This window comes from Planctomicrobium mucosum (genome assembly GCF_051466335.1).
In the GTDB taxonomy this organism is placed as follows: domain Bacteria; phylum Planctomycetota; class Planctomycetia; order Planctomycetales; family Planctomycetaceae; genus Planctomicrobium.
The window spans coordinates 4,195,040-4,310,382 of sequence record NZ_CP195793.1; the positions used below are offsets into that span (position 1 = coordinate 4,195,040).

General features: G+C 52.3%; 102 protein-coding genes and 3 tRNA genes (2 of these 105 running past the window's edge). 32 read left to right on the forward strand and 73 right to left on the reverse strand.

All coding sequences use genetic code 11. The features are described from left to right. Positions 1-33, reverse strand: the beginning of a protein-coding gene (locus SH668x_RS16660; RefSeq protein ID WP_437186190.1) for a hypothetical protein. Its footprint begins 1,779 nt before the window's first position; the window shows 33 of its 1,812 coding nt (coding positions 1-33); its start codon is at positions 31-33; the stop codon falls past the left edge of the window. Between the two features lie 337 nt (positions 34-370). Between SH668x_RS16660 and typA the strand changes: the two genes are divergently transcribed. After that, a complete protein-coding gene (gene typA / locus SH668x_RS16665; protein WP_437186191.1) occupies positions 371-2,185 on the forward strand; it encodes a translational GTPase TypA in 1,815 nt (604 codons plus the stop codon). A gap of 185 nt (positions 2,186-2,370) precedes the next feature. Here the strand turns inward: typA and epmA are convergent, their stop codons facing one another. From epmA to SH668x_RS16685, 4 genes are all read right to left on the reverse strand, one after another. Further along, entirely contained in the window at positions 2,371-3,375 is a 1,005-nt protein-coding gene (epmA, locus tag SH668x_RS16670; RefSeq protein WP_437186192.1) for an EF-P lysine aminoacylase EpmA, read from the reverse strand. A 76-nt stretch (positions 3,376-3,451) separates the two neighbouring features. Next, entirely contained in the window at positions 3,452-4,894 is a 1,443-nt protein-coding gene (locus tag SH668x_RS16675; RefSeq protein WP_437186193.1) for a protein kinase domain-containing protein, read from the reverse strand. Between the two features lie 353 nt (positions 4,895-5,247). Continuing rightward, positions 5,248-8,508 carry a carbamoyl-phosphate synthase large subunit gene (gene carB, locus SH668x_RS16680; protein WP_437186194.1) on the reverse strand — a complete coding sequence of 1,087 codons (3,261 nt, stop codon included), beginning with the start codon at positions 8,506-8,508 and terminating at the stop codon, positions 5,248-5,250. A 481-nt stretch (positions 8,509-8,989) separates the two neighbouring features. Then, positions 8,990-9,063 (reverse strand) — tRNA-Val (locus tag SH668x_RS16685). Between the two features lie 388 nt (positions 9,064-9,451). Between SH668x_RS16685 and SH668x_RS16690 the strand changes: the two genes are divergently transcribed. Continuing rightward, positions 9,452-10,267 carry an HAD-IIA family hydrolase gene (locus SH668x_RS16690; RefSeq protein WP_437186195.1) on the forward strand — a complete coding sequence of 272 codons (816 nt, stop codon included), beginning with the start codon at positions 9,452-9,454 and terminating at the stop codon, positions 10,265-10,267. A gap of 192 nt (positions 10,268-10,459) precedes the next feature. Here the strand turns inward: SH668x_RS16690 and SH668x_RS16695 are convergent, their stop codons facing one another. The 4 genes from SH668x_RS16695 to rplM all read right to left on the reverse strand — a co-directional run bounded on the left by SH668x_RS16695 (position 10,460) and on the right by rplM (position 13,127). Next, positions 10,460-11,500, reverse strand: coding sequence for a TolB family protein (locus SH668x_RS16695; RefSeq protein WP_437186196.1), 1,041 nt, complete (start codon positions 11,498-11,500; stop codon positions 10,460-10,462). Between the two features lie 150 nt (positions 11,501-11,650). Then, positions 11,651-11,905: a 50S ribosomal protein L27 gene (gene rpmA / locus SH668x_RS16700; protein ID WP_437186197.1), complete on the reverse strand. Its 255-nt coding sequence runs from the start codon at positions 11,903-11,905 to the stop codon at positions 11,651-11,653. Positions 11,906-11,974: 69 nt separating this feature from the next. Next, positions 11,975-12,511, reverse strand: coding sequence for a 30S ribosomal protein S9 (gene rpsI, locus SH668x_RS16705; protein WP_437186198.1), 537 nt, complete (start codon positions 12,509-12,511; stop codon positions 11,975-11,977). A 124-nt stretch (positions 12,512-12,635) separates the two neighbouring features. Continuing rightward, positions 12,636-13,127, reverse strand: a complete 492-nt coding sequence (gene rplM, locus SH668x_RS16710) for a 50S ribosomal protein L13 (RefSeq protein WP_437188577.1) — start codon at positions 13,125-13,127, stop codon at positions 12,636-12,638. 432 nt (positions 13,128-13,559) lie between these two features. On the opposite strand from rplM, the gene SH668x_RS16715 reads away from it, so the two are divergent. Next, the gene (locus SH668x_RS16715) at positions 13,560-15,809 is read left to right on the forward strand and encodes a BatA domain-containing protein (RefSeq protein ID WP_437186199.1); all 2,250 of its coding nucleotides are present in this window, start codon (positions 13,560-13,562) and stop codon (positions 15,807-15,809) included. A gap of 28 nt (positions 15,810-15,837) precedes the next feature. Here the strand turns inward: SH668x_RS16715 and SH668x_RS16720 are convergent, their stop codons facing one another. From SH668x_RS16720 to SH668x_RS16755, 8 genes are all read right to left on the reverse strand, one after another. Beyond that, on the reverse strand, positions 15,838-17,760 hold the full coding sequence (locus tag SH668x_RS16720) for a DEAD/DEAH box helicase (RefSeq protein ID WP_437186200.1): 1,923 nt from the start codon (positions 17,758-17,760) through the stop codon (positions 15,838-15,840). Between the two features lie 87 nt (positions 17,761-17,847). Then, the gene (locus SH668x_RS16725) at positions 17,848-18,369 is read right to left on the reverse strand and encodes a hypothetical protein (protein ID WP_437186201.1); all 522 of its coding nucleotides are present in this window, start codon (positions 18,367-18,369) and stop codon (positions 17,848-17,850) included. Between the two features lie 319 nt (positions 18,370-18,688). Continuing rightward, on the reverse strand, positions 18,689-19,063 hold the full coding sequence (locus SH668x_RS16730) for an STAS domain-containing protein (RefSeq protein WP_437186202.1): 375 nt from the start codon (positions 19,061-19,063) through the stop codon (positions 18,689-18,691). 651 nt (positions 19,064-19,714) lie between these two features. Continuing rightward, a complete protein-coding gene (locus SH668x_RS16735; RefSeq protein ID WP_437186203.1) occupies positions 19,715-20,800 on the reverse strand; it encodes a hypothetical protein in 1,086 nt (361 codons plus the stop codon). 502 nt (positions 20,801-21,302) lie between these two features. After that, positions 21,303-21,662, reverse strand: a complete 360-nt coding sequence (gene rplU / locus SH668x_RS16740; RefSeq protein ID WP_437186204.1) for a 50S ribosomal protein L21 — start codon at positions 21,660-21,662, stop codon at positions 21,303-21,305. Between the two features lie 199 nt (positions 21,663-21,861). Then, positions 21,862-23,034 carry a sensor histidine kinase gene (locus SH668x_RS16745; protein WP_437186205.1) on the reverse strand — a complete coding sequence of 391 codons (1,173 nt, stop codon included), beginning with the start codon at positions 23,032-23,034 and terminating at the stop codon, positions 21,862-21,864. 392 nt (positions 23,035-23,426) lie between these two features. Next, the gene (locus tag SH668x_RS16750) at positions 23,427-24,002 is read right to left on the reverse strand and encodes a response regulator (RefSeq protein WP_437186206.1); all 576 of its coding nucleotides are present in this window, start codon (positions 24,000-24,002) and stop codon (positions 23,427-23,429) included. A 446-nt stretch (positions 24,003-24,448) separates the two neighbouring features. Next, positions 24,449-25,468: an AAA family ATPase gene (locus SH668x_RS16755; protein ID WP_437186207.1), complete on the reverse strand. Its 1,020-nt coding sequence runs from the start codon at positions 25,466-25,468 to the stop codon at positions 24,449-24,451. Between the two features lie 634 nt (positions 25,469-26,102). Here SH668x_RS16755 and SH668x_RS16760 point away from each other — a divergent pair. Together SH668x_RS16760 and SH668x_RS16765 are read left to right on the forward strand one after the other, a co-directional pair. Further along, a complete protein-coding gene (locus SH668x_RS16760; RefSeq protein ID WP_437186208.1) occupies positions 26,103-27,803 on the forward strand; it encodes a hypothetical protein in 1,701 nt (566 codons plus the stop codon). Between the two features lie 123 nt (positions 27,804-27,926). Then, on the forward strand, positions 27,927-28,682 hold the full coding sequence (locus SH668x_RS16765) for a hypothetical protein (RefSeq protein ID WP_437186209.1): 756 nt from the start codon (positions 27,927-27,929) through the stop codon (positions 28,680-28,682). Between the two features lie 8 nt (positions 28,683-28,690). On the opposite strand, the gene zwf is transcribed toward SH668x_RS16765, so the two are convergent. Continuing rightward, on the reverse strand, positions 28,691-30,199 hold the full coding sequence (gene zwf / locus SH668x_RS16770) for a glucose-6-phosphate dehydrogenase (protein ID WP_437186210.1): 1,509 nt from the start codon (positions 30,197-30,199) through the stop codon (positions 28,691-28,693). A 190-nt stretch (positions 30,200-30,389) separates the two neighbouring features. On the opposite strand from zwf, the gene SH668x_RS16775 reads away from it, so the two are divergent. Then, entirely contained in the window at positions 30,390-31,250 is an 861-nt protein-coding gene (locus tag SH668x_RS16775) for a hypothetical protein (RefSeq protein ID WP_437186211.1), read from the forward strand. A gap of 394 nt (positions 31,251-31,644) precedes the next feature. On the opposite strand, the gene SH668x_RS16780 is transcribed toward SH668x_RS16775, so the two are convergent. Beyond that, positions 31,645-33,012, reverse strand: coding sequence for a Gfo/Idh/MocA family oxidoreductase (locus SH668x_RS16780; protein WP_437186212.1), 1,368 nt, complete (start codon positions 33,010-33,012; stop codon positions 31,645-31,647). Positions 33,013-33,615: 603 nt separating this feature from the next. On the opposite strand from SH668x_RS16780, the gene SH668x_RS16785 reads away from it, so the two are divergent. Then, a tRNA-Ala gene (locus SH668x_RS16785) sits at positions 33,616-33,688 on the forward strand. Positions 33,689-33,735: 47 nt separating this feature from the next. Here the strand turns inward: SH668x_RS16785 and SH668x_RS16790 are convergent. Further along, a complete protein-coding gene (locus SH668x_RS16790; RefSeq protein WP_437186213.1) occupies positions 33,736-34,893 on the reverse strand; it encodes a tyrosine-type recombinase/integrase in 1,158 nt (385 codons plus the stop codon). A 1,014-nt stretch (positions 34,894-35,907) separates the two neighbouring features. Between SH668x_RS16790 and SH668x_RS16795 the strand changes: the two genes are divergently transcribed. Beyond that, positions 35,908-36,177, forward strand: coding sequence for a PH domain-containing protein (locus SH668x_RS16795; RefSeq protein ID WP_437186214.1), 270 nt, complete (start codon positions 35,908-35,910; stop codon positions 36,175-36,177). A gap of 53 nt (positions 36,178-36,230) precedes the next feature. Here the strand turns inward: SH668x_RS16795 and SH668x_RS16800 are convergent, their stop codons facing one another. The 6 genes from SH668x_RS16800 to SH668x_RS16825 all read right to left on the reverse strand — a co-directional run bounded on the left by SH668x_RS16800 (position 36,231) and on the right by SH668x_RS16825 (position 39,788). Next, positions 36,231-36,617: a carbon storage regulator gene (locus tag SH668x_RS16800; RefSeq protein WP_437186215.1), complete on the reverse strand. Its 387-nt coding sequence runs from the start codon at positions 36,615-36,617 to the stop codon at positions 36,231-36,233. 468 nt (positions 36,618-37,085) lie between these two features. Further along, entirely contained in the window at positions 37,086-37,577 is a 492-nt protein-coding gene (locus SH668x_RS16805) for a thermonuclease family protein (protein ID WP_437186216.1), read from the reverse strand. Positions 37,578-37,754: 177 nt separating this feature from the next. Continuing rightward, on the reverse strand, positions 37,755-38,108 hold the full coding sequence (locus SH668x_RS16810) for a hypothetical protein (protein WP_437186217.1): 354 nt from the start codon (positions 38,106-38,108) through the stop codon (positions 37,755-37,757). A 317-nt stretch (positions 38,109-38,425) separates the two neighbouring features. Continuing rightward, on the reverse strand, positions 38,426-39,235 hold the full coding sequence (locus tag SH668x_RS16815; protein WP_437185075.1) for an IS5 family transposase: 810 nt from the start codon (positions 39,233-39,235) through the stop codon (positions 38,426-38,428). A gap of 215 nt (positions 39,236-39,450) precedes the next feature. Continuing rightward, positions 39,451-39,633 (reverse strand): hypothetical protein, encoded by a 183-nt coding sequence (locus SH668x_RS16820; protein WP_437186218.1) that lies wholly within the window; start codon positions 39,631-39,633, stop codon positions 39,451-39,453. A gap of 17 nt (positions 39,634-39,650) precedes the next feature. Beyond that, a complete protein-coding gene (locus SH668x_RS16825; protein WP_437186219.1) occupies positions 39,651-39,788 on the reverse strand; it encodes a transposase in 138 nt (45 codons plus the stop codon). An 850-nt stretch (positions 39,789-40,638) separates the two neighbouring features. Between SH668x_RS16825 and SH668x_RS16830 the strand changes: the two genes are divergently transcribed. Both SH668x_RS16830 and SH668x_RS16835 read left to right on the forward strand, forming a co-directional pair. Then, positions 40,639-44,274, forward strand: coding sequence for a DUF1553 domain-containing protein (locus tag SH668x_RS16830; RefSeq protein ID WP_437186220.1), 3,636 nt, complete (start codon positions 40,639-40,641; stop codon positions 44,272-44,274). 128 nt (positions 44,275-44,402) lie between these two features. Beyond that, complete coding sequence (locus SH668x_RS16835; RefSeq protein WP_437186221.1) at positions 44,403-45,875, forward strand: DUF1501 domain-containing protein; 1,473 nt, start codon at positions 44,403-44,405, stop codon at positions 45,873-45,875. Positions 45,876-45,941: 66 nt separating this feature from the next. Here SH668x_RS16835 and rnhA read toward each other — a convergent pair whose 3' ends face one another. The 3 genes from rnhA to SH668x_RS16850 all read right to left on the reverse strand — a co-directional run bounded on the left by rnhA (position 45,942) and on the right by SH668x_RS16850 (position 48,883). Continuing rightward, positions 45,942-46,490: a ribonuclease HI gene (gene rnhA, locus SH668x_RS16840; protein ID WP_437186222.1), complete on the reverse strand. Its 549-nt coding sequence runs from the start codon at positions 46,488-46,490 to the stop codon at positions 45,942-45,944. Between the two features lie 225 nt (positions 46,491-46,715). Next, positions 46,716-46,934, reverse strand: a complete 219-nt coding sequence (gene infA, locus SH668x_RS16845) for a translation initiation factor IF-1 (RefSeq protein WP_437186223.1) — start codon at positions 46,932-46,934, stop codon at positions 46,716-46,718. 107 nt (positions 46,935-47,041) lie between these two features. Next, entirely contained in the window at positions 47,042-48,883 is a 1,842-nt protein-coding gene (locus SH668x_RS16850; RefSeq protein WP_437186224.1) for a sulfurtransferase, read from the reverse strand. 412 nt (positions 48,884-49,295) lie between these two features. Here SH668x_RS16850 and SH668x_RS16855 point away from each other — a divergent pair, with 412 nt between their 5' ends. After that, a complete protein-coding gene (locus tag SH668x_RS16855) occupies positions 49,296-49,895 on the forward strand; it encodes a nitroreductase family protein (RefSeq protein WP_437186225.1) in 600 nt (199 codons plus the stop codon). Positions 49,896-50,014: 119 nt separating this feature from the next. On the opposite strand, the gene SH668x_RS16860 is transcribed toward SH668x_RS16855, so the two are convergent. From SH668x_RS16860 to SH668x_RS16875, 4 genes are all read right to left on the reverse strand, one after another. Further along, a complete protein-coding gene (locus tag SH668x_RS16860) occupies positions 50,015-50,695 on the reverse strand; it encodes a glycine zipper family protein (RefSeq protein WP_437186226.1) in 681 nt (226 codons plus the stop codon). A gap of 422 nt (positions 50,696-51,117) precedes the next feature. Continuing rightward, a tRNA-Leu gene (locus tag SH668x_RS16865) sits at positions 51,118-51,203 on the reverse strand. Positions 51,204-51,360: 157 nt separating this feature from the next. After that, positions 51,361-52,221: a fumarylacetoacetate hydrolase family protein gene (locus SH668x_RS16870; RefSeq protein ID WP_437186227.1), complete on the reverse strand. Its 861-nt coding sequence runs from the start codon at positions 52,219-52,221 to the stop codon at positions 51,361-51,363. Continuing rightward, complete coding sequence (locus SH668x_RS16875) at positions 52,221-53,240, reverse strand: RluA family pseudouridine synthase (protein WP_437186228.1); 1,020 nt, start codon at positions 53,238-53,240, stop codon at positions 52,221-52,223. Before SH668x_RS16875 ends, SH668x_RS16870 begins: the two co-directional genes overlap by 1 nt. 427 nt (positions 53,241-53,667) lie before the next feature. Between SH668x_RS16875 and SH668x_RS16880 the strand changes: the two genes are divergently transcribed. From SH668x_RS16880 to SH668x_RS16905, 6 genes are all read left to right on the forward strand, one after another. Beyond that, entirely contained in the window at positions 53,668-54,408 is a 741-nt protein-coding gene (locus tag SH668x_RS16880) for an ABC transporter ATP-binding protein (protein ID WP_437186229.1), read from the forward strand. A gap of 85 nt (positions 54,409-54,493) precedes the next feature. Further along, the gene (locus tag SH668x_RS16885; protein ID WP_437186230.1) at positions 54,494-57,169 is read left to right on the forward strand and encodes a Gldg family protein; all 2,676 of its coding nucleotides are present in this window, start codon (positions 54,494-54,496) and stop codon (positions 57,167-57,169) included. 113 nt (positions 57,170-57,282) lie between these two features. Further along, positions 57,283-59,070 (forward strand): DUF4340 domain-containing protein, encoded by a 1,788-nt coding sequence (locus SH668x_RS16890; protein WP_437186231.1) that lies wholly within the window; start codon positions 57,283-57,285, stop codon positions 59,068-59,070. Between the two features lie 282 nt (positions 59,071-59,352). Continuing rightward, positions 59,353-60,372 (forward strand): hypothetical protein, encoded by a 1,020-nt coding sequence (locus SH668x_RS16895; protein WP_437186232.1) that lies wholly within the window; start codon positions 59,353-59,355, stop codon positions 60,370-60,372. Positions 60,373-61,337: 965 nt separating this feature from the next. After that, complete coding sequence (locus SH668x_RS16900) at positions 61,338-62,423, forward strand: DUF1559 family PulG-like putative transporter (protein ID WP_437186233.1); 1,086 nt, start codon at positions 61,338-61,340, stop codon at positions 62,421-62,423. Between the two features lie 149 nt (positions 62,424-62,572). After that, the gene (locus SH668x_RS16905) at positions 62,573-63,007 is read left to right on the forward strand and encodes a hypothetical protein (RefSeq protein ID WP_437186234.1); all 435 of its coding nucleotides are present in this window, start codon (positions 62,573-62,575) and stop codon (positions 63,005-63,007) included. Positions 63,008-63,180: 173 nt separating this feature from the next. On the opposite strand, the gene SH668x_RS16910 is transcribed toward SH668x_RS16905, so the two are convergent. After that, positions 63,181-63,924 carry a hypothetical protein gene (locus tag SH668x_RS16910; protein ID WP_437186235.1) on the reverse strand — a complete coding sequence of 248 codons (744 nt, stop codon included), beginning with the start codon at positions 63,922-63,924 and terminating at the stop codon, positions 63,181-63,183. An 876-nt stretch (positions 63,925-64,800) separates the two neighbouring features. On the opposite strand from SH668x_RS16910, the gene SH668x_RS16915 reads away from it, so the two are divergent. Together SH668x_RS16915 and SH668x_RS16920 are read left to right on the forward strand one after the other, a co-directional pair. Further along, positions 64,801-65,157 carry an STAS domain-containing protein gene (locus tag SH668x_RS16915; protein WP_437186236.1) on the forward strand — a complete coding sequence of 119 codons (357 nt, stop codon included), beginning with the start codon at positions 64,801-64,803 and terminating at the stop codon, positions 65,155-65,157. 248 nt (positions 65,158-65,405) lie between these two features. Next, positions 65,406-65,834, forward strand: coding sequence for an ATP-binding protein (locus SH668x_RS16920; protein ID WP_437186237.1), 429 nt, complete (start codon positions 65,406-65,408; stop codon positions 65,832-65,834). A gap of 100 nt (positions 65,835-65,934) precedes the next feature. On the opposite strand, the gene SH668x_RS16925 is transcribed toward SH668x_RS16920, so the two are convergent. The 3 genes from SH668x_RS16925 to SH668x_RS16935 all read right to left on the reverse strand — a co-directional run bounded on the left by SH668x_RS16925 (position 65,935) and on the right by SH668x_RS16935 (position 68,371). Further along, entirely contained in the window at positions 65,935-66,495 is a 561-nt protein-coding gene (locus SH668x_RS16925; protein WP_437186238.1) for a superoxide dismutase family protein, read from the reverse strand. Positions 66,496-66,788: 293 nt separating this feature from the next. Then, the gene (locus SH668x_RS16930) at positions 66,789-67,901 is read right to left on the reverse strand and encodes a hypothetical protein (RefSeq protein WP_437186239.1); all 1,113 of its coding nucleotides are present in this window, start codon (positions 67,899-67,901) and stop codon (positions 66,789-66,791) included. Continuing rightward, the gene (locus SH668x_RS16935) at positions 67,898-68,371 is read right to left on the reverse strand and encodes a hypothetical protein (protein ID WP_437186240.1); all 474 of its coding nucleotides are present in this window, start codon (positions 68,369-68,371) and stop codon (positions 67,898-67,900) included. Before SH668x_RS16935 ends, SH668x_RS16930 begins: the two co-directional genes overlap by 4 nt. A gap of 406 nt (positions 68,372-68,777) precedes the next feature. Here SH668x_RS16935 and SH668x_RS16940 point away from each other — a divergent pair, with 406 nt between their 5' ends. Continuing rightward, on the forward strand, positions 68,778-69,374 hold the full coding sequence (locus SH668x_RS16940; protein ID WP_437186241.1) for an OmpH family outer membrane protein: 597 nt from the start codon (positions 68,778-68,780) through the stop codon (positions 69,372-69,374). A gap of 134 nt (positions 69,375-69,508) precedes the next feature. On the opposite strand, the gene SH668x_RS16945 is transcribed toward SH668x_RS16940, so the two are convergent. The 23 genes from SH668x_RS16945 to rpsJ form a co-directional block, all read right to left on the reverse strand. Next, the gene (locus tag SH668x_RS16945) at positions 69,509-69,931 is read right to left on the reverse strand and encodes a hypothetical protein (protein ID WP_437186242.1); all 423 of its coding nucleotides are present in this window, start codon (positions 69,929-69,931) and stop codon (positions 69,509-69,511) included. A gap of 653 nt (positions 69,932-70,584) precedes the next feature. Then, complete coding sequence (map, locus tag SH668x_RS16950; protein ID WP_437186243.1) at positions 70,585-71,373, reverse strand: type I methionyl aminopeptidase; 789 nt, start codon at positions 71,371-71,373, stop codon at positions 70,585-70,587. A 171-nt stretch (positions 71,374-71,544) separates the two neighbouring features. After that, on the reverse strand, positions 71,545-72,906 hold the full coding sequence (secY, locus tag SH668x_RS16955; protein WP_437186244.1) for a preprotein translocase subunit SecY: 1,362 nt from the start codon (positions 72,904-72,906) through the stop codon (positions 71,545-71,547). Positions 72,907-73,200: 294 nt separating this feature from the next. After that, positions 73,201-73,650 (reverse strand): 50S ribosomal protein L15, encoded by a 450-nt coding sequence (rplO, locus tag SH668x_RS16960; protein WP_437186245.1) that lies wholly within the window; start codon positions 73,648-73,650, stop codon positions 73,201-73,203. Between the two features lie 100 nt (positions 73,651-73,750). After that, a complete protein-coding gene (rpsE, locus tag SH668x_RS16965; protein ID WP_437186246.1) occupies positions 73,751-74,233 on the reverse strand; it encodes a 30S ribosomal protein S5 in 483 nt (160 codons plus the stop codon). A gap of 100 nt (positions 74,234-74,333) precedes the next feature. Next, a complete protein-coding gene (rplR, locus tag SH668x_RS16970) occupies positions 74,334-74,699 on the reverse strand; it encodes a 50S ribosomal protein L18 (protein ID WP_437186247.1) in 366 nt (121 codons plus the stop codon). Positions 74,700-74,785: 86 nt separating this feature from the next. Continuing rightward, the gene (gene rplF / locus SH668x_RS16975; protein ID WP_437186248.1) at positions 74,786-75,331 is read right to left on the reverse strand and encodes a 50S ribosomal protein L6; all 546 of its coding nucleotides are present in this window, start codon (positions 75,329-75,331) and stop codon (positions 74,786-74,788) included. A gap of 63 nt (positions 75,332-75,394) precedes the next feature. Continuing rightward, on the reverse strand, positions 75,395-75,790 hold the full coding sequence (gene rpsH / locus SH668x_RS16980) for a 30S ribosomal protein S8 (protein ID WP_437186249.1): 396 nt from the start codon (positions 75,788-75,790) through the stop codon (positions 75,395-75,397). Between the two features lie 62 nt (positions 75,791-75,852). Continuing rightward, a complete protein-coding gene (locus tag SH668x_RS16985; protein WP_437186250.1) occupies positions 75,853-76,038 on the reverse strand; it encodes a type Z 30S ribosomal protein S14 in 186 nt (61 codons plus the stop codon). 85 nt (positions 76,039-76,123) lie between these two features. Beyond that, positions 76,124-76,678 carry a 50S ribosomal protein L5 gene (gene rplE / locus SH668x_RS16990; RefSeq protein WP_437186251.1) on the reverse strand — a complete coding sequence of 185 codons (555 nt, stop codon included), beginning with the start codon at positions 76,676-76,678 and terminating at the stop codon, positions 76,124-76,126. Positions 76,679-76,785: 107 nt separating this feature from the next. After that, on the reverse strand, positions 76,786-77,139 hold the full coding sequence (gene rplX, locus SH668x_RS16995) for a 50S ribosomal protein L24 (RefSeq protein ID WP_437186252.1): 354 nt from the start codon (positions 77,137-77,139) through the stop codon (positions 76,786-76,788). A gap of 2 nt (positions 77,140-77,141) precedes the next feature. Further along, positions 77,142-77,516 (reverse strand): 50S ribosomal protein L14, encoded by a 375-nt coding sequence (rplN, locus tag SH668x_RS17000; RefSeq protein ID WP_437186253.1) that lies wholly within the window; start codon positions 77,514-77,516, stop codon positions 77,142-77,144. Between the two features lie 71 nt (positions 77,517-77,587). Next, positions 77,588-77,914 carry a 30S ribosomal protein S17 gene (gene rpsQ / locus SH668x_RS17005; protein ID WP_437186254.1) on the reverse strand — a complete coding sequence of 109 codons (327 nt, stop codon included), beginning with the start codon at positions 77,912-77,914 and terminating at the stop codon, positions 77,588-77,590. A 68-nt stretch (positions 77,915-77,982) separates the two neighbouring features. Beyond that, entirely contained in the window at positions 77,983-78,183 is a 201-nt protein-coding gene (gene rpmC / locus SH668x_RS17010; protein WP_437186255.1) for a 50S ribosomal protein L29, read from the reverse strand. Between the two features lie 124 nt (positions 78,184-78,307). Next, entirely contained in the window at positions 78,308-78,730 is a 423-nt protein-coding gene (gene rplP, locus SH668x_RS17015) for a 50S ribosomal protein L16 (protein ID WP_437186256.1), read from the reverse strand. Beyond that, entirely contained in the window at positions 78,669-79,370 is a 702-nt protein-coding gene (rpsC, locus tag SH668x_RS17020) for a 30S ribosomal protein S3 (protein WP_437186257.1), read from the reverse strand. Before rpsC ends, rplP begins: the two co-directional genes overlap by 62 nt. Before the next feature lie 37 nt (positions 79,371-79,407). Further along, entirely contained in the window at positions 79,408-79,752 is a 345-nt protein-coding gene (gene rplV / locus SH668x_RS17025; protein ID WP_437186258.1) for a 50S ribosomal protein L22, read from the reverse strand. Positions 79,753-79,817: 65 nt separating this feature from the next. Beyond that, positions 79,818-80,087: a 30S ribosomal protein S19 gene (gene rpsS, locus SH668x_RS17030; protein WP_437186259.1), complete on the reverse strand. Its 270-nt coding sequence runs from the start codon at positions 80,085-80,087 to the stop codon at positions 79,818-79,820. 80 nt (positions 80,088-80,167) lie between these two features. Next, positions 80,168-81,040, reverse strand: a complete 873-nt coding sequence (gene rplB, locus SH668x_RS17035; RefSeq protein ID WP_437186260.1) for a 50S ribosomal protein L2 — start codon at positions 81,038-81,040, stop codon at positions 80,168-80,170. A gap of 82 nt (positions 81,041-81,122) precedes the next feature. Then, positions 81,123-81,446 carry a 50S ribosomal protein L23 gene (gene rplW, locus SH668x_RS17040; protein ID WP_437186261.1) on the reverse strand — a complete coding sequence of 108 codons (324 nt, stop codon included), beginning with the start codon at positions 81,444-81,446 and terminating at the stop codon, positions 81,123-81,125. Positions 81,447-81,483: 37 nt separating this feature from the next. Further along, entirely contained in the window at positions 81,484-82,104 is a 621-nt protein-coding gene (rplD, locus tag SH668x_RS17045; RefSeq protein WP_437186262.1) for a 50S ribosomal protein L4, read from the reverse strand. A gap of 90 nt (positions 82,105-82,194) precedes the next feature. Further along, positions 82,195-82,932: a 50S ribosomal protein L3 gene (gene rplC, locus SH668x_RS17050; protein WP_437186263.1), complete on the reverse strand. Its 738-nt coding sequence runs from the start codon at positions 82,930-82,932 to the stop codon at positions 82,195-82,197. 118 nt (positions 82,933-83,050) lie between these two features. Beyond that, positions 83,051-83,368 (reverse strand): 30S ribosomal protein S10, encoded by a 318-nt coding sequence (gene rpsJ, locus SH668x_RS17055; protein ID WP_437186264.1) that lies wholly within the window; start codon positions 83,366-83,368, stop codon positions 83,051-83,053. A 501-nt stretch (positions 83,369-83,869) separates the two neighbouring features. On the opposite strand from rpsJ, the gene rpsR reads away from it, so the two are divergent. Beyond that, the gene (gene rpsR, locus SH668x_RS17060; RefSeq protein WP_437186265.1) at positions 83,870-84,148 is read left to right on the forward strand and encodes a 30S ribosomal protein S18; all 279 of its coding nucleotides are present in this window, start codon (positions 83,870-83,872) and stop codon (positions 84,146-84,148) included. Between the two features lie 119 nt (positions 84,149-84,267). Here the strand turns inward: rpsR and SH668x_RS17065 are convergent, their stop codons facing one another. Then, on the reverse strand, positions 84,268-85,176 hold the full coding sequence (locus tag SH668x_RS17065; RefSeq protein WP_437186266.1) for a hypothetical protein: 909 nt from the start codon (positions 85,174-85,176) through the stop codon (positions 84,268-84,270). Positions 85,177-86,217: 1,041 nt separating this feature from the next. Between SH668x_RS17065 and SH668x_RS17070 the strand changes: the two genes are divergently transcribed. Continuing rightward, the gene (locus SH668x_RS17070; protein ID WP_437186267.1) at positions 86,218-89,151 is read left to right on the forward strand and encodes a hypothetical protein; all 2,934 of its coding nucleotides are present in this window, start codon (positions 86,218-86,220) and stop codon (positions 89,149-89,151) included. 126 nt (positions 89,152-89,277) lie between these two features. On the opposite strand, the gene SH668x_RS17075 is transcribed toward SH668x_RS17070, so the two are convergent. Further along, entirely contained in the window at positions 89,278-91,125 is a 1,848-nt protein-coding gene (locus SH668x_RS17075; protein WP_437186268.1) for a hypothetical protein, read from the reverse strand. 254 nt (positions 91,126-91,379) lie between these two features. Between SH668x_RS17075 and SH668x_RS17080 the strand changes: the two genes are divergently transcribed. Beyond that, positions 91,380-92,612, forward strand: coding sequence for a tetratricopeptide repeat protein (locus SH668x_RS17080; protein WP_437186269.1), 1,233 nt, complete (start codon positions 91,380-91,382; stop codon positions 92,610-92,612). An 11-nt stretch (positions 92,613-92,623) separates the two neighbouring features. Here SH668x_RS17080 and SH668x_RS17085 read toward each other — a convergent pair whose 3' ends face one another. Together SH668x_RS17085 and SH668x_RS17090 are read right to left on the reverse strand one after the other, a co-directional pair. Next, positions 92,624-93,280 (reverse strand): lysophospholipid acyltransferase family protein, encoded by a 657-nt coding sequence (locus SH668x_RS17085; protein ID WP_437186270.1) that lies wholly within the window; start codon positions 93,278-93,280, stop codon positions 92,624-92,626. Next, the gene (locus SH668x_RS17090; RefSeq protein ID WP_437186271.1) at positions 93,277-94,053 is read right to left on the reverse strand and encodes a hypothetical protein; all 777 of its coding nucleotides are present in this window, start codon (positions 94,051-94,053) and stop codon (positions 93,277-93,279) included. Before SH668x_RS17090 ends, SH668x_RS17085 begins: the two co-directional genes overlap by 4 nt. Before the next feature lie 480 nt (positions 94,054-94,533). Between SH668x_RS17090 and SH668x_RS17095 the strand changes: the two genes are divergently transcribed. From SH668x_RS17095 to SH668x_RS17120, 6 genes are all read left to right on the forward strand, one after another. After that, the gene (locus SH668x_RS17095; RefSeq protein ID WP_437186272.1) at positions 94,534-94,722 is read left to right on the forward strand and encodes a hypothetical protein; all 189 of its coding nucleotides are present in this window, start codon (positions 94,534-94,536) and stop codon (positions 94,720-94,722) included. Between the two features lie 87 nt (positions 94,723-94,809). Further along, positions 94,810-95,949 (forward strand): L,D-transpeptidase family protein, encoded by a 1,140-nt coding sequence (locus SH668x_RS17100; RefSeq protein WP_437186273.1) that lies wholly within the window; start codon positions 94,810-94,812, stop codon positions 95,947-95,949. A 95-nt stretch (positions 95,950-96,044) separates the two neighbouring features. Beyond that, positions 96,045-96,680, forward strand: coding sequence for a 2OG-Fe(II) oxygenase (locus SH668x_RS17105; RefSeq protein ID WP_437186274.1), 636 nt, complete (start codon positions 96,045-96,047; stop codon positions 96,678-96,680). A gap of 330 nt (positions 96,681-97,010) precedes the next feature. Further along, on the forward strand, positions 97,011-98,750 hold the full coding sequence (locus SH668x_RS17110; RefSeq protein ID WP_437186275.1) for an Hsp70 family protein: 1,740 nt from the start codon (positions 97,011-97,013) through the stop codon (positions 98,748-98,750). 76 nt (positions 98,751-98,826) lie between these two features. Then, positions 98,827-100,077: a hypothetical protein gene (locus SH668x_RS17115; RefSeq protein ID WP_437186276.1), complete on the forward strand. Its 1,251-nt coding sequence runs from the start codon at positions 98,827-98,829 to the stop codon at positions 100,075-100,077. After that, on the forward strand, positions 100,067-101,515 hold the full coding sequence (locus SH668x_RS17120) for a J domain-containing protein (RefSeq protein WP_437186277.1): 1,449 nt from the start codon (positions 100,067-100,069) through the stop codon (positions 101,513-101,515). Before SH668x_RS17115 ends, SH668x_RS17120 begins: the two co-directional genes overlap by 11 nt. Before the next feature lie 7 nt (positions 101,516-101,522). Here SH668x_RS17120 and SH668x_RS17125 read toward each other — a convergent pair whose 3' ends face one another. From SH668x_RS17125 to SH668x_RS17135, 3 genes are all read right to left on the reverse strand, one after another. Then, positions 101,523-102,947, reverse strand: a complete 1,425-nt coding sequence (locus tag SH668x_RS17125) for a sigma-54-dependent transcriptional regulator (RefSeq protein WP_437186278.1) — start codon at positions 102,945-102,947, stop codon at positions 101,523-101,525. 134 nt (positions 102,948-103,081) lie between these two features. Further along, positions 103,082-103,606 (reverse strand): Dps family protein, encoded by a 525-nt coding sequence (locus SH668x_RS17130; RefSeq protein ID WP_437186279.1) that lies wholly within the window; start codon positions 103,604-103,606, stop codon positions 103,082-103,084. Positions 103,607-103,654: 48 nt separating this feature from the next. Further along, on the reverse strand, positions 103,655-104,647 hold the full coding sequence (locus SH668x_RS17135; RefSeq protein WP_437186280.1) for an alpha/beta hydrolase: 993 nt from the start codon (positions 104,645-104,647) through the stop codon (positions 103,655-103,657). A 359-nt stretch (positions 104,648-105,006) separates the two neighbouring features. Here SH668x_RS17135 and SH668x_RS17140 point away from each other — a divergent pair, with 359 nt between their 5' ends. Continuing rightward, on the forward strand, positions 105,007-105,807 hold the full coding sequence (locus tag SH668x_RS17140) for a zinc-dependent peptidase (protein WP_437186281.1): 801 nt from the start codon (positions 105,007-105,009) through the stop codon (positions 105,805-105,807). Between the two features lie 7 nt (positions 105,808-105,814). Here SH668x_RS17140 and SH668x_RS17145 read toward each other — a convergent pair whose 3' ends face one another. Both SH668x_RS17145 and SH668x_RS17150 read right to left on the reverse strand, forming a co-directional pair. After that, the gene (locus SH668x_RS17145; protein ID WP_437186282.1) at positions 105,815-106,783 is read right to left on the reverse strand and encodes a ZIP family metal transporter; all 969 of its coding nucleotides are present in this window, start codon (positions 106,781-106,783) and stop codon (positions 105,815-105,817) included. 246 nt (positions 106,784-107,029) lie between these two features. Next, positions 107,030-107,782, reverse strand: a complete 753-nt coding sequence (locus tag SH668x_RS17150) for an SDR family NAD(P)-dependent oxidoreductase (protein ID WP_437186283.1) — start codon at positions 107,780-107,782, stop codon at positions 107,030-107,032. Positions 107,783-107,878: 96 nt separating this feature from the next. Here SH668x_RS17150 and truA point away from each other — a divergent pair, with 96 nt between their 5' ends. Next, positions 107,879-108,742 carry a tRNA pseudouridine(38-40) synthase TruA gene (gene truA, locus SH668x_RS17155; protein ID WP_437186284.1) on the forward strand — a complete coding sequence of 288 codons (864 nt, stop codon included), beginning with the start codon at positions 107,879-107,881 and terminating at the stop codon, positions 108,740-108,742. Between the two features lies 1 nt (position 108,743). Here the strand turns inward: truA and polX are convergent, their stop codons facing one another. The 4 genes from polX to ccsA all read right to left on the reverse strand — a co-directional run bounded on the left by polX (position 108,744) and on the right by ccsA (position 114,794). After that, positions 108,744-110,465, reverse strand: a complete 1,722-nt coding sequence (polX, locus tag SH668x_RS17160; RefSeq protein WP_437186285.1) for a DNA polymerase/3'-5' exonuclease PolX — start codon at positions 110,463-110,465, stop codon at positions 108,744-108,746. Positions 110,466-110,578: 113 nt separating this feature from the next. Then, the gene (locus SH668x_RS17165) at positions 110,579-112,081 is read right to left on the reverse strand and encodes a hypothetical protein (protein ID WP_437186286.1); all 1,503 of its coding nucleotides are present in this window, start codon (positions 112,079-112,081) and stop codon (positions 110,579-110,581) included. Between the two features lie 566 nt (positions 112,082-112,647). Continuing rightward, positions 112,648-113,934: a glutamyl-tRNA reductase gene (gene hemA / locus SH668x_RS17170; protein WP_437186287.1), complete on the reverse strand. Its 1,287-nt coding sequence runs from the start codon at positions 113,932-113,934 to the stop codon at positions 112,648-112,650. Next, a complete protein-coding gene (gene ccsA, locus SH668x_RS17175) occupies positions 113,931-114,794 on the reverse strand; it encodes a cytochrome c biogenesis protein CcsA (protein WP_437186288.1) in 864 nt (287 codons plus the stop codon). Before ccsA ends, hemA begins: the two co-directional genes overlap by 4 nt. A 502-nt stretch (positions 114,795-115,296) precedes the next feature. Here ccsA and SH668x_RS17180 point away from each other — a divergent pair. Continuing rightward, positions 115,297-115,343: the 5' portion of a hypothetical protein gene (locus SH668x_RS17180; RefSeq protein ID WP_437186289.1), read on the forward strand. 595 nt of this gene lie beyond the right edge of the window; 47 of the gene's 642 nt are visible here — the first part of the coding sequence; its start codon is at positions 115,297-115,299; its stop codon lies beyond the right edge, outside the window.

Consider the following 115,343-nt stretch of genomic DNA (forward strand, 5'->3'; position numbering starts at 1 on the left):
GCAGATCAGGTTCTCAATTTCAGACCAATTCATTCGAAACCTGATTTCTGATTCCGGTCGCGAGATGCCGATTTCTAACCAGTGCTGACGTTATCTTACGCAACACGCAGAATGGTATGTTGCATGAAGAATATGAACAGGTATCATGAATTCTTCACAAAATTGAAATCCCGCTAATGCAGAAAAGAGTGAAGATCTCTATTATTCTGCACCCAGAGGTCCATTTTTGCTCCGCAGCTCCGGAGCCCGTGCGACGCGAGGGAAGCCGCGTCAGCAAGCTGTGTTGGATTCATTCAGTTGTTTGTGATGAAGTTCTACACATGCCCGGACCCTTACAAGGGACTGTCCTCTTTAATACGGACCCGCATTCATGCGTCGTGAAAAAATTCGAAATATCGCAATCATTGCCCACGTCGACCACGGTAAAACGACCATGGTTGATGCCCTCCTGAAACAAAGCGGACAGTTTCGCGATTCCCAATTGCAGGGAACATGCATTCTGGACTCGAACGATCTCGAACGTGAACGCGGAATTACCATTCTCTCGAAGAATGTCGCCGTGGAATACAAAGGGGTCAAAATCAACATCATCGACACTCCTGGACACTCCGATTTCGGCGGTGAAGTGGAGCGTGTTTTGAAGATGGCTGACGGCGCTTTGGTGATCGTTGACGCTTTCGAAGGTCCAAAGCCACAGACTCGCTTTGTTCTCAGCAAGGCCCTCGAAGTCGGTCTCAAGCCGGTGATCGTCGTCAACAAAATCGATCGGCCTGACTGCCGCCCTGAAGACGTCATTCTCGAGACAGTTCATCTCATCGAAGAACTCGGCCACGAAGACTCTCTCAGTATTCCGTACATCTTTGCATCTGGACGAAGCGGCTTTGCTTCACATGATCCGGAAGCACGAAGCGGCGACATTTCCCCGCTCCTCGACATGATTCTGGATCAGATTCCTGGCCCCATCGCCAACGAAGAAGAACCATTCCAGATGATGACCACTTCTTTGAATTGGTCGAAGTACGTCGGTCGTATCATCGTCGGTCGCGTTCAGAACGGTAAGGTTCGTGTTGGCGACAAGGTCGTCATCATGAAAGAAGATGGCGTCAGTAAGACTGCGACTGTCGAAGCCGTTGAACTGTTCGACAAACTCGGGAAAGTGGCCGCAGAAGAAGCGATCGCTGGTGACATCGTTGCATTGACCGGATTGGGAGAAGCTGAAATCGGCGATACCATCGCTGACGTCAACGCTCCTGTAGCCTTGCCACGTATCACTGTCGACGAGCCAACTCTGTCGATGCTGTTCACAATCAACACATCTCCTCTCACAGGTCGCAGCGGTGGAAAATTCCTCACCAGCCGCCACTTGCGAGATCGCCTGACTCGCGAACTGGAATCAAACGTTGCGTTGAAGGTGGAAGACGGCGACTCCAAAGAAACCTTCCGCGTTTCAGGACGTGGACTTCTGCATCTGTCGATTCTGATCGAAACCATGCGTCGTGAAGGCTTCGAAATTTCTGTCGGTAAGCCAGAAGTGATTCGCAAGCAGATCGATGGACGCTGGCACGAGCCATTCGAAATCCTCGAAGTGGACGTTCCAAGCAACGACGTCGGAACCGTGATCGAAATCTGTGCCCAACGAAAAGGCCAGATGACTGACCTCCTCGGGGGGATCGGATCACACTCCCACATCACATTCAAGATTCCTGCTCGCGGCCTGATCGGCTTGCGTACGCGTCTGCTGAATGCAACGAAGGGTGAAGCGATCGTTCACCACCGTTTCGACAGCTATCAGGAAATCGAAGGGGAAATCCCTCGCCGCAAGAACGGGGTTCTGATCTCTCAGGACGATGGAAAAGTCACTGCATACGCACTGGCCAAGTTGCAAGAACGTTCAGAACTCTTCGTCGCTCCAGGTACAGAAGTTTACGAAGGGATGATTGTCGGTGAGAACTCACGCGACAACGACTTGGTTGTGAACCCTGTCCGTGAAAAGAAACTGACCAACATGCGTGCGTCAGGGTCAGACGAAAACGTCATCCTCGCACCACCTCGCGATATGTCTCTCGAAATGGCTCTTGAGTACATCGAAGGCGATGAGTACGTCGAAGTGACTCCAAACGGCATCCGCCTGCGTAAGATCTGGTTGAAAGAAACTGACCGAAAGAAGAACGTTCGCTCTGCTTAATGTTCAGTTTCAGAGCAATCGTGTCGCGGTGAATGCAGTCACAGCAAGTTTATAAACTGGATTGATCGCTGCCGGGACACCGGGCCTCCAACGGGGCTACGACAACAGACATGAAAGAAGGAGCTCACACAATCAGTGTGAGCTCCTTCTTTCTTTGGACCTGTATCAAGCCGGACAGGAGTCAATCAGGCGCGATCGAAAGGGAATGCGATGACGTCCCGAATGTCGGTTGTCCCTAGGCACCACATGACCAGCCGATCGAAGCCGAGAGCCACTCCCGAACATTCAGGCATCCCGACATCCATTGCATCGAGCAACTGGCTCTGTACTGGAATGGAAGGTTTCCCGTTGGCCACTCTCGCGGCGTTTTGACGCTCCATTCGCAATCGCAACTCCACCGGGTCTGTCAGTTCATGGTAGCCGTTGCAGAGTTCGACGCCGTTCAGGTACAGCTCAAACCGTTCCGCCACTCCTCCAGACTCACTTCTGACTTTCGCCAGCGCTGCCTGAGTTTCTGGGAAGTCGTACAAGAAAACAGCCTTCAGCGATTTCAGTCCGGGTTCCACAACCTCGGCGAGAATCAGGTTCAGCAATCCATCACGATCCTCATCAATCCCATGCGGCAACGAGGACACAAGGCGTGCTGCTTCGATGGCAATCTGTTCCGTACTCGATATCTGCGGGGAGAACCCAACGAAGCGGAGAAACGCTTCTTCGAAAGTCAGTCGCTGAAAGGGGAACAGATTGTATTCATGGTCTGTTTTCCATCGATGAACGATCGTCAGGTCGTTTAATGCCCGAATCAATCCTTCCACAAATGACATTTGATCGTGGTGGTCGACGCCAAGCTGGTACCATTCAATCATGGTGAATTCAGGGTTATGTCGTTCACCGACTTCATCCTGACGAAAGACCTTCGTGATTTCGTAGATACGATCCGCTCCGGCACAGAGGAGCCGTTTCATCGCGAATTCAGGCGACGTCTGCATGTACGTCACATCGTTTCGGCCCACCTGAACGGAAAACGGATCGAGCCATTGATCAATGCAGCAATCGTGCGACAGAATCGGTGTTTCGACCTCCCAGAACTCTTGAGATTCGAAGTACTCTCGCACTCCTCGGAGCAGAATAGCGCGTCGCTGCAGATTCTTTATGGAAGCGGTTGGTCGATAAGAAGGAGGCAATGACATAGAAGAGGTCTCTTGATGACAGAATTCTTCGTCATTGTCATGCAGATCACCAAGAGCAGGCAAGCCTACCCCGGCATCAGTTTGATTTCGCGTCCTTCTCGAGCGTCGTACGTAGATCTCGAAGGCTCACCGGCTGATGCAGGATTGTGCCGCGGGGATCCTTCGTTGAAATTTGGGAAGCAATTTCCTTTTGACTGTCCCCAAGAACCATCATCACCGAGACATTTTGGCCCGCAGTCAGTGACATGGCCTGCTCATATCCTTCGGCGATCCGATTCCCGAGAGAATCTCCAAACAGGATGATTCCTGTTGGTGTCATCGTTTTTAATCGGGCGAGTGCACGGTCCAGATCCCCCAGCAACAGGACCCGATACCCCTTCTTACTGAAGTACTCTCGCAGCAGATCCTGGCGATTCGGGCGATTTTCGACACACAGAATCACCTTTGCGTCCGCTTCAATGGCACTTGTCCCCGGGAGTGTCGGAACAGGATGTCCGAGCTCCTTGAGAACCGCGATAATTGCCTCTGCCGTTTCCCGCGCCGACTGATAACGGGACGCTGGATTGACCTGTAAAAGCTTATTGACGATCTGACAGACCTTGAGAGGCAGCGATGGGTCGATCTGTTCAACCGGGACGATATTCCGGTACCGGTTGAAATCTTTCCGCTCCTCTCGACTCTTCGTACGTGGGTAGGGAGGCTGGCCGGTCAGCAGTTCGTAGAGAATTCCCCCAAGGAAGAAAAGGTCGCTCCGCGGATCGTTTTTGTTTGATGCAGTGTTCTTTTCGAGCGTCGAGTATTCGAGGGCCTGTGCGAGGTCCCCGTTGCTGCTGCCATTCAGATTGATGTCATCGGCCGCTAGACCAAAGTCGATCAGTTTGGCGACTCCATGGGCACTCATCAAAACGTTTGATGTCTTCATGTCCCGGTGAGTCATTCCGACTGCGATCGCTGCGTCCAGTGCCAGGCTGATGTGCAACGTGTACCGGAGCGATTCTTCAGCGGTAAGCTTACCGCGAATCTTCAGGAAGTCTTTCAGGCTTCCCCCTTCGACGAACTCCATCACGATGTAGTGATGCTTGTCTGTTTTTCCTACTTCGAAAATCGGAACGATATTCGGGTGCTTGAGCCGTTTTCCGATTTCTCCTTCGCGCATGAAGAGTTGAATCGTGTCTTTGTCATTGGCCCACCGCTCGCGCAGCACTTTGACGCCGATCATCTGTCCATTATCAACTCGACAGGCACGATAAACACGCGCGAAGCTTCCGGCGGCGTTTTGGTAAAGAAGTTTACATCCTCCCAAAACGAGAATGCTGGTGTCTCCTGTTTCCAACTTCTTCGATTGAAACGGAGTCAAAAGCTGCTGTCGTTCGAGGGTCTGCAGCAGGTCTTGTCCGGAGGCATTCGAACCCAGTGAATTCATTGCCAGTTGCAGGTCTCGAGGTCCGACGAGACGTAATTCGAGAATTGTCTTCGCGACATCAGCAGCTGACACGGGAACACCTACTTGACTCATCATTGAACCAAAAACGCTCCATGACCGAAATTGCCCCGATTGATTCGTCCACGACGACAACTAGCACGAAGGGTGCCAGACGATCTAAATCACCGAACTTTTGCCATCATCAGTGATTACATGACGCCATTTTCGATTAACCGGAGTCGGTTTTGGATTTCAAAGACGATTTTCATTCTGATTCATTTCAACTCTGATGTGAATTGATTCGCGGAGGAGTGCCGTGAAATGCAACGAATTCATCTGCGCAAACATTGCAATCGTATTGACGTGTATGAGCCAACCTCAATTAATGAAAGAAGCTGCCAGTAGATTACCGGCAGCTTCTTTCATTGAAATATCAATTCCAACGCGAATTATCGCGATTCTTCGTCCCACTCCTGAATTGACTTCACCTTCGGTGCGGGATTCTTGGACAGGTATTCAATCGCCTGCACCATCGCCAGACAGCCAGGAAGTGTTGTCGTGCAAGGAACACCGTACGAAACGGCTGTCGCTCGAATTCGCCCTTCTTCGGTGCGACTTCCCTTACCGCTTGGGGTATTGAAGATGAACTGCACCTCTCCATTCACCATATAGTCGATGAGATTGGGGCGACCTTCCTGAACCTTCTTGACGATTTCGACGTCGATCCCGGCCTCAGCAAAGACTTTCGCGGTCCCAGCAGTTGAAATCAGCTTGAAGCCAAGTTCCTTGAGTTTCCGTGCAGGTTCGACCATGGCATTCTTGTGTGCCCCTGCCATGCTCACGAACACTGTCCCAGTGTGCGGGAACTGCACTCCAGCACCGATCTGACTCTTGGCGAATGCCGCTGGGAAGTTGTCATCGATCCCCATCACTTCGCCTGTCGACTTCATCTCTGGTCCGAGAATAATGTCGACACCTGAGAATCGTGCGAACGGCAACACGCTTTCTTTAACAGAAACATGCTTCGGCCAAATCTCGGTCGTATGTCCCTGCTGTTTGAGTGAAACACCAGCCATGATCTTTGCTGCCATGGCAGCCAGTGAGACGCCGGTCGCCTTGGAGACAAATGGGGATGTTCTCGACGCTCGTGGATTCACTTCGAGCACGTAAACGGTGAATTCCGATCCGTCGTCTGATTTCTTGACTGCGAACTGGATGTTCATCAAACCGCGAACACCCAGGGCATTGGCGAGTGCGTAGGTCGCGGTCTTGATTTCATCGATGACAGACTGTGGCAACGAATACGGCGGAAGTGCACATGCAGAGTCACCCGAGTGCACGCCCGCTTCTTCGATGTGCTCCATCACCCCGCCAACGAGTGTTGTTTCGCCGTCGCTGATTGCGTCGACGTCAACTTCAATGGCGTCCTGAAGGAACTTATCAATAAGAACTGGATGGTCAGGCGAAGCGTCAACAGCTTCGGTCATGTAGCGAATCAGCTGAGATTCATCGTGGCAAATCTCCATTGCTCGACCACCAAGCACGTAGCTTGGACGGACAAGGACCGGATATCCGATCGCATTTGCGCGAGCTCTCGCCCCTTCGCTGTCGATAGCAAGACCGTTCGGGGGCTGGCGGAGATTCAGTCGATGAAGAATCGCCTGGAACCGTTCACGATCTTCTGCAGCGTCAATCATGTCTGGGCTGGTTCCGATAATCGGAACCCCAGCCGCTTCCAGACCGCGAGCCAAATTCAGCGGAGTCTGTCCACCGAATTGCACGATGACCCCATCTGGATTAATGCGATCGCAGATGTTGAGCACGTCCTCGGTTGTCAGTGGCTCGAAAAACAACAGATCTGATGTGTCATAGTCTGTCGAGACCGTTTCCGGGTTCGAGTTGACCATCACGCTCTCGATGCCGAGTTCTCGCATCGCGAAAGATGCATGGCAACAGCAGTAATCGAACTCGATTCCCTGACCGATGCGGTTGGGGCCCCCACCGAGAATCATGACACGTTTCTTGCCGCTTGGTGGCGGAGTTTCGTCCTCTTGCTCGTAGGTGCTGTAGTAGTACGGAGTGTAGGCTTCAAACTCCGCAGCGCACGTGTCCACTTGCTTGAACGTCGCAACAATTCCGAGTTTTTTGCGGTATGCACGAACTTCCATTTCTGTCGTGCGCCACCAGAACGCCAACTGGCGATCCGAGAAGCCGTTTCTCTTCGCCTTCCGAAGCAGTGACTCAGGAACACTCTCGAGTCGATCGATTGAACACAGTTCGTCCTCGATCGCAATCAAGTCGCGAATCTGTCGCAAGAACCAAGGGTCGATTCCCGTGAGTGCGTTCACTTCATCGACAGTGAACCCATCTTTGAGCGCGTAGCGGACGTAGAAAATTCGCTCATCATTTGGAATCGACAGCTTGCTGCGGATCTTTTCGCGAGCTGGTCGATTGGCGGAATTCCAAAGATCCTTCTTTCCGCCGCCGAGTCCAAAGTGTCCGATTTCCAGACCGCGAATAGCTTTCTGCAACGATTCCTTGAAGGTCCGGCCGATGGCCATCGTCTCGCCGACAGACTTCATCTGCACGGTCAGAGTTGGATCAGCATCAGGGAATTTCTCGAACGTCCAGCGAGGGAATTTGGTGACGACATAGTCGATTGTCGGCTCAAAGCAGGCCAAGGTTTCTCGAGTGATGTCATTCGGGATTTCATCGAGGCGGTAACCGACAGCGAGTTTGGCTGCGATCTTGGCAATTGGAAATCCTGTTGCCTTCGAAGCGAGCGCGCTGGAGCGACTCACGCGAGGGTTCATTTCAATGACGACCATTCGGCCATCTTTGGGGTTGATCGCAAACTGGACGTTTGAACCGCCAGTTTCCACTCCAATCTCACGGATACAGGCGAATGTTGCGTCGCGCATCCGCTGATATTCTTTATCAGTGAGAGTCTGGATCGGCGCACATGTAATGGAGTCCCCTGTGTGGACACCCATTGGATCGAAGTTTTCGATGGAGCAAATGATCACGCAGTTGTCGGCGCAATCTCGCATGACTTCCATCTCGTACTCTTTCCAGCCGAGTACGGATTCTTCGAGAAGAACTTCGCTGACCGGTGAGAGCTTCAAGCCTTCACGGACACGATCTTCAAACTCTTCTTTATTGTAAGCGATACCGCCCCCCTGTCCCCCCATGGTGTAGCTAGGGCGAATAATGATGGGGAGGCCGATTTCACGGAGTGCACCGCGAGCTTCTTCGATGTTATGCACGACGAAGGAGCGGGGAACATCGAGACCAATCTTGATCATCGCTTCTTTGAAGGAATCGCGACCTTCCGCCTTGGCGATAACTTCCGCCTTGGCGCCAATCATCTCGATCCCCAGTTGATCGAGGATTCCACGACGATGGAGATCCATCGCAGTATTGAGGGCTGTTTGTCCACCCAGGGTGGGGAGGAGAGCATCTGGCTTTTCACGCTCGATGATCTTGGCGACATACTGCCAGTTGATTGGCTCGATGTAGGTCCGATCCGCGGTCTGCGGATCCGTCATGATCGTCGCTGGATTCGAGTTTACGAGAACAACCTCGTAACCCTCGTCGCGGAGTGCCTTACAAGCTTGTGTGCCGGAGTAATCGAATTCGCAAGCCTGTCCGATGACAATCGGCCCGGAACCAATAATCAGAATTTTCCGCAAATCGTCGCGTCGTGGCACTGTACCCCAAGTCCTTCCTGAAACACACATTTCGGCGTAGGAGGCGGTCTGTGGGCGGACCTTTCTCCCTGTCGAATCTCACGTCTCTCGGCGATCCGCCTGGTGTGCGTTCCCCTATCGCCCCGCGCCAGAACAGCGCAAAATTTCTCCAAAGCTATCAAGCTGAGCGGTTGATTCAAGCCATCAACCAGAAATTGAGGATCAGGAAAGCTGGGTTTGATGCAAAATTTCGCTTACGGTCGATTGGGAGATCTCTGGGGATCGATCCCTGAGGAGAGCCCTCGTTTTTCCCTGCCACACGTCCCGTAGCCGAAAACACTGATTCCGCTGCGCACTGGCTTGCGAAAAACTCCACTCTTTACATGCGGCGACGTAAAGGGAGTGAATTCGAATTGCCCGCGTTCTCAAAATAGAAAAATCCCGCGGTGGGCGGGATCTGAGAATCTCGCCAGCAGGCGTTATTCAGGTCTGCTGGTTTGAGTGGACGTTACAGGATTCGAACCTGTGACCTCTTCCGTGTGAAGGAAACGCGCTAGCCGACTGCGCCAAACGTCCTCGATTTCACCAGTTTTTGGTGACCGCTTCCGTTCAATCTGAAACTGATGCGGGAGAAACAGGCTATCGGCTGAGAGTTGAATCGTCAACCACACGCCGTGATCGTTCGCACCGTCAATAGCGGGCTGTTCGGGCCGCTGATTTCTTGCTAGTTACATAAGCCTAATGGACAAATCAACATATGACTGCCTTGATTGAACGCAACATCCGCACAAGCGAATTGCACCCAGCCCAGTCTCACTCTTCGAAATCTGTTCACAACTTCCGATCATCACACTACTAACGATCACATCAAGAATATTGCAGTTATTCACGGCATGGCGATTGCGAAAGCCTCCTCACACAGGATCGGTCGAATTGAGATTGAAAGAAAGAAGCGGGTAACGCGATGAAAAAGGGATTTCTGATTGACATGGACGGCGTGATCTATCGGGGAAGCGAAGTGCTCCCGGGCGCTGATCGTTTTATCGCCATGTTGCGTGAACGGGAGATTCCGTTCCTCTTTCTAACCAATAACAGTCAGCGTACCCGACGTGACGTCGCCACGAAGCTTCAGCGAATGGGGATCGACGCCTACGACACCGATATCTACACCTGCGCAATGGCCACTGGGACGTTCCTGTCTCGGCAGAAGCCGAACGGAACCGCATATGTGATCGGAGAAGGAGGTCTCCTTCAGTCGCTCCATGAACACGGTTACTCAATCGTCGATTATGACCCGGACTACGTTGTGGTTGGAGAAGGACGCACACTGACGCTCGAGACAATGGAAACGGCAGTCCGTCTCATTCACAACGGGGCAAAACTGATCGCGACTAACCTCGACCCGAATTGTCCGACCCAGAATGGAATTCGTCCGGGGTGCGGTGCCTTCATTGCAATGCTAGAATCGGCAACCGGTACAAAGGCGTTTAGCGTTGGAAAACCAAGTCCGGTGATGATGTCGGCAGCGGCAGAGGCAATCGGCGTTTCAGCTCGCAATATCGTGATGGTCGGTGACACAATGGAGACCGACATTTGCGGGGGCGTTCAGATGGGCTACGAAACGGTACTCCTCCTCACAGGGAGTACGAGCGTCTCAGATCTCGATCGGTATGCATATAGCCCGGACTACATCGTCGACTGCATTGGTGACCTTTGCGGGCATCCCATGTTCCACGATGAGGGGATCGACTCTGTCTCGCGAGTCGCATTAGGGGTTTAATGTAGCAGAGACCGAGTTCTCGGCTGTTTGGTTCCACAGAAGAAGCCCCTGCGTTGCAGCGAATCGCAATGCAGGGGCTTCTCAAATTGATGAGCAGAGATCAAACGGAGCAACGACAAGGATGCACCAAGAATGACCGGTTCGAGGACATGGCGAACCGTAGCAAGCCCTCATCCTCACGCGAGTGTGGCGTCAGTCTTTGATCCAATCGGCAATCCAGAGTTGGGTTGAACCGTCTTCGGTACGACTACTCGTCCACAGCAACTTCTTACCGTCAGGGCTGAAGACAGGAAGCACATCCGCCATCCCATGATAGGTCACTCGCTCAACGTCTCCCCCTTCAAAGGTGGTGTCAGTTGATTGGAACTTCATCACATAGAGGTCAAAGTTTGCAGCCTGATGCCCTTGAGCGTAATCAGCGCGTGTCCAGATCAAGTACCTACCCGATGGATGAAAGTACGGAGCCCAGTTCACTGTATTCAGGTCATCTGTTAACGCAACTTCATGTTTGCCATCGACCGAAATCGCGTAGAGCTGAAGCATGTGCTCTTTGTCTCGATCGCTGCGAAACAGAATCCACTTGTCATCCGGCGAAAAGAACGGGCCACCATCGTAGCCATCGACGTTGGTCAACTGGCGAACGTTCTTCCCATCCGAGTCCATGATATACAGGTCGGGATCACCATCTCGTGTTGATGTGAAGACGATCAGCTTGCCATTGTGAGAGTAGCTTCCTTCTGCGTCGTATCCAGGAGAGTCAGTGAGTTGCTGCAGCTCCGTTCCGTCTTGATTGCAAACGTACAGATCCATGTGTGGATCGAAATCCCACATGTACCGACGTCGTCCCCCAGCAGCCTGCTCATCCCGAGCCTTCTTTTCCTCTTGCTCAATTTCCGGATGGGTGTGAGCGGAAGCGAAAAGGATTTTCTCACCATCAATGCTGTAGTAAGCACAGGTCGTACGTCCACGTCCGGGGCTCACACGCATGGGCGTTGGTACTCCCAGCGCTTTCGTATAGATCTGATAAAACGGATAGCCAACCGGATAGGCCTGGTAGACAATCGAACCACCATCCGGTGAGAAATAGCCCTCACCGGCACGCGGGAGCCCGAACGATTCCTGACGAACGCCAGAGAGGAATTTACTCTCCTTCTCTGCGATGTCATCCTGAGCGGTGAGAGCGGTTGTTGAAGCAACAACGAGGCAGGCAGCGAGGACGCGAAGTTTGAGCATGTTCAACACACCGATTGTGATCAGACGCGAGAATCCAGATCGGTGGCCCATAAAAAAAGCCACACACTGCAAGCAGTGTGTGGCTTGTAACTCATCAGGTCAACTGTGATCGATGGATCGCCGTATGCGACGAGCATCCCGCAGCGAAAACTAGTTTGCTTCGGCTGCGATCACGTTGATGCGACGACCAGAGCGGTCGAAGTGTACTTTACCTGGGACGAGTGCGAACAGTGTGTAGTCCGAACCCATTCCGACGTTCTTTCCAGGATGGAACTTTGTTCCACACTGACGGACGAGAATATTTCCAGCGATGACGGACTCGCCACCGTACTTCTTCACACCGCGACGTTGAGCGTTGGAGTCACGACCGTTACGTGTCGAGCCCTGCCCCTTTTTATGTGCCATGACAACACCTCTGTGATTTCAAAAACATTTCGCGAGTAACTAAAAACAAGCCACAACGGGAAATGAACATTAACGCTTCGAGAACTGGAAGCTGCGACGAGCACCAGCTTTACCGTATTTCTTACGTTCGACCATGCGGCTGTCACGAGTGAGGAAACCTCCTTCGCTCAGAGCGCTATGGTTTGCAGGGTTCTTAGCCTGCAATGCACGGGCGATTCCGAGAACAACAGCACCAGTCTGGCCTGTCGATCCACCACCCTGAACGGTTGCTTCGATGTCGACTTTGCCAAAAGCGCTGGTGACGTGAAGCGGAGCGAAGATCATTCCCTGGTCGCGTTCGACGGGGAAGTAAGCTTCGAGAGGGCGTCCGTTGATGACGATCTTGCCGGAACCGTCTTTAATGCGAACACGTGCAACGGATGTCTTACGACGACCGGTTCCAAGTGCGACGCCAAAACGGTCGATCTTGCCGCGGATAATTGGCTCGAAATACGGAGCAGCTTCTTCAGCAACTGCTGACGCTTCGCTACCGATATCAAGCCCGGATGCTAAACCCGCTGAAGATTCGAGTTCGGGAGAATCTGTGTGTTCGCCGTTTTCCGCCATGTCCGAGTCCTGAACTTCCATCACTAAGAAAATATTTGCGATCTGATGAGGACATTAATCGCTGAGGAGTCGTGTATCGAGTTCCGAGCGATTAGCCAACTGGAATTGGCCTGCCTGAGTGTAGTTACTTCACGTATTCCGGAAATGGAACCGGTGACTGAGCCTGATGTGGGTGATCTGTCCCGACATACAGTTTCAGCTTGTCGAGCATCTGGCGACCGAGTTTTGTCTTTGGAAGCATACGTCGAACAGCTTCAGTCAAGACTTTCTCTGGGCGGCGATTCAGCAACTCAGCTGCTGTTTCAACTTTGCGACCACTTGGGTAGCCAGTGAAGTAATCGTACTCTTTAGCGAGAGTCTTACGTGTGAAGTGTGGGTTTTCCTTGTCTGCGACAGCCTTGCCCGTGAAGCGGACTTGGTCACAGTTCAGGACGATCACAAAGTCACCGGTATCAACATGTGGTGTATAACCGGGTTTGTGCTTACCCATCAGCACGGTGGCAATACGAACCGCCAGCCGACCTACGATTTCGCCATCGCCATCGATGAAAAACCACTCTGGGTTAGTCGTCTCTTTTTTGGCAACGTATGTTTTTTGTACCGTTTTCACGGTGATACCTCGATGCGTTACTGGTTGGCTGCGTGTACGTCCGAGTGGTCTCACCACTCTGCTCTAACAGGTTCCCGAACATTGTCGGCACGGCTCTTGTCGTGCTCTCACGTCGTCCTTCAACCTGTCAAACACAGAATTGAAGCTCCACGAGCGTTAAGCGACTGATTTTCGTTTCGAAATTCCTCGCATCACTCTTCCCCAAGGCAATCAACATCGGAGGGGTGAGCAAAGAACAGGAGGCCAAGATAGCAAATTTCCTGCTTTTTCAACACACCGGCACCAACGAGAAATATCCCGGGTTTGGGGGAAACGGAACAGAATAGCTGACTGACAGAGTTGAATCAACTGCATCGGCTTTCGGATTTTTGTACACTCAAATCCTCGTGCCGGAATTTTCCATTTTTCTCCAAGAATTACGAGAGCCCTGCTGCCATTATGGGATTCGGATTTCTGAACGCCTGGATGTTAATCGGTATCGCCGGGGTTGCGCTTCCTGTTCTGGCTCATTTGATTAGTAAACGTCGGTTTGAAGTCGTCCGCTGGGGGGCAATGCAATTCCTCGAACTCGGACAGAAGTCTCGTCGGAGAATACACTTACAGGACCTATTGCTTTTACTGTTGCGCATGGCTGTTCTTCTGTTGCTGGCAGCGGCACTCGCTCGCCCTTGGGGCTCGGGTTCCTTGCTCGGAGGCTTTGGAAATACTCCCCCGCAAGACTATGTGTTTGTCCTTGATGGTTCTGGAAGTATGGACTGGCAGGGGAGTTCGGGTGATGACTCTGCACTTGGTACCCCCAGACAGCAGGCTGAGCAGTGGGTACACAGCGCTCTTGAGTCTCTCCAGCCTGGTGATGCCGTCGGCATCGTGGATGCCAGAATGTCTCCCCATCGGGTTGTCAGTCCCCCGATGAACGATCGGGCAGCTGTCAGGCAGTCTCTCAATGGACTCCCGGAATCAGCCGGCCCTTCCAATCTCCCCGGGGCGATTGAAGATGCGATCAAGATTTTGTCGACATCAACGAATCTTTCCCGGCAAATAATCGTCCTCAGCGACGACCAGAAACTCGCGTGGCGCCCAGATGACGAGCTGACCTGGTTGCGAATCGACGAATTACGCAAGCAAAGCAAAGTTTTCCCACGAATCGATTATGCGCTCGTCGGTGGTGAGTCAGAATCCAAAACAAACTTCTCTGTGGGTCGAATTGACCTCTCGCGTGCGGTGACCGTTCCGGAATTTCCTGTCAAAGTTCGAGCAATGGTCCGGATGTCGGGCGGAAGTAGTCCGACACGTCGTAAGGCATTCTTGAAAGTCGATGGAAAACAAATTCAGGGGAAGATTGTTGAAGTTGACCTTCTTCCCAATGGCGAATCGCTTGTGGAGTTCAATCACGTATTCGCATCCGAGGGAAATTATCTCGTCAGCATTTCGCTCGACCCGGATGACCTTCCACTCGACGATGTTGCCAATGCAGTGATGACTATTCGTTCGAGCATTCCAGTTTTACTGGTGGATGGACATCGTCATCTTGACCCAATTCGTAGCGAAACGTTCTATCTGCAATCGGTCTTTGCAGCCTCCGGAGAAAAATCCCCGTGGATTAAAGCCTCTGTCATTACGTCTTCGGATCTCGATGGGAGTCAGCTCGAAGGTCAACAAGGGGTATTTCTGTGCAATGTAGATCAGCTGTCGCTGCGACAATGGGAGATTCTCCGGCAGTTTGTCCAAAGCGGCGGCGGCCTGGTAGTCGCCCCTGGGGACCGCACAAATATCGATGTCTGGAATACTTTCGACGCGAATGCAGCGACGCCACTTTTGCCAGTCCGCTTTCAGGCAACTGGTGTCCAACTTTCTGCAGATGCGACTCAGAGTGCAGGTGTGGATTCTCTCTCGTTGGAGGCCCCCTGGTTGCAGCGATTCCGCACTGAGAATGGAGTCGACTTCACACAGGCCCGTTTCCAGAAATGGTGGGATATCGAGCCGAGACAGCTGTCCGAGTCTGAGGAAACCAACGCTCCTGCAGCGAAAGCTCCCCAAGTGCTGGCCCGACTGTCGAACGGTTCCCCATTTCTGGTGGGACATGACTTCGGTCTTGGAACGGTGCTGGTAACAGCCGTTCCTTTAGACGCTGATTGGAGCACTTTTCCCGCGAAAAATGATTTCGTTCCGTTTCTTCACGAACTCGTCTTCCAGTTTACATCTCGATCGGAACAACGGAACGTTGACCAAGGTGTGCCGCTGATGCTGCCACTGAAAGCCAAAGAGAACGCGAGCGATTTTCTCGTCAGCGGCCCGGGAGTCACAGATGCTCCTGCTGAATTCGTACTCCGTGGACAATCTGCTTTCGCGATGTTTCGTAAGACCGCGATTCCCGGAGTCTACCGCTTCCACAAGAAACAAAGCACTTCGGATGTTGCCCTGTTCGTCGTCGACAACGATCATTCAGAATCTGACTTAACCGCGATGTCGGAAGAAGAATGGAAAACGCTGACAGCGAATGATCGACTCCACAAAATCAAATCAATGCGAGACGTGCACGCTGCCACCGCCGCCGCTGCTCCGCACGTGGAACTCTGGTGGATTCTGATGCTTGCGATTCTGGCCTTACTGGTCTGCGAAGTCGCTCTCACTCGACGAATGGTGCAAGGGGGACACGCTGCACTCGATGAAGCCCTTGCGGCTCCATGAGCTGTTCACTCGACCTTGGTGAGCCGTGTCAGGCGGCGTCAGTCTTCGGTTTCGGCGGACTGATAGGACGGGATTTGTTCCCTGCTCGGGCCCGAAGATCGAATAATCCGAAGATCTCACTGGCTGACAGGCTCAATGAGGCATCCTCATTGTCTGGATCGCCCAGAACTCGATTGAACAGTTCGCGCTTCTGTCGCAGGACTAGGTCGATTCTCTCTTCGATCGTGTCTTTGCAGATCAAACGGCTGACAATCACCTGCGATTTTTGCCCAATTCGATGAGCACGATTGATCGCCTGGTCTTCGATCGCGGGATTCCACCATCGGTCATACAGGAACACGTATCCAGCGAACTGTAGGTTTAATCCCACAGCGCCTGTTCCATAGCTCATCAGAATAAGATGGCTATTTGGATCTTCCTTGAACTGGCTCAAGATCGGTTCGCGCTTTGGAGTGGGGACACCCCCATGATACACGAGGCAGCCGAACTGCTTGGTTCGTTCTGCCAACCAATCGATCGTCTTTGTCCATTGGCTGAATAAAATGGCTTTGCCGCCGGATGCGGAGATTTCTTCCATGTCCGCGAGCAATCGGTCCAGCTTTGATGACTCGCCGGTGACGACATCGACGTTGCAAATCTGTTTGAGCCGCAACACCAGCTCGAACACGTGTTGCACCGTAATCGAATCGCCCATGTTGTTGAGCTGGATGATCCCCTCTTTTTCAGCGATCTGATAGGCAGCACGCTGAGCTGGGCTGAGATCGATGATCTCATCTTTATCCAGCCGTGGCGGCATGTCTTTCATCACCAGATCTTTGGTCCGGCGGAGGATAAACTCCTCACTCATCTTCGAAAGCTGGCGGACATCTGGTGACGAGTCCGCTGGAAGAACTTTCATAAACTCGAAGAGCGAAATCAGTTCTTCAGCACGGTTTTCGATGGGCGTCCCGGTCAGGCACAAGCTCCGCTTTCGAGGGATGCTGTGAATCATTTGTGCGGTGCTGGAACCGCGATTCTTGATTCGCTGGGCTTCATCCAGAACGACAAGATCGAATTCCGGAAGCGGGCCATCCTGCATTGCCTGATAGTCTCGCACGACCAATTCATAATTGGCCAGCATCACAGCGGATCCGGGCATGTTCCACATCATCTGACGACGCGGCCCATCTCCCTCGATCGTATTGACCGGAATTTCTTCCGCCCAGAATTTCAGTTCTCGCTGCCAGTTTGGAATCAGTGGCTTTGGGCAGACCAAGAGAATGCGACGGACTTTCCCGGAGCGAAGCAGCAAACGAATCGCAGTGATCGTCTGCATCGTTTTTCCCAGCCCCATCTCGTCCGCCAGAAGCGCAGCGTCCTGCGAAAATAACCAGGCAATCCCCTCGTATTGATACGGAAACGGCTCAAAGGGCATCACCAGTTCCTGTCCTCGCAGCCACGATTCCAGAGGAGGCTGAAGGACGTAGAACAGTCGATCCTCAATCGATAACGCATCCGCCGGGGGCTTGACACGTACTGCTTTTTTTTGCGGTTGATTCGGATCGACTTCGCGAGGAACAGGCGGCTTGATGGCGTGTGTTTCTTCGCCCGGTTCCTTTTTCGGCGGCAGGAATTCAATCCCTGCGGGGAAGGTGAAGCCAAGGGTGTTGACTTTCGGCCAGAACGGCTTCCAACGGGGCATCGACCCTGGCCGTTCTAGTAGATCCGTCGCCTGACTGGTCGGGCTGGCCAATCGCTTTAGTGCGCTGTTCATGCCGGTGACGTGGATTTCAGGTTGTTTGAAATCCAGAAATGAATCGACACTCAGGACTGGTTGTGAAGCGAGATCAAGTTGCCAGGATTGTAGATCGAGCGGACTCACCTCCGGGTACGACGGCGAGTTGACGAGTTCGGGATCTGTCAGATTCCGATTCAAATTGGACTGATCATCATGGGGGAACTGCGAACTCATGGGCTTCCTTGCTCATGACCGTGAGAGTCGACCTCTCACGGATGCAGATAGTGTGATGTGATTGTCCGGATCAGTTCGCTTGGGGGATTAAGCGACCGCACCGGCGCGAAGTGTTTCCTTGAGCGCATCGCTGACACGTTCAAGTGGTTCTGTCATATCGGCATCACCGGGGATGCGCGATTGCAGAGGAGTCAATGTTTGGACATCTTCCGGGTATTCAGAATGCAAACGCATTGTCTGGCGCCCAAACTGAATTAACAGCTGATCGGCAAGATCTGCCGGTTTGCCGTCAATCAGACAGGCTGTCGGGACGTCGATTTGCCGCCTTAATTCCAGCAGATTCTCCTGCTGAACCATAATCATGTCTGGCTTGACTGCCAGCCGCTCATACAAGGTTTTTCCGATCAGCTCCGCGCAAATGAACGGTTCAAGTGTTGGACCGTAAAGGATTTGCTGCGTCCGATTCGGGCGCACAGGGCTCGTACACTGGAATTCCAGCGGTCGCCCCAGATGATTTGTCACCAGCATTCCGCCAACGTATCCCTGCTCGGTGATCGCTACGCGGAGAAAACCGAGATGAAAACGGTTTGAGTTCGCCTGCTGCGTCATGAAGAATCCACCCCGTTTTATGTGGTGCCGACGAAATTCCGTTTCCGTCGCCCTGTGGGATTCATCGTCAGGATGCAAGGGGGACTTGAGTCAACGATCTCGACTATGTAAATCTGCGCCCCAGTTGCAACATGCGTTCAATCAATCAGTTACATTCAAATTGTTGACGATCTGAACAACTCGCGTGCGCGATCGCGATGGTCTTTCCGATTTTGCAGGTCAATTCTTTTTGATCCCAGTTCCGGAATGCGCTTTCGCTTTGCAAAAAGGTGTTCATTTGAACCACTGTTGAGCGGCATTCCAGGCAGGAATCGCTTGATTAAGGCTGTGGATCAGTAGAAACCTGCTTGAGTGCTGCTTCGCGAGATTCACAGTGCGGCCACAGCTTGAAGAGACTCATGTTTGAAAGGACTTGCATCATTTGCGGGCTGGCGCAACAGAATGCAGCTTTTCCCTTGCGAGTCCGTGTTTCCCGAAGGAGCGATACCAGCGATCCGATGAACTCGGAGCCGAAATATTCGATCTCCGATAAGTCGATCACAATGTTTCGGATATTTAGTCCTGTCAGCATTCCTCGGATTGAATTCGCTTCCAAATGCAGATTCTGATACCGAAACGCACTCCCCTCTCCATGTGGAATGACCACCAGAGTGTCAGCGTGCTGTTCAACCTTGAAGATCTTCAAATGTTGCATTGTGAGATCGACACTTTCAAGAGGAGAAGAAAGCGCAAAGAAAGACGTGATGTCCAACCTTAACATTCTGCTGTCGATTGTGATACGAAACCACAACGACGATTCAATGAATGCAATATTCGCTTCCGACGTAAGATCGATTCTCAGGTTGCGCCGTTTTACTCCAATTAGAATGATCTCGACTCATTCAAGGATCTTGATCCTTGGTTCACTTGCGACGGTCTCAAGGTTTGAGGAAACGTCGTCGTTGGAAACACGGTGGTTTTTGCCGCGAATCCGTTGGATGGGTGATCTTCACGCACACTGCTGCGAGATTTGCTGGCGATTCTGAGCGCCATGCAGACTTGGTAACGCGATCGGCTGGTTTTCGAATCAGCGACAGGCCGATGCATGATGCAGACGTCGTCCGTAAGAGCTTCCGTCCGACGTTGGACGAATTTGCCGTGCCATGCATCTTTGTGACGCCAGCGAGCTGCACGCAGGATCGAGTCGTTCTGGGGATTGTGAATCTGGACACGGAATCCCCGAAGTTCGGTCTGCCTCTTCAAGTTTTCAGCCGGCCCACGTTCAGTCGTTTTTTACGACAAAACGAAGAGGCCGGCTGTGGACTCGAACGCAAATTGATCAGTTCAGGCTGCACTCAAACGTGACTCAGATGTGCAGATGGAGAACTTCCTCTCCCTTGCTCTTTCGCTGCCAGTACCAGTGACCGACGAACCGCAGTTTCCCTTCTTCGCGTGGAAGCTCACAAAACAGGAACGGGTCACAAGAAATCACCATAATCGGTGGAGTCACGGTCGCGATCATCGAACCAACATACAATGGAACTCCAACGACGCTCATCAGTCCTGCCAGCGTCGTTGTTGAGTTGAGCATCCCTTCTGCCATGTCAGTCGCTTCTCCGGTGAGAGAGAAGATCGGCCTGACGGCGTCGGTGCTGAGGCCCTGAACGCCTTCCACCAATTCCCCGATTCTTGTCTTGTGTGCAGGGAGTTGCGAAATGCAGCGGCCGGTTCTGTAATATTCGATCTGCTGACACGCTTTGGCCTGCTTTCGCGCCTTCACGTCAGTCCGCCATTGTTTGTAGTTCTCGACGCGGTATTTGATGGTACTCTTGACCGAGTTTGACGCCATGCGAAGGGCATTGTCCATCACCATCGGGACTTTCATCGCGGATCGGTAAAACCATCGCCATCGCAATGCGTGAGCCTGAACTTTGCGGAGTCGGTCTTGATGCTCCTTGCGAACTTCAGCGGCGGTCATCGGGATGGGCAATCCCTGTTCGTTCACATGATCGCTAAATAGCGGGACGCCAAACCACGTTGTTGCATCAGGATGCGTTCCATATGCCTTCGCAAGGACGTTCATAATTTCAGGCGGAGGATTGTCGGGAATCTGGCTCGGATTCTTCGTCATTGTCATAACCAGATCGCTTTGTCCTTGAATCCAAATCGATTTTTCAATGAGTCGAACAATCTGGAATTCGTTGAGCCAGTCTGGACGCTGGGCAAGGATTTTTTCGACCCACTGGTCGTCCTGAATCTGCTTCCGCGTCCCCTGCATGGCGAGATTGAAAGCAAGTTGCCCCATTGCGGAGGGCTTTAAAATCTGAATCGTGTTTCGAGCGAGTGCACCGAGTCCAAACGGAGATTCGTCCTCAAACTCGTTGATCGATGGAACTCTTGGCCGCAGCGGTCTGCGGGAATTTAGCACCATTGTAGAAGTGAGTTCGGTCATTGCGCGGCGCCTTCCTTCAGTCGACAGAAATGAAAATTCAGAAGAGAACGGCAAACTCCAACGTGAAATGAGCTGTTGCTGGCAGAGTCAGCCTGGCACGGGCAGAACGCACGGGCCCGGTCGCGAGTCAGCGATCAGGTCAACCAATCGCGGATGGCCAACTATTTCTGCCAGTACGAGCGACCGACAAATTCGACTGCCAATTCAGCGAACGCTGATCAATCAAGATAACGCGGAAGTCGCCAAGCTCGAAACAGAAATTTTCAAAGATTGCACGTTTTTTGAAATTTCAGCCGGATTCCATGCGATTCAGATGCACTGAGCATGTTTGCCGCTCTTCAAGTATGGCGACGGAGAATCAGCCTCACGATGCGAATTCGAGCGGAGTGAGGCGGCGACATGGAGAAGTCGGCGGCGGCTTGTACGCGATTCACGAGCGCACGCAAAAAGGCCGTCGCAAATGACGGCCTTTTGATTTCCGTAAAGAAAGAGTCGCGAAAAACTAAGCGACGACTTCTTCTTTGCTCGCAACAACTTCCAGATTTGGAACCTTGATGGAGACGATCTTCACGCCGGTGTACTTCTGGCGGTGACCAGTGTGACGACGAGAATTTTTACGACGGCGGAACTTCTGGATTTCCAGCTTTGGTCCCTTAACTGTTGCGTCAACAACAGTTGCTTCAACAATAGCACCTGCAATAACAGGAGCGCCAATGATGCTCGCCCCACCTGCATTCGCAAGCAGAACTTTATCGAAGGTCAGCGTCTGGCCAACTTCAGCATCTTCGCGGTAATCCACGGTCAACAACTGACCTTCTTCAACTCGAAGCTGATGACCGCTTTCTTCAATAATCGCGAACATGGTTCAACCACTCTTTGTTTTATCTCAACCCAAATGCTGGAAACATCTTACAAGCTGATGTCCAGTTGCATTTTTCGCACCGCTCTGTGAAGCGAATGGAAAAGAATATCTCCCGCACTCTAAAAATGCGAGTTCATCAATCAAGGATTCTGCCGGATTCTCTACTTAAGTCGTCGAACTGTCAACACGACGGCCAATTTCAAGGAATTTTCTCCAATGGCAGCCAGATCTTACATAACGTTTTCCCATTTTCTGACCGCAGCGTGATCGTTCCGTTGTGAAGTCGGACAATTCTCCAGCACTTCGAAAGCCCGAATCCCAACCCGCGACCAGCCTGGCGGCCAGAGAAGAAGGGGTCGAAGCAGTGCTCCTGCTCGATTACGGACATCCCTTTTCCATTGTCGACGAATGTGAAGGCGATCCCACTACGCTCGGAGTGACTTTCCTCGCCAACTGAAATCTCGAGTCGAGGGGAGTGGACTTCGTGTTGATCAAACGCCTGCAAAGAATTTCGAAGCAGTTCAGCGAGGACCGTCTTGATCTGAGTTGCGTCGGCCTCCCCGGAGACATTCACCGCTCCACTGGAGATCGCCAAGGCAATTCCGCGCTGGTCGAATCGCGAACGGAATTTTTCTGCGACCTCTTCCAGCGTGTTCTGGTAGTTGACCGGCGCGAACTTCATTGTTGGAGGATTGGCGAAGAGCATGGTGTCGCCAATCATGTCACCGATGCGGTAGGCCTGAGCGCCGATGGATTCCAGGAGATGACGACGTTCGGGGTCTGTCTCGCCTTTTAATAGCTGCGATGCTCGGCCGATGATGCTTCCCAGTGGATTGTTGATCTCGTGCCCGGCCCCCGCAGCGTATTCGACCAACGCGCTTAACTTTTGTTCTTGCAACTTCTCCTGAAATTGCAGCGACCATTCCATGAAGCGGAAAGCGAGCGTTTCAGCGACGGTCAATTGGTTGCGGCTCTCAGAAGAATCTGGAACACCCAAGAGGATCTGGGAGGACTTCGCTTCTTTGCGAGATGTGATCCAGTTCAGCGACTGGACATTCGCAACACGTTCTGCCGGGAATTCTCTGATGCACCGGGCTTGAGAGTTTCGTACGGACTCCAATGGTTCGGGAAATTTGAAGATGAAGAGATCTCGGATGCCAGTTTCACGTGCATCGCACGCGATGACTCCCATCGATTGAGAATGGAAGCGGTCGTGCCAGAGAATGGCGGCCAGATTTGATCTCAAAAGTTGAAGCAGTTTCGACGCGACGAGTGATGGCTCATCAAACGGAGAGACGCCAGTTAAGACTGCGGCTATCGATGAGTCCGGAAAGGCTTCATCGTGTGCATCTTCAGGAAGCAGAGGGGACACAGACACCCTCCTCGGGGCGATACGATTCAAAGTCACAAGGAATTCAAGCGAGATTTCAGGGTTCGAACCAGCGGGCCCCCATCGCGGTGACAAGGACATTCCAGTCCGCACCGCCACCACTGTTAGTACGGGGTGTCGGTGGATGAGTGGACGACGTCGGTTCTGATGAGCGAGTTTGTCGCCGCTGCACCCTCAAACTTTCGCTGTGACGAACTCAATTGCCGTTCAATACAAGCAAAGCGTCTGTCGGCGTCAAAAATGCTCATAAAAAAAGGCCGCTCGCAAGGCCGTCATCGATCGAAATTTCCAGAGAAACAGGTTCTCTGGGAATTCGTCCGACACAGCACATTGCCTGCGGCCTCTTCCAAGCGCGATCGATGGCGCACCGAGTTTCAGCTCGTTGCTTCCATATCCAGTTGACGACAAACTCGTTGAATCAGAGTTTCGATTTCGAATGGCTTCTGAACGAAGTCGTTCGCACCAGCGTCCCGCAATTCCTGAATTTTGTCTGCTTCCACCATACCTGAGATGCAAATAATTTTGACATCGTCGAGGGAGGAATCGCTTCGAACTCGCTGGCAAACATCCTTGCCATTAATGTCCGGAAGCATTACGTCCAGAATAATGACGTCGGGACGGTACTCTTTGACCATCATTCCCGCGTCGAATCCGTTGTTCACTGTTCGAACGTCAAATCTTCCGTCCGCTTCCAGCGAATCCCGCAGCAACTCAACGAGATCGCGATCGTCGTCCACGATGAGCGATTTTCGCTTACCGCTTTCGAGTGCATCTGTCGGAATGCCGTTGTCCTTCATGAACTTATATAGGACATCGCGTGGAATACGGCGAAATCGAGATCCCGGAACCCGGAAGCCCTTGAGCTGACCTGAGTCAAAGCAGCGAATGATCGTCTGCTGGCTCACTTTGCAGATTTTCGCTGCTTCACCTGTCGTAAAGACTGTTTTCATCGTGCTCAATTTCTCCCTTCAGCCCAGTCAATGGGCCGAGCACACTGGCGTCCGTGGATGAAAACGGAAGTCAATCGGCTGACTTCATCCATGAAGAGTTCGCCAAGACTATCGATTCTTCCGGGGGCACGGATATTACCACGCCCTCCACCTGCACCGATTGTATCTATCCTTCGAAATCGGTCAATCCCGCTTCGAATCATCCTAAATTACCCATTCAGACTTCGAGTTTTGATCACAATCACACACGCTCGGTGGCGGAAATGTCAAAAATGCGGCATAAAACGCACATCGCTGATTAATGGCGTCGCGAACAATCAACGCAGAGGCTGGCTCGGAGGGTTGGCTGATGAGAAATTTGTAACTCCGTTGACCTGGTAGATCACGCAAAATTTTCCAAATTCTCGGATTGTTCTGCGAAGAGGTCCATCGAAAACGTCAGTCCGCTATGCCTGATACTTGGGAATGGCGGGTTCGGGGACTTCCTCCAGCAGGCGGCGAACAATGGAATCGGTATCCATTCCTTCTGCCTGTGCCTGGAAGTTTGGAGAGACCCGGTGTCGTAAGACGGGGATGGCGACACGACGAACATCCTCGAACGAGATTGTTGGCCGACCATCCATCGCTGCCATCGCGCGAGCGCCATGGATGAGGTATTGACCGGCACGCGGACCGGCCCCCCAGTCAATCATCTCCCGTACAAACTTGGGAGACCCTGGATCGTGCGGGCGGGTCGCCCGGACCAGTCGAGCCACATAGGTGATAATAATGGGAGCGATTTCGATCTGGTTGATCTGCTTCTGCAGATACTGAATGGATTTCGCGCTCAACACCTTGCGGACTTCCGGCTTCTCCCCTCTCGTCGTCGTGGTCAGAATCTGTTCTTCTTCCTGAAGGTTCGGGTATTCCACTTTCACGTTGAACATGAAGCGGTCTAGCTGCGCTTCGGGGAGCGGGTAGGTTCCTTCCTGCTCGATCGGGTTTTGAGTTGCAATCACGAAGAAGGGGTCAGGTAGACTCATGGTCTCCTGACCTGCGGTCACCTCTCGTTCCTGCATCGCCTGCAACAGCGCGGCCTGAGTCTTGGGAGGGGTACGATTGATTTCGTCCGCTAGAAGAATATTGGTAAAAACCGGCCCCTGCACAAAGCGGAACGCCCGTTTCCCATTTTCTGTTTCTTCGAGAACGTTAGTCCCGGTGATGTCGGAGGGCATCAGGTCGGGGGTGAACTGAATTCGCTTGAAGTCCACATCCAGAATTCGGGCGATCGTGCTGACCAGCAATGTTTTTGCCAATCCGGGAACACCAACCAGCAGGCAATGACCGCCCGTGAAAATGGCGGCCAGAATCTGCTCAATGACGGCGTCTTGTCCCACGACGACCTTGTGAAGCTCATCAATCATCAGTTCGCGATGTCGTTTGAACTTCTCTAGAAACTCATCGAAATCACGTTTGTCAGTGGCCAAGGGAATCCTCTGGTGTGTTGAACGTTCTACGTGACGGGCAAACAGGTTGATTGATGTCGCCCCAGATGTGCTCTCTGGGTGAAATGCTAACGATCTTCAGCTGATGATGCGAATTGAATCCGATCGGGGTCGATCGAATGTCGACCGAGCGGCAGTCGCCCCTGCGAGGAATTCTTCGAGTCTCGAGTGACGCCACTTTCCTCAATTGCGAGTCGGCTGTAACCGCTCTTTTTGCCGATTCGCGGAATTCGACACGTGCATATTCTGCCTCCCATTCACTGAACCATCTGGCATCGACTGTGGGGCCGGTCATCGAACTGAGCTGAAACAAATCGTGTAAAGTGTTTTATGATAGTCGTTTATGCGATTGCATCTCTGTTCTGAGCAGGTCTTCTGCCATCCAGGACAACAAATATTATCGCCCCAATCATCAACCAAGGAAAATAACGCACAGACGGCACAATCGGTACAGTTTCAACATCAGTCGTACCGATAATTGGTTACAGGACCGTTCCTTTGTGGCCAGATTATCCAATCTCAACACTCGGGAATGGCCGGTAGGAATTTGGGATTCCTGTCTCTTCGCCGGGTCAACCGTGAGTAGCGGTTCGGCCAACCAGTCAAGGACGTACTGATGCGGATTCAGCCTTGGATCACCGGGGTCACTTGTGCAGCTATGCTGTTTGCGGCCCAATCTCCAACTATGGGACAGACGCCTTTCGACGGCGGGTCTTCAGGGTATGGAACGCAATATCCTCCCTCTTCAGGGTACGATGGATATGCTGCGGCCCCGCAGGATTATCAGTACCAGCCGTTTAGCGGTGGAGTGAATTCCGCTGATCCGGCCTCGCTGTATCCCGCTGGAGTTCCAGAGAACTTCAATCCGTGGCCACAGATCAGTCCGTTTGATCCTGCGAATGTCGCACAGACTCAGCACTACAATCGTGATGGGCTCTGGTACAAGCAGATGCTGTATCGCCGCCGCGATTACCAGGCGACTGTGTCCGGTATCGCTGTTCAGTTCCGCGACGCTGGGAATTCCACAATTGGTGCATCCTTCGCCCAAACAGGCAACGCAGGTGCCCAAGGTGTCCCCATCGGAACACCTGCAAACGGAAATCCAGCAGGTCTCCCGCTCGTCAGTGGATTCAATCCTGAGTTGAACGGATTTTACATCCTGACAAACCGGATCTTCCCGTTCCCATTGTTGTCCACCACTCCTGGCACGCTAGTTGATCAGCCGATCGACTCCCTGTATCCAATCCACCGTGCGGGAGCGCTTGGCTCCGCTCCGATGGCTCCTGGATTGCAAGGGGAGTTGGCATTCTTCAACGAAGACGACACCGGGGTGAAAGTCACAGGTTGGGGAGCGTTTCAGACGAACTCCAACTTCCAACGTGGCTATGATGAGATTAACGGGATTCCGCTGAATCAGACTCTCGTGAATTACTATGGCGGTGGAATTATCACCCCCATGAACGGAAATATCCCTCTGTACACTGGCGAACCCTTGCCCGGTGCCCCAGCCTTCGGTTCGGGAAGCACAGCGAAATACGATGTATATTATGGACTGACGACCAAGCAATCTGCTGGTGGATCGAATATCAGCATTTATCGTCAGCCGCTGTATAAAGAGGGGAACGTCATGTTGCGACCTCTCTGGGGAGCACGTTACCTGTACATCAATGAATCGTTTGGATTCAAAGGGATCGACAGCGGTTTCAACTACCCATTGCCTGAAATGGGAGGGGACGATGACCCGACGCTGCCAGATGGAGGATACCATCCATCAACACCTGATCTGGTTCGTCTCTACAGCATGTACACCGCGACGTTGAATAACAAAATTCAGTCTCACGTTGCCGGCCCTGAAATTGGTTTGAGATTCGACTTGGGAGATCAGCACGAAGGCTTCAAGCTTTACGGTGAGTCGATCCTCGGTCTTGCTGTGAACAACCAGCGAATCCAGATGAACGGAAACCAGATCGGCGATCCTCTGGCTGATGTTCGAGTCCGCGGTCACCTTGTTCCTCGAATGCTGGACGAAGATTCGCGATTCAACAACACTTCCAACAGCACACACGTTTCGCCAATGTTCCAGCAGTCGATTTATGCTGACTTCGATATCATCGAGGTGATTCCTGGCCTCCGCAATATGGCAGTCCTGGACAATTCCACCCTCCGATTCGGATACACAGTGAACTGGGTTGGACTGGTTTCACGACCAACCGACACGATCAAATGGCAGGGCTTCCCGCTCTACCCCGAAATCGACAAGAAGTACAGCAATTGGTGGGCACAGCAGCTGACAGCGTCGTTGAACTTCAACTTCTAAATCCAGCTGACTGATTCCAGTCAAGAGTCGATAAAAACAGGGCACTGTCGGAAATTTTTCTGGCAGTGCCCTGTTCTTTTGAATTCAGTCTCAGATGTCACTGTCGGGAACGTGAGGAAAATTGTGAACCAGAAGTGGAAGCACCTTGTTTTCAGCCTGTTCGCCTCGCTGCTGTTCTTCGCGGGATGCGCTCAATCAGCTTCCGAGCAGGAAGTCAGCCTCCCAGTGACGCTATCTGCAGAGCAGCTTGATGAGGAAATACGGCGTCCGTTGACAGCCGAAGAAGTGCATTCCTTTTTGCTGGTGCTCTCAAAACTGCCGGGCAAGACCGCTCCGTCATTTGTTGAAAGTGAACTCCCGCGTCTCGACTCAGCGATCCACCTCGATTCTCAGGTACCTGCACTGCGAGCGAGCATTCAAGGGGCCTTGAGCCCAACACAACAGGTCGAAAGCTGGAAGAAGGACAGAGATCTGCAACAGGCCTTTACTCAGATCAAACTGCGACAACCAGCATTTGCGATGTTGATGATTAGGATTAGCACGGCTTGGTCGGCCATGAAAATCGGCGAGACAGTCTCTCTGGAATCGGCAGCTGTCCCAGTTGAGACACGAATCAATCAACTGATTTCAGAGATCAACGGGGTCGCGCCCTATTATGATCCAGACAAACACGCGGAATTGCTGCAGTCTCTTGAGCAACTTGTGATGCTGTCTGAATTCATCCGCATTCTGAGAATGGTTCCTGAATCAAGCGTTCAGTTGATGAAGGAGACCCGAGGCGAGCTTGAGCAGGTCCTCCCCCAGAGTCCATTTTCGCGTGATTTCCTCAAGCTGGTGGAAGCACAGGCAGCGATCCTGCGCAACACACCAGCCCAATAATCCCCGTATTACTTCCCGCTTGGCGATCGCCAGGTCCGCCCATCTTTTTTCAGCAGATCGGCGGAAGCCTTCGGCCCCCAGCTTCCTGCTGGATACAGATTCGGCCGATGTTCGGGGCTAGCCCATGCTTTCAAAATCGGATCGAGGAACTCCCAGGCAGCTTCCAATTCATCAATGCGTGTAAAGAGTGTTGAATCGCCGCGGATCACATCGAGCAACAGGCGTTCATACGCTTCTGGAAGGGTTTGTTCAAACGCCTTGTTGAAGTCAAAATCCATGTCCACAGGCTGAAGCTGGTATTGCATTCCCGGGTGCTTTGCCGAGAAGTGCAACGCAATGGACTCTCGTGGCTGAATACGGAAAATCAGCTCGTTCGGACGTCCTTCCACCACTTCGCAGATGTTCCCTTCACACTCAACAGTGTGGAACAGATTCATCGGCGGGAGTTTGAACTGAATTGCGATTTCGCTGACACGAGCCGGCATTCGCTTTCCGGTTCTGAGATAGAACGGAACCCCTGCCCAGCGCCAGTTGTCGATCCGGCATTCCATCGCGACAAACGTTTCTGTACGCGAATCCGGCGCGATTCGATCTTCATCCACGTAGGCTTTCAACTTGTCGCCGTTGACTGAAGATGCTGCGTATTGCCCTGCCACTGCCCAGGAATCGACCCCTTGGTCACATCCCGGATGCAGATTATCCAATACTTTAAGCTTTTCGTCTCTTAGACCTTCCGCATTAAACCGGGCTGGTGGCTCCATGGCCACGAGGCACAGCAATTGAAGAACGTGATTCTGCAATACGTCTCGAAGAGCGCCAGACTCGTCGTAGTAACCTCCTCGGCCTCCTTCAATCCCCTGAGATTCTGCGACGGTGATTTGAACGTGGTCGATGTGATTTCGGTTGAAGAGTGGTTCCCAGATTCCGTTTCCAAATCGGAACAGCAGGATGTTCTGGACTGTCTCTTTCCCCAAATAGTGGTCAATTCGATAGATCTGCTCTTCCTTGAGAATCTCGGAGAGATTCGCAGCCAACTCACGGGCTGAGGTCAGATCATGGCCGAAAGGCTTCTCAACGACGACCCTCAATTTGCTCGTGTCTTCAGGAACCATCCCGGCTGCTGCGAGGTTTTTCACTGCTGGCAAAAAGAGATCTGGCGTGAGCGCGAGATACACGACTCGCTCACCGGGAAGGCCCAACTCCTGCTCGAGCTTCTCGACTTCACCTTTGAGGTTGAGGTAGTCGTCCGGGTTGCTGATATCTGTCTGTACGTAGTGAAGACGCTGGGAAAAAGATTCCCAGCCTTTTTCGATTTCTTCAGCGGATTTGAATTCCTGAAGTGTTGCTTTCAGTTCATTGCGGAATTCCTCGTCCGTCTTTCCGCGACGTGCCACACCGATGATCGGTGACTTCTCGGGGAGGTAGCCGTTCAGATTGAGGGAGAACAATGCAGGAATCAATTTGCGACTTGTCAGGTCCCCTGATGCGCCGAAGATCAACAAGGTTGGATTCTGCATGGCAATGCTACTTCCGTTTGAGCCAATTGCTTGCATGGAATAAATGTCCTCGAAAAGTCGTCAATTTCGAATATTGAGGCTGCCGTCTGGATTCTCAGCCACGATTCCGGGTATCTTGCATATTTAGTCCCGGCTTGTCAGCCCCATCGTTGTGTTGTCCTAACCAGATTCGCCAACTTCAATGCCGCACATGCCCAATCCAAATCGAATTCCCAGTCCCAGCAATCTCATTGTCGCTTTGATCTGCTTGTGCGCTCTGATGACTGGCTGTGGACAAAAGGACTACGAGGAACGACTGCAGGCGAGTTGGCTGCTTCATGACTACCTGAATTCTGTCGAGGAAAGTCTCAATTCGCCAGTTTGGAAACGCTCAGAACTGGGAGTTTCCATGCGTTTGCCAAAACCCTTCAGTGCTCCACTCGCTGGTCCCGTTACATCGAAATCAAAAGATGGCAAACCTGTCGTCGGCCCAGATCCACGTGATCAGAACATTCTTGGAACTCCAGTTGAGGGGCTTGCGGACCTGTGGGAAGCCAAACTGGAATCATCTGGAGAAGAACCCGATGCCTGGTTCTTCATTCTAACGAACCGCGATCGTTTCAAAACCGGGGAGACTCTCGGACCTCCTCCGTCCGAGTACTTGACGGATGTGGAATACCGGCTGATGAAGGTTTTTGGAGTAACGATTCAGCCCGGTGAAACCAGTCGGGCTGGAGTTAACGTGCGATTCCGACAGTCGTTCCCTTCCCCAAATAGCGAACGAGCTAAGTACAACACTCCAAAAGAATACTCTGTGATCAAGTTTATCCCTGATCCACAACACAGCAACCTGAATCTTCAAGCCACGATTTATGAGAGGCGAGTCGGAGAGTATCAGGTCGCGGTGCTCGTCGTGACACGAAAATCGGTTCCGCCGAACTTTCAACAGCGGGTCGAGATCGCACTCGAAACGCTTGAAGTGGAACCAATTTCTCCGCGGGCCGCGAAGCAGGGTGGCGCTCCTCCCTCAAGTGGCTCCGCCCCTGCCGGCGCTGCCGCCCCCAATTTCTAGCTCGCGTCCCAGGGCTGTGGGCGAAGGATGGTGGCAAAAACTCGTTCCAACGCTGCGTTTATCGCCGACGGAACGCCACACTTTGGTAATGGGCACTCAAGATTCTCCGGATCAGCGTCGCCGTCGAACGGGATGGGCGAACGAACGAGACTTGGTGAATCACTGCCGAAACAGGGACAAGGTTTTCAATTTGTCGGCAACCGAGTGCAGTCCGTGCTTCGTGAGGGTCGGTCGTCTTGTTTGATCGACGCTTGATTGCCGCTAATCGATGAGGTCAAACGATAGAGGCGGATGCTTCCGAAAAAAAGAAGACCGAGGCGATTCGATTCAACCGCCTCGGTCTGAGTCAAATTCTGCCGCGTGGAGGCAGTCTCCGTGAAAATGCAGCGACGGGTTACATGTTGATTTCGTAACCTTTTCGGCTCTCTCTGGCGAGGAATGAGTTCGCTTGGTCATCGCCAACGATCTCTCGCGTGGTGGCATCCCAGTTCAAGTCGCGCCCCAGACGCATTGCGATGTTCGAAAGATGGCAGATTTCGAGCATTCTATTGTGTGACCAGACATCTGAAATGGGCTGCTTGCGAGAGTTCATCCCTTCGATGAAATTCGCAGTATGGTTCTTGCTGACAGGTCCCCCGTAGACCTCTTCGATCGCCCCTTCTGGAAGTGGCTTGTCTTTGAGGTCTTCGACTGGCTTGCCAGCGATCTTCCCACGATTCACAAAGAAGCGACCTTCTGTTCCCTCAAACAGAATCCCGTTATCACCCTCGCTGGTGATGATCATCTTCACGTCGTCTGGCATATCAACGTGAATCTCAAAGTCTGTCGCTGCATTGTATTGGTCAGCGACAACAGGATTCCCGTCTTTGTACTCAACCGGGAGCGAATACTTCACAGGGGAGATCTTGCTTGGACCGCTCTCCGTGGCGCCGAGGGCCCAATTTGCGATATCGACGTGGTGTGCACCCCAGTCAGTCAGTTTCCCACCGGAGTACTCATGCCAGTTGCGGAACGAGTAGTGACAATTGCTGTAGAGGGGAACACCTCCGCCGTAGCCTTCCCGCATTTCAGGCAATGCGCGGTATGGAACGTACTGGGCTGGCCCGAGCCAGAAGTCCCAATCGATCTCGGCAGGAACAGTTGCCTCCGGGATCACCGGTGATTTTTCCATCCCGTTAATCCCACAGGTCACCTTCGTCACTTTTCCGATACGACCAGCACGAATCAGGGCCACCGCTTGAAGGAACAGTTGATTGCTTTCGGTTCGCTGCATCGTTCCAACCTGAAACACTCGACCGGTCTGCTTGACGATCTTTTCGATCAGCTTTCCTTCATCGATTGTCAGAGTCAGTGGCTTTTCGCAATAAACATCTTTGCCAGCGAGCATCGCTTCGACGGCAATCTTTGTGTGCCAATGGTCTGGTGTGGCGATCATGACAGCGTCAATGTCTTTTCGATCGAGCACTTCGCGGTAGTCGCGATATCCATCGGGCTTCTTCCCTTGGTGTTGCAACACACGTTCCTGATTGACTTCAAGAACTTTGGAGTCAACGTCAGCCAGCGCCGCGAAGTCGGCGAATTGAAGGGACTTTCCGGTAATTTCCCATCCCTGATTGCGGAGACCGATCGTGGCAAAAACTGGTCGTTCGTTGGGCGATTCGTAACCAAATGCGCGGTACCCCGGAGTGAGAAAGGCGGTGGCGCCAAGGGCTGCGACACCTTTCAGGAAACCGCGGCGAGAGGAAGAGTGATTGGCTATCATGAAATCACCTGATTCTACTTGAAAGTGCCAAGTTGAGATGCTCATTGCATTCGACTAAATCGCTCGCAAGACCGGGACGCGAAGCAAATAAACCAGCTTCGCTGCAAGTCTTGGAGAGGGCCGAGAATAACCCTTTGTTGGATGATATCAACCTTGACTCATCAATGAAATCTGATACCGAGTCAACACGCCCCAAGTCACAAAATTAAAATCTGTATGCCTTCGGGGAAGTTTCGCAGTTCCTGCGACAGGGTCTCTGCTCGTCAATGCGACTGCTAATACACTGTTGAGTCAGGCAAATACGTGCGTATCTGGCACATCAATTGTGGTCGAACTCCGTTATGTGCCACGTAGCTGCGGGCGGTTGGCCGCTCGAATCTTCCTAGACTTCGAAGGGCTGCTCCAATCCCGCCAAGGGTGTCTGTTGCGTCTCAGGAAAAACGAGTACCCGCCGTTCTTGACACTCTTTGCATGGGCCACTATGTTTCGCAAACAGGTCTGATGGGACCAGGTCCCACCAAATCTTCCAACTTTCTCAACTTAGTTGAGAAGAATGCCGAAAAGATTGCTCATCGCAGAAAACATCTGCTGCGAGCCAAGTTCGGGGGATTAGCTCAGTTGGTAGAGCGCTTGCATGGCATGCAAGAGGCCAGCGGTTCGAATCCGCTATCCTCCACTTAGTTACGTCAAATGCAACTTCCTGAGACAGCAAATAAACAGCAGTCAGGAAGTGAGTCGGTTCAGGACTCTTTCCATTGTTCCAGCGGCAATCTTGCCATCACCTGGAATGTAATGAGCATAAGTCTTTTGAGTCGTTCCTGAATTCGAGTGGCCAAGAATATGAGAGACGATGTGAACTGCTGTTCCTTCTCTCAACATCGTCGTTGCTGCAGTGTGGCGAACGTGATGGTGGCCTCGGTGTTGGATTCCAAGGCTGCCAAGCAATGGCCTCCACACTCTCTTGCCGAATGTAGTTCTTCGAATCACGAACCCTTGCGGCGTCGTGAAAATGAAATCGGATGGCTGAGCTCGCCCTTCTTTCATCGCGAGTTTGCGCCGGTTTTGCAGTTGATTGATTACCGATACGGGCAGGCTTACAGTTCTGCAACTGCCTTTCGTTTTTGGCATCTTGATTGTCACCTTTCCCTTGTGGTCTCGTGCTTGCCGCTCAATGCGAATCGTGGCGTGCTCCCAATTAATGTCTTTCCATTGAAGGCCGAACAGTTCACCCTGTCGCAAGCCAATTGCGAATGCAAGGTGATGCATGGCCTCCAATCGATCGCCTCGAACCTCCTGCAGAATCTTCTTTACTTCGTCATCGAAAAACGGACTGATTTCAGATTCAGGCGGCCTCGGTCTAATTTCAGATTCACACGGGTTGAATGCAACGAGCTTACGACGGGCACCGTAACTGAAGATCGCAGACAGAGTGTCAAATGCAACTTGCTGCGACCTGAGCCCAAGGGGAGCGGTGAACGTCTCGGTTTCCCGGTCGTAGCCCGTTCTCTGGATCTCCTCGCACCATCGTTCCACAATATCGACCGTGACATCGTCGCATTTCCGCTTACCAAGCTGTGGAAGGATTCGTTTGTCGACAACGAGCTTGCGACCATAGATTGTCGAATCGTCTCCTTTCGTAGATTTCATCCAACGATTGGCCAGTTCTTCAATGGTGAGCTTTCCAGATTCAGTTGCTCCCAGTCGGTACTTCTCTCGCAGTTCAGCAAGAATGATCTGGCCATGAGCCTGGGACTTCGCGTTCCGGCTTCTTCTGGTTTTCGTTCCGTCCAAGTTTTCAATGGTGATTTGGACGATCCATTGACCACTGGCACGCCGGAACACGGTCCCTTCGTTGTTGGCCCTACGCTTACTCTTTTTCATCGCTCGTTCTCAATCTTTCTAAGCATTCCACCACGTCAGCAACTTGGATCAGCACAGACTTTCCGAGTGGTGATCGCGGGACGTGTTGACTCTTTAGGTTTCGCCTTAGAGTGTCCCATTCGGTGCCAAGCGCTTCCGCCCAATCTGCCCCGAGGAACCATCCGTGAAGTGCCAGTGCTTCTTTGGGATTTTGTGGAATTTGTAGTTGTTGAATTGACATATGCGCATAGACTCTCTATGTTCGCACCTCAAGAGGCACGAAAACCTACTGTGACAGGTAGTTTTTTCTTCAAGAGTGTGAGCATCGGGGATTCAGAATTAGCCGTTCTGAATCCCTTTTTCTTTTCACTCCCACCACCAGCTCATGCGGTACACACCGGGAGCGGTGAGGCAAGAAATAGGTGGCGGTCTCGCAAGCTGCGAGAGCTTCAACGCAATGCAAGATTCATCGGGCATTCTCGCCCGGAATTGCGGAAACACGGCAGGTTTCTTTCTACGGTGATTTCGTAGTCTGGAATCGCGGATGTTGTGTTTCCTAGACACAACATCCGCAGCCGTCTTATAACTGCTATAATCAGTTGAAGTCAATGCGACACAAGAGGTCACCTGATGATTGCATGGTGATTTCTCCGAGTTGCTTTCGAGGGCCAGCAAAATGAACGGGCAGATTGGCATTTCGTGCGATGGCTGCGGTTCAAAACTCAAGGCCCACGTGCGAAAAGCTGGCGCCTCGTTTCCCTGCCCCAGATGCCAGTCGAGCGTGACTGTACCTCCATTACCCGAGGATGAGATTTCAGTCAGGTCAGCACCGACAAGTTCCGATCGTTTCTCGTTCGCCCCAACGGTTTCAGCGAATGATGAGCAAACACTGCTCACTCTGCGGCCATCGCTATTCAGGAAAAGACCAATCGGAATTCCCGTTGTGCTTACGTTTCTTACTGGACTGCTTGCGATTGGCATTTTAAGTGCAGGTCCTCCTATCCTCGCTGGTTGTTCTTTGGCGATTTCACTGCTGTGATCTGTTGGATAGATAGGTCTAGGACCACTCTGACCGTCATCAACAAAAGAACGGTTCTTCAACATGCGTTTCTGTCGGTCTCAACTTCCGAAGTCATGAACCATGACGTCAGGGATTTTCAGGTCGCTCAGTCTTTAAGCCAGCGACTAATCAGATCTGGCCGCAACCGGATTTCTTCATCTGGTCAATCTGGATTCGAAATTGAACTCAATGGGATCAAGGATCCCATGCACGTTCGAAACCTGATCGACAAATGCCGTCGGTGAGTTTTGCCAGCCAGATCACGACTCCCAGCCAGGGCATCTTCGACGCTTTTCCCTCAATCGTCGCGAACAATTCGCAGCTCGAATTTTCGATCAGTTCCAACTCCAAGAACACTCTGAGTCATTGTGACGTTCTCTCGAAAATCAGCCGCGTTACATCTGAAAACGGGCACTGACTTCGGTGCATTAACCTGGATTGAAACGCGACCGTTTCTCGTCTTGCGGACTTTGATAGAGATGTCGGACGTGATGTGAATCAACTCATCATTGAAGACTGTTGTAGTGATCATCTGAAAACCTCTAGTTCGTGATGGAAGTTGGAGATAGGCGTGCGTATGCACGGACCCGGAAGATTCAGGAACGAAGCGATAACACCAGCTATCCCATGACGCGAAAACGCAAGTCACGAGACGTGAATTTCGTGACAACACAGACTGGAACATCGCCAGCTGCCATCGTCATCAGCAAAGCAAGCTGATGAGCCGCCTCAAAGCAGCCTATCTCGACTGCTGAGTACGTGATCGAAGAGCGTTCCCGTCGCGAGCCGCAGAGGCTTCTGAGCGACAGAAACGTGGATCAATCTGAAAGAAAACGTGATCGTCGATGATCATCACGTGAGTGCCCTTGCCCGATTTTGTGCGTTGTGTCTTTGGCACCTCATTGTGCTGTTGACTGCCCCTTTGCATGCCGTGAACATTACTGTACACCTGAACACTCATCAAGAGCGATTGCTGGCGTCACTACATCTTGTGTGATCGTGAGCGATGGAACCTCAATTCTTCAGAATCACTTAAAAAACGATCGGGACAATTACCGCCCACTGATACGTCGATTTTTACGTGAAATTTGGACTAAAAATTCTCTCCGACGGAATTTTCCTGAAAAAGCCTCCACGGTTACCTTCGTTTCGCTTACTTCCGCTTACGAAACTCCCATGGTGGCAGCGACGTTGGATCAGACCACAGACCTGTCTTGGCTTCCCTCGCCTCGACCTGTGCAGCTGCGTACCACTCCTCTGAGTTGTAATACTCGTAGTGCCACGCCATGCCTGCCTGAATCATCTGCAGATTGACGTCACCCCCATCGACGAACAGCTTGCCCAAAATCCGGCCATAGCGATCCTTGCCTGTCACGTGCAGTTTAACGGTCTTACCAAAAGCCAAGTCGCTGAGGTGTTGCTTAGCCTTCGCTCCAAACGCCTGCTTGCCCTCGGGTGCATCGATTCCTTCCAATCGCCCCCTTACCTCTGAACCATCGATCAGGACTTTTACGGTGTCGCCATCAGTTACGGCAACGACTTTGCCTTGGTCAACCCGCTCGATCGTTGGAATCTTGCCTGCGGCCAATCCAGTCGTAGATGCCTGAATGACGACCAGCATCATGAAGAGATACTTTGCCCGCATCCCAATTCTCCAAACTCAAAGGGCCAACAAATGAAGCTGCTGAAACCTTTTTTAATCGCATATGCAATTGCTGCTGTCACCCACGAGGGACATTCACGCTCACCTCTGTTCATGCAAGCACTGTAAATCTGATGGCACGAGCTGCGTTTGTAAGCATGGATCCAAGAAGCAGTAAGTTCAGATCTGATCTCCGACAAACATCGGCATGCGCTTCTGGCGAGTCATCACTTCATAATAATGAGTTGCAGGCTGCGAAATCGGGTATGCCGTCCGTTCAAGTATTGAGCAACGTATTGCTGATGCTGCGTACCAGAATCCGTTATCGAACGCAAACGTCGCGGGGATGACCGCTTCCCGACCGCCCCATTCACCGTCCCGCAGCAGCTCGACACGTCGCCATCCGCCCCAGGGCATCACGACCAGTTGTCCATCTGTCCAAACTGGGAGCAAAGCTGGGCGAGCTTCATCCCAGTACACGACCTCCTCATCTGCCTCTTCGCTGATGCGGGCTACGATGCCGAATGGGTGCATGAGTTCTGCCGGGAGGATTGGCAGGTGGACAGCGTGATCAACCCTGCTGTGCACCGAACGGATGGTGGGCTCAATGGAATGTATCGCTCCGAAATGACTGCAGAAACACTCAAGGAGAAAGGCTACGGCTGACGCTGGCTGGTGGAATCGTACCTGAGTGGGCTCAAACGCACCACCGGAAACGCCCTCTCAGCCCGGAGTGAGCGAAGCTTGTTTGTGGAAGCAGCGATCCGAGTCCTGGCCTACGCCCTGCGGCGTTAGGTGAAACACAATAACTCACAGGCCTTTCAACAGAGCAAAAGGCGCTCTAGAGCCTGTTATGAACTCTGGACGACGATCGGCGTGTATTTGAGCAGCAGTGCGACCATGGCCACCCAGTGCCATCCGGCCAAGACTTCTGCCAGTCGTTCGTAGTCACGTGCCAGCCTCCGTGATCGTCCTAGCCAGGCAAAGGTCCGCTCCACGACCCACCGACGTGGCAATAATACGAATCCTTTCTTGGCATAAGGGAGTTTCACGACGCGCAGTTCCACTCCCTGCTCAGCGGCAGCCTCTTCCGCGTTCTCGCCAGTATAACCTTGGTCCACATAGGCGACTTCAATGGCCTGATCAGTCGCCTCCTGCACAGCGACACATAAGTCGGAAACCTGGGCTCGCTCCTGTTCATTGGCTGGGGTCACTTTCAAGGCGAGAAGGTGCCCGAGCGTGTCAATGGCCACGTGAACCTTCGAGCCCTTCCGCCGTTTGCCGCCATCGTAACCGGCTCTGGCACCACTCTCGGGAGTGGATTGGATGACTCGCGCATCTAAGATCGTTGCTGAGGGGGGCTCATCGCGTCCCTGAGCCACGCGAGCCACTTCCCGCAGGTCATGAGCGATGTGCTCAAACACGCCAGCCTCCAGCCAACGGCGAGCCTGCTGATAGACCACGGGCCAAGGCGGGAACTCATGGGGCATGAACCGCCACTGCGCCCCGGTGCGTACCAGCCACCGCATGGCATTGAACACGGCTCGAAGGGAGTGAACCCGCTGCGGCGAGTCCTCTTTCACCAGCGCCAAATAGGGGGCTAAAAAGGCCCATTCGTCGTCCGTGACGTCACTGGGGTAAGGCATCCGGGGCTTGCTCATCCACGGAAACTACTTCAAAACCAACACTTAAGTCCATAACAGACTCTAGGATCACTTGTCATCTGATTTCCTAGCAGGTTGCTGCAAAACGGAATTGTTACTTGCGATTTGGTGCTGAGTGTTCGTTCCCGATTGCGGATCCGTGTTTCTGTGTTGTTGATCAGTCGAGTCAGGACGGTCCACGGATCCATGGAGGGATCACCAGATCTCAGGTCTTAACTCAACTTCGACAGATCTCGCATTCGAACCAGATCGTAGGCAGCTGCGGTCAGTTCCATTTGTTGTTTCAGTTTCCTCCTCCCCAGCCAGCGGCTGCGATTCGGGCCACCAATCGTTTTCATCCAGCCGAAGTACTCTTCGATCTTCTTGCGACAATGTTCGCTCAGCGAGTACCCCAACGTCGTCAGCCGTGATTTCAGCCGGTCACGAATGCGAGTGAGGCTGCTGTGGTCGGGAGTTTCTTTCCCCCGAGGAATCGCTGTAACGACAAGGAGTCTTCACACCGCCAGGCGATGCCTCGTTGCGAGTCGATCCCTTCCAGATAGCCGATCATGAGCATCCGGAAGTAGACGCCCGGTGGGATCGAGGAGCGACCGGTGCTGGCGTGATAAGGCCTGCTTCGACGATCCTGTCGAAGCAGGCCCTGGCGAGGACCTGATTGAGCTTATCGTAAAAGACATGCCCCGGTCCTGCAGAAAGGCTGGCTGTCGGAGTCCAGAACTCCTGCTGCCGCGTCAATTCCCGCTTCCTCAAGCGACATCAACCACCCTCCCGGAATCCTCAAACCGCAACTGCCAGCAGTCTACCGGCCCCGTAAAGAACACTGAGCGATTTTCAACGGGCTGCCAGAGCGACTCTCAGAGAGTGTGGCGTTCCGGAAGCGATAAACGCAGCGATTGAAAAAGTTTTTGCCAACATTCGCCGCCACACACACCTGAGACTGGGGCTAGGAATAGGGTCTCTCTCTTTAGGACTTTCGCGGAAACCACTTGCCAGAAGGACCGGTCCTTTAAAGCGTATGTCAGACACCTACAATTACGACCCGGATTCCAGAATGAACGCACACTCAATTTCGAGCAGTAATGACGATCCTTCGCCACGGTAGGGAGTTGCCCGGTGGGGCTGGACGTCGTCGACACTCCGAAAGCACCGTAACCTACCACCACAAATTCCTTTACGAGAATATTAGCAAGCAGAACGGAACTTCTCGCTGCGACGTAGAAACGGTACTCAATTCTTCGAATTCACAGCTTCAATTGTGATTCCACGTGACTTTCTAAAGAATCTTAAAGAATCGCTGGATTTCCCATGAGTGTTCGCCAATAATTAGAGTTGCGGAGTGATTCCGCGAGCGAGACACCAGTGAATCCCCCCACCTTCCGCACCTGCCTCCCGGGTAATCTATGAACCGGTTCTTCAGCTGCTTGCTAATCGTGCTCTCCGCCTCTGTCGTTTTCGCGAGTGAAGACCAACAGGGCAACGCAGAAGCTCCGATTGAGATGACGCCTGAAATGCTGACCTTCTTCGAGACGAAGATACGGCCGGTTCTCGTCGAGTATTGCTTTAAGTGCCACGGTGATGGGAAGCACAAGGGAACCCTTCAGTTGGACGGCCGCGAACATATGCTGTCCGGCGGTGATTCCGGACCGGCGATTGTTCCGGGAAATCCTGAGGAAAGTCTGCTGATCCAGGCGATCAACTATGACGGTTACGAAATGCCTCCCGGGCAACAACTCTCCAGCGACAAAATTGCTGACCTGACCAAATGGGTCCAAATGGGAGCACCGTGGCCGTCGACCGACTCGACGTCAGTCGCGATTGTTCGCAAGGGTGGAGTGATCACCGACGAAGACCGTGAGTGGTGGGCTTACCAGCCGATTGCTCATCCGGAAATTCCAACCGTCGCGGGTGCCATTCAGCCTGTGAGCCCGATCGACGCGTTCGTCCTTCATAAGCTCGCAGAGAAGGGGATCGAACCAAACGGGATGGCGAATGCACGCACGCTGGTGCGACGTGCATTCTTCGATCTGATCGGCTTACCTCCCAGCCCGGAGGAAATGACACTCTGGACCGAGCGGCTCACGAATGGAGCTTCTGACGGCGGAGTTTTGAATCAAGTTGCGTGGGCAGAACTGATTGATGATCTACTCGCGCGGCCTCAGTATGGAGAGCGCTGGGGACGGCACTGGCTCGACGTGGTCCGCTTTGCTCAAACGAACGGGTATGAACGCGACAACGAAAAGCCATACGCATGGCGATTCCGCGACTATGTGATCGACGCATTTAACTCAGATAAGCCTTACGATCGCTTCCTCGTCGAGCAACTCGCGGGAGATGAGTTGCCAGACGCCGATCGCAACACTCGCATCGCGACCGGCTTCTATCGTCTCGGGATCTGGGACGATGAACCTGACGATCTTGAACAGGCTGAGTTCGATGACCTCGACGATATCATCGGAACCAGTTCTGCTGCGTTTCTGGGTCTGACAATGAGCTGCGCCCGTTGCCATGACCACAAATTCGATCCAATCTCACACAAGGACTACTACTCCTACCTCGCGTTCTTCCGAGGCGTTAAGCGATACAACATCGGAGCGGAAGACTTTGGAAATCCCGGATTGGTTCCGATCAGCACTGACGAGCAAATCCAGCAGGCAATCGAAGATCAAAAGAGTCGCCTGGCTGCTCTCGATGAAAAAATCAAAGCAACTGAAGACAAAGAGGCTCAGGAAAAGCTGAAGAAGGAACGGGAAGCAATTCGAGTTCAAGGGCTCGAGTGGTCCATCGGCGTCCGCGAGCGTAGCAAAGAGATTCCGGACACAAACATTCTCATTCGAGGAAGTGCACAAACTCCGGGCGATCTTGTGACACCAGCGTTCCCTGCAATTCTTGGCGGCGAAGAAGCTGAAGTCACTTCTCCGGGGCAGATCGATCCTTTGGTCACAAGTGGCCGCCGCTTGGCACTCGCCCAATGGTTCATCAAAGATGACCACCCGCTGACAGCGCGTGTGATGGCCAATCGTGTTTGGCATTACCATTTCGGGCGAGGGATTGTTCCCACGACCAGCGACTTCGGACGGACAGGGGAACCTGCTTCCAATTTGGAACTGCTCGATTGGCTCGCGAACTCCCTGAAGTCGAATCATTGGTCGGTCAAGAATCTCCACCGCACGATCATGACGTCACTGGCTTACCAGAGATCCTCCGAGAACCACAACGTCCACGCGAATGAGGTCGACCCGGCCAACACTCTGGTTTGGCGGCAGAATCTCCGCCGTCTGGATGCCGAAGCGATTCGCGACACGATTCTCGCGGTCGCGGGAAACATCAACTACGAAATGCACGGTCGGGGGTTCTTCCCTCGCGTCGGCGCAGAGGTGCTCTCCGGTGGATCGGTTCCCGGCGGTGGATGGGAAGTCTCGTCCCTTCAGCAGGAACAACGACGCAGCATTTACACGTTCGTAAAACGATCACTGGTGTCACCACAACTCGACATCTTCGATTACGCCAATACGGCACTTCCGTTGACCGAGCGTCCAACAACGACCGTCGCCCCGCAGGCGTTGACCCTGCTGAACGATGATTTCATGACAACGCAGGCCGCTGGTCTCGCAAAACGCGTCACACAGTCCGCCGGCCCGAGCCTTGAGGAAAAGATTCAGGCTGCATTCGAAACAGCCTTGAATCGCTCAGCGACCGAAGCGGAACTACGAGTTGCGAAGCAATTCGTTCAGAATCAATCGGCTGAATACGCATCCCTGCGAACGCAAATGGTATTCCGCCCATTAGTCCCGGTTGCGCTGACCCCCTCTTACCTCCGCCAGCTGAAATCTGCTGACTTTATTCAGACTCCAGGGAGCGATTGGGAATCCATCAAAGGGATCTGGCGTGGAGACACGCTCGACGTGAATCAAGGTCCGGTGTCACTCTGGAAGGGGGCAGTATTCCAGGATGCCCAGATCACAGCGACAGTGACATTGGGGAATGCTTCGGAACTCGCAAGCATCTTCCTGCGATCGAATGCATCCGGAGATTTCGTCAAAGGGTATGAAGTCCTTCTGGACGCTCTGCACTCCAGAATCGCGATCGTCCGACATGACGGCAATCCAGTGACTCTCGCTGAACTCTCCACAGAGATTCCGACCGGTGAAATCATGTCTCTCGATTGCCGCATCCAAGGCGAAACAATTTCCCTGCGTTTAACCTCCCCTGGAAAAGAACTGGAATTGGCCGCAGTGGACTCAGCACCGTTGGCTGCCGCTGGACAACTCGGGGTTCGTACATGGGGAGGAGCGGTCACTTTCGACAATTTCTTACTTAACACGGACCAACTGATTGTCGACGTTGCCAGTGCCGAAGTGGCCAAGGACGACGCGACTCGAGCAGTCGTTGCCAAGGCTTGGGCCGAATTCGGTGGGAATTGGACGACAGATTCCAATGGCGTTTTACGTCCAATGCAATCCGGCCCGGGAGCCAAACTGGTCTCAAAAGAGAAGTCGATTGGCGACGGCGAAATCGAAGTAGATGTCCGTCTGAAGGGTCGTGGAGACGGTGGATTGCTGGTACGAACCAACAATCCGCAGGATGGTGTCGATTCCCTGACTGCTTACAACATCAACTTCTCAGCCTCAGAATTGCGACTTGGCAAGCACGAGAACAACTGGAAGGCACTCGTCACGGTTCCACAGAAGTTCTCTTCTGAAGAGTGGACCAAGCTAAGAATCAAGCTGGATGGCCCTCGCATTATCATTTACGTCAATGGTTCTGAAAGCCCATCAATTGATTATGTCGATTCAAATCCGCTTCCTGCCGGTAGCATTGGATTCCGAATCTTTAACTGTCAGGCAGAGTTCCAGAATCTTTCTCTTAAAGAGGGAGGCGGGTTTCAGCAAGTTGATTTAGCTAGCGTCAGCCCATCGACCAATTCACGAGCAGACCTGTTTGTGGTTGGAGTCAAGCTTGATGAAAGCGAGAAGAAGGCGTTCGAAACGTTGTGCCTTCTCGTTTTGAACCTAAATGAAATGATTTACGTCGACTAATCGCCCATCTGAGTGTTTCGGAGACGAACACTCAGAACTTGCAGCCGAATCGTTTGATCGAGTGCTGCCATCCCACAATCGAAGCGACATGTGATGTGTCACAACATTGTTCAGAAGTGAGGGAAGTGATGAACGATTTTCAACGAGCACATCGGCCTCGTCGCCAGTTTCTCTGGGAAATGGGAGCGGGGTTTTCAGGCGTCGCGCTGTCAGGCCTGCTACAGGCGGATGGCTTCTTCGGCAAAAGTGCTCAGGCAAATGAAACGACCGGTGCGGTTCCGCTGCTGGCTCCTAAGCCACAGCATTTCCCCACCAAAGCCAAGTCGGTGATCTTCCTGTTCATGTACGGCGGCCCGTCGTCGATGGACACCTTCGACTATAAGCCAGAATTGCAAAAACGTGACGGGGAAGAGGTGCAGACGGAAATTCGCCGTCGCAGCGTCCAACCATCAAAATTACTGGCGAGTCGTCGGAAGTTTGCCCAGCACGGAGAATGCGGTCTTTGGTGCTCCGACACGTTCCCGCACATGGCCAAACACATGGACAAGATGGCGGTCATCAAGAGCCTCTATAGCGATTCCTTCGCTCACGGCTCAGCGATGCTGCAAATGAATAGCGGACGCATCATTCAGGGGTATCCATCGATCGGAGCCTGGCTGAATTACGGCCTTGGTAGCCCTAACCAGAACCTGCCGGGTTACGTCGTCATGCTTGACCCACGTGGCGGGCCGATCAGTGGAGCGACGAACTGGTCGAGCGGTTTCATGCCTGCAGCGTATCAAGGGACTGTGTTCCGCTCTTCTGGGCAGCCGATTCTGAATCTGGCTCCACCCCCAGGTGTCACATCCAGAATGCAGCGAGAGCAGATTTCGGCATTAAACGAACTGAACGAGATGCACCTCACTCAGAACCCGGGGTACTCTGAGTTGCAGGCTCGCATTGCGAGCTACGAACTGGCATTTCAGCTCCAGAGTACCGCGCCAGAATCGTTGGATCTGAGTTCTGAAACCCAGCAGACTCAGGAGATGTACGGAATTTTTGATCCCAAGCCTGAACACAAACTGTCAGTCGGCCCTGCACACTTCGGGCGTCAGTGCCTGATCGCACGTCGACTCGTCGAGCGTGGTGTTCGCTTCGTTCAAATCTACAGCGGCGGTGGACATCAGCAGACGAGCTGGGATGCCCACTTCGGCATGGAAGAAAACCTCGACATTCATTCCCGCGAAGTCGATCGGCCCATCGCAGGACTTCTGCAAGATCTGGAGCAGCGCGGCCTGCTGGACGAGACTCTGGTTGTCTGGGGTGGGGAATTCGGACGTCAGCCTGTTTCTCAGGGAGACGCTCACGGTCGCGACCATAACCCGAAAGGCTTCTGCTACTGGATGGCAGGGGGCGGTATCAAAGGGGGCACGAGCTACGGTGAAACCGATGATCTCGGAATGGCTGCGGTTGAAAATCGCCACCACATCCGAGACCTGCACGCCACTATCCTGCATCTGATGGGGCTGGATCACAACAAGCTCAATTACTTCTACGGAGGTCTCGAGCAGAAACTGACCGGAGTTGTCGAAGCAGAGCCAATTCACGGAGTGATTGCATAGTACAATCGACGACATTCAGTGAATGAGTAAATTGCACCTCGTTCGACTCCAGTCGGACGAGGTGTTTTATTCTTCCGAGTCGTCCGATCCCGAGTCGGTCGGGATCACTTGCGAGGCTTTGAATGTCGCAGCAGCAGCGACAGCAAGTTCGTCGCAACGTTCGTTTTCCGGGTGGCCGCTGTGCCCCTTAATGACGGTGAAGCGGACATCGTGCCGCTCCAGTAGACCGTCCAGCTTTTGCCAGTATTCCACGTTTTTGACCGGCTTCCAGCTGTTCTTCTCTTTACGCCGCCAGCCATTTCGCTTCCATCCGGGCATCCATTCCATAGCCCCTTTAGCGACGTATGTGCTGTCTGTGACAACCTCGACTCGACTGCGACGCCGAAGTGCCTCGAGTCCAAAGATGACCGCGGAGAGTTCCATCTGGTTGTTGGTAGTGAGAGCTTCTCCCCCTGAACCTTCTTTCTCTGCACCACTCGCCGGGTGACGAAGGATGTATCCCCATCCGCCGGGACCAGGGTTTCCGCTGCAGGCACCGTCAGTGAATAGAACGACGGAGGGAAGTTGAGGCTCCGGAGAGCGAGAATCCGCTACGATTGAGTCGGGTCCTGCCATTCGAACTGAAGCCTTGTCTGCGAGTAACGGGAATCAAACGCTTCCCAAATCCGGAACATTGAACAAAAAATTGATTGATCAATACCGGTCGGTCCGGTGGAGCCGAATTCGAGCGGACTGCCCCTACAATTCGTTTCATCCACATTTGACGAATTGCGCAGCACCCAACGAAAAGACGCGAAGCATCGCTCGCGTCCTGAACCATCAAACGAAAACAGTTCAATACTATTTCGCGCGGTATGTAATACGCCCACGCGTCAGATCGTACGGAGAGACTTCCACTTTCACGCGGTCTCCAGGCACAATCCTGATGAAGTTTTTACGCATTTTTCCAGAGACGTGCGCCAGAACAATGTGTCCATTGTCCAATTGCACACGAAATTGCGTATTCGCCAAGGCTTCAAGCACTTGGCCTTCCATTTCAATGGCCCCTTCTTTGGCCATAAACCGGCAACCTTTCTGCGGAGCGTCGAAACGCTCAATGATCGAAACTATGTGAAGCGAACAGTTTATCGGGCGTGCCCGGAAAGAGCAAACGGCTCGAAAAATCGCTAGTTCGCCCAATCTTGTGCCCACTCCGGTGCAGGAGCAGTATAGGTCACCCGGTTTCCTGAAATGGGGTGGTTCAGCTCCAACTTCAATGCGTGGAGGCACATAACATCTCCATTCGATTGAGTTTGCGTCTGGCCTAACCGCTGTCCGGGCAAGTAGAGCGGGTCTCCCAGAACCGGATACCCGAGGTGCCACAGATGAACCCGAATCTGATTCGTCCGTCCTGTCACCGGAATCGCACGAAGCAGCGTCGTTCCATCAGCCAGCTTGATGAGACGCTCAAAACGAGTCTGCGACGAAAGCCCATCATCTGCGACAACGCGCCCTCCGCATTCCACCGGCTCAGCCGTGATGGGAGCGTTGCAATCGAATGTTTCCCACTCGACCGTTCCCTGAACTCGCACTAAATATTCTTTTTTGACTGTGGCTGCCTCGAACTGTGATTGCACCTTCTGAGTCACAGCTCGCGACTTGCACAGAACCACAACACCCGTCGTATTTGCATCGAGCCGGTGAGGTGGGCGCAGCTTCAGGGGAGAATAGACCTCGTTGAGAATCCATTGCAGGGTGTTCCGATTGAAACGCCCGCTGGGATGACAAGGGAGCGGGGCTGGCTTGTTGACTACAACCAGCGCATCATCCTCATCCAGAATCTGAATATTCGGGTTCACATCCGGTTCGGTCGTGGCCGGAGACAAATGGGCGAACTGTTCTCCGGGTTTGACAATACGAGTGGCACTGACAGGCTTGCCATCCTGCAGAATTTTTCCGGAAGCACACGCCTCTTCCCAGAATGCGTCCCCGAGATGCGGATGATTCGCCTGCAGGAAATTCAGGAGTGTCATCCCTGCGTACTGCTCCCGGACATTCAATGGGCGAGGATTGTCATAGGGAACGCTCCCGGGGAGTGGCGACGTCGCCTGTGCAATTGCATTACGACGCTTTTCCATCAAGAGTTGCTGCTTCTGTACTGGAGTCAGATAGCAATGCGGGCAAACGTGCGGAGGGTCATAGTAAGGAGATTGCTGATCTTCGACCGTCAACGGTTGCAGGCAGGCGTAACACTGCTGGGTATCCGTCGGCTGCAGCTTCGGATCGAGCGCAACACGTTTGTCAAAGACAAAGCATTCTCCATGATAGTGGTCGCCACCGACATCTTCGAAGTACTTGAGAATCCCACCGCTCAGCTGGTAAATGTTCTTAAAGCCCGCATTTTCCATCATCGGGCCCGCTTTTTCGCAACGAATTCCGCCAGTGCAGAACATCACCACAGGCTTGTCACGCATCTCTTCCGGGAGGCGCTCAACAGCTTCCGGAAAATCTCGGAAGTTATCCACACCGATAGGGATCGCGTTGTCGAAAGTCCCGACCCGCACTTCGTAGTCGTTGCGAGTATCGAGCAGAATGATCTCTTTTCCTGCGTCGATCCACTCCTTCAGTTCCGCTGGAGCGATCTTCTTCGACGTCTTTTTCCGAGGATCAACCCCCTCCACGCCGAATGCAATGATCTCGCTCTTTACCTTGATGAGCAACCTTTCGAAGGGTTGGTCATCGCTGAAGCTCTCTTTGACTTCCAATGCAGCGAACAGGGGATCACTTCGCAGGAATGCCAGAAGTGAATCGACTTCTAATCGCCCACCAGCCATGAAGAGATTAATCCCTTCCGGGGTCAGCAGAATTGTCCCCTTGAGCCGAAGTTCCTTGCAGAGCCCCTTGAGTTCACGCTGACGTTCCTGCAGGCGATCCAGTGTGACGAATAAATAGGCTGCGATATTCACAATCGCGCCGCGAGATCCCGCGAGGTGGGCAGGTGGATTTGCGATAGTGGTGGAGTCGGACACGCTGAATTCCAGATGCTGAACAGTCTCAAGAATGCTCGTGAGAGAGCAAGGGAGTCTTTCAAACAAACCGACATCACTTTCAGTCGATTTAGCTGAAGGGCTCCTGAATCTGTCTAATTGTGGGGTACTGGCGTTTGGATTTCAATTTGAGTCTCGATTGCGTTCCACTTGCAAGAAAACCGTGATTCGTCCGGAATTGTCGACATCATACGAAACTGTCGGTTTGTCGCGACTCGAGAGGGCCCCCACCGATCGTCTTGAGCGACGTGGAGACGACCGCCAGACCACGAAAATCCCCCGCGTGATCGCCACTCACCCTGAAAATCCACTGGCCGAATAAAACTGATCAGGATAGTTTTGTAGTAAGATGACCTGAATATCAGCTCCGAAGCCATCAGAACTGGAAAACCGAATGTCCAATTTGCCCAATCCACTCGCCTATCGAACAGCTGACCACGAGGTTTCTGACCTGTTCCTGAAGCGTTGGTCTCCTCGAGCATTCACCGGAAAACCGATTCCCCAATCCGTGGTGAACTCGCTTCTGGAAGCAGCCCGCTGGGCCCCTTCAAGCAACAATGAACAGGAATGGCGATTCCTTTACGCCCATCGCGACACCGAATTCTGGCAGACATACTTTGATCTGCTGATGCCGGGAAATCAGACGTGGTGTGCAAATGCGGGCGTTTTGGTTGTCGTCGTCTCAAAAACGAAGTTCGATCGCAACGACAAGCCCAATCGATCCCATTCTCTCGACACCGGTATGGCCGTCCAGAATCTCTTGCTTCAGGCTTCCCTTCGAGGGGATGTGGCGGCTCACGCAATGGCTGGATTTGATCCAGAAGCAGCCATCGAAAAGCTCGGAATCCCCGAAGGACATCACGTTGAATGCATGATTGCACTCGGGCACCCCGGTGATCCAGCCCAGCTTCCTGCAGCGATGCGTGAACGGGAAATTCCAAGCGGCCGCAAGAAAATCTCGCAATTTGCGGCCGAAGGTAAATTTCAGTTCTAAGCGAGCTTAACTTGCCTCCTCTTTCAACCTGCAAGTTGAGAGCGGAGGCAATTTACTTCAAACTACGAGTGAGTTGGCTCGGTCTCTGCACGACTGCCTGACTCTGCCTGAGCGGCGACCTAGAACCCGAAATGCACTCCAACATGGCTGCCATGATGGCGATGTCGGTACGGGCGGTGATGATGGTGGTAGCCGAAGCCATACCCGTAATAAATCGGGGCTGGTTCGACAATCACTGCGGGATGCTGTTTGACGACAACGACTTCCGGGGAAGGTGCCGCGGTCACAACAGGGGCTCGCGCCTGCTGGGCCGCAAGAATCACTTGATCTGAAACGCCGTTATTCTTCAGCGTGATGACCGATTCAGTGGTCATATCAAAATTACCGCCACGGGCGATAATCATATTGATGATGACGTCGTCGCTGACTCCACTCTGAGTGAGCCGAATCAAATCAAAATTCGTGATCGCTTGCTGCTTCTGATGGGAAACATATTGAGCCTGGGCAATGGCACCATCTCGCTGAGCATAGGCGATGTCTCGCTGGTCCCGGGCGTCCTCCGCGTCACCGATGATTCCGCCGGCAATCGCTCCAGTGGCTGCTCCAAGCATCGCTCCGCCGACCGCGCTTCCGTTGTGACCGCCGATCATCGCCCCCGCGACGGTACCGAGCGCAGTTCCAGCCAGGGCCCCGGACTGAGCCCGATTCATATTGGCACACCCGGGCAGCAACGTGGCAACGACCCCCGCAAGAACGAGAACCCAACAGCTCATCGTCTGATTACGAACAGTCAAATTCATGGAAATTCCGTCTTCCCTGCGGTTTCTGCTTCGACGCTTGAGACAGCCCTTTCCAGAACCACTGAAATCCCAACGAGTTAAACAATCCACACGTTGTTCATTCCGCCGAACGCCACCGCCTCGTCAGTGATGCCCGTCACTTCGGCGCAGGTTTTACTCGATTTCGGAAAGGGGAAGCTATAGCGATTTTTTCGACCAGCGAATCGGCGAACGGGGAGAGAATTTTGTAAGAAGTCGTCGTAATGGACGACCAAACATCACTTCAACCTGCGCAGCGGCAATCGTGGCAATTTAGCGAATGTGAAGAACTGGATCCCCACAGAATCTCAACGAGTCGCCGGAAAACGCATCCGAGAAAAGCGATTCCAGAAGAGAACGGGATGGAAACGAAAAAATCCAACTCAATCGAGTTGGATTTTTAGTGCCCAAGACAGGGGTCGAACCTGCAAGGAGTTTTACCTCCACTAGGCCCTCAACCTAGCGCGTCTGCCAATTTCGCCACTTGGGCAAGTGGTTCGCCCAATTTAATGGGGCGAGAGTGTCTCGGCAACCCAATTCGCCCACAATCTTTGCAGACTTCATTTTGGAGCCCGCACGGACGGTAACAACGTGAAAAACTGCACGTTGTTACCCCGGCTCTGCTTCGCTCGTCGACTTTGCGGGATTTATCCCTTTACAGCGACATTCCGCAGTACGCCAATGCCTGTAATCTCGATCGCAATCTCGTCGCCGTCTTCGAGCGAGAAATTGTCGTCCGGAACAATGCCTGTGCCGGTGAGAAGAAAGGCCCCGCGGGGGAAATTGTCTTCGCGGCCCAACCAGCCCGCGAGATCAGGAAGCTTGCGGTGAAGTTGTCCGAGATCTGTTTCACCAGAAAAGAGTGTTTCTCCAGCTCGATCAATCTTCAGGCGAACTTTTGTCTCCTGAAGATTGAGTGGTTCATTCGCCAGAAGAACCACTGGTCCCAGTGCACAGCATTGTCGGTACACTTTGGCCTGCGGAAGGTAGAGAGGGTTCTCGCCTTCGATGTCGCGGGCAGACATATCGTTGCCGATTGTGTAACCAACGATTTCGAGTTTCGAGTTCAGAACAAGAGCGAGTTCCGGTTCCGGAACGGTCCAATTGCTGTCGTAGCGAACCCGGACCGCCTCCCCTGGACCTGAAACTCGGTTAGGAGTCGCTTTGAAGAAGAGTTCCGGCCGATCAGCTGTATAAACCTTGTCGTAATGGGAAGCGCCCGACTCGGACTCCTCCATTCGGGCAACCTGGCTGCGTTTGTAAGTCACGCCCGCAGCCCAAACCTCTTGCTCGTCGATCGGAGCAAGAAACGACACAGAACTGAGCGGCACCGAAGTCGCCCTCGCGAGAAGTTCGTTGACGACCTGTTTGGGATTCTGTGAATTCAGGATGTCCGCCAAGGAGTCAAATGGGGAATTGCCCTCCAATGGGAGTAATTTCGCCTCATTTTCTTCAATGACAGCGACACCAAACTGTTGGCCGTCCAAACGGATTTTCGCGAGCTTCATCAGTCGAGCTTTCGGTATGTTTCCAATGCATCCAAGATCCTTTGCATATCATCGGGGATCGGAGCGACAAACTCCATCCACTCTTCGGTCACAGGATGACGAATTCTCAACCGGTGGGCGTGCAACCCCTGACGTGCGATGATCGGCTCTTCCCCCTCCTGAACAGGGAGTCCCTGCAATTCCGACAAAAAGATCTTGTCATGCCCAGCGTACGCCCGATCGGCAACGCAGGGGGCTTTCAGATGCTGCATATGCACTCGCAACTGATGCGTGCGACCAGTTTCCGGCAGCAACTGAACTTCTGCGAACCCCTTAAACCTGCGGAGAACCACGTATTTTGTGACCGCATCACGCGACTTCTCGTCTGGTTGACAGACAATCATCTTCTCGCGTGCCTTCGGGTGCACTTTGAGATGCGTCCGGATGTAGTCTTCGTTGCGATCGAGCTTGCCACGAACCACTGCCCGATACTCTTTGAAGACTTCCCGCTGCTCAAATTGCCGACTCAATCGATTGTGAACCTGATTATCCTTGGCGATCAAAATGACGCCTGTAGTGTCTCGGTCGAGTCGATGAACAATCCCCGGTCGTAATTGACCTGCGATATCGCTGAGGGTGTCGAAATGAAACTGGACAGCTGCCGCCAAGGTTCCGGTGTAATGAGCTTTCCCGGGATGGGTCACCATATTCGCCGGTTTATTGATGACAGCAATCGCGTCATCTTCGTAGATAATACTGAGCGGAATATCCTCGGGAGCGAGGCTACTATCAGGCTCCTCCGGCAGAGTGAGCGAGATGTGATCATTGACTCGCAATCGACGCGAGGCTTTAACCGGAAGCCCGTTGACCACCACCAGTTGCTGCTCGATCGCCTTCTGAAAGAGTACGCGGCTATGGTTGGGATAAATTCTTGACAGGTAATGATCGACCCGCCAACCGTGGGCGCGTGCTTCTACTGTCAGGCTCAGGACCTCTTGGTCAGCGTCCAGTTCGGCGTCAGAGTCGAGATCGTCACTCATTGAAAACCACTTTTATAAGAATCTGAGAATCAGCCCGAAGTGTACGGTCTCGCGGGGAGCAGGGACTAGGGAGGGACCGGAAAGTTTTCGGATCACTTTCCGCTGCGATTGCCCCCCGGCACACAATATGGGCATGTTTTTTCGCTGAGATCCTCACTCGAAATCACCTTGCTCATCAGTCGGGGCTCATCAGTCGAGTGAGAGTCTTTCTCCCACAGAGCTTCGCTTGACGCATCGACGCGACTCATTATTCAATATGCTGCTCAGGCTGGGGAATCGCCTCTCGTTTGAAGACGCTGGAAGCAGAAATACGAATTGATCCGTATCCAGCCACAACGTTGTACGATACCCTGAGCGTTTTATCGATTTTCGCGTGTCTATTGTCGTGTGTCTGATGTTGACGCAGCCAGTTTGAGGAGTCGTGTCCATGATTGAACGATCGTCACCTGCCACAATGATCGAGGCGCAGGGGCTTAGCAAGTTCTATGGTCCGTTTGTTGCCACGAAGGACGTCAGTTTCTCCGTTCTCGCGGGACAGGTGGCAGCGTTTCTCGGTCCCAACGGGGCTGGTAAATCGACGACCATGAAACTTCTGACGGGGTTTCTTTCTCCCAGCGAAGGTGTCGCACGTATCGGCGGGCTGGACGTCGCCAAGAACCGGATCGAGGCGAGCCGATTAATCGGTTACCTCCCGGAAAATGGCCCTCTCTACAATGAAATGACACCAGTTGGGTTGCTCAAATATCTCGGGCAGGCCCGTGGTTTAAGCTCCGGTCTATTGAAAAATCGTCTCGACTACGTGGCAGCAAAGTGCTCGCTATCAGATGTCTGGAAAAAGCAGATTGGCAAGCTGTCGCGCGGATACCGTCAGCGAGTCGGAATGGCTCACGCCCTGTTACATGATCCAGAGATCCTGATTCTGGACGAACCGACCAGCGGACTCGATCCGAACCAGACATTTCAGGTTCGTGAGCTGATTCTTGAATTGGGTAAGACGAAAACGGTTTTGCTTTCGACTCATATTCTGAGTGAAGTCGAAGCGGTGTGCAGCCGCGTCATCCTGATTAACAGGGGACGCGTTGTCCTGGATGGAGATGTCCAGGAAATGAAGGGATCCGGGACTGATCTCGACTCCCGGTTCAGGCAACTGACAGGAGGCGCTGCTTAGCGGCGTTATTCCAGCGTTGCGGATCGTCAGCTGCTGAACAGCAGCCTTTCATTCAAAATCGTGTCAGACATCAAAAGAAATATCCATGCGTAGTCCCGTTGTTCTAGCCGTCTTCAAACGGAATGTTGCGAGTTACTTTTCGGGTATGCTCGGCTATCTGTTTATTGTCGTTTTCGTCGTTGCGGGCGCATTTCTCGCATTCGACGCCCAGTTCTTTGCGAACAATCTCGCCAATCTGGATCAACTCAACTCCCGATTCCCTCTGTTGTTGCTGTTTATTATCCCAGCAATCACTATGACAGCGTGGTCGGATGAACGAAAACTTGGAACCGACGAACTTCTGTTCACACTCCCCGCGACCGATTTCCAGATTCTGATCGGGAAATATCTGGCAGTGCTGGCAGTTTACACCGTCGCGTTGCTGTTCTCACTCACACACGGGATTGTGCTTGAACGGTTAGGAAATCCTGACTGGGGGCTGATCGCCACAACGTATTTTGGCTACTGGCTTGCGGGTGCCGCTCTTCTGGCAGCCGGGATGTTCGCCTCTGTACTGACAAGCAGTGCAACTGTGGCCTTCGTACTCGGGGCGGTCATTTGTGCGATTCCCGTGTTTATCGACCAGATTCCGGGGGTACGTGAATTCATGCGGGACAACCTCAGAATCACAGAGCCGCTCAGCGTTTCGGGACATCTCGCTGGATTTACGTCCGGAAAAGTCGCTTACAGCAGCATCTTTTATTTCGTCGGCCTGACGGCATTTTTCCTATATCTCAATGCGGTGATGATCGGCCGACGCCATTGGGCTGGCGGCAAGGATTCCAGCAACATGACCGGCCAGTATTTGGCGAGAGTCGTCTGCCTGGGAGTGGCCTTGCTGGCTCTCACTTACACTTTTGCCACAGCTGGCAATAGCGTCGACACGTCGACAGAAAAACTACACACACTGGCACCTGTTACGCTGGAATCACTCAGCAAAATCCCGAACGACAAGCCGGTGACAATTCAGGCGTTTATCTCTTCCGAAGTCCCTCAAGATTTCGTCGCGATCCGGAAGGATCTCATCAACAAACTAAATGAGTTCGACAAACGAGCTGGAAAGAATATCCAGCTGCGCATCGTGGATGTCGAGCCTTTCAGCGACGCTGCCGAACAAGCTGAGGGACTTGGAATTCTCCCACGTTCCATTCAAAGCGAAGAGGGAGGACGATTTACCCAGAACGATATTTACCTCGGCGTCGTTCTCACCAGCGGGTTCGATACGGTTACGATTCCCTTTTTTGATCGCGGAACACCAATCGAGTACGAGCTGACTCGATCAGTCGCGACCATCGCTCAAGAAAAACGAAGAGTGATCGGGATTCTCTCCACGGACGTGAAGGCGATGGGTGGACTGGATATTCAGTCTTCTCGACAATTGCCTGAATGGCAGATCGTTCAGGAATTGAAGAAGCAGTACGAGGTCAAAGAGGTCGATCCGGGAAACCCGATCACCACTGAGATGGACGTCCTGGTCGCGATTTTGCCGTCATCGCTCACCCAGCCGCAGGCTGAAAACCTGGCAACGTACATTGAATCCGGCAAACCGGTTCTTGTATTCGACGACCCCGCTCCAGTTTGGGGTCCAGACAATTTCTCGTCCGGAATTATCTGGGCGCCGCTCGAACCTAAGCCAAACCCTCAGGGGGGGATGATGGCGATGATGGGAATGCAGGGGAGATCCGAACCCAAAGCGGATGGTGGCAAAGCAAGCACTGTGCTGAAGGCGTTGGGAATCAAGTGGGATGTCCGAAACAGCGTCTTCGACACCTACAATCCACACCCTCGAGTTGCAGAAGCTTACCCCGCTGAACTGATGTTTTTGGACGGTCAGGGAAGTATCAACGCCAAGAGTTCAATTACTTCTGGACTTCAGGAATTGATCACCTTCTCACCGGGGTTTATCGCGGAGCGTGACTCGGACGTCGATGTCACCTGGCTACTGAAGACCCGTGCAGAGACAACCGGGGTCAACACTTGGGACAAGCTGACTCGTCAAGGATTTGGTGGGAGCCGACAGTATCGAGACCTCCAACAAATTCCTCACAAACTCACCGACGAAGCGTATGTCACAGCGGCGTTGCTCAAAGGAAAAGAGAGCAAGAAACTGAACGCAATCTTCATTGCCGACCTCGACATCGTCCACGACCTGATGTTCCAGGTCTGGCAGCAGCAGATGATGGACTTCAAGATCGACAACGTTCTGTTTGTCCTGAACTGTGTCGATTATCTGGCTGGCGACGAGCGGTTTATCGAATTGCGAAAGCGACGTGCTCAACACCGCACCCTCACAGAGCTTGAGGCACGCAAGAAGAAATTTGAATCTCAGAGAACTCAAGAAATCGCCGACGCAGACGAGGCGGCAGCGAAAGAATTGGATGAAGCGAAGGAGAGACTCACGAAAGTGGTCAATGAGCTTCAGAAGGAAATGCAGTCTGGGAATGTTGACGTTCAGGCAGTTCAGATTCGGTTACAGAACGCGACAGAAGCGGAAAACCGAAAGTTGCAGCAACGTGAAAATGAGATCGAACGCGAGAAACAAATTCGTGTTCGCCAGATTCGAACAGAAACCGAGCAGGACATCCGCAAGATCGAACGGGGAATCCGGCTTTGGGCTGTGTTCATCCCACCGTTGCCAGCAATTTTCCTGGGACTGATCGTTGTGGTGTCCCGAATCTTTGATGAGCGAAAAGGCATCGCCAGTGATCGACGCCGTGAATAAGTCGGAAGTCACCATCGAAACTCTGTGTTCAAACGCGATCAAGTAGTCATTCGAGGTTGTTTCAGGGGAAACGACCTGCGGCCGGTGAGCCGTAAATTGGAAGGATGAGAGAGATGACACAAACTGTCAAAACGCTGGTCTTCCTGGGTGTTGCTGTCGCATCCGTCGTTGTGGCGGCAGGAACATATTACTCCAGACAACCAGCGGACATTACCGATTTCACGGATGTCGGGACTCAGTTCTACCCCGACTTCGAAGATCCTGCGATTGCGACCGGATTGCAGGTTGCCGCCTACAATCCAGAGAACGGAAAAACCGATCTCTTCAAGGTCGAAGTGAAGGATGGGAAGTGGCGTATTCCTTCGCATCACGATTACCCCGCTGATGGAAAAGACCAGCTCAGTAAGATTGCAGCGGCCGTTTTGGGTGTCAGCCGACAGGCGCTCGTGGAGCGATCAAAAGACGCTCAGAAACGCTATGGCCTGCTCGATCCACTCAATACAGACACGGGCGGTACGGAAGGTCGCGGAACTCGCATTACACTCTTCAAAGGAACAGAAGTCCTCGTCGATTACATTGTCGGCAAGCAGGTCGAAAAATTTCCGGGGATGTTTTACGTTCGTCGCGCTGATGAAGACCGCTTCTACACAGCGGATCTGGGAAATCTCAAAGTCTCAACCAAATTTGCAGACTGGATCGAGAAGGATCTCCTCGAGCTTCAACCATCGGATGTCAACGAGTTGATTATCAACCGGTACTCGGTTGATGAATCGGAAGGTCGGATCATTCAGGATGAAACGATCGACATCACCCGCTCCGCTGAGAGCCAGCAATGGGTACTCGAGGGCCTGAATCCTGAGACTGAACAAGTCATTGCCAAAGAAATCGATGGGGTCTTGCGTTCGATCAACGACCTGCAGATTGTCGGAGTCCGCAAGAAACCAGAGGCCTTGAGCGATGGACTGAAGAGCGAAGATGGAACCCTCTCTATTGATCCGTTGACCCAGCAGGACATGCGTCGAAAAGGGGTCTACATCAGCAAGCGGGGCGAGTTCATCTACAACGAAGGTAAAGTCAATGTTGGAACAAGCTCCGGGATCTACTATGAACTCGGATTCGGACAGGAGTTCTCCGGGACTGCAGTTGATATTGAAATCGGCGAGACAAAGTCGCCCGAAGAAGAAGCAAAAGAACTGATCGCAGAAGCGGAAGGTGAGAAACCGGCAGTTCCCCTTCAGGACAAAAATCGCTACCTGTTCATCTCCGCGTATTTCTCAAAATCGCTTCTTGGTCCGGAGCCACAAGCCCCTGTGGCCCCTGTTCAACCAGAAGTTGCTCCGCTTGCAGACGATGCGACTGAAGAACAGAAAGCTGCCGCGGCCGAGAAGGCCTATCAGGAAGCACTTCAGGATTTCGAACTTCGTAAGGAAGTGTTCGAGACACAGAAGCTGGAATACCAAAACAAAGTGACCGTGGGGCAAAAGCGAGCCAACGAGCTGAACGCCCGATTTGCCGACTGGTACTACGTGATTCCTGAACAACTCTTCGTTCAATTGAAGCTCAAACGCGAGGACCTGGTTGAGGAAGTTCCCCAAGCGGAAATGCCGTCTGACAATGAACCGGCTCCAGCTAAAGGTGGCTTGCCTGAAGTGATCTCGGAGCAACGGATGGAGAAGGAAGCGGAGGCTGCTGAGCCTGCAGCAACCCCGCTGACGACAGAGCCGGAAAAAACAGAGCCGGCTATCGCTCCAGAAGCGGAACCCGCTCCTGAGATGAAAGAACCGGAAGCGACACCGACTCCGGAAGTACCCGCGAATTCTGACACTCCTCCAGACGCGACTCCAGAGCCAGCAACGCCCGCTGAAGAGACGCCTACTGAAGAAACGCCGGCGGCTGAGTAATTCAGCAAAAATCCAAACGCTTCACCTTTCCATTGGAGGGTGAAGCGTTTTTTCTTTCCGCTTCAGAGAAAATGGCGTTCTTCATTCGAATTGCCGATCACATTCGAGACAGATCTGCGGTTCTGTAGCCGGAGGATCGGATAGCGACTTCGGGTTTCGCGTCTCCGATTTGAATCGAGATTGTCTTATCTTGTTGATGGTGCGATAATTGAGTCGTCGCCGATTCAACAATTGCGTGAACATTCATTGAAAGTCGCTCTCACAGGAAGGGAACTGGGTGCAATGGATTCTCCACCGCCTGCAGCTCCCCGTCGAAACAAACCGACTCAAGCTCCTACACCTTCTCGAAGAGCCATTCCAGCTACCGGCCCTCTGTTCGAAGCGAATTCGCGACCAGAACTGAAGCCGTGGAGTTGGAGTCGATTTTTCACTCTGCTGGGAGGGACCAGCTTCCTCATCTCGCTGTTTCTCCACATCGTAGGACTCGGGCTTCTGTCGATCCCGGTGATGAAGATCATTGCCCGAGAGAAGGAACTTTCCACCGTACTCGTGAACGTGGGGGGAGACGGCGGTGGCGATGGGGTAGAAATTGGCCAGCCCATTGGAATCGACCTCAGCCCTCCCTCATCTCAGTCCAGCAGCGACTCATTTCATGATATTCCGCTCTTAGACTCCAGCGCAATGAGCCTTCCCCTCCCGCCAGATTCCCTGTCATCAGGGATCATGAAGTCTGCCGGAGCAAGCGGCGGAGCCAGCGGAGAAGGGGGCGAGGGAGGGACAAGCGGTGCACTGGGAACTGGATTTCGTCTCGAAGAGCCTGCCAATTCGGTGAAAGCGGGGAGTTTTTCGGTCTGGTCGTGGCCAATTATCGATCCGATCGTCAACAAGATTTCCAACAAATCCCTGAAACATGGTGTCCCCGGATCGAACCCGAAAACGCGACAGAATTACCACGTTGTGATTCGAATGAAGGTCCCGGCGGACAAAAAAGTGGTCCGCGTTTCAGACTTCTCTGGGACTATTGAAGGAAGCGATCGTTACAAGCAAAAAATCCCGCGAGACGCCTATGTCTACAACGATAAGGGCGAACTCAAACGAGCGACTCCCGGAAATGTGATCCCCATTGTCGAGGGAACAGTGGAGTTGCTGATTCTGGTCCCAGGTGCGGATAAGGCGATACGGGACGAGATCATTGTGAAGTCGCATGTGACCGGTGAAGAACAGAAAATTGTTCTGGAGTTCGGCGCTGACGAAGACCAGATGATCGACTCGGTAGACTTGAAGTCGGGGTCGTCGCTTTAGCCCCTGTCTCAGGTGTGTGTGGCGGCGAATGTTGGCAAAAACTCGTTCGAACGCTGCGTTTATCGCCGCCGGAACGCCACACTCTCATGAGAGGCGCTCTCGCCGACTTCAACCGACGTGCTTCGCGACACGAACGTCATCAACGGCGTCGCCCCGCAGTGTATGCCACCATTTGCTTTCTTTCCGTGTTGAAACCCGGGGACTTACGCTTCTTCAAAACACGTGCCCATTCGCGTTCATAGTTGCTGCCCTCCGTTTCGTACCGCCCGTTGTTGGAATCGCTCAACCTGTTGAGGACGAACAGGTCTGTGTGTGCAGAACCCATCGCTTGAAAACATCACTTCGGTGCGGCATCTCTTATTTTCCGTCACGGCGACATCAATCAATTCGAGCACGCATTAGCAATCGCACGGCGTTCCCTCTACGACATTCCCTGCTGAACCAATCGATAGAAACTGATCCCTTGCAACCTAAGATGCTGTCAGGAACGGATCCGCACTTGCAAATCATTTGCGCCATATAACGTCACTCGTCGCGACGGAATCCTTCGTCTTTGTTGCGTGACGCTCGCAAGTCCCCGTCGACACCACAAGGAAGTCGGCCCATCTTGGTTACGTTGCGAAAAAATTGGGCAGTTCTGCATCAAATCAGCGACCGATATCCGGAACACATTGGCAGATTTTCTGCACGGGCTACGCTGAGATTTTCGCATCCCAGACAGAAATCGAGCTGCGCAAGCTGATGGGAAAGTTCGGAGTTTTAATGGCACGGGACATGCTATTGCTCCTTTCGATTTACAATCACATGCGAACTATTTGAATCTACCAATTTTCATGTTAATTAGCTTCTGAGAAGTTCGGTTCTGAAATCGTATGTACGGCCTTTTTATTGCCCCCACGACATCCCCGACTTCGCGAAACACGTCAGTCTTTTCCTTTTCTTGTACTTTTTCTGGAGTTGTATACATGCCTCAGCCGTCAATGGGTCGCGCACTCGGCGGACACCAAAATGGAGCTTCTCGAAAGCAGGGATTCACCCTGATCGAACTCCTCGTGGTGATCGCAATCATTGCAGTCTTGATTGCGCTACTTCTCCCTGCAGTCCAGCAGGCACGCGAAGCGGCCCGCCGCAGTCAATGCAAGAATAACCTCAAGCAACTTGGATTGGCGTTGCACAACTACCACGACACCGCCGGTCAGTTCCCTCTCGCCACTTATTATCACAACACAGCTGTGACACCTCGCGTGAAGTCCCCCTCCTGGCTCGTCCGCGTTCTTCCAATGCTCGATCAGGCTGCGGTTTTCAACCAGCTGAATTTTACTTCTGACTTCACCGGTCAAGACGGGCCAGACCAGAACTGGGCAATTCGACAGGCGTCCCGCATTTCCTCTCTGAACTGCCCATCCAGTTCACTACCGAATACCCGGAACGACTACATCGGACAATCCAGTTCTCTAGGCGCACCCGAATCGATTGCAGTTCAGGTTGCGGACTACGCAGGAGTAACGGGGTCACTGATCGACCCGAACACCGGGAATGCAGCGTTCGAAACATTCCAAGGCGGCTACGGGATGATCTCCACCAACGGAATGATTGTTGGAAACCACGTGTACTACTCCAATGGCGGTGGAGGTTCCGGGGGAATTCGAGCAAGAAGTGGCGTGAAGATCAGCGAAGTGAGCGACGGAACATCGAACACGATTATGGTCACTGAGCAGAGTGCTCCAGATCCAACTTGCTCCAATACAGCTACTGCACGTTTCGACTGCCGATCCGGTGCTCACGCAGGTGGAATGTGGGGCGGCGGTAACGGCGGAGGTGAGTGGTGGGCAAATGTCGTCGCACCCGGCTCATCCATCAATCAAAAAGCTGCAGCGACAAGCTCTTCTCAACCTTATCACAACAACACCAAAGTCATGTCGGCTCACGTTGGCGGAGTCCACACCACGATGGGAGACGGCAGTGTTCGTTTCCTTTCCGAAAACATGAACTTTAACACCTGGCAGGCTCTTCTTGCCCGCAACGATGGCATGGTTGTCGGTGAATTCTAGGCATCAAAGCCGAGAACCGGCTGAATGTCCAAATTGTACGTAGCGTTTGAAATTTCGACTTGCCGAAAGCAGCCTCTCTCGAAGTTGCTTTCGGCGTTTTAAATGACACTCCAGTTTTCAATAAGAAAGCTGGCCTTGGAGCGCGTCTGATGACATCGTGTTCAAAAATCTTATTAACAACTCTCTGCCTGGCAACACTTGCAGTCGGCTGCGGAGGCCCCGCAAAGCCTGCTGTTGGAACCGTAAAAGGGAAGGTCGTCAACGGCGACAAACCGGTTGCGAATGCTGAAGTCAACTTTGTTGCCGAGAACGGCCCAATGGCCACTGGCAAGACGAAAGAAGACGGGACATTCGAACTGCAGCTTCCAAACGGAGATGCCGGGGCTGCTCTCGGAGTCAACACTGTCAACGTGGCGACTGGCCTCCCGGAAGCCAGCACGACAGCCAACGCACACGGTGAAGTCGGAGTCACTTTCTCCAAGAAAGGGGCATTCCGATACCACTTTGCAAAAACAGTGGATGTTCAGAAGGGGGAACAGGAAGTTACTCTGGACCTCGCCACTGCTGCCAAGTCAAACCTGTAGCGAGTGCCGACCATCGGTAGAACTGCCGAGCTCCTGCGATGGTTTTCCGCCGCGGGAGCTTTTCGGAGACCTTCACACTGATCCGTCCGTTCAGGGCAATAAATTATGCCAGGTGACCAAGCGCCACCTGGCATAATTTATTCGATCAGTGGAGCTGCAGCGATTCCAGTTGATTACTGGTAATCGCCATGACAATCGTCACAGGCTTTCTTAGCTGCATCAAAAAATGTTCTCGCCTCTTTGGCGTCTTTCTTTCGAATCGCTTCTGCCAGCTTCAATGCAGAACTTCGAAAATCTTCGCTGTAACCGACCCACCCTTCGACACCACCATTTTCAGCGGCTGCGTGCGAGTCGACCTGCATCGCGATTGAGAGAAGGGCCCAGGTGACCGCTGCATGGGTTTCGTCTTCTTTCCCTCGTGGACGCTTAATCACTTTCAGGATGTCGCTGGTGGCACCATTCATCACTTCCATCATGGGATACATGTGGATGAGTTTGTCCCAAGGATAGAGTTCTTCGTGCTCGCCGGTCACTTCTCCTTTCAGAGCAGCGTCGACAGCGGCCAATGCAGCTTGTGCCTGTGCGAAATCACCTTCAAAATTATAAGACAGGGCAGCGTCTCTAAGTGCTGGCCCGTTGATTTTTGAGTCGGCCTTACCAGAGTGCTCCGCTAGCGATTGGCCCAGCACGCTCAACACGCCGAACTTCTCCCGAATTACCTTCCCACTCAGCTTTTCAAAATCATCTTCCTTTTCGACAGCTGCTTTCAATTTTTCAAAGTTCACTGCGATCAGGGATTCAATCTCACTCACCTGAGCAATGGAATCAATCTGAACTGGAGATTGCGCATACAGCGGAGCGAACGAACCACTCACGAAGAACAAACACGCAGCGAAACCTTTTGTCAGTGCATTCATTGGAAATTGACTCTTCAGAGGAAAATTTGGGTAGGTCGAGAGCGATAGAATTTTCTCAACCACACTCATCCATTCTGACTTCTCGTGTCCCAGTGAGCAAATCTAATTCTGCAGATTACCCCTTGAGAGTCACGAGACGCACAGCTTCAACTTATTTGAGGGGCAGAGAGGCCAATTAAGACAAACCCCAGCAGAATCGCGGCGTTCACCCAGAGGCAAATCACGGAAATCGGGTCCGAGGCAGCGGACCTGAATAGTCGCACACATGAGGCAACCAATCCAAGGATTGCGACCCCGATCACTCCGATCCCGATCGCTGCAAGGATCAAGGGAGCCAGTAAATTCCCCGAAAAATCAGGTTTTATCCAGTAAATCGCAGCTAGGACGACTAAGTAGAGGATCGCAGATGGGAGTGACATCAACGTCGCAGCAACCGCCACTTTCCCAGCGTGGGAGTCCGGAGTTTCTATCGTCGTCACGCGACGACCATTGGCCGACCGGGGAGCAGCATTTATATCAGAAGAATTCTGCTTTGATCGTTTCTTCGAGGCCAACGAGTAGGCTCCAGTGAACTAGCAGGAGGATCGCGATCATCTCCGAATCTTGACTGGCATGCCCCCCAAATGAACTGCTTTTGGGCAATTCATTCTCAGGAAACATTTCGATCACCCAGGTGGACAGAACTCACATGGGACCGGACGCGCCAAAACGTTTCAAAGTCAACATGACCAACACGACTGCCACATGTCGACTGGCTTGACATCAACGGAGGCAGCCATGATGATCAAACCACGATCAAAATGGAAGCCCTCCGCAGTCCTGATCAGGCTATCGTCCACCTGATTACTTCTTGCGTTGCGTGAACAGGAATTTCAGATGTCTGCAGGCCAACGTCGTCTTGATATCGAACAAATTGGTGACGTCACAGTTGCGAAATTTGTTGACAAGAAAATACTGGATGAAAACAACATTCAGGTCATTGGAAATCAGCTTTTCGGCCTTGTTGAAGAAGATGGCCGAAAGAAGATTGTGCTCGACTTCTCCAACGTTGAGTACCTCTCAAGTGCGGCGTTAGGCAAATTGATCACCATGGAGAAAAAGGTCAAAGCTGCCGGCGGGAAACTTCGCCTGTGCAGTATTCGACCTGACATTTACGATGTGTTCGTCATTACACGATTGAACAAGCTGTTTGACATTCGTGACGATCAGCAGGTTGCATTGATGGGACTGTAAGTCCCTTTTCGATCATCTCCACTTAGGGATGAGTGCCAGCACGATCACACTTCGTACGCTTGGGCATCGTTCCTTGAGGATGACCAGACCCGACCAGTTCAACCTTGCCTCCCTGAAGTACCAGACCACTGTCCATCGAATCATAACCTGGCCTTGGATCACGTTCGGAACCATGACGGTAAACAACCACGGCCCGTCTAATCTGCTCTGATCTACTTTCGCAGCCTCACCAGTTGCCATCATCATCAATGGCTAAATCTTTCGACTTCGAGATCGTGTTCCCGAGCGAAACAAATCGTGGGTACGAGGTACAGGAAAAGATCCTGAACCTTTTGGAAGAGTATCACTACACTCCCAAAGACCACTTCAGCGTCAAGCTTGCTCTGGAAGAGGCACTGATCAACGCCATTAAACATGGCAATGGTCTCGATCCCGAAAAGCAGGTAATCGTCCGATACTCAGTCGATGAAATAGAAGCACGCATTGAGATTCAGGACGAAGGAGAAGGGTTCAATCTCGACGACGTCCCCGATCCTACAGAAGATGACAATCTCGAACGTCCGAGCGGGCGCGGCGTCATGCTGATGCGAGCCTTTATGACAAGTGTCACATACAACGAAACGGGAAATCTCGTTACGATGGTGAAGGCCAGAACGAACGCTGAACCAGAAGACTGACCTCAACGCCACAATGAGCATCGAAAAAGCCCGGCATGAATCTGATTCATGCCGGGCTTTTAATTTATCTCAGACCGCTTATCGCTGAACCGAGCTCACTCTATTTTGCTGCAATTTTGGGAGCAGCAGACAGTGCGATCACTCCAACCGCAACGCGGTCGCCGGAGTTCCCAGATGGCTGACTCTTGAGGTCGTCTTCACCAGCATGAACGACCAACGAGCGTCCGAGGACGTCAGCCAATTTCAGACCTGAAATCTTCATGTCAACAACTGCAACGCCGTCAGCGTTGGCTTCGATATTTCCAAGGTCACCAACATGGCGCACATCATCATGAAGACCGCCGTGCTCGTGACCATCTGGATTGTAATGACCGCCGGCAGCCAGCCCCTTTGGATCGCTCAGGTCTCCAAACTCATGAATGTGAAAACCATGCAGCCCTGGAGTCAGGCCGGTAACTTCGCCCTTGAGAACCGCCCCCTCTTCAGTTGCTGTAAATCTCAGCACCCCGTGAACTTCATTTCCTTGCGTTGGGGCCAACACTGAAACGGCATGTTTGACGACAGGATGAGCGTGGCCGTGACCATGATCATCAGCTGCGAAAACGCCGCTCATTAACATCAATCCGACAGACGCAGCGAAGACCGAAGCAAACTTCAACATGGGTCTCTTTCTCCATTTAGAAACTTGTCTGTGATGACAAAACTTGCGCCGAGACACTCAGCGACTCAATCAAAGTCATTCAGACCGAGAATTTTCATGAATAGCAAGCGAAGGCGTTGAGCTTCGTTTCGAATGCTCGATCTTGCTTAACCAGATCCAGTTTAACCCTTTCGCAGTTCAATTGAGAACCACATCCACCATGATCATCCGGAAATTTCAGGAGCACAAGTCTCTAAATGGAAAACTCGCTCAAGCCTCACGCTGAATCACGGGTTTGAACTAAAAACTCAAAACTACTGGCGCGCCCACTCGGGCACATCGCTCTCAGTAGTCGGCTCGGAACTCTCAGAAGTCGCAGAGGTCGCGGCAGAATCAAGTTTCACTTTCGAAGGCATTGCCCCCGGGACGGTATCACCGAGTCGCATCCTTCCTGAAACAGGAGGAAGTGCTTCGTGCGCCGAAGCATGCTGAATGGAGTTTGACTCAATCCGATCGATCGACTCTCCACGCCGGGCTCGCGCAACTTTGCCAATGTCGACCACTTGAGCATGCTTAGGCATCGTCCAGACATTTGACGTCTCAGTCAGACTCGGACAGTTGCACTCGGGAGCTCGAATATCCATGACCATCGACTGCTGAATATCAGGCCAATCCAGGCTGATCATCATCGGAATTTCATGTCCGCTGGGTTGCTTGGTGTAGTGGCTCATACGGGCTCGAGCCAGAATCTTTCCTCCCGGCAACCTCAAAAAGTGCTCCGCAACGTGCCCCTGAACGAGGTTCACACGAATCACTCTTTCAACATCCTGCCCCAATGGAGATTTCCGGGACGCAACCAGATCCACGAACCCATTCTGCACTTCAGGGCGAACCAGTTCAAACTCATCCTCGTTCAAAGGAACAACCCCAAACACTTCCATCAGCCAAGCGGGATGAATGTGAATCGGCATTTGTAGTTCATCTAACGCGACGGCGACGTCCTCATGACTCGCAGTCATCACTTCGGGAGCATCTTTGAACCAGATCCAGAAGCGTTCCGAGTTTGATCCGATATCAGCTTCCTGACCACCTGTGAGTGGATTGGAAACCATCAGGCGAAAATTGTTTGGAGCTTGAACGGCAATCGAAGCGGGAACCGAGGAAAGTGGAATGCTGCTCACCTTCAGTTTGACAGTGGATGACCGCCAACTCGTCAGACCGGGAACCCCTTCAGTGCCATCTACGTTTCGATTGAGATGCGCCACGATCTGTGACTTGGATGCTCCTGTATCGAAGACTGCAACTTCCTTGGGCTTCCAGACCGGAAGCCCAGCGCGGCACCCGATTCCAATCACGGAAATCAGCATCAGACAGACGATGCTCATCGAAAATTTGAGTTGCGACCTCGAGGTAATGAGTTCGATCATTCGTCATCCCCTCCAGCCGTCAACTGATGATCCAGTGCCTCACGGAGAGACTTCATTTCTTCATCCGAGAGCTGCTGGTCCCGAACTTCGAACGGGCCTTCACCGCGAACTCCGGAAAGCTCCAGAAATTCGATTCCATCTTCCTCTCGAGAACCATCCAGTTTCAGACGTCGTCGCTGCAGCAGATACAACGCGAGAACGTAAGCCAGTTTCTGCTGCTGTGTATTTTGCCCTTCGACCAGCTGTTCAAAATACTTCATCAATGTTTCAGCGTCGGTCGTCGCAACCTGACGAGCCGTTGGTACGGGCACTTCACACTTCCAGAAGCCGACCGCATCTTTCGGAATTCCCTGCCAACCCTCTTCGCTGAAATCGAGTCGCTCCTGAAGTCCTCCTTTTTCGATGAGAACCGAATAGCAGATTGTTCCTGGCGCAAGGGGCTTTCCAGTCCCTGCGCAGGATTTGCTCATCGGTCGAAATCGATAGTCCATCATTGAAGCACATCACAAATTCGGTGCTGGTCCAGCTGACCGCGGAAATGGGCTCGGATCCTATTTGCTATCGAGACTTTTGGACAAGAGGAATCTTGCATCACTGACTGATGCTGCAATTCCGCAAAAATCGTCTTTACGAAATTCGATAAAGTCGCTTAAGGTTACACATCACCCGCCTGGATGGCGGGAGTTTGATCCCCTAGATCGCCTCGCACTCGTGAATGGCGTTCCAGCGGCGATAAACGTAGCGTCTGAACAACCCTTTGCCTGCATTCGCCGCCACACTCCCCTGCGACAGGGGCTAGCATGGAGCTTTCACGTGGTCACCCAGTCAATCACCATTGCCTCAGCAGTGGCTTTATCCTGTTGCGCTTGCCTTGCCATGAGCTGGTTCAATCAAACCAAACCACAGAATGGACTCGGCATTGTCGATCTCGACCGCGTCTCCAAACAGCTGGGGCGCCAGTCCGAAATGGAATCCAACCTCCGGGAAAAAATTGAACTCGCCCAGAACAAACTGATGGCAATCGAGAAGGATGCCAACGAACAACTCGCCGCAGCTCGCAAAGGGCTGGGTGAGAATCCGACAAAAGAATCCGTCGCAAATTTTCAGCGGATGCAGCAAAGCGCTTCCGTCCAGTTCGGCCAATTGAAGTTACGAGCTGAACAGGAATTAAACGCCCTGCGCCAGCAACTTGTCTCCGACTTCCGGGAACAGAGTCGCCCCGTCGTCGAAGAGATCGCAAAGAAACATGGGTTCACGACTGTCATGACCCGCAATGACATGTTCCTGTTCTCTTATGAAAAAGCAGTCGACATCACTGACGAAGTCGCTGAACGAATGGCTGCGATTCAGCCCCCGAAGAAAGCTGCTGAGCCAGCTCAGGCGACACCTTCCGCGACCGCAGCTCCTGCTTCAGATGTTGCTGAAACCTCCAAGGAAGCCGGAGTTCAGCAAGTGAACTACGAAACGAAGTAGAACCTTCTGCAGACAACAACACCGCCGAGCAGAATCCTCAGTTCAAAGCAAAACGCCACATCAGACCCGATGTGGCGTTTTGCTTTGAACGATCAGCATCTGGAGCCATTCACTGTAGCGCTGACAATTGAGAGTCACTCCCGCCAAACGTCCTCAGTGCGGCCATCTAACTCATTCACAATTCGGCCAACACCGTAAGCTTCTGGAGTTTCAGCGAGCACTCGCAGCCAGATTTTGTGCCCTTCGTAATATCCATCGACTGACAGATGGCTACGCAATTCGTCATCCTCACTCATCGGATGCGGTTGCCATGCGGTGTTCTCAACAACGTGAAACATCTGCACCAATTCAACGACATCAACAGCGAATGGAGTGAATTTTCTGCTGCCGTCGAATTGTCCCCCCACAACTTCAGTCGCCGAAACGAATACCGTAATTTCCCAGGCGTCGTCCTCGAACGCATAGTGACATCCAATCGGAGGAAGATCGTCCGCACCGTAAATGCAATTGCAAATACCGTCGACGAATTCCTTCAACCAGTTTGGCTGACCTAACATGGAGTCACACTTTTGATCATCTAGGCAGGGGCATTTTTTCTGAAACGCAGGACCACAAACTCCTGCGATCGGAAGTAACACTCAATTTCAACAGATCAGACATTCCTGAGAGTTAGCGATGAGTCTGGTCAATACACCTTGGCCCGATGACCACTCACCACTTTTGCAATGCAAAATCAACCCCAGGCTGTGAGTCCTCTCTGATCCGAGACATCCAATGAAATCTCTCGAAGTAAACGACATCAGTAAACGCTTCTAAAAATCTCCGCATTCTTTGTGCCGCGAAGCAACACTTCGACACCTCGCGTCGCCAATTCACATCACCCCAAATGCAAACCAGTGTAACTTTTTCATCAGAACGTTTCGATTGATTGTCGTTGGCACGAAACTGATCAAATCTCTTTGCGCCCACCCAAACCAAACGATTCAACTTCAAGACATCTCGCGAAAGCAAATCTCACTTACTGCTCAATAACTGACAGCCTCAACTTCTTAGAAAGGAGACTAGTTGACCGAAAAACAACCACCTTAATACCAATGATGGATTAGCGACCAATGACTTTGTCGCTCCAGCGATCCATCCGGACCGACAAAACACATCAACCGGTCGGAGCGACTCGGCCGCTGAAGTGCAAAGGACGCAAATCCCGACTTCAACTAATATCTAACGGCTCACCAACACCTTCCGTGAGGATCACCGGGCCATCAGCCGTCACCGCGACGGTATGCTCGAAGTGAACGCTCCGCTTACCGTCCGCTGTGACTGCCGTCCAATGGTCTTTAAGGATTCGAACATTTGGAGTCCCTGCGTTGATCATAGGCTCGATTGCCAGCACAAGACCCGGCTGAATAAAGAAGTCTTCGTCGCGATTGTTGCGAATAATGTAGTTCGGAACCTGTGGCTCTTCGTGCATCTCGCGCCCAATTCCGTGCCCGACAAACTGCTCGACAGACGAAAATCCAGCCCCCTTCACAACCTTCATCATCATCCGGGCAACTTCGGACCATCGCTTCTTGGTTTTCAGACCGACAATCGCGGTACGCAATGTTTCCCGGCCAATCTCCATCAGTCGACGACTATCATCATCGATTTTCCCAATAGCATACGTCCACGCTGAGTCACCACACCATCCGTTGAGACGACATCCAGTATCGACACTCAGAATGTCACCTTCCTTCAGCACTGTGTCACCAGGAATTCCATGAACGATCTGTTCGTTCAAGCTCATACAGGTCACAGCTGGAAACGGGACTTTTCCGGGGAAGTTTTTGAAAAGAGGGATCGCCTGATGCGATACAAAATGAGCTTCGATCGCAGCATCAATCTCACCGGTCGTCACACCGGGAGAGGCCATTCTTGCTGCGATCTGATGAGCACCAGCGACCACCACACCCGCTTCCCGCATCAACGCGATCTCGCGTTTACTCTTCAAATTAATCATCCGAGTATCCCCATCGACGAAACGTCAGTCGCCGCAAAAAACCGCCTCACTGAAAACAAAATCAGCCCGGCACTTCGGCCAGGCTGATCACATCATATCGTAATCTCAACAGCTTCAACATTTGACAGGTGGCTCAGCCCGAATAAAGGAGTTGAGCTCGCCTGTGCAAACTTAAGCATCATCCGATTCCAACATGCCAGGCTTATTCCGCATGACGAGATGGCTATCAATCTTCTGGACCAAGTCCAACCCGACCGAGACCACAATCAACAAGCCTGTTCCACCGTAGAAACTGGCCACAAGCGGTGAAATATCCATCCCCGCAGCAATAATTGTGGGGATCACCGCAATGAGAGCAAGAAAACTCGCTCCGACATAGGTAATTCGAACCATCACCTGATCGAGATACTTCTCAGTGTGAGAACCTGGACGATATCCCGGGACGAAACTTCCATAATCCTTCAGATTCGCAGCCATATCCTTCGGATTGAAAGTAATGCTGGTCCAGAAGTAACAGAAGAAGAAGATCAAAGCGACGTACAACAGGTTATAGAGCAGACCACGACCGCCCCCACCAAACGCACCCTCAAGCGTGACAAAAATAAAGTTCTCTGGGAATGCCTGACGCAACCAAGTGAAGATGAACATCGGGAACATCAACAAGCTGGACGCGAAAATGATCGGCATCACCCCAGCCTGATTGACTCGCAGTGGAAGAAATTGTGTCTGGCCACCTAGTACCTTACGCCCGCGAACATGCTTCGCACTTTGGATCTGAATTCGTCGTTGGGCTTGAGTAATCGCGATGACACCAAGTACCACAGCGATGAACAGAACCCCCAGCGGCAGCAAACGGTCGATACCAGCGGCAGTTCCAAGGCCAATTCCGTCTTTAAATGCCGGACGAAGAAGTTCAAAGCCAGCAGTCGGCATCTGAGCCATAATACCAGCCATGATCAACAACGAGATCCCGTTCCCAACACCATACTCGTCGATCTGCTCTCCGATCCACATCAACAACAGCGTTCCTGCTGTCATCGTCAACGTGGCGACGAGTGAGTAGAACCAAGTATTGTACTCTTCCAAAATCAAGTTCTGTCCAAGAGTACCGCTGGCCAACATTCTGATCCAGAAGAAGCTCTGAAGAAGACAGATCACTACTGTTGCGTAGCGAGTGTATTCGTTGATCTTCTTGCGCCCAGTTTCCCCCTCTTTCTGCAGCGCTTCAAGAGGCGGATACACCTGCCCCATCAGCTGAAAGATAATAGAAGCGGAGATATAGGGCATGATCCCCAGACCGAAGATCGTCGCATTTCCAAGATTCGAAGCGGACAGCAAAGCCACTGCCTGCATCACCTGCCCCAAACCGGCCTGTCCCTGCATCCGCTTGAAGGCTTCAGCAAACTGCTCCTGATCGATGAACGGAAGCGGAATGTAAAAACCCATGCGATACACTGCCAAAAGGATCAGCGTAATCACAATTTTCTGACGAAGTTCAGGAATTGAAAAAATGGTTCTGAGCCGAGACAGCATCGAACATCCTTATATCGCCTGCCGCCGGATTAAATCCGGTTGACATGAACAAAAGCCCGCCGAGAAGACGCCACTATGGCGAAGGAAATTGCTGTAAGAGATAAAGGATAAAGCCTTGTCTCTGCAAGCCTGCCTACCCGGCCGAAACGGATACTTTTTTCTATTTTGTGACGATTCTTCAAAATTGAAGAAAAGATGCACTTCACATAAGCAAAACGCGGTTCGCCAAGAATGACGAACCGCGATTGAAATTCAATGTTCGCACTCAAAAGTCGCGACACTTCACAACATCGATTAGCTGAGAAGTTCGACGCTACCACCAGCAGCTTGGATCTTCTCAATCGCCGACTTGGAGAGACGCTGAGCTTTGACCACCAGCTTCTTGGTCAGCTCACCATCACCGAGGATCTTGATCAGATCAAACTTGCCTTTAGCGAGTCCACGTTCCGCAAGTGTCTCTGGTGAAACCTCTTCGCCAGCCTGGAAATGCTCTTCCAAGGTCCACAGGTTGATCGCGAGAACAACATCAGCAAACGCCGCGTTGTTGAAACCACGCTTCGCAACACGTCGGAACAAAGGCATCTGTCCGCCCGCGAAGCCAGTTCGGGACTTGTAACCACGACGGCTACCAGCTCCCTTATGTCCGCGACCTGCAGTTTTACCCTGGCCTGAACCCACACCGCGTCCGAGGCGTTTACGCTTCTTACGCTTTTGTATCCCACGATGGACGTCGTCAATGATCATAATAAGATCGTTTATCGCTGAAAGTTGAACTTGATCGTCAAAGTCAATGTCACTGAATCGATCTACGATCAGGACAATCCGCTGATACTATTGACTTGACTTAAATCTCGACGCCACGCAAACGAGCAACATCATCACGCGTACGAAGTCGAGTGAGAGCGTCGAAAGTCGCCTTCACCAGGTTCACTGGGTTCGAAGAACCGCGACTCTTCGACAGAATATCTCGAATACCCACCAGTTCTACAACAGAACGAACTGTCGCACCAGCGATGATCCCGGTACCAGGAGCGGCAGGAATCAGCACAACACGAGAAGCACCGAATCGGCCTTCGACTTCGTGTGGGATTGTGGTGTTCTGGCGTGAAATCGTTTTGAGCTGGCGATTTGCCTGCTTCGTTGCCTTCTCGACAGCGATTGGAACTTCCGACCCCTTCGCGTATCCATAGCCAACTCGACCGTTTTCATCTCCAACAACAACAAGTGCTGCGAAACTGAAACGACGTCCACCCTTAACGACACACGCACAGCGTCTGATCTGTACGACTCGTTCAGGATTTTTCGAACTTTGTCCGTTCTCTGCCACGTGGGCGACTCCTCAGGCGGGCTACCCAGTATTCAGTTATTGGATCCGAAGATCACTGAACACCATTGGGTGATTTCAACGCCCAGATTGTTAAGTCTCGTTAGAAATCCAAACCTGCTTCTCGAGCTGCGTCAGCGAGAGCGGCCACACGACCATGGTAACTGTTATCGCCGCGATCAAAAGCAACTTCTTTGATCCCAGCTGCAAGAGCACGCTCTGCAACAACCTTACCAATGCTTTTTGCATCATCAACGGTACCATGGGCTTTACCCACACCGCCGAGAGTCTTTTCCATGGTACTGGCTGAAACAAGCGTACGACCTGCTTCGTCGTCAATAATCTGCGCCGAGATATGACGATTGCTTCGGAAAACAGACAGTCGCAAACGACCGCTTTCCCGAATGCGGTTGCGAACATGATTGCGCCGTCTCCAACGCTGCTTCGCAATTCGCTCTTGAACCTTCATGACATTTCCGCCTGTTTCAATTCACAATATTGAATTCGTCGTCAGCAGTGTATCACAACCTGCCGTACTGCGCCACCCAAACGGTATTAGCTACCGAACGCTTTTCCTGCCTTACGGCGAACAACTTCACCAACGTACCGAATTCCCTTACCTTTAAACGGCTCGGGCGGACGGACGCGACGAATGTTCGCTGCGAACTGACCAACAGCGTGCTTGTCAGCGCCTCTGACAACGATCTGCGTTGGAGCTGGAATCTCGCAGATGACCCCTTCAGGAACGGTCAACTTAATGATGTTCGCGAATCCAACCTGCAATGAGACAACTTTATTTGCGAGTGTTGCCTGGTATCCGACACCCTGAATTTCGAGTTTCTTCTCAAACAGAGTTTCGACGCCAATCACCATGTTGGCGATTAACGCACGAGTCAATCCGTGCAGAGAGCGATTCAACCGCACGTCGTCAGGGCGGGTCACGACAATCTCTTTGGCCGCTTCATCAACAGAAACCGTGATGTTTGGGTGCCAAACGTGAGACAACTCGCCGTTTTTGCCTTTGACTCGAATTTCCCCATCCTTGATGGCGACTGTTACACCACTTGGGATTGAGATCGGCTTCTTACCAATTCTTGACATATTTCACTCGATGCGTTTCGCCTGACGGACCCAGAAAGATCGCCAAGTCTCAACTAAAATTGCTTACCAGATCTCACAAAGAACTTCGCCGCCGACGTTCTTTGATTTCGCTTCACGATTGCTCAACATCCCTTGGTTTGTGGAGAGCACGTAAATTCCCATTCCCTGACGAACGTCTGTCAGTTTACGAGATTCAGTGTAAATTCGCCGCCCTGGTTTGCTGACACGTATGATCTTTTGAATCACGCGTTCGCCTGTTGGGCTGTACTTCAGATTGATTCGCAGAGTGCGAGCCGGTGCGGTATCCAGGACTTCATAATCCCAGATATACCCCTCGCGTTGGAGCACATCAGCGATTCCCGCCTTCACATTTGAATGTGGCATATCCACACTCACGCGTTCGATCAAAATCGCGTTTCGAATGCGGGTCAACATATCTGCAATCGGGTCTGTCATCATGATATTTAAATTCCTCGGCCGCCAGTCTTTACCAACTGGGAATCGGGCTCATGCAATTTCGATTACCAGCTAGCTTTCTTTGCACCTGGAACCAGGCCGTTAAGGCACAGGTTACGGAAGCAAATACGGCAAACTTTGAATTTACGATAAACAGCGCGTGGACGACCGCACAACAAACACCGACGAACCAATCGGCTGCTGAACTTTGGAGTACGATTCGACTTTGCGATTTGTGCCTTACTGGCCATTTGGATTCCTTCGCCGAGAGTCTAACGACGAACTCGAAAATGTTGTTATCTAGATCATACTGAATCGTTTCGACTCAGTTCGTCATTAGCTCTTAGACTTGCTTTCTCGGAATGGCATGCCGAAAGCCTTCAGCAGCATTCGACCCTCATCATCAGTCTGAGCTGAAGTGACGATCGCAATGTTCATCCCTTGGATGTTCTTCACCTTATCAGCATTAATTTCGGGGAACACAACCTGCTCATTCAAACCCAGGCTGTAATTGCCACGACCATCAAAGGCATTAGGGTTGATACCGCGGAAGTCACGAACTCGTGGTAAAACCAGAGTGATCAATCGGTCCAAGAACTCATACATGACCTTCTTTCGAAGTGTCACGCATCCGCCGATCCGCATTCCTTCACGCAGCTTGAAATTCGCCACAGACTTTCGAGCGAGTCGTACAGATGGCTTCTGCCCAGTGATCTGCCCGAGATGCTCGATCGCTTCGTCGAGGATCTTCTGATCCTGAATCGCCTTGCCGACACCCATACTCACCACGATCTTCTCAATCCGTGGGATGCTGTGCGGATTTGTGCGTCCGAGAGACTCCGAAAGTTTCGGAAGGATCTCTTTGCGATATTTCTCAACTAACCGAGCCATGGTTCCAACTCAATCTTTACCAACTCAACCGTATGATGTTTCCGCATGGATCAATCAGACTGTGACGAGGTCACCGGACAGCCTGGCATCACGATGCACATTCTTTATCACTTAGCAGCGTAACGAGCACGTGCTGGGCTTGTCTGGCCCGCCGACTTTTCGCACTTACGGCAGAAACGCTCTTTAGAACCGTCTGCGAGATACCGGTAGCCGAGCTTAACGCCCTGACTACAGGTTCCACAGTAGAACTGTACATTCGCGCTGCTGATAGGCTTTTCGAGTCGAAGACGACCACCCTGTGGACTCTTCGGATGCCCTCGCTTTACATGTTTGTAAACGAGGTTAACACCTTCGACCACAACCTTTGATCCGTCAGCCTGAACTGACTGGACAAGACGTGGAGTGCTGCTTTTGTCGTCGCCGGATACAACGACGACCATATCACCGCGTTTGATTTTCATAACTACACCACCTCTGCAGCGAGGCTGAGGATCTTCATAAAGCGTCGATCACGAAGTTCACGTGCAACTGCACCAAAAATTCGAGTTCCACGTGGATTACCGTCGTTGTCAACTAACACGATAGCGTTGCTGTCAAAACGAACGTAGCTACCGTCATCACGTCGTGTTCCCTTACGGCATCGAACAACAACACCACGTGTTACACGACCAGACTTGAATGCATCCGGCGCGCCAGCTATTGACTTCTGAATACTGACGACGACAACATCGCCCAACCCAGCTGCGCGACGTTTCGTTCCGCCCAGCACACGAATGCAGCGCACCGTTTTTGCACCGGTGTTATCCGCAACATCCAACATAGTCTGCATCTGAATCATGACGACACTGTCCTTGATGCCCTGGCGGCACTACCAAACCGAATTGAGCGGAATCGAGACATCAAACTCGACTACTTCGCACCTTCCGGCAATTGATTCTCCAACTCACCTGCCTTAGCAGCTGCAATTGACTCACGAGTCAATTGTGATTCAACATCACCAGCTGCTGAAACAACGCGAACAAGCTCCCAACGCTTTGTCGCTGAATGAGGACGTGATTCGACGATTTCAACCGAATCACCGACTTTCGATTCGTTCTTCTCGTCGTGCACATAGCAAACCGTACGACCGCGTACGATCTTCTTGTACTTTGAGTGCTGATAAACACGACTGACGTCAACACGACGCGTTTTATCGTTGCGGTCACTGACCACGGTTCCAATGAGCGTTCGTCGCATCTCGTCACTACCTAATGTTTTGCCTGATTGACTTTTCTAACAATGACACCAACACACCGGGCGGCTGACTACTGTGCAGCCAACTCGCGCTCACGCACGATTGTCTTCATGCGGGCGATTGACCGACGCAGCCTCTTAAGAGTGCTAGGTGCGTCCAACTTTTCAGTTGATGCCTGCAGTCGAAGACGAAACAATTCGTTCTGAGTTTGCTGAAGCTCGGAAGCCAATTGCTCCCCGCTCATCTCGCGCAACTCTTTAGCTTTTGACATTTTAATGCTTCACTTTCTGACTCCCGGCAATTCGGGGCCATCAGTATGCTGATGCGAATGAAACAAAGCAAGCAAGCCGCTGAAATTTCTTACTGCGGCCTGCTTTTTCACCCGAGTTTTAGAGTTATGTTCCAGGAACGCGCTCAACGAGACGCACCTTGACTGGCAGCTTGTGAGCGACACGAGCAAAGCAATCCCGTGCGGCTTCTTTACTTGCGCTGCCAATTTCGAACAACACTGTTCCAGGTTTCACGACCGCGACCCAGTGATCTGGTTCGCCTTTACCCTTACCCATTCGAGTTTCCAGCGGACGAGCAGTTACCGGCTTGTCTGGGAAAATTCGAATGTAAAGCTTACCACCCGAAGCTCGGATATACTGTGTGGCTGCAATACGGCACGCTTCGATTGTCGTGGCGCTCACATGCCCCGGCTGCATCGTCTGTAAACCGAATTCGCCGAACACAACAGTATTACCACGAGTGGCGTTACCTTTTATGCGACCTCTTTGGTTTTTTCGATGCTTGACCCGTTTCGGCATAAGAGCCATCGGTATTCTCCTCGTCCGCGTAATCGCCTAGATCGACCCAAACCTTGACACCAATGACGCCTTGTGCTGTCTGGGCTATTGCAAATCCGTAATCCACTCGACGCTGAAGGGTCGAGAGAGGGATTGACCCACGGCTCGCCTTTTCACATCTCGACATTTCTGCCCCGCCCAAGCGGCCGGACAGTTGAACCTTGACTCCCTTTACGCCCGCTTCCATTACCTGGTCCAGCGAACGCTTGATTGCACGACGGAAACTTCCGCGTTTAATCAACTGTTGTGCCATGTCTTCTGCAATCAATTGAGCCCGTCGAAACGGGTTATTGATTTCAATGATCTTTACTTCCATACGTCGTCCGAAGACGTCTTCCAATCGAGCCTTCAGGCGATCGATTTCTTGGCCTTTACGACCAATAATGATCCCTGGACGAGCGGAATGTAGGTATACGACCACTTGGTCACGAGTGCGCTCAATCTCGACTTTGTCGATCGCAGCGGACTTGTACTCTGTATTGATGAATTTACGGATTTTTTGATCTTCAACCAGAAGATCGCCAAATTCCTTCTTGGTCGCATACCAACGGCTACGCCAGTCTTCAGTAATGCCGATGCGGAAGCCAAGTGGATTTGTTTTTTGTCCCATTTTACTTGCTCTCGTCCCTAGACGCTTATGCTAAGACCTATTCCACTTCCGGTGCATCGATTGCCACATGGATGTGTGAAAACCGACGACGAATCATGAAAGCCTGTCCGCGTGACATTGGACGAAGACGCTTGAACATCGGTCCGCCGTCTACCTGGCAATCCACGATTGGCAAACTATCAACATTACGAGCTCCGCGGTCTTCAGCATTTGCAGCTGCACTTCGCAGAACCTTTTCTAAAAATCGTGCCCCGCGATTCGGAACGTATTTGAGTGCGTTCAGTCCTTCCTGAACGGACATACCCCGAATCAGGTCGGCAAAGGGGCGCACCTTCGTCGCGGCAATTCGCGCGAATCGATGAGTGGCTCTAACTTGTGACATTTTTCCCCTCGCTTCATCTGCAAGCGTTGTTGTGGACGTTTGTGCCCTCAACGTTGACTGTTCTATTAACGATTACCTTTGGCACCGTGACCACGGAAAGTACGCGTTGGGGCAAACTCGCCCAACTTATGACCAACCATGTCTTCTGTCACATACACCTGCAGATGGACCTTGCCGTTATGGACCATGAAGGTATGACCAATAAACTCAGGCGAAATCGTCGAGCGACGCGCCCATGTCTTGATCTGCTGTTTTGCCCCGGTGGCGTCAAGACGAGCGATCTTCTTCAGCAGTGTCTCGTCAACGTAGGGGCCTTTTTTCAGCGACCGACCCATAACAACTCTTCCTCAATAACTTCGTGACAATCAGGTATTCTGTGATCAACAAAACGGACGCCGTTCAGCTGACTCTTAAATCAGACCTTCTTCAGACCATTGCGACGCGAACGACGGCGGCGAATGATTGCCTTCGAAGATGCCTTACGTCGCTTGCGGGTGTTACCACCCTTTGCCAAACGGCCAGTTGGGCTACAAGGATGACGACCACCAGCGGTACGGCCTTCTCCCCCCCCCATCGGATGTGCTACTGGATTCATCGCAGTACCGCGGACGTGAGGACGAATCCCCTTCCAACGATTACGACCTGCTTTACCAATATTGATCTTGATATGCTCGGAATTGCCAACAACGCCAATGGTCGCTCGGCAGAGTGCTGGAAGTCGACGAACTTCACCAGATGGAAGAGTGATCTGTGCCCACCCTTTGTCGGTTGCGTTCATTACGGCACTACCGCCGGCAGATCGGACCAATTGACCTCCCCGCCCAGGCTGCATTTCAATATTATGAATCGCTGTTCCGGCAGGAATTCGACCAAGTGGAAGACAGTTGCCGTTCTTAGGCTCTGCGTTTGACCCGTTGAACAGAACGTCACCAGCCTTCATCCCCTCAGCGGCGATGATGTAGGCTTTTTTGGTCAGATTTGTCTCTGGACACTGAAATTCGACCAGCGCGATGCGTGAGGACCGGTTCGGATCGTATTCGATGTGAGTGACATTCAACGCAACGTCATCAACACGTCGCTTGAAATCAATCATACGATACATCTTACGATGACCGCCGCCACGATGACGAGCGACGATTTTACCGTGATGGTTACGTCCACCATGTTTTGGCAAACGGATCGTCAGACTCTTTTCTGGTTGCTTCTTACGATCGGTGATTTCGGCAAAATCACTGACCGACGCACCACGACGTCCTGGCGTTACCGGTTTGTAAAAACGAATCCCCATCGGATCATCCCGAAATGTTCAAATAGTCTCAATAAGTCGCAGGCTTTACATCAAAGCGACACGACGGAACCGAACGCTACTCTTAGAAGAACGAAATACGATCATCTTCGTGCAGCTGAACGATCGCCTTCTTCCAGTCTGTCGTGTGACCGACGAGAACACGACTACGTCGTGGCTTTCCACGTCGAGTCTGAGTCCGCACTTCCACAACACGAACATTCCAGAGCTTTTTGACAGCGTCACGGATGTCGGTCTTTGTAGCCTGCGGATGCACTTCAAATGCGTAGGCATTCAACCGCTCAGACTGATGCACATTCTTTTCCGTTACAAGCGGACGAAAAATGACTTGATGTGCTTCGAGCTGGATTCCGCCCACCTGAGCTGATTCAACTGTTGGAGTCGACACGACTTCTCTCCTGATCCGGATGCACTGCTAATCAAAATTAGCCAGCGACAACCGCCTCTGTTTGATTCTTACGGGCTTGATCAATCGCTTCTTTAGTGATCAACAAGCGCTTTTGATGCAGTAGCTGATATGCATTCAATTCGCTAACCGGGGAAATCCACAGATTTCCGATGTTGCGACCCGATCTCCACACGGTGGTGTCGTGATCAGGAATCACGAGCAATACACTCTCGTTAGCGACTCCCAATGCTTTCAGCATCTCGGAAATCGTCTTTGTTTTGATTTCGGCAACTTTGAATGCATCGACCACGGTCGCTTCTGCATCCTGGAACTTGCTCAATAGGGCCATTCGTGTTGCTGTTCGAACTGCCTTCTTGGGAAGACGATAGCTCCAATCCTTCGGACGCTTAGCGAAGGTGTGACCCCCGCCACGTCGGGTAGGAGAGCGTTTCGTACCAACGCGAGCGTTCCCCGTCCCTTTTTGGCGGAAGAGCTTCTTGGTACTTCCTGCCACTTCACCACGAGTCTTGGTTCGGGAGGAACCTTGTCTCTGGTTGTTTTCGTACATCACCACTACGTCGTGCAGCAACTGCTTGCTGATACGATCGGCGAGGTCAGCACCATCAAAGTCATAGGAACCGGTACCTGAACCGTCCATGCCTCTCAAAGGTGCAGAAATTTTTGTATTCTCAGCCATCGCTCTGTCTCTAAACTGCGTATATAAACAACCACCGCAGGCCGCACAACTTTACTTGGCCACTCGAATCATTACATAGCCGCCGTTTGGTCCAGGAACAGCCCCGTTAACCAACAGCATATTATTTTCTGCATCAACTCGAACAAGAGTCAGATTACGCATGGTGGACCGCTCGTTTCCGTAGCGACCAGCCATCTTAATCCCCTTCTTAATCGAACCCGATGTACCGCGGTTTGTCGCGTTAGCACCGATCGCACCGACCTTACGGTGAACCTTTTTCGCACCGTGTGCATCACCTTGGCCAGAGAAGTTATGACGCTTCATGGCTCCGGCTGTTCCACGGCCTTTTGTGGTACCGATGATATCAACAGCCTTAATGCCATCGAACAGGCTTGCAGTCAGCACCTGGCCAACTTCAACACCGTGCTGCTCACCGTCAACTCGAAACTCACGAACATACTTCTTAGGTTCGCAATTCGCTTTTGGACGACTTTCAACACCAGCTTCAGCCAACTTCTTCTGCCGCTTACTCTTCAACGAAGCAACGTGACCGCGCTCAGAGCGGTTTGCACGACTTCGATTACGCTGTTCTTCAGGACGTGCCTGATCCTTCCAGCTCAACTTATCTTCAAATCCCAACTGAACCGCTTCATATCCATCGCGATCAGAGGTCTTCACTTGCAACACCGCACATGGTCCAGCCTCGATGACGGTAACTGGGATTACCAGTCCATCTTCGCCGTAGACCTGTGTCATTCCAACTTTTCGTCCGAGAAGCCCGACGGGCATGGCTCGACCCCTTAATATTTCAACGCGTACACAAGCTGAACCAACCACACAACCTCAGGCCAACAACGAGAACGCCTGACGTGAATGCCGCCCTCAACAGAAACGGCAATCAATCCGCTTATGTGGACGCTTTAATCTTGATGTCAACACCAGCTGGCAACGAGAGCTTATTCAGAGCGTCAATCGTCTTGCCGGTTGGCTGAACAATATCAACAACCCGCTTGTGCGTCCGAATCTCGAACTGCTCTCGCGACTTCTTGTCAATGTGCGGGCTTCGCAACACAGTGTATCGCTCAATGCGAGTTGGCAACGGAATTGGACCGTGAACAACAGCACCCGTCCGCTTGGCGGTATCAACGATATCACTCGCCGACTGATCAAGGATGGTATGATCAAACGCTTCCATCCGGATCCGAATTCGTTCGTTCGCAGCCACGACTTAACTTCCTTCGCCTGAACATTTTGAGCCACGCAAATGGCAACACCGTAAGCCTCGCCCCGGTGCGGGAAACGGAGGATGTTAATTGCCCCTTCGCCGCATGTCAACAAACTCCACTCCCCAATTCTCAACAAGGTTCGCAGGATTTTTAAATTTCTCCAGACGGTCGTCCTCGCCTTCCGGCATCGTCGTCGGAGTTAATTTCGCCATTATGCAGACCTAACAAAGCCCATCGCACCACCGAAGATAGACCTACACGACTCCTGTGCACGCCAAATTTCTTTCACCCGCGCAAGCCGCTGTAGCCCCCCCTTCTTCAGCTTTAACCTACACAGCTAAAGAAACATAACTCTTCGCGATCAGGCCAACGCTACAGGTGCTCCGCAAACGATTTTCCGACATTTTCCCGATCCAATTCCGCGATGGATTGCAGGAGTGCCTTCAGTCTGCCATAATGTGCCGCTTCCAAAAGTACGTATACAGTCTCAGGTGTGATTGATGGCGACTCTGAACAAAGTTGATATCCGCAAGATTCGCAAGAAACGAGCCCGACTCAAGCGCAAGCTGAAGTGCCGATTCTGCCCAGATGGCCACATTCCACGTCCTGTGTATGTGGACTACAAAGACACAAAGACTCTTAAGCAGCTCGTCGACCGAGAAGGACGCATCCTTCCACGTCGTCGCACTGGAACAAGTGCGATTTTCCAGCGTGCTGTTCGCGAAGCAATTCTGCGAGCTCGTTTTATTGGCCTCATGCCATACGTAGCTGACGAGTAATTCACCTTATGGTGATGAGTACACAAAAGAGGCCTGACATTTTGTTAGGCCTCTTTTTTTATTTTACGTGATTGAAGTCGAAGTGATTTCCCCGCCTTATTCACAGGGCAACGGTCGCTCTAATCGACTGGTAGCATGTAATTTGCGGTGGGCACCGCCTTCTGGGTGAGCAACCCTACCTCTCTCAGGAAGTAGTGTGCCAGTTGTGCATTTCCAATTTCGGAAGGGGTCACACCATCAGCCTGGTACCAGTGTGCTTCCGCCATTTCTTCCCAGTAGCCCCAGTGGTCAATCACGATCGCAGAGGACTCAAGAGCACACCCCCGAATGGCCTCGAGCTTAAGCCGCCAATCGAGAGAAGCGTTTTCGCCAGAAACTTCCCTGTAGTGCGGAAGGTTCACGATTAGGGTTACGCCAGCCTGCCGGAGGCGATTCGCGCAATAATGAAACCTCTTTTCATAGGCGATTAGCGGCTCTTCTGACTGAAGAACTTCTTGTATCCCGAAGCTGTAAACAGCTATTTGTGGCCGAAATTTGAGCACTCGACGCTCGAGCTGATTACTGAAATCACTGACCAATAACTGTGGCGCTTCCGTTGTGAGATAGGAATCCTTCTTTCTTCCAGTCGCGTTTGTAATGGAATTCAGCAGACCAGGAATTCGCAGCTCCGTGCCCCCTTCGCTCCCTCGAGGAGAGAGCCAGATATCGCCCGTAAATACCCAGGTAAATGGGTGTTTCGATGTCAAAAGCCGTAGGAATCCAGGAATGGTCAGCGCAGGCTTTTGAGCTGCAATGGGTGGCAATCCAACGTCACTTTCCAGCCCAGAATCTCGCGATTTTTTTGCGTTTTTTAGCCGCGAAGATGGAAGTAGACCTTCTTGCGATGAATCTTCAGACAACAAACTCACTTCGAAGCCTGCGATCACGGGCTCGCAATCCAGCGACAGCGAATTTGACTCTGCTGCGCGGCTAAGAAGTAGCATTCTGCGGCGTCGACTTGCATCGCTAAAACGGGCTGAAATCGCCATAGGACTCAATTAGAGGCCATGCCTCATTTGGACCTGAAACAGTTGTCAGTATTGTGGTTGCGACCATCTCACAACCGCAAAAGGCTTGGTACCGCGAGATTGCAATGACTTGCTACTTCAAGGATGTCATCCACTCTCTACTTCGAGTGAAATTTCCTGCGGATTCTCCGACTTTGGAAGCGGTCTGGACAATACCGGTTGCTTCATCAGTGCATCGATTTTATTCCGATCAATCGCGTTTGAGTGAATAATTTTCCTTAGGAACATTCAATCCTCACTACTCCGTGAAATCAATTGGAGATATCCCAATTCTTTTGCGATGACGCCCCCACATACCCATCGCTTCGTGTTCGACATTCAAAAGACGCTGACCTCACGGCTCATCGAGTTCGCCGACACCACTGACATTGCCTGAGTTTTGTTCTAAACAAACGGCAGTTTCGGAGCTTGCAACTCAACTGCGCACAAGCTTTTAGTACCTTTGAGAGATCTGGGTGAAATCTCTGCGAAGCCCCAAAGCGGTCAGTCCATGCCTCTGACCGAACATGCACCACGTCAATCCTCAGCGGCGATAACCGGTAGGAAGAACCACACCTCCGGGAGCACGGTCGGCCAAGCTCGTAACCGCGCCAATCGTTTTCAACTTCTCCGAACCAACCGAATCTACCGGTTGCTCCTTCAAATACTCTATTCGAGTTGAAACTTCTCCATCGAATCCCACCAAACAGACGCCACTCACCGCAAACAACTACCATACAGCCACTTACAGATTCAGGAAAAGCTCCGAACCCTTGTCGCCAATGACTGCGCCAGCCACTTTAGAACCTCCGAAGGCACACCGATCAAAACTATTCCTGCACATCTTCAATTTGGGGGAGATGCGAAGCCAATACACCTCGTTCCGTTTTCTCCATGTCCATTCTTTTTCCCCTCTCCATTCATTCAGTTACGAAGAGAGGTGGTGCGTTTCGACAGCAATTTAGGTCGATCACACCAATCGTTCGCATGGAAGCACTCTCCAAATGAAGGTTTTCGCGGCAAATGACCGCTCGTTTCTCCGGTACCCGTCAACTTTCCCGTCGTCGACGTCGCCTCGCTCAGGAAGCCTGCGATCTCGGGGCGCCCAATCATTCCCAAAAAGCGCAGCGAATCGTCACCGACGTGCAAATGCCCGGTTCTGACGGTTTGTTCGATGCAAAAGCCAATAAATCGCCGAGAACGTTGATCCCCAGCAGCTGGAAAGCGATCGCTGCGATTGGACTCGTCGGCTTTTTCATGCTGTTTATCGTGATTTGGCTAGGAGCCACATCCGCGGGTGCACGCTACGGGATCGCTGAAATCGCATCCCTCACTAACGGAGCACTACCACGCTACTTCAGCACTGCTCTGCTACTTGTTTGCACGCAGCTATCACTCCTCATCTACTGGCATCGCTCCCGCAGCCGAAAGGACTTTCTGGGGCGATATCGAATTTGGGGCTGGGCGAGCTTGTTTTGGGGAATTGCCTGTCTTGCGACTGCCACACAATTCCACGAAGAGCTGATTAGCAAAGCCCGGACGATCATCCCTTTCAACGGCTGGCGCGGGGATCATCTCTACTGGTTTTTACCACTCGCAATTGGCTTTCTGACCATCAACAGGCACATCGGCCGTGAAGTCCGCCCCTCTCACCCCAGCGTGGTCTCATGGCGCATCAGCACGGTTTTGGGTGTGATGCTCGCTGGCCTGTTTTTTGGCTTCGATCTGTTGGTTCCTTCATCCTGGCGTGTCTCGTTCATTGCCTGCGTCACGCTCATTTGGCAATTCTCAATTGCCCTGACCTACCTAATTCACTCTCGTTACGTTACTCACGTTACGAACGAAGCAAGTGGTAAATTCCCATCGCTTTACGTTCGTTTTTGCCGAGCGACTAAACCGTACATGCAACGTTTCGGCGAGCAGATTCTCAGCTTCCCGATCAAACGAGGATGGCTCGACTTCGCCCAACAGAGTGAGGGCGAGTCAAAGTCGGCCGATGCTGTGTCTCGAGCGGAAGTCAAGAGGGCGACGGCCAAAACAAAGGGAGCGCCAGACTCCCCGACTCCCGTTAGCGAACCTGCTGAGCCCGGGAAGGGGCTGCTTGAGCGCATTCGGAACGCGATGCCCTTCAAGTGTTCCGCTGGCGCCAACGCTGAAATCGAGGCGAAATCGCAAGCGTCAATCCCTGAAAGCAAACGATCAAACGCGAACTCGACACAGGTCCGTGCAAACGAGTCATCATCGGAGCAAACATCGCCAATTGGTGTTGACGATATCGTGAAAGTCGGGCTTTTGACCCGGATTCGAAATCGCTTCATCAAGACTGGTTCGGCTGATCTCGAAGTAGCTGCATCGACAGCACCAGAGGTTTCTGCAACGAGCGTTACGACGAACGCAACAGAAGTCGGTGAACCGTCCAAGTCTGCATCCGGCTGGAGTAAGTTCAATCCGCTCAATAGATTGCGTAGCAAGGCATCTGCCGTTGAGGCCGACTCGGAAGTGGAAGCACTTGCTGCCAATCCAATCCCTCAGACGCCTGAGAAAGCCGCTCCACAAGGAAACACTGCTCTGCAGCCTGACAGCGTCGCAGACTCCAAGGACGGGGAATCTCAGCCTGCGAAGGGCTGGGGTAAATTCAATCTATTCAGCAAATTGCGCAGTAAGAAGCCAACCGTCGACGGGGAATCGGACGGGGAAGCCATTTCTTCCAATTCAAACCCGGACAAGGTGGACAAAGTCGTTTCACAAGCAAAGGCTACTCGTCAGCCTGGCATCGTCGATGAATCCGAAGGCAGTGAATCCAAGCCTGCGAAGGGGTGGGGTAAATTTAATCCACTCAATAAGTTGCGAGGAAGCAAATCGGTCTCTGAAACTGATTCGCAAACAGAAACGATTGCTGACAACGCTCCCCTGAAACAGAACGCGATCGATGCTCAGGGTTCAGGCAAGACAGTTGTGACTGGCGTTGCCCAACCTGAAGAGCCGCCTGCTGAAGCGAAAACGAGCTGGGGTAGCAGGCTGATGACCGGCCTGATCAAAGGAAAGGCCCAGCCAGCAATCGAAGCAGAGTCGGAAACTGGGGTTTCGGCTCCAGCATCTCCAGCCGCATCGGCTGTGAAAAGCCAATCATCTGCGACTGAGGTCAAGGAAAAAACCAAAGTCAATTCTCAGGAAGCCGCAGCAGATAGTTCCGAGGCAGATGCCATTTCTCCAGCTGGCTGGGGAGAGAAAATGAAGACTGGCCTGCTGGGCCGTTGGAAACGTCGCGTCGATGAGCCAAAAGAAAGGAGCGACGTCGTCCCAGCTCCACATGTGTCAACTTCCACTCAACCGATCGTTCAGGCAACACGAAACGCCCCACCAGCAACCCCGGTGGCAACGACAGTTGTCGCTCCACCTTCACAAAAGGTGGCAGAGCCAATTGCGAAACCGGCCACGACTCCTGCTCCTCCAAAGGTAGAAGCCAAGCCTGTTCCACCTGCACCCAAAGAGGAGCCCAAAGCCGTTGTCGTCGCTCCGAAGGTGACGCCGGCACCGGTGGTGGAAGCGCCAAAAGTGGAACCGAAACCTGCTCCCACTCCACAATCCAAGCGTTTGCCCAAAGTTCAGCTGGAAGAAGATTTCGAGCCGGCCCCGATCTGCGATGCATGGGAAGAGCCTCAACCTGTACAGGAAGCACCGAAGGTTGAGCCCAAGCCTGCACCCGCCCAGCAATCCAAACGACTCCCCAAAGTCGTACTGGAAGAAGAACCTGAACCGGATCAGAGCTATGACTGGGAAGTACCGGAGCAGTACGTCGAGCCAGCAGCACCTGCAAGAGACCACAAACAGTCCAAGAACAAGATGGATTACACCAACTCTCACGATGACTATGACGACGAGGAGAGTGGAATGTCTGCCAAGGCTCGCAAGAAGCAAAAGAAAAAGCAGCGTCACAATCGATTCGATGAGGATTAACCCGAATCACTGGCGAGCTCAGGATTTCGACCGCCGGAATGTTCTTCTCTGCATGTAAAACAAAAAGCACCCTTCTCAACGAAGGGTGCTTTTACTTTTCCAGTAGACCAAATCGCCAGAACGCGATTACTTGCAGCCGTCACATGGGGTCACGGGTGCACAGTCTGCTCCAGTCGCGGTTTTGACTGGAACCTGAACGGTCACTTTTTCTTCCACCATTCGACAGACCTGTACATCGACTTTCTTCTGCACTTGAACGGGGACCTTGACGTTCACGGTCTCTGTCTTCTCTTCAACCACAGTATCGTAGACAGTGACGTCAAAACTTTCTTCGCGAGTCTTGGGAACAGTGACGTTCACTTCGACTGTCTTCTTCTTAGGAACCTGAACGACTTTGTTCACCAAATACTTCTGCACACGCTTCTCGGGAACGCAAGTCGTCACATCGTAGGTGTACTCTTCCTCGCGACTGATCTGCTTTGCGACCTTTACCATTCTTTGTCGCTCTTCCGATTTGTACTCGGTGACGTTGTAGGAGTAGTCGACTTCTCGCTGAACGACTTTCGGCACCTTTTGGGTGATGACGCGTTCTTCAGGACGGCAGACCTGAACCGTGTAAGTGTACTCTTCGGTCTGTGGAACCTGTTTGCACACTTTCACATTACGAACGCGAGTCTCCTGTTTGAACAGGGTGACATTCTCTTCGAATTCCTCAGTCCGGGGCACAACACGGCACACCTTCTGGGTAACCTGTCGCACTTCAGGCTTGCAAACGGTGACATTGACTGTTGCCTGCTCATCAACCCAGACCTGCTTGCAAACATTGACGGACTGAATCTGCGTCTGAGCAACCGGCACGGTGACCTGATACTGGAACTGCTCCTGACGACAAACCGGCTTGCAAACGTTGTGGATCACTTGTTCCTGAACGATGTTCGGACACCAGACACGAACGCATTTTGTGCAGCATGGATTGTTGGGATCGGGAATCTGACGGGTTACCCAGGTTCCAACGTCTTTGCAGACGGTGTGGGCACGCTGCTCAGTCACGCTGTCGACAACCGTACGTGTTCCGGTTCGTACTTGAACCTGCGGAACATAAACCGTCACGTTCTGCTGAACCGTCTCCTGAACCAGCTTTGGAACCTTGCGGGTCACGACACGTTGTTCCTGAACAGGAACCATAACAGTGACGTTGGTGACCACATCTTCCCAGACTGTGTCGTTTACAGTGCGAGTTCGCTTACGAGCTTCAACGTAAGGGACGTTGACGATGAACGACTGCTCAACGTCTTCCCAAACGGTCTTATAGATGGTGCGGCTTGCTTTTCGGGTCTCGGTCCCCGGGACCATCACTGTCACTTTCGAACTGACATCATCCCAGACGGTGTCGTTCACAAGTCGTTTCGCATTCTTCGTGACGACAGTCGGGACGTTCACGTGATAGACCTGCGGGACTTCTTCCCATTTACATTCGTTCACAATCCGTTTTGCTGTTTTTGTTTCCGTCTTCGGAACCATCACGGTGTATTCTCTGGTCTTCTCTTCGCTGACCGTCTGGCACTCAACGTATTCGACTTCGCGGGTCTGCTTTTCCACGTCGTAGTAGGTCACAGATCTGACTCGTTTTTCAGTCCGTGGCACCTGTCGGCTGATCTGATACTTGCGGACCTGTTGCTGGTCCTGCCACTCCGTCACGGTCACATCGCGTGACTCAGTCACAGTACGAGGAACCAGAACGACTTTTTCCACTGTCTGATATTGTGGCCCAGTAGCCTCTGGAACTGGATGCGATGCAACAGCAACTGGAGCGCAGCCGCCGGTGTAGTTCGCACATCCGGCTGTCACCGTCGACGCACATGGAACTGAATAAGCCGCCTTCTTGTGTCGTCGATGCCAGCCGCGGTCGCCGGCGTCCGCCACACTGCCCAATGTCGCGACGACGATTGGCAGTACCCAAATCAAGGCCTTCATGATTCTCCCCCCAACACGATGCCAAAACTCAACGGGAACCCCGTGCCCGACGAATTCGAATAACCCACACATTTTCGCAGGAAATTTTCAATCTGCGACAGATTGATTAAAGAAACATGCGACTTTAGGTAAGATACGCACAAAGCGATGGTTCGCAAGACTTATGTGTTGGAATATTCGCACATTTCGACAACATCGTTTCTTACTGCAAAGCCATACCCAAACGCACAGAATCACCACTAATGCGCACAACAATGAAGTGGTTTGCCGTAATTCCGTTTCTGTTCTCGATTGCTGCCACGCCAGCGATCGGAGCAGAGGGTGTCATCAGCCCGCCCCAGCGATTCATTGTCTCGAAAGATTCCGCCCCGCTGATGATCGGCGATGATCTGTCCAAAACAGTTCCCTTGGGAACTGTTCTCTCTGCGATCCGTAAAAACGCCAACTGGCGATACTCGCCAGATCAAAAAGGCTGGATTCATCTCCGGGATCTGGTTCCAGTGCAGAGCGCCGTTGAAGAGTTCACACAGCAAATTGAAAAGGATCCGAGTCCGCGGAGCTACCAATTGCGGGGCATCGCTTGGATGACACAGGAAGCATGGGAAAACGCCATTAGCGATTTCGAAAAAGCGTATGAGCTCGGAGAAAGTTCGGTTGCCCTGCATCTGAATCTGGGAGCCTGTTACAGCCGCATCGGGGATGTCGCTCAGGCGATTTCAGAATACGACGCGATTCTCAATGCCTACGCAAATGATTTTTCAGCGTCGATCGCTCGTGGAAATCTGCTGATTCAACAAGGCCAGTTCAAAGCTGCCCTCAGAGATTTTGAAGCAGCTCTCACAACCGATGCACATTCAGCTGAAGCACATCACTGCCGCGGCATCGCGCTCAGAATGCTGGGGAGATATGAAGATGCGATCCTCGCGTACAACCGGGCGATCGAAGTTGATGGAACCAGAGCGGACTCACTCGGAAATCGAGCTTACACTCACAAAGAGATGGGCAACTACGACAACGCGAAGAGGGACTACGAAGCGGCACTCGCGATTGCTCCGGATTCGATTCCGATTCAAAACGATCTCGCGTGGATGCTGGCGACGTGTCCCGACAGCAAATTTCGAAATCCCCAACGCGCCATTCAACTGGCCGAGGCATTCTGTCAGGAAACGAAGTATTCCGATGCAGAATATCTCGACACGCTCGCGGCAGCTTATGCGAGCCAGAACCGGTTCCCCGAAGCGATAGAAGCGGCCCGCCTTGCGCTCACGACGCTCGGCGAAAATCCTGCTGTAACAGAGGTCCAGGCTCACCTCGACCTCTATCTTCAACAAAAGCCGTTCATCGACGCTCAATCCAAGGTCGTGGCTCCGGCTGAAGAGACCGCTCCCGCTGCTGAAGAACAGCCTGTCAAAGAACAACCGAAAAGCGAGATCCCCGAGGAGAAGGCCCCCTTGATTGTTCCGGAACAGCCGAACGAAGCGAGTTAATATGAACTTTGCTACCAGGCCGTTGCTTCAGCAACGGCCGCTTCAATACGATTTTTGACGACCTCGAGGAACTCTTTTTCGCGCCCTCGCTGGCAAAGTTCTTCGAGTTCCTCAGGCGTGATCACTTCACCGATCACAACGCGAACCTGACGCATCCGAAACCAGAGCGCCCCCCGAGGAAATGCGTTCCCTGCCCCGGCGATCCCAACAGGGACAACAGGGACCTTTGTTCTTCGAACAATCGCCAGAAAGCCCGGCTTCAATTTCTGAAGTTCGCCATTACGACTGCGAGTTCCTTCTGGGAAAATACCGACGTAGTACCCCTGTTGGATTCGTTCGACGGCGAGCCGGATACTCTCCGTCGCAGCTGAATCACGCCGAATGGGCATGACGTATGTGTTCCGGAGAATGGCCCCGATGACTGGGACGTGAAACAGGTTGTGGCGGGCAAGATAGCTGACTGGTCTCCGCAAACCGACGGCGGTCACCAGGGGGTCAATAAAGCTCTGATGATTGATCAGCAGGAGAGCGCCGCCATCCGGGAGTTTTTCCTTCCCGCGAATGCGATATCGGAAAGCGAATACAAACAGATTCTGCATCAAGAGCTGAATGGATCGCCAGACCCAATTTCTCGCTCGACCGTTCACCTGGCCTCCGACGCTCGTCATTGCAGACTTGGTCCATCAGCAAGAACACTGACTCGTGGAACTTCTCCCGGACTTTCTACAAGTGAAACGATCCGTGGGGACAACTCCGTGGAGTCAGCATTGGGAACCAAAAACTGACAGCAACGCGTGCCGTCTGTCAGCGAATGAACGGTCGACAGGTCTTGCGGACGCACGATGATTCTTTCCCCGGACTCTGTCTGCAGTTTCGCCTGAGCCAAGCGCGCCAACCGCTCAGCCGCGGGAGTTCCGCCGACCATGACCACAGCCCGGACATTCTCCAACCGACCTTGAGCTGAGTAAAGCTGTCGATTCCCCGTAGCTTCAGGAAAACGTGAGGCGAGCAGACCAACAGCATGTCCATCGAGTCGGTACGTCTTGTCAGCGGTGCGAATACGGATAATGGTGTCACCTGCTCCACGAATGTTGCAGCTCAAACCATTTCGAATTGACTCCTCTCGAATCTCAGCGGAGATGCGATCTGTCGTTAACCGGGCGAGCCCATCTTCGTTCAGAAGCGAATTGACCAGTTCTTCGACCTGATTGCGGGTCAATTGCCCCCAGATCGCCCCTTGCCCGATGCGAACCTGAACTCGACCACCGGCAAAGATTGCCACTTCTGGATCGAAAATTTCCCCCTGATCGACATACCACATTTCAATCACAGCGACCGATGGGTCTTCTGGAATGGCGACACCCTGAGCCAGTTCAGCGGCCACGAGCAGTGGGCTGGCACAGGCGGTCAGGAACAGGCAGATCCAAAATCGAAATGACATGACAATTCACATTCAGGTTTGACTGCTTCAGGTGAACTTCAAACAACCAATTACCCCGAGTGAGCCCCCTCAAACGCATTCACCAAAATTGATAAACACATCGTTTCAAGGAGTTACGCTCAATTCCTGGAAAGAAACCTTCTCTCCATTTCAAAGGATCGACCTTTCAGCGAGCACAAGATTACCCCAAAATCGCCAGTCATCACAACGTGAATTTACCCGCAAACCAACACACCCACTTCAATCGCAAACACCGCCACAATAGTCAATTTGGACGAAGCCGGTCGTTTGTCATTCTGCAGCAATCCCTCCCGGATCCCCAGAGTCCAAGCACGAGGGAGGTCGAATTCCATTTCCGCGTCCGTCATCCATCTCCCAATGTCGACGGTCAAATGCTGTTGATCGCTTTTTTTGATTGAAGTAAGTTCCGAGTCCCATCCTGCATCTTCCCCAGATGCACATTCCCTCGGAAGGACTCCGATGCGTTTATCTCTCTGCACCCTCATCCTGATTGCGTGTTGCAATAGCGGTTGCCACCTCTTTGATTGGGCTGCTCCGCATAACCTTTGGAAGCTGAATCGCCAACCTGCGATGGGTGGTGAGGATGGCTATTTCAGCGTCCCCGCTCAGGTCACACCACTTTCTGAATCTGAGGCACCTCAGAAATAGTAGCCGTCAATTTCAATTCCTGCCGTTAGTGATCGTCGAATTCATCCGACGCCCTCTCTTACGTCATCGCCAAACGGATTCAGCGATATGTTTGATCCAGCAGTTCGCCGCCACCCGGTACAGACATTTCAATTCTGGTTCATCGTTCTGACATGCTTTGTCGTCGTCGTTTGCTGGAAACTCGACTTCTTTTCGGTTCCACATGCTCCGCTGCCGGTGGTTGTCTCAGAGGAGATGCCTCTTCCACCGCTGAACTCAGAGCCAATTTCAGAGGAAATCGAAGACATTGCTCCGGTTCAAGGTGAAGAGCCGGCCTTCGTGAACGCTCTGATTGCATCTGAACAGGCTGACGCAGCGAATTCCGCAGATCAAAACGCCGACGAGGTCGTCGCTCAGGAGAATCATTCCAACGCAAACGAGATTCAACTCGCGAAAGCCGAGCCGAATATTACCAGAGGAAAAGTTGAACATGCCGATGCAGAGGTGATCAACGACAACGGCAAACCATCCGCCGTCACCGCTGCGAAGGAGCTAAACTTTGAAGAAGCTGACCGATTGATTGCAGAAGGGAAGGATGTCGCTGCCCTGCGATTGATTTCTCAATGGTACTGGAAACACCCGACACAACGTCCGCAATTCATCAACCGCCTGCAAGTTCTTTCTCGTCGCGTCTACTTTGCACCGACACCGCATTACCTCAATCCGCACATCGTCACGTTCGGGGAGCGCCGGGAAGCGATCGCCCAGAAATACAAGATCACTCCGGAATACCTGTCAAAAATCAATCACCTTGATGCCAAGCCGTTGAGTGCCGGGCAGCCACTTAAAGTTCTGCGTGGCCCATTTGCAGCGGTCGTTGACATCAGTGACTACGAAATCACCATTCATTCACAAGGGTATTTCATTGCGAAGTTTCCCGTCGGATTCGGGTCGGACATGGAGATTCCTGCGGGGTCCTATCGCATCACCGAGAAGCAGATGAACCCGCACTACAACGGACCGTCTGGAACGATTGCGAATACGGACCCATCGAATCCACTAGGAGCGCATTGGCTGTCGGTAAATGACGCGACCGACGCAGTTCAGGGGCTCGGCATTCACGCCGTCAAAGAACCTCAGTTTATTGGGAATTCCGGGGGTCCCGGGGGAATCCGCATGCATCCTCAAGATGCCGCTGCGGTGTATGACCTCTTGACCCAAGGGGCCGAAATCATTATCCACAAGTGATGTTCACGATTCGTTGAACATTCCCAGCACGTGATTTCTCTCAATCCAGATGGCAATCACCGTGACGACATCAATACCAGCGAAGGATTGCCGGCATGTCTATTCTTGATCTCGATCGGCTCCGTGACACCGAAGTTACCAAGACCCCGTTTGAGTACCTGATCGTACCGGATTTCGTTCGCCCGGAAGCACGACCTGCGATCCTCAACAGTTATCCAGAGATCCTGGATGGCGGAAGTTTTCCCCTCTCGTCGCTGCAGTACGGAGGAGAATTCGGGGCGTTCTGCGAAGCAATCCGCAGTCCTGAAGTCGCTCGAATTTTCTCTGAAAAATTCGGCGTGGATCTTGTCGACCTGCCAACGACAACAACGGTTCGGGGTCGCTGCCGCAAGAAGGATGGAGTTGTTCACACAGACAGCAGAACCAAAGTGATTACCGTCCTGATCTATCTTAATGATGGATGGGCGAATGACGGCGGCCGCCTCCGCCTTCTCAACTCTAATAACATCGATGACATTGTCACTGAAGTTCCACCCGATGAAGGAATCATGGTTGCCTTCCTCAATCGGGAAAACGCCTGGCATGGTCACCTTCCATTCGAAGGGGTTCGTCGAGTCATTCAATTGAACTGGGTTGTAAACGAAGCCGCTGCCCGATCCAGCGCATGGCGTCACAGCTTGTCAGCGTTTTTCAAGAAGACATTCCGTCGCCAATCGACAGCGACCATGTAATTCAAAGTTGATCACTAAAATAAAGAGCGGACGTCTTAGGCGTCGGCTCTTTTTTTATTCAGCGTTGTTCAATACTCATGACATCACGATGTGTCACGCGAATGCTCAACCAGAAAGATGAGCACGCAGCGGGCCTCGTCCGAAAATGCCGTGCCCGACGTTTTTCTGAAATGCCAAAGGCCAGTGCGCTGAACCTAAAATGGTTCCGCGTGTCTCATCTCGATCGCGATCACCGAACTCGCTGTTGTCTCGCATCCAGAAATCAATCTCGATATCGTAATTATCGGATTCTCTTCGATTGATATTTATTCCTGCAAGAATCAGTGATTTATGCCTGCGACAGTCGGTATTGATTTAGGGACCACCAATTCGCTGATCGCTGTGATGCAGGCCGATGGTCCGAAACTGATTCCCAACGCGCTTGGTGAGTTTCTGACTCCTTCTATCGTCGGGGTGGACCAATCAAATGAAATTCTCGTCGGCGCTGCTGCCAAAGAGTATCAGGTGATGCATCCAGTCCGCTGTGCATCCGTGTTTAAGAGGCACATGGGAAGTGATTGGACCGTCACACTCGCAAAGCAAAAGTTCACCGCTATCGATCTCTCCAGCTTCGTACTACGTTCGCTGAAAGCAGATGCGGAGTCATTTCTAGGCGAACCTGTTCAATCTGCGGTGATTACAGTTCCAGCCTATTTCAATGAAGAACAACGCCGGGCCACCATCGCGGCGGGTCGCATGGCTGGTTTGCAGGTCGACCGCATTCTCAATGAGCCGACTGCAGCAGCCATCGCGTATGGCATGCACTCCGACGATGAAAAACTCGCAGTCGTGCTGGACCTCGGGGGAGGCACCTTTGACGTTTCAGTACTGGAAATGTTCGAAGGGACGCTCGAAATTCGATCATCCGCAGGGGAGATTTTCCTGGGCGGAGAAGACATCACGAATACCTTGGCCTCTCAGGTCCTCAGCAGGAACAGCCTGACATACGAGTGGATTGAAATGCGGGAGCCACTCCGACTCTCTCGCCTCCGCCGCGAGTGTGAGATGGCGAAGCGTAAATTGACCCGCGAAGACTCTGCAGAGATCCGCCTTCCCGATGCGAAAGGTGGACTCTCGGAATCCTGTCCACGGCTGGTCGTGACACGGGAAGATCTTCGTGTCTGGTCCGATCCGATCCTCGAGCGAATCGTGATGCCAATTCGGCGCGCTCTCGGCGACGCGAATGTGAAGCGTGAGCAGATTGACGAGATTATCCTCGTAGGAGGGGCAACCCGAATGCCTGCGCTTGTCGACAGAGTGAAAGAGCTATTCTGTCAGGAGCCACGTTGCTCCCTGAACCCCGATGAAGTCGTCGCACTGGGAGCGGCAGTACATGGTGGAATCATCGATCGACACGAGACGCTCAATGAAATGGTCGTCACTGACGTCTGCCCTTTTACCCTGGGAGTCGAGATTTCGAAAGAAATTGGCGGCGACAATCAGGGGGGATTCTACCTTCCGATTATCAATCGAAGCAGCACAATCCCGATCAGCAGAGTCAGTGTCGTGAACACTGTGCACCCGAACCAAACCCAAATGAAAATCTCGGTTTATCAGGGTGAGTCGCGGCTAGTCAAAGACAACTTGTTATTAGGAGAGTTTACCGTCACCGGAATTCCACGAGGTCCGGCCGGACAGGGTGTCGCATTGCGATTCACCTACGACTTGAATGGAATTCTCGAAGTCGAAGCGACCATCTCTGAAACAAAGAAGAAAGTCAGCCATGTGTTCACCCGACATGCAAAGGGGCTGAAGCCGGATCAGATTAAACTGGCGGTCGAAAAGATGGCTGCATTAAAAATGAGCCCCCGCGATGACGCTGCCAACAGTTTGATTTTGAAACGTGCGGAACGACTTTATGCCGAACTCCCTCTTCGTGAGCGAGGAATTCTGGACGCCATGATTTCTGGATTCGAGGAAGTTCTCGAATTAAGAGATCAGCAAGCAATCGTCGCCTTTCGCGAACGATTGACCGAATTCCTCTCGATGTATGATTCTTCTAATGAGGACGACTATCAGTCTGAATGGTAGGTCCTTTAATGCCAGCCATTGGTGAGATTCCCCATAGAGAGATGTCGCAGAATTCCGTTATTCCCAGGGAACCGTCATGTCTGATTCTCCTCTTCAACAGCGGGCGGCAACGCAGGAATCACTGGTCATCAGCAATGAACATCGAAAATGGGCAGCGGAGGTACTCGAGCTTTCTCCTGAATTTTCACCGGAGGAACTGAGGCGAAAAGCTCTCCACAGGCTGCAACATGACGAGCAATTTATAACAGACTCAGATACGGACCTCGCAATCCGTCTCCTGACCGCGTCCGATCGTATCGTCGTTCAGCGACGGGACGAACAGATTCTGCGGCGAGGTCATCACAACTCCCAAAATGCAAAGTTTCACGCATTCTGCCTCGAGTTCCCCACGCTCACCCCTGAACAAAGGCGGACTCGGATCGCTGCATGGTCAGATCAGGCGGCAGACAATCAGGCGATCACGTCCAAACTCAGACAACTTGAAAAAGTAGCGGACGTTCAGCTCGACGCTGACGAGTCGGTCCCACAAGAGGTGTTGGAACTCGCGAAGATCACACTGAGGTGGTACGCAGCGTGGCGGCAGCATCGCGCTGACATCTATCAAAATGATGTGGAGCCGTTGTTCACTCAACGGAAACAATCTCAGGCAAACGCGAAGTTACTGATAACACACTTCCCGAGGCTCCGCCTTGCGGGGGGAGACTGGCTTAAGGGTCTTCTTAACGGGTCTCCTCCCAAGGTCGAAATCACCGGCAGGAGACCTGAATGGGCAAAGAAAGTCGACAAGGAGACTGCTCAGACGAATGGCGGATCCGGATGGATCGGCTATCTCTGTGTTGCTGTCACGGTCATCGCTGCGACATCGGCCTTTCGGTCGTGCATCTCGCCTGATCTTCGACCGCGAAACGAACGCATCAATCGAGGTGGCAATCAACTTGAACGCAATCTCAATCACTTCCGCCTCGTACAGCAAGGTCCGCCTTCCGCTCGCGATTTGAATAACTATCGCAACTCGGTTTCATTCACCATGCTTCGCCTGGGTGAGCTGAGCACACAAATCGTTACTCTGCGAGAAAAGCAAAAATCGGAAGAGGAGAACTCGGAGCTTCAGGTTCTGGAAGAAAAATTCGCTGAAATGCTGGCAGCGATGAATTCCACCAGAATCCTAATGGGAGAGCCTGTGTTGAACCTGTCCCCTGAAAAAATCTTCGAAATCAGAAAAGGGAGAGACAGGCCACTTTCAGACGGAATTGAATCGATTTTGAGCCCTACTGCCCCTGTCACTCGTCCAGAACACATAGATATCGAATCTCACTATGGAAAATGAACTCCCGGACGATCTTTCGAAGTGGCCGACTGATCCCTATCAGTTATTCGGCGTCCCGAAAATTGTTGACCTCAAGACGATCAAAAGGACTTACGCACGCCTCATCCGAAAATTTCAGCCGGAACATTTTCCTGATCAGTTTCAGCGAATCCGGGAGGCGTACGAGACACTCAAAACTCATATCGAATGGCAGGATCGTTACGATCACAACTATGAGTCGAATTCGGAATCAGTCACAGCCAGCTCATTGCCAATCAATGAGGCAGAGATCTCTGCTTCCAACCATTCTGGAGCAGATGCCAGTGCAGTTCTGCGCCCCGACAGAATGGAGATCGCATGGGAGCACGCCAAAGAGGGCTCGCTACGCCGAGCCTATGCTGAATTGCTCGAGTTACAGCGACTGCGCCCTGAGGATGAAGAAATCGCGATCCGGTTGTTCTGGCTGCGACGCTGCTTCGATGACAGTCAAGAGAATCAGAGTGCGATCGACCTGATCATGCCCTGCCTGCAGAAGCAGGGAGTGCAGGGACGATTAGGGCAACTCTTTATAGATCAGGCAGAAGGCGATCCGAATGAATATTTCAATGATCGATTTCCATCACTTCTCACCAGTCCTCATTCAAAACCAGCCAGGCATGCTCTCTTTGAGGAAAGATGGCGTCTGGCGATTCTCGATAAGAAGCCCAAGATCATTATCGATGACCTCAAGGAGATGGAACAATACTACATCGATGACATCGGTGCATGGCTCAGTCTGCATGTCGCTGGCCTAGTCTCTCTGGTTCATGCGATCAACTGCGACACAGCTCGACAGGTGGATCAACTCAAGAAATCGTTTGACACGAATGAAGAACATGGATTGAAGTACTACTGGATTTTCGACTCGTTCGACGAAACTCTTGGCCTCTGGCGCGAACGGCAGAGATTAAAAAAGCAGGTGAACGGCAAGCAAACACCAACAGCGATCGTCAAGCATTTGGAGTCGATCTTGAGAAATCGGCTTCGCGCAAAACATGACAGGGAAAACGCGACTCTAAAACAACTCCGGATGCTCCCTCAGCAGCCGGAAGCGGGGTTGGCTCTACTCGACAAAATGATGACAATCGCCCCCACGATCACATCGCAGCTCCTGCAAAGTGCACAGGAAATCTGGTATGCACGCGATGAGACCGATCCTCGCCAGGTTGACATTAAGGCTGCAATTCTCCGAGACCGTCTCCTCGTACTATGCAGCTCAGGCCAAAGGGCCTATCTCAATGAAATCCGAGGAGCGTTAGCGTATTTCTGTATCGCTCACCACGTCGATCCGGGGCTTGTGATTCACCATCTATTCGTGATCTCTTCTGATCAAAATGGGAATCGTCACCTTGACATTCAGCAGCTCAAGCGTGACTTTCCATTGCTGATCTGGATCTACGGGCAACTCCTCTGTTCTTAAGCAACAGTCAGTTGTCATCGCCCTTTAATTCTCCTTCATCCATGCCATGTTTGCGCAGTCGTTTTCGCAATGTTTCGCGATGAAGGCCAAGTAGTTCTGCTGCCAGTTTGCGATTTCCTCTCACCGCCGACAGTGCCGTTTCCAAAATGGGCGGTTCGAAGATCTGAAGGAATCGCTCATAAAGCAAACTGTTCAGATCGTCCTTGTTGATGAGGGGAATCTGTTCTTCAGCCCAGACTCGAAGTAACGCCAGTGCGTCATCAATAAGGGATTGACTTGGTTCGGTCGCTGAAGCCATCTCGGCCGGCAGACAGTCTGGTGTAATCAACCCACTACGGCTGATCACGGCAGCATGTTGGATCGCACTTCGGAGCTCACGCACATTTCCACGCCATTGACGACGCTGTAGCTCAGCGATTGTCTCAGCACTCAGGGAGATGCTTCTCTCTGGCATCAATTGCGAGAGGAATCGTCTTGCTAGCTGTGGAATATCTTCGGGACGTTCACGCAGTGCAGGAACATGAATGCGAAACACATTCAGCCGATAGTACAAATCCTGGCGGAACTCCCCAGAATCGATTCTGGACAACAGCGACTGATGTGTAGCAGCCACCAATCGAAAGTCAGATTGATAGCCTTGATCACCACCCACTGGAAAGATCTTGCCATCTTCAAGAACACGCAGCAACTTCACCTGCTGAGCTAATGACAGATCGCCGATTTCGTCAAAGAACGCTGTCCCTTGATGTGCCTGCTGTAACAATCCGGGGCGTGTTCGCTCAGCACCTGTAAACGCCCCCTTCACGTGACCGAAGAGTTCGCTTTCCAGAACTGCTTCACTGAGTGCCGGAACACAAATCGGGATAAACTTCTCTGCATCTCTTCGGCTGTACCGATGAATGGCTCGGGCGACCAACTCTTTACCGACGCCACTTTCCCCCGTAATCAGGACGGGTACATTTAATTGCGAGACGAGTGCAATTTGGCGAAATACCTCCTGCATGCTGCGGGAGCTTCCAACAATTTCAGTCTGCCAATCAGAGTTTACCTGCTTCGGCTGCTGGGCGACTCGAGAGCTTTCCAAAGCGCGCGCCACGATCGCAACGGCATCGTCGAGATCAAATGGCTTGGGGAGATAGTCGAAAACTCCCTGTCCAAGTGCATCCACTGCCAGATCAAGACTTCCAAACGCGGTCATCAGAATGACAGGCGTTTGACGATTGTTGCTGCGCATGCGTTGAATGGCAGAGAGTCCATCCATTCCTGGCAACCGGTAGTCCAGCAGAATCAACTCCGGATCGAACGTGTCGATCGCCTGCAACGCTCCTTCAGCAGTCGAGACAGAGGTGACGGAATGACCGGTGTCTCCAAGCGCCTGTTCGAAGGACCAGCAGATCGAAGGTTCATCATCAACTACCAGAATCCGGCTCATGAAAAGTCACCTTCAGCAGCGCTGATTGTTTTTTATCAGAGTTGTCGCGAAACCTGCTCAACTCCTCTGAAAGTATACTTTGTGTAGTCCGAAATCCGAACCACACAAAGTTTCAAAGTCGGCGCTTGCTGAAGTTATTCAGGCTGGATCGACTCAAACAGGAACCAGGTGCGACGCTCTCCCTCGTCGACCCAATTTTCGATCAGACTGGCAGTTGCGATATCTCCATGCTCATCGCAAATCTCGTGGGCCTCTCTCAAAGCACGCACGACCTGTGCGTTGTCCTCAGCAAGCTCCTTGAGCATCTCGGAAGCCGAGACGAATTCCTCGTCGTTGTCTTTGATGCGTTGATACTTTGCAATCTGTCCGATTGAGCGAAGGCTCGTTCCGCCAATTTTTCTTGCACGTTCAGCGAGATCGTCAGTCATCCCGAAAATCTGTTCCGCTTGTTCATCGAGAAGCAGGTGGTAATCCCGAAAATGCGGACCGCTTAAATGCCAATGAAAATTCTTTGTCTTCACATAAAGGGCGAACGCATCTGCGAGTAACGCTCGCAGCTCTTCGCAAATTGCTGCCACTCCCTCAGCGGAGAGATCTGTTGGAGTGCTCAGCTGGGATGGAACTTTCGATCCTTTAGCACTGCTCTTGTTTTTGGCCATCTCGTTTTCTTTACAAATGAACCGGGTTTCAAAGTGAGACAAACAAACTCATGACTTGATCAATCGTCTTTTTAACTCTTCAGCAACCTGAACCAGCGCAGACTCAACAGCCGGGACATCCGCGAGTGGATTCAACAAGCCCCAGTCGTGGATCATGTTGTTATAGCGAGTCACTGTCACATCGACTTCGGCGGAATCGAGCTTTCGAGCGTACTCCTCTGCCTCGTCCCGGAGCACATCGTTCCCGGCGGTCTGAATCAGTGCGGGGGGCAACCCCTTCAACTGCTCCACAGTTGCTCGCAATGGGGAGGCGTAAATCTGCGCTCGGTCTGCAGGATTTGTTGTATAGTGATCCCACATCCACTTCATCATATTGCGAGTCAGGAACCTTCCTTCCGCAAACTCCTCATAGGAGGGAGTGTCAAAAGAGGCGTTCGTCACTGGCCATAACAATCCCTGAAACTTGAGCTGAAAGTCACCACGGTCCTTGGCCATCGATGCGACGACCGCTGCCATGTTGCCGCCGACGCTATTCCCGACAACAGCGAGTCTTGCTCCATCAACATTGATTTCGCTCCCGTGTTGAGAAACCCATTTTGTCGCAGCGTAGGCTTCTTCAATTGCAACGGGATATTTCGCCTCAGGGGACGGTGTGTAATTCACGAAAACCGCAGTCATCCCTGAATAGCTGGCAATATCCCGCACCAGTCGTTCGTGTGTCGGATAATCGCCCAGCACCCATCCTCCACCATGAAAGTACATGAACGCGGGAGTTGTTCCACTAGCAGTTTCAGGGCGAACGATCACCAGCCCGATCCGCTTGCCGTCCTGCTCAATCGTCTTCTCTGTCACCGTCGCTGGCCTGAGCTTCACTGATACCGATTTCTGAGCACCGACCAAAACCTGTCTCGCCGCCTCTGGCGAGAGCGTCTCCATGGGCTTGCCCCCTGAAGTATTCAATGTATGGAGAAATTGTCGCGTTCTGAAATCGACCCCGGAATCTGAAAGAGCGTCATAGTTCGACATGGAATTCTCCATCATGCTGAATTGAAGAGTGTGCCCACGATCACCGTTCTATGATGGTTCAATTTGACCATGTGACCAGCGACTCTCTCTGATTCTGGTCACGAATGAGCAAACTTTTCAAATGACAACGCAAGCGCAGCTCCACCGATTGAGAGACGATTTGCGTTGCCGCAAACTGCCAATTGCAATGATCGGATGGATGAAAAGAGATTGGCTGGGCAGTTTTGCGTACAAACTGCCGACAACGCGACAATTCCAGACCACTCGTTGAATGCGCTGCTGCCTATAATCAGTTGAGTTGGCGGAACTGGTACCCGGTCCATGTTGAGTATTCGATCCAAGTTCATCAACGGGACGCCACGCAAAGGCGACACATGTTTTTCAATTGGCTGAAGAGTCGACGCCGTGCACAGATTCTTTCCAATGCGATCTCGCAGCGTTGGAAAGAACTGATCTCGTTACGTGTTCCGCAAGTTGATTTTCTCAAAGCGGCACAACGCGAGAAGCTTTATCGCCACACTCAGATTTTTGTCGCTGAGAAAAACTGGGAAGGGCTCAACGGCCTGACTCTGACTGAAGACATGAAGGTGACGATTGCTGCAATGATGGGACTCCTGGTCTGCGGCTTCAGGGAGGACGAGTACTTCGATCATGTTCTGTCGATTCTTGTTCAGCCTGGAGCGTACGTCGCGAAAAGCCGTCAGCAAATCGGCACGGGAATGATCATCGAAGGACAACAAGCCCGTGCAGGAGAAGCGTGGTATCGTGGTCCCGTGATCGTCTCATGGGAGGACGTGAGCGCCACTGCGGAGAACGAAACGTTTGGACATAACGTTGTCATTCATGAATTCGCACATCAACTGGACATGTTGAACGGGCGCATCGCAGATGGCGACCCGATCATGGAAAGCGATGCCCATTTCGATCGCTGGGACACCGTGATGGGCTCGGAATACAACAATCTCATCAATCGCTATCAAAGCGGCCAGCGAGACGTCATCGACCATTACGCCACCACCAATCGGGCCGAATTTTTCGCTGTGACAACCGAGATGTTCTTCGAAGCGCCGACTCCTCTGCGCTATTGGCATCCAGAAGTGTATGAGCAGCTCTCAGATTTTTATCGACTCGATCCCGCGAGTTGGGGGACGGAAGGTGACTCTACGCTCGACTGAACTGCGATTACTCAGTTGGAAGTTGTTGAGGTACAGCTGAACTGCTGTCCGACTTCAGGTGCTGGAAGTCAAACTCAATCGGATCTCGTAATTCTCTCGGAGCGTGAGTCGCTTCTGGTTCGAGAAAACCAATTCCCCAGGCCAGTGCGATCCCCAGAAGCAGAGAGATACTCAGGGGGATGCGATGGTGCGAATGAAACTCCATTTCTGGAAGTAAATCACTCAGCGAGATACACAGAAAGACTCCCGCGGAGAATGCGAGCATTGATCCAACGAGGATTGCTTGTTGATCAACAAGCCACCCAGCGCTGACGAGAAACAGTGCTGCTCCGAGTGGACACATAATGGCGAATGTCGCATTCACAATAGTCTGCCAGTATGCCGGCCAATTTGAAGCACGCATCAGTGCGGTGATTGACAGTGCATCAAGCGGCTTGTGGAGAACAATCGCCAGAAATGTTCCCAAACCCATGATCCATCCGCCGGTTGTGTGCATCGACTCTGCTTCGAGGCTCGCTCCGAGTGCCAGGCCGTCAATCAGCGTATGCACCGAGAGACCAATAAAGACTCCCAACCAACCGAGTTCCCCGGGAACAGTCCCTTTCTTTGAATGGGCATGTTCATGATGGTGGTGTCCTGCATGATCGTGGTCGTGGTCATGGTCGTGCTGAACAGCAGGGAGTTGCTCGGGATCGTGATGATGAAAATGAAATGTTCGAAGGAGGAAAAACATGACAACCAGCCCCAGCATCATGCACAACATCGCACGATCGAGCTGATTTGAACCAAGGTAGGAGATGGCGTGTGGCAAGAGATGGAAGAGCGCAATCCCCAGCATCAGCCCACCGACGAAGCTGATTAAAACCTGCATTCTCTTATGCGTCAGTTTGATAATCTGTGGTAGGCGGCCGCCAATCAGCGATGCCACGACGATCAAAAAACAATAAACCGCGAGCGTTAAATAGGTAGACGACATCGTCGAGCTCTTAAAACGAAGGTGCTCTTCAAGCCTGCACCGGGAAAACCTGCCATTCTAGTCAGAATTTCAAAAATGTCCCGCCCAACTCAACGAAGAGGTGACCGACTCCCAAATAAACCCCAGAATGCGAGCCCGACATCCCATCCACGTCTGCAAATTGGTCGCCGAAAACATCTCTGCGATCACTCCCCGGCATTGCAGAGGCCTGGTCACGGCGGCGTGAGCTAGGCAACAGAGTTCGGGCTAAAGGATCTGGTCGAGTGGAGGAGTCCGAATATCCGCGTACTTTCCTGAAGGGACCAGCTTCGGAAGTTCGTTGATGATATTGGCCAGCCGAGGAGCGATTTCGGTACTGTCGGGCATCGTTGACGTCCCCCGAGCTAATCGCAGTTTCTGAAGGCCCGGATAACGAGCGTCCGGTGGAAGCGAGCAGAGTTGGTCCTGCATCGCAGTGTCCACAAGTCCTGGAGCGAGTGCGCAGAAATGCGTCTCAGGACGCTCCGTCGCAGCCAATTCTGTGAACATATTCAACGCTGCCTTGGAGATGGCATATCCACCCCACCCTCGCAATGCCCGTTGAGAGGCCCCCGACGACATCAAAACAATTTGAGAAATCGGATCTGCGAGACTGAACAGAACATCCAGAATCGATTTGTTGGCCCACAGATTGACCTGCATCACCCGCTGCATGTCTGCGAGTTCCTGTTCCTGTAGATCCCCAAATGGCCCGAGAATTCCGGCATTCAGAACGACCAGATCCAAGGGCTGGCGCTCGGGAAAGAGTCGACGCAAGGATGGAGCGATTTCTTTTTCCCGACTTAAATCACAGTGGGCGAAATGAAAGTCGACTTTCTTTCCCAGATCCGGTGCATTTCGACTGATACCATACACCGTCCAGCCCCGCGTCAAGTATTCTTTCGCCAGACCAAGGCCGATCCCCGAACTGATCCCGGTGATCAAAACTCGTCCTGCAGTCGTCGTAATATTGTTATTCATACGTTGAGACTCGATTCCGGTGTTCGTTCAAAGCCCCTGGACACCTTTGAAATCAGCGACGGTGCCGATCCCCGCCGACATTACTGATTGTGAAGTATGACAGTTCCAGACACAAATAATCCTCCCCAAAAGAACATTCGTATTCGCATCGCCTACGATGGCGCACGCTACGCGGGCTGGCAGGTTCAACCGAATCTGGAGACAGTTCAAGGACACGTTGAGGCAGCAATCCAATCACTCTCCGGAGAAGAGGTGCGATTGCTCTGCGCAGGGCGAACCGACTCCGGTGTGCATGCACTGGGGCAGGTCGCCAACTTCTATACGACGTCCCGGATCCCTGCAGAGAAATGGCGGCCTGCACTTCAGACTCGACTCCCCGAAGATATCGTGATTCTGGAGACCGACGAAGTTCCGATGGATTTTCACGCGACATTCTCCGCGAAGTCCAAACGATATCGCTATCTCATTTTGAATCGAAAGGTGTCTGACCCCTTTCTCAAGCAGTATTGCTGGCAGATCGGCTATTCGCTGGATGTCGACGCGATGCAGCAGGCAGCGGATTCACTCTTGGGAACGCATGATTTCCGCAGTTTTGAAACGAACTGGCCCAACAAAGCGAGTAGCGTTCGGACCATTAAAGATCTCATCATCCAGCGGCGGCATCTCTGCGAAGTCTTCACTCCATTTTCCCTGACGCATCAACAAGCCAACCCGCCCGCAGGCGACGGCGATATCATCAGCATAGAGATTGAAGCGGATGGATTTCTTTACAACATGGTCCGCGCTATTACCGGGACACTGGTGAATGTCGGAAGAGGTTCATGGACAAAAGAGGACGTGGAACGGATTCTCGTTGCGCAGGATCGTTCTGTTGCGGGCAATACAGCACCAGCGTGGGGCCTCTTTATGGTGCGTGTTCACTACGATGAACAGAATCTCGGAGCGGTAATCTGGGACTGACTTAACGCTTCGCTCGCAGTCGTTTTTTGAACTCACTGATTGGCTGCGCATTCGCAACATCCTGCTTGGTCAGTCCGGCTCGTCGAGCCTGATGCACTCCATACACCATCAGGTCGTACTCCTGAACTGAATGGGCATCGGTGCTGATCACAATCGGAATCCCCTTCTCTTTCGCAGCAGCAGCATGGACCTCAGACAAGTCCAGCCGATAAGGATTCGCATTGATCTCCATCATCACGCCATAGTCTGAAGCAGCCTGAAACAACGTGGGATAATCGATGGCTGCCCCTTCTCGACGCCCGATGATTCGCCCACTCGGATGCCCGATGGCATGCACATTTGGATTCTTGATCGCGTTCAGCAATCGCTGCATGATCAACTCACCAGACTGCCGCAATCCATAGTGCAGCACGGCGAGAACCCAGTCTGCTTCGGCCAGAACATCATCTGGCAGATCCATCTCGGCGTTCTCAAGAATGTCGCATTCAATCCCGAGAAGCACTTCGATGTCGGAATACTCTTGCCGGATCTCGCGAATCTCTGCCCAGTGAGCACGCAGTCTCGCGGAATCGAGACCGCGTGCCATGGCTACTCGCTGCGAGTGATCGGTGATGGCGATGTACTTCAATCCCCGCGTCCTCGCCCCTTCAATCATTTCGCGTATCGTGGCTGCTCCATCGGTAGCTGTCGTATGCATATGCAGATCCCCCTGCATGTCGGACAGTTGGAGCAAGGTTGGGAGTTTTCCTGTCTCGGCAAGTTGGATCTCACCACGATCTTCCCGCAATTCCGGGGGAATCCAGTCGAGACCAAGTGCTCGATAGACCTCCTCCTCCGTTCGCCCGGCAATCAATTCTTCTCCACGAAGCAGACCGTATTCATTCAGTTTGAAACCACGGTCAATTGCCCGTTTTCGCAGTTCGATGTTGTGTTCCTTGGACCCGGTGAAATACATCGAAGCGGCGCCGAAGGACTCTTCCGGGACGACTCTTAAATCAAGCTCAATTCCACTGAGGAGTTTGACACGCTGCTTCGTCGGGCCACGCTGAATGACTGATTGAACCCTCGGGTTAGCTGCAAGTCGATCCATCGCTGCCTGCGAGTCGGGCGCAATCACGAGAACGTCGAGATCGCCACATGTTTCCTTCCAGCGACGGCAACTCCCAGCGACACAACATTCACTGATGGACTCGAGTTTCAGTAGATCTGCCACGATCGCATTCACGTCGTCAAGCGCCTCAACAAGGAGAGTTCGTTGACCAAACTTTTCGACTTCTGCGAGTCCTGCGAGAATCGCTTGTTCTGTCTTTTTCCCGAATCCTTTGATCCCTGCGATTCGCCCCTCGGTGGCGGCAGCCTGAAGGTCTGCGAGCGATTGAATGTTCAGTTCATTGTGGAGCACAGCAGCCTTTTTCGGACCTAGCCCCGGGATGTTCATAATCTGAAGCAAAGCAGGAGGAAACTCCTCCCGCAATTCCAGCAAGAGGGGGAAACTCCCTGTATCGACCAGTTGAGCAATCTTGGTCGCAATATCCTGTCCAATCCCCTGAAGCTGCTTCAACTCAGCTTTGTTTCGTTTGGCAATTGCTGAGACATCGTCGGACAAATCTTCGAGAGTGTGTGCCGCGTTGCGATAGGCTCGAATCCGAAAAGTGTTTGCCCCCTGCAGTTCAAGCAGCTGAGCGGTTTCTTCGAAGATGCGAGCGATTTCGAGATTGTTCATGGTCGAGGATGTGTCATTGCAGGAAAAACTCAAACGAAAACGGGAGCCGTCTGACTGACGACTCCCGATTTCATTTCGATACCAGGCCCCCGGATGATTGAGGCGGGGAGCGACTATTTTTTGCTTGATGAATCAAACCTCTTGGAAGTCTGGCCTGTTGAACTGCCGGACGAATTGCCGACTCCGGAATGCTCCCGCCGGGTCTGTGCACCATTACGGAGGTTGAATTTCTGCTTCGAGTTTGCGTCGTAGTGAATGGACTGCTGCTCGTAGCCAATGTAATTCAGGAAGTCGTTGAAAGTGATTACCTTCACTCCGCGACGAAGTGCATCGTTAACTAGCTGACGGTGCTCTTCTCGCACTTTAGAGATCTGTTCCTGCTTTTCCGTGTCGGATCCGGGGAAATCTGTTGGATCTTCGATCTTACCGATGACGAGAAACTTGGACTTCACCGAAAGTGTCGAACCTTCTGGAACACGATTTCCCTGATCGTCGATCTCGACTTCGACATCCGATCCTGCAGTATTCAAGATGGTGTGCAAGTATTCGCGATCACTCTTGCCATCGCCATCGATATCAACAATACCGACGAATGAGAAGAATTCCTTGTTCCCCTTCGTCCAGATTGGAGAGTAGATCGGATCGTTCGCCTGAATTGGGCGACTCACGTCATCCTTGATAATATTCGCACGTGCGAGGTGAGGCCCAAGAATTTCAATGACTTCGATTTTGCCTTTGATGTCAGCACTTCCACGACCAAAGCCCTGATTGCTTCGTGTGTACACAGAGAAGCTGACCTGTGTACGCAAACCGTCATCTGATCCGAGGTTGATCCAGACTGTTCGTGTGGTGTTTTCGACGCGAACGATCAAGCCATCAGGCTTGTCGAAACTCTGGTTTTCAAGCGAGGCTAATTGTCCGCGTTGGAAGCGTACAATGTTCTCGAATTCCTGAATCTCCGCATCCTTGACCTTACGGACAGACTCAAGTTCATCTTTCAGTGCTTCGCGATCGCGTTGCTCTTTGTTGTAGAGATCGCGGAACTTGGCAATCTCTCCATCTTTCTGAGCCAGGAGTTCGTTCTTGGTTGTCACAACGTCAGTGAGCTGAGCCTCCGAAGAGGTCTGAGAAGCAGAAATCTCGGCGACGCGATTTGCGTGGGCGGCAACTTCCTGAGCCAGCTCATTCCGGACAGCTTCGAGCTGAGCCTGGCGTTGAATGTTGTTCTGGTCCTGCGAGTTCAGAGCCGCTCGCAAGCTTTGCAGAGTCGCTGCGACAGTTGGAGCAGCGGCGCTTGGCTGGACGTATTCTTTGCCGTATAGAGCAAGGTCCCGGTTCAAAGAACCAATGACTGAGTTCGGCGTATTGTCGGTTTCAGCACCAACCGCTTCGAAATCGGTGTAACCGAGTTTCTTTTTCAACAGCGTGATTTCGTCGAGCACTTTCCGAAGCGCATTATCTGAAGTGCTGGCAGTTGTGCGTGCCGCTGCCTCAGCCAGAGCAAGCTTCTGGTTTTCCTTCGCCATCATGTAGCAGACCAACCCCAGAATTAGGGTGATCATTACTGAAATGGCCAAGGAAAAATGGACGGCGGTTGGCTTTGACGAAGCTGCCATCAGGGTCCCCTTAAAGGCATTGTGAATGCCTTGATGGAAATGGATTTTATCTGGAACCGCAGCCGTCGTCCTTGAACAAACCGCGAGAGTCGGAATCAGGTCTGGTCTCTGTCGACGACCGTATCATTGGTCTCAACTTTATCGAACAGAAAGAGTTCCAAAGTCATTGTCGATTGAAACCAAGGGAAACTTCAACCCAGATTGCCGAGTCGAAACAACCGGAATTTCAGTCCTCTCGTGAACGTAGTGAATAGGAGGGATTCAACCACTGAACGGACTGTATGAAGTGAGCAATTTCAGTTTACGCCGCGGGCAGGTGCGGTCAAGTTGATTTTCTATAATTACATGACAGGCCATGACTTTGAGGCCACAAAGCATCTCGACAGATTTGGAAATCGGGTCCAAATTTCAGGACGATTGCGACTCATGCAGGAAGAAATCGGAGACGTCGCTTGTGAATTCGAAGGTGCTCAACGCTGCTACATTCTGAAAAAGAAACTGAGCATTGCGTCGATGCAATCGCACCAATCGGAACAACTCCAATCTCACTCAGGCCACAAACAAACTCAGCCATCGTCACGAAGTTGGAAGAGTCGTTTAATTGCATCGATCATACCGTGTGGAGTTCCGGTCTTGGCTTCGTCCCGGAGAGTCTCCAGTGGCGGGTGCAACAACTTGTTGACGATCCGGGAGATTGCCTTTTCAATCGCCTGTCGTTCTCGTTCTTCGAGATCCGGGAGTTTCCGGAACAGGATTTCGAGTTCCTGGCGACTGATTTCATCCCAGTGGTCGCGCAATCGTTTCACCACTGGCCCAGTCGCCTTGTGGTAAACATCCTGCATGAAACGTGTCGTTTCCTCTTCGATAATGGAACGCGCCTTCAAAACCTCTTGGGCGCGCTTCTTCCGATTTCTCTCGCATGTTGCTTCGAGATCGTCGATGTCGTAAAGGAAGACACCGTCATCCATGTCTCCGATTCTCTTCTCGAAGTCCCGAGGGGCTCCCAAATCGAGAACAAAGAGAGGTTTCGGACCCGTTCGCTTTCTGATCTTGCGCATCATCTCAAGAGTCACAACAGGATCTGTAGCACCTGTTGTACTGACGATCACATCCGCCTGAATCAAACTCTGTTCCAGCTGATCCCAGCTTCGCGCGGTTCCAGAAAACTGCTCCGCAAGGAGTTCCGCACGCTCGAGATTGCGGTTGCAGACCAGAATCTGCTTCACCCCTTCGCCAGCTAGGTATGTGAGCGTTTCGGTCGCCATCTCTCCTGCACCGATGACGAGCACCGTTTTATCATCGAAACGGTCGAAGATACTCTTTCCAAAGTCCCCAACCGCAACGCTGGCGATCGACACCCTTCCAAGTGCCAGTTTGGTTTCGGTCCGCACGCGACTTGAAACGGTGAGTGCCCGCTGAAACAACGCGTTCGTCATCGGCCCATTTGCCTCGGAACGTGTCGATGTCTCATAGGCCTCTTTGATCTGATTGACGATTTGGCTCTCGCCGAGCACCATGCTGTCGATGCTGGACGCAACCTCGAACAGATGTCGAACCGCCTCTGGTCCCTGTCTTCCAAGCAAATCATCGAAGAAATCTTCCATCGGAAGGTGATGGAAGTCTGAAAAGAAGGCGGCCAACTGTGCCTGAGTCGGGGCGTCCGCTGGGTTTTCCTGAGCGGAATACACTTCGATCCGGTTACAGGTCGAAATCACGACATGTTCGGAGTTCGGAAACCGGTTTCTCAATTCGCCATACGCTCGCTCGAGCACATCCTGCGATGGAAATGCAAGTCGTTCTCTAACAGAGAGATCCGCTGTCTGGTGATTGCAGTAGACAACCTGGAGGTTCATGCAGTCGCTCCCTGTTGTTCAGACGAAACAGGATTCACTCCATGAATGGCATCTGTGGCTGTGAATTCCATCATCAGCATCGTGATGAGCATGAACAGGCAGGCGAGCAATGTTCGCCACGCGACGATGCGACCGGTCCGACGCCGTGACGAAACAAGCCATCCAAACAGGACAGCCATGGCAGCCCAGACAGCAGCATTCGCTGCGATCGAGATACTGAACAAGTCGACAGGATGATCTCCCATTTTGGTGAGATAAATCATCCAAAGCCCGGTGAGCATTCCCAATGTGAGGCAAGGAACCGCCATGACCACGAGCCACCAATTCATGCGGCTCAGGCGTTCCAGCGAAAACAGATGCAGTGCCGGAATCTCGACATTCTTCGACTTAAGGCGATGATGCTGAATGAGATACATAATACTCACCAGCAGCGACAGCAGCACTCCAAGCATTCCGAAAACGAGGAATGACGCGTGAATCATGGCCCAATTCCCCACCCCAGCAAGTCGGGGATTCGGGGTCGCTGTGACAAAATGCGATGCGATGACCAGGCAGAGAACGACGGGGAGTGCAAACACTCCCAGCGACAAGTTTTGGTTCCAAACCTGTATGCCCAAATACAATACGACAGCCAGCCAGGCTGAAACCAGCATCCAGTCGTGGGTCGATCCGAGCAATGGCGGGAGATCGTGCTGCCGACTTCGTGCGACGAGATAAGTGGTCTGAGCCACAAGTCCCGCGCTGGTAAATAGGATCGTCCCCCAGCGAAGAGCCAAACTCCGACGCAAGAACTGCGTACATTCCAACGCGAGAGCAACCGAATAGCTCGCGAGGAAACAGAGTAAGGTGACCTTATCCAAAACAGGATCCAATCCGGAATATGTCGCTGAAAGCCAACTGCAGGAAGAAAATCACTCGTCCCAAAAATCGCACAAACGACTTCTGAAAAATGACTTAAAGTCGATATTCACCAAACTGAGTGCAGTGACGTCGAAAGTCCTTTTTACATCCGCAAAGATTCGCCAAATTCAACGATTTGCGATTCGCAATGTAAATGGAAAAATTCCGGGACCGTTACGCACTGTTCCCCTATTTTTGCACGACTCCCTTCCAATGGAAAGTATCCGGCACAAGACCGATCAATTGATTCCAATCCCAACGCAGCATCGGCGTCCCACGTAAACGGTTTATTTCGCCTGAATTACCTCTTGAATACTTTAGTACTGTGGAATGCCAGACCGGTGAAATTCTGATCGGATTCGATCAATCGAGACGGGGGCGCGATTCGAAGAGTACATAGAGAGTTCATATTGTCACTGTGCTGAAGTCATTCAGGGCTGAAGTCAACCAGGGAGGGTTGAAATGTCGGAATCTGCCTCCGTCGTCGGGAAAAGTTTGACGGTGGGTCA

Excerpts from the sequence above, each read along its gene's own strand:
- SH668x_RS17135 (WP_437186280.1), bottom strand. The coding sequence starts at position 104,647 with ATGATGGAGAATTCCATGTCGAACTATGACGCTCTTTCAGATTCCGGG.
- rplP (WP_437186256.1), bottom strand. The coding sequence starts at position 78,730 with ATGGCTCTTATGCCGAAACGGGTCAAGCATCGAAAAAACCAAAGAGGT.
- SH668x_RS17130 (WP_437186279.1), bottom strand. The coding sequence starts at position 103,606 with ATGGCCAAAAACAAGAGCAGTGCTAAAGGATCGAAAGTTCCATCCCAG.
- SH668x_RS17075 (WP_437186268.1), bottom strand. The coding sequence starts at position 91,125 with ATGAAGGCCTTGATTTGGGTACTGCCAATCGTCGTCGCGACATTGGGC.
- SH668x_RS17150 (WP_437186283.1), bottom strand. The coding sequence starts at position 107,782 with ATGAATAACAATATTACGACGACTGCAGGACGAGTTTTGATCACCGGG.
- rplE (WP_437186251.1), bottom strand. The coding sequence starts at position 76,678 with ATGGCTCGGTTAGTTGAGAAATATCGCAAAGAGATCCTTCCGAAACTT.
- SH668x_RS17145 (WP_437186282.1), bottom strand. The coding sequence starts at position 106,783 with ATGTCGTCTACCTATTTAACGCTCGCGGTTTATTGTTTTTTGATCGTC.
- SH668x_RS17100 (WP_437186273.1), top strand. The coding sequence starts at position 94,810 with ATGTTTGATCCAGCAGTTCGCCGCCACCCGGTACAGACATTTCAATTC.
- SH668x_RS17120 (WP_437186277.1), top strand. The coding sequence starts at position 100,067 with ATGGAAAATGAACTCCCGGACGATCTTTCGAAGTGGCCGACTGATCCC.
- rplB (WP_437186260.1), bottom strand. The coding sequence starts at position 81,040 with ATGGGGATTCGTTTTTACAAACCGGTAACGCCAGGACGTCGTGGTGCG.
- rpmC (WP_437186255.1), bottom strand. The coding sequence starts at position 78,183 with ATGTCAAAAGCTAAAGAGTTGCGCGAGATGAGCGGGGAGCAATTGGCT.
- SH668x_RS16720 (WP_437186200.1), bottom strand. The coding sequence starts at position 17,760 with ATGAGTTCGCAGTTCCCCCATGATGATCAGTCCAATTTGAATCGGAAT.
- truA (WP_437186284.1), top strand. The coding sequence starts at position 107,879 with ATGACAGTTCCAGACACAAATAATCCTCCCCAAAAGAACATTCGTATT.
- rplC (WP_437186263.1), bottom strand. The coding sequence starts at position 82,932 with ATGCCCGTCGGGCTTCTCGGACGAAAAGTTGGAATGACACAGGTCTAC.
- SH668x_RS17085 (WP_437186270.1), bottom strand. The coding sequence starts at position 93,280 with ATGACGAGCGTCGGAGGCCAGGTGAACGGTCGAGCGAGAAATTGGGTC.
- SH668x_RS16830 (WP_437186220.1), top strand. The coding sequence starts at position 40,639 with ATGAACCGGTTCTTCAGCTGCTTGCTAATCGTGCTCTCCGCCTCTGTC.
- SH668x_RS16725 (WP_437186201.1), bottom strand. The coding sequence starts at position 18,369 with ATGACGCAGCAGGCGAACTCAAACCGTTTTCATCTCGGTTTTCTCCGC.
- SH668x_RS16690 (WP_437186195.1), top strand. The coding sequence starts at position 9,452 with ATGAAAAAGGGATTTCTGATTGACATGGACGGCGTGATCTATCGGGGA.
- SH668x_RS16925 (WP_437186238.1), bottom strand. The coding sequence starts at position 66,495 with ATGTTGAAGTTTGCTTCGGTCTTCGCTGCGTCTGTCGGATTGATGTTA.
- SH668x_RS16915 (WP_437186236.1), top strand. The coding sequence starts at position 64,801 with ATGTCTGCAGGCCAACGTCGTCTTGATATCGAACAAATTGGTGACGTC.
- rplF (WP_437186248.1), bottom strand. The coding sequence starts at position 75,331 with ATGTCAAGAATTGGTAAGAAGCCGATCTCAATCCCAAGTGGTGTAACA.
- secY (WP_437186244.1), bottom strand. The coding sequence starts at position 72,906 with ATGCTGTCTCGGCTCAGAACCATTTTTTCAATTCCTGAACTTCGTCAG.
- SH668x_RS16825 (WP_437186219.1), bottom strand. The coding sequence starts at position 39,788 with ATGATCGGCTATCTGGAAGGGATCGACTCGCAACGAGGCATCGCCTGG.
- zwf (WP_437186210.1), bottom strand. The coding sequence starts at position 30,199 with ATGCAGAATCCAACCTTGTTGATCTTCGGCGCATCAGGGGACCTGACA.
- SH668x_RS16810 (WP_437186217.1), bottom strand. The coding sequence starts at position 38,108 with ATGCACCCATTCGGCATCGTAGCCCGCATCAGCGAAGAGGCAGATGAG.
- SH668x_RS17080 (WP_437186269.1), top strand. The coding sequence starts at position 91,380 with ATGAAGTGGTTTGCCGTAATTCCGTTTCTGTTCTCGATTGCTGCCACG.
- rpsC (WP_437186257.1), bottom strand. The coding sequence starts at position 79,370 with ATGGGACAAAAAACAAATCCACTTGGCTTCCGCATCGGCATTACTGAA.
- rpsH (WP_437186249.1), bottom strand. The coding sequence starts at position 75,790 with ATGATGACAGACCCGATTGCAGATATGTTGACCCGCATTCGAAACGCG.
- SH668x_RS16870 (WP_437186227.1), bottom strand. The coding sequence starts at position 52,221 with ATGAAGCTCGCGAAAATCCGTTTGGACGGCCAACAGTTTGGTGTCGCT.
- SH668x_RS16715 (WP_437186199.1), top strand. The coding sequence starts at position 13,560 with ATGGGATTCGGATTTCTGAACGCCTGGATGTTAATCGGTATCGCCGGG.
- rplV (WP_437186258.1), bottom strand. The coding sequence starts at position 79,752 with ATGTCACAAGTTAGAGCCACTCATCGATTCGCGCGAATTGCCGCGACG.
- SH668x_RS17115 (WP_437186276.1), top strand. The coding sequence starts at position 98,827 with ATGTCTGATTCTCCTCTTCAACAGCGGGCGGCAACGCAGGAATCACTG.
- SH668x_RS16945 (WP_437186242.1), bottom strand. The coding sequence starts at position 69,931 with ATGTTAGGTCAGCCAAACTGGTTGAAGGAATTCGTCGACGGTATTTGC.
- SH668x_RS16695 (WP_437186196.1), bottom strand. The coding sequence starts at position 11,500 with ATGCTCAAACTTCGCGTCCTCGCTGCCTGCCTCGTTGTTGCTTCAACA.
- SH668x_RS16905 (WP_437186234.1), top strand. The coding sequence starts at position 62,573 with ATGACATCGTGTTCAAAAATCTTATTAACAACTCTCTGCCTGGCAACA.
- SH668x_RS17065 (WP_437186266.1), bottom strand. The coding sequence starts at position 85,176 with ATGGCGATTTCAGCCCGTTTTAGCGATGCAAGTCGACGCCGCAGAATG.
- SH668x_RS16675 (WP_437186193.1), bottom strand. The coding sequence starts at position 4,894 with ATGATGAGTCAAGTAGGTGTTCCCGTGTCAGCTGCTGATGTCGCGAAG.
- SH668x_RS16805 (WP_437186216.1), bottom strand. The coding sequence starts at position 37,577 with ATGCGGGCAAAGTATCTCTTCATGATGCTGGTCGTCATTCAGGCATCT.
- infA (WP_437186223.1), bottom strand. The coding sequence starts at position 46,934 with ATGGCCAAAGAAGGGGCCATTGAAATGGAAGGCCAAGTGCTTGAAGCC.
- SH668x_RS16935 (WP_437186240.1), bottom strand. The coding sequence starts at position 68,371 with ATGAGCAAATCCTGCGCAGGGACTGGAAAGCCCCTTGCGCCAGGAACA.
- SH668x_RS16930 (WP_437186239.1), bottom strand. The coding sequence starts at position 67,901 with ATGATCGAACTCATTACCTCGAGGTCGCAACTCAAATTTTCGATGAGC.
- SH668x_RS17090 (WP_437186271.1), bottom strand. The coding sequence starts at position 94,053 with ATGTCATTTCGATTTTGGATCTGCCTGTTCCTGACCGCCTGTGCCAGC.
- SH668x_RS16780 (WP_437186212.1), bottom strand. The coding sequence starts at position 33,012 with ATGATAGCCAATCACTCTTCCTCTCGCCGCGGTTTCCTGAAAGGTGTC.
- rplX (WP_437186252.1), bottom strand. The coding sequence starts at position 77,139 with ATGAAAATCAAACGCGGTGATATGGTCGTCGTTGTATCCGGCGACGAC.
- SH668x_RS16730 (WP_437186202.1), bottom strand. The coding sequence starts at position 19,063 with ATGCAACATTTGAAGATCTTCAAGGTTGAACAGCACGCTGACACTCTG.
- rplU (WP_437186204.1), bottom strand. The coding sequence starts at position 21,662 with ATGTTCGCGATTATTGAAGAAAGCGGTCATCAGCTTCGAGTTGAAGAA.
- SH668x_RS16835 (WP_437186221.1), top strand. The coding sequence starts at position 44,403 with ATGAACGATTTTCAACGAGCACATCGGCCTCGTCGCCAGTTTCTCTGG.
- SH668x_RS16860 (WP_437186226.1), bottom strand. The coding sequence starts at position 50,695 with ATGAATTTGACTGTTCGTAATCAGACGATGAGCTGTTGGGTTCTCGTT.
- SH668x_RS16750 (WP_437186206.1), bottom strand. The coding sequence starts at position 24,002 with ATGAAAACAGTCTTTACGACAGGTGAAGCAGCGAAAATCTGCAAAGTG.
- SH668x_RS16900 (WP_437186233.1), top strand. The coding sequence starts at position 61,338 with ATGCCTCAGCCGTCAATGGGTCGCGCACTCGGCGGACACCAAAATGGA.
- rpsS (WP_437186259.1), bottom strand. The coding sequence starts at position 80,087 with ATGGGTCGGTCGCTGAAAAAAGGCCCCTACGTTGACGAGACACTGCTG.
- rpmA (WP_437186197.1), bottom strand. The coding sequence starts at position 11,905 with ATGGCACATAAAAAGGGGCAGGGCTCGACACGTAACGGTCGTGACTCC.
- SH668x_RS16815 (WP_437185075.1), bottom strand. The coding sequence starts at position 39,235 with ATGAGCAAGCCCCGGATGCCTTACCCCAGTGACGTCACGGACGACGAA.
- typA (WP_437186191.1), top strand. The coding sequence starts at position 371 with ATGCGTCGTGAAAAAATTCGAAATATCGCAATCATTGCCCACGTCGAC.
- SH668x_RS16855 (WP_437186225.1), top strand. The coding sequence starts at position 49,296 with ATGTCCAATTTGCCCAATCCACTCGCCTATCGAACAGCTGACCACGAG.
- rnhA (WP_437186222.1), bottom strand. The coding sequence starts at position 46,490 with ATGGCAGGACCCGACTCAATCGTAGCGGATTCTCGCTCTCCGGAGCCT.
- SH668x_RS17105 (WP_437186274.1), top strand. The coding sequence starts at position 96,045 with ATGTCTATTCTTGATCTCGATCGGCTCCGTGACACCGAAGTTACCAAG.
- SH668x_RS16800 (WP_437186215.1), bottom strand. The coding sequence starts at position 36,617 with ATGTTCCAGTCTGTGTTGTCACGAAATTCACGTCTCGTGACTTGCGTT.
- SH668x_RS17070 (WP_437186267.1), top strand. The coding sequence starts at position 86,218 with ATGACCGCTCGTTTCTCCGGTACCCGTCAACTTTCCCGTCGTCGACGT.
- rpsR (WP_437186265.1), top strand. The coding sequence starts at position 83,870 with ATGGCGACTCTGAACAAAGTTGATATCCGCAAGATTCGCAAGAAACGA.
- rplR (WP_437186247.1), bottom strand. The coding sequence starts at position 74,699 with ATGAAGGTTCAAGAGCGAATTGCGAAGCAGCGTTGGAGACGGCGCAAT.
- SH668x_RS17125 (WP_437186278.1), bottom strand. The coding sequence starts at position 102,947 with ATGAGCCGGATTCTGGTAGTTGATGATGAACCTTCGATCTGCTGGTCC.
- SH668x_RS16885 (WP_437186230.1), top strand. The coding sequence starts at position 54,494 with ATGCGTAGTCCCGTTGTTCTAGCCGTCTTCAAACGGAATGTTGCGAGT.
- rpsI (WP_437186198.1), bottom strand. The coding sequence starts at position 12,511 with ATGGCGGAAAACGGCGAACACACAGATTCTCCCGAACTCGAATCTTCA.
- SH668x_RS17110 (WP_437186275.1), top strand. The coding sequence starts at position 97,011 with ATGCCTGCGACAGTCGGTATTGATTTAGGGACCACCAATTCGCTGATC.
- SH668x_RS16735 (WP_437186203.1), bottom strand. The coding sequence starts at position 20,800 with ATGACCGAACTCACTTCTACAATGGTGCTAAATTCCCGCAGACCGCTG.
- SH668x_RS16880 (WP_437186229.1), top strand. The coding sequence starts at position 53,668 with ATGATTGAACGATCGTCACCTGCCACAATGATCGAGGCGCAGGGGCTT.
- SH668x_RS16895 (WP_437186232.1), top strand. The coding sequence starts at position 59,353 with ATGGATTCTCCACCGCCTGCAGCTCCCCGTCGAAACAAACCGACTCAA.
- rplN (WP_437186253.1), bottom strand. The coding sequence starts at position 77,516 with ATGATTCAGATGCAGACTATGTTGGATGTTGCGGATAACACCGGTGCA.
- rpsQ (WP_437186254.1), bottom strand. The coding sequence starts at position 77,914 with ATGCGACGAACGCTCATTGGAACCGTGGTCAGTGACCGCAACGATAAA.
- SH668x_RS17140 (WP_437186281.1), top strand. The coding sequence starts at position 105,007 with ATGTTTTTCAATTGGCTGAAGAGTCGACGCCGTGCACAGATTCTTTCC.
- rplD (WP_437186262.1), bottom strand. The coding sequence starts at position 82,104 with ATGGACGGTTCAGGTACCGGTTCCTATGACTTTGATGGTGCTGACCTC.
- map (WP_437186243.1), bottom strand. The coding sequence starts at position 71,373 with ATGATTAATTTGAAGAGTAAACGCGAGATCGCGTTGATGCGGGAAGCG.
- SH668x_RS16875 (WP_437186228.1), bottom strand. The coding sequence starts at position 53,240 with ATGAGTGACGATCTCGACTCTGACGCCGAACTGGACGCTGACCAAGAG.
- SH668x_RS17165 (WP_437186286.1), bottom strand. The coding sequence starts at position 112,081 with ATGGCAGCTTCGTCAAAGCCAACCGCCGTCCATTTTTCCTTGGCCATT.
- SH668x_RS16760 (WP_437186208.1), top strand. The coding sequence starts at position 26,103 with ATGCGGATTCAGCCTTGGATCACCGGGGTCACTTGTGCAGCTATGCTG.
- hemA (WP_437186287.1), bottom strand. The coding sequence starts at position 113,934 with ATGAACCTCCAGGTTGTCTACTGCAATCACCAGACAGCGGATCTCTCT.
- SH668x_RS16910 (WP_437186235.1), bottom strand. The coding sequence starts at position 63,924 with ATGAATGCACTGACAAAAGGTTTCGCTGCGTGTTTGTTCTTCGTGAGT.
- SH668x_RS17095 (WP_437186272.1), top strand. The coding sequence starts at position 94,534 with ATGCGTTTATCTCTCTGCACCCTCATCCTGATTGCGTGTTGCAATAGC.
- polX (WP_437186285.1), bottom strand. The coding sequence starts at position 110,465 with ATGAACAATCTCGAAATCGCTCGCATCTTCGAAGAAACCGCTCAGCTG.
- SH668x_RS16890 (WP_437186231.1), top strand. The coding sequence starts at position 57,283 with ATGACACAAACTGTCAAAACGCTGGTCTTCCTGGGTGTTGCTGTCGCA.
- SH668x_RS16920 (WP_437186237.1), top strand. The coding sequence starts at position 65,406 with ATGGCTAAATCTTTCGACTTCGAGATCGTGTTCCCGAGCGAAACAAAT.
- SH668x_RS16775 (WP_437186211.1), top strand. The coding sequence starts at position 30,390 with ATGCCCAATCCAAATCGAATTCCCAGTCCCAGCAATCTCATTGTCGCT.
- SH668x_RS16790 (WP_437186213.1), bottom strand. The coding sequence starts at position 34,893 with ATGAAAAAGAGTAAGCGTAGGGCCAACAACGAAGGGACCGTGTTCCGG.
- epmA (WP_437186192.1), bottom strand. The coding sequence starts at position 3,375 with ATGTCATTGCCTCCTTCTTATCGACCAACCGCTTCCATAAAGAATCTG.
- rplO (WP_437186245.1), bottom strand. The coding sequence starts at position 73,650 with ATGATCATTGACGACGTCCATCGTGGGATACAAAAGCGTAAGAAGCGT.
- SH668x_RS16985 (WP_437186250.1), bottom strand. The coding sequence starts at position 76,038 with ATGGCCAGTAAGGCACAAATCGCAAAGTCGAATCGTACTCCAAAGTTC.
- SH668x_RS16940 (WP_437186241.1), top strand. The coding sequence starts at position 68,778 with ATGAGCTGGTTCAATCAAACCAAACCACAGAATGGACTCGGCATTGTC.